Source organism: Sedimentitalea sp. XS_ASV28, from assembly GCF_041224545.1.
Classification (GTDB): domain Bacteria; phylum Pseudomonadota; class Alphaproteobacteria; order Rhodobacterales; family Rhodobacteraceae; genus Sedimentitalea.
In genome coordinates this window covers 114008-227810 of the sequence record NZ_JBGFGP010000176.1, presented here as the reverse complement: position 1 = coordinate 227810, position 113803 = coordinate 114008, and the positions used below count along the sequence as shown (strand labels likewise).

Genomic DNA, 113803 nt, shown 5'->3' with positions numbered 1-113803 from the left:
CGGTGCGGCTGGACATTCGCCGTACAGGATCGGTCAAGGATCGCGACGAGATTGTCGGCAACACCACGCGGGTCAAGATCGTCAAGAACAAGGTCGCGCCGCCGTTCAAGCAGGTTGAATTCGACATCATGTATGGCGAAGGCATTTCAAAGATGGGCGAATTGCTCGACCTTGGCGTCAAGGCCGGTGTCGTGGACAAGTCCGGTGCCTGGATGAGTTACGGCGACGAACGTATCGGGCAGGGGCGTGAGAACGCCAAGCAATACCTGCGTGACAATCCTCATATCGCCTATGAGATCGAGGACAAGATCAGAGCGGCACATGGGCTGGATTTCGATATGCCCAAACCCGGCGACGCCAGCGACGAGGATGTGCTCGAGGCGTGATCGCTTTTTGCGAACCGGGGTGTGCGGGCGCGGTAGCTCGGCTCCTGAACGTGTGAGCGTGAGAAAATTCGGGGCGTGCCGATGGGCGCGCCTTTTCTTGTTGCCGGATGGCACATGGCGGCGGTGGACAGTGGCTGGGCTTGCGGCTATTTGAGTTGCCAGACCAGAACCGCCGAAAGCTTGACCATGCCCACGTTGAATGACATTCGCTCCACCTTTCTGAGCTATTTTGCCAAGCAAGGTCATGAGGTTGTGGAAAGCAGCCCGTTGGTGCCGCGCAACGATCCGACCCTGATGTTCGCGAATTCCGGCATGGTCCAGTTCAAGAACCTGTTCACCGGGGTCGAACATCGCGATTACAAGCGGGCCACGACGGCGCAGAAATGCGTGCGTGCCGGTGGCAAGCACAACGATCTGGACAATGTGGGCTATACCGCGCGTCACCATACGTTTTTCGAGATGCTGGGCAATTTCAGCTTTGGCGACTACTTCAAATCCGATGCGATCCATTTTGCCTGGGAGTTGATCACAAGGGATCTGGCGATCGACAAATCCCGCCTGCTGGTCACGGTCTATCACACCGATGACGAAGCGGCGGAGATCTGGAAAAAGGTTGCCGGCCTGCCGGATGACCGGATCATCCGGATCCCCACCAACGACAATTTCTGGCAGATGGGGCCCACAGGACCCTGTGGCCCCTGTACCGAGATTTTCTATGACCACGGTGAGCAGTACTGGGGTGGCCCTCCGGGGAGTCCCGAAGAGGATGGCGACCGGTTTGTCGAAATCTGGAACCTCGTCTTCATGCAGTACGAGCAGTTCGAGGATGGCAGCCGCCGCGAGCTTGATGCCCAGTCGATCGATACCGGCATGGGAATCGAACGGGTGGCGGCGCTGTTGCAGGGCACGAACGACAATTACGCCACCGACCTGATGCGCAGCCTGATCGAGGCCAGCGCGGATGCCAGCCATACCGACCCCGACGGGCCGGGCAAGATGCATCATCGGGTCATCGCGGATCACCTGCGCTCGACATCGTTCCTGATGGCGGACGGGGTGATGCCGTCCAATGACGGGCGGGGCTACGTGCTGCGCCGGATCATGCGGCGCGCGATGCGGCATGCGCATCTGCTCGGTGTCAAGGACCCGCTGATGTACCGTCTGGTGCCCGCTCTGGTGCAACAGATGGGCGCCGCCTATCCCGAGCTTGGCCGGGCGCAACCCCTGATCGAAGAAACCCTGAAACTCGAGGAAACCCGGTTCAAGCAGACCCTTGATCGCGGTCTCAAGCTGCTGGATGACGAAGTTGCCAAACTGCCGGATGGCGCGATGCTTCCCGGGAAGGCAGCGTTCAAGCTCTACGATACCTACGGTTTCCCGCTCGATCTGACACAGGATGCCCTGCGCGAGATGGACAGGGGCGTGGATACCGAAGGCTTTGATGCCGAGATGGCCGAACAGAAGGCCAAGGCGCGGGCCGCCTGGTCGGGCAGCGGCGAGGCGGCGGATGCAACCGTCTGGTTCGATGTTGCGGATCAGCATGGCACCACCGACTTCCTCGGATACGATACCGAGACCGCAGAGGGGCAAATCGTGGCGCTGGTGCAGGATGGCGCAACCGTCACCCAGGCCGGGAAGGGGCAGGAGGTTCAGATCGCGCTGAACCAGTCGCCGTTTTACGCGGAAAGCGGAGGCCAGGTTGGCGATACCGGAGAAATACGCACCGAGAGCGGCGTCGCGCAGATCACGGACACCCGCAAGACCGCGGGCGTGTTCGTGCATTTTGCAACGGTGGTCGAAGGCTATGTAAAGGTTGGCGAGGCCGCCGCCCTGACGGTTGATCACGCGCGCCGGACGTCGATCCGCGCCAACCATTCGGCAACCCACCTGCTGCACGAAGCATTGCGCCGCGCGTTGGGCGATCACGTGGCGCAGCGCGGCTCTCTGAACGCAGAAGATCGTTTGCGGTTCGATTTCAGCCATACCAAGCCACTGAGCGCCGAAGAACTGCAACAGGTGCAGGACGAGGTGAACAGCTATATTCGTCAGAATGCCCCGGTCGAGACCCGTATCATGACCCCGGATGACGCCCGCGAGATCGGCGCGCAGGCCCTGTTCGGCGAGAAATACGGCGACGAGGTGCGCGTGGTTTCGATGGGGCTTGACCCGCAGTCGGGCAAGGGCGGCAATGGCGCCACCTACTCGATCGAACTCTGCGGCGGCACCCATGTGCGCCAGACCGGTGACATCGGGGTGTTCGTGACCCTCGGCGATTCTGCATCAAGCGCGGGCGTGCGCCGGATCGAGGCGCTGACCGGGGCCGAGGCGTTTCGCTATCTGCGTGAACAGGACCAGCGGCTTTCGGAGATTGCGGGTGCCCTCAAGGCGCAGGCCGCCGACGTGCCCGATCGCGTGCGTGCTCTGATGGACGAGCGCAAGGCCCTGTCCAACGAGGTGGCGCAACTGCGCCGGGAACTCGCCATGGCCGGCGGCGGTCAGGCCGCACCCGAAGCGCGGCAGGTCAACGGTGTTCCGCTGGTGGCGCAGGTTCTGAGCGGTGTGACCGGCAAGGATCTTCCGGCCCTCATTGATGAGCACAAGGCCCGCATCGGCAGCGGTGCGGTGTTGCTGATCGCGGATGCGGGGGGCAAGGCCGCGGTTGCGGCGGGCGTCACGGGCGATCTGACGGACCGGCTGTCGGCGGTCGATCTGGTCAGGGCCGCGGTACAGGAACTGGGCGGCAAGGGGGGCGGCGGACGCCCCGACATGGCGCAGGGCGGCGGCCGGGATGCGGCTAATGCGGATGCGGCGATCGCCGCGGCGGAAAAAGTTATCGGAGGATAGGATGGGCGCACTCTGGATTGCACATGTGACGGTGACGGATGCCGACGCCTATGGAAAATACGCCGAGCTTGCCGGGCCGGCCATCGCCAGCCATGGGGGCGAGTTCGTCGCGCGCGGCGGGCGTTTCGTTCAGCTTGAGGGCAAGGAGCGCCCGCGCAACGTCGTGGCGCGGTTCCCGTCGGTCGAGGCGGCGGTGGACTGCTACAATTCGCCCGAATATCAGGCGGCACTTGACCACGCACGCGGCGCTTCCGAGCGCGAGCTGATGGTTGTGGAAACCAGCGACTGATCCGCCAAACGCGTTCGTTACATCACAACAGGCCGGGCAGATATGCCCGGCCTGTTTCTTGTCAGATTGCCGGTGGCGTCAACCGGCGGCCTTGGCGGCGCGTTTGCGCTCGTGCGGGTCGAGATGCCGCTTGCGCAGGCGGATCGCGTTGGGTGTGACCTCGACCAGTTCATCGTCGTCGATATAGGCGATGGCCTCTTCCAGCGACATGGTGATCGGCGTGGTCAGGCGCACGGCCTCGTCGGTTCCGCTCGCACGCACGTTGGTCAGCTTCTTGCCCTTGAGCGGGTTGACCTCAAGGTCATTCTCGCGGCTGTGCTCGCCGATGATCATGCCCTGATACACCTCGGCCTGTGCGCCGATGAACATGCGTCCGCGCTCTTCGAGGTTCCAGAGGGCATAGGCGACGGACTGGCCTTTCTCCATCGAGATCAGAACCCCGGCGCGGCGGCCCGGAATCGCGCCCTTGTGCGGCGCCCAGCCGTGGAACACCCGGTTCAGCACACCGGTGCCCCGCGTATCTGTCAGGAATTCGCCGTGATAGCCGATCAGCCCGCGCGACGGCACATGCGCGATGATACGGGTCTTGCCCGCGCCGGCCGGCTTCATCTCGACCAGCTCGCCCCTGCGCGCGCCGGTGATCTTTTCGATCACCGCGCCGGAATATTCGTCGTCGACGTCGATGGTGGCCTCTTCGATCGGCTCCATGCGCTGTCCGTCGATGTCGCGGAACAGAACCTGCGGGCGAGAAATCGAGAGTTCGAACCCTTCCCGGCGCATGTTTTCGATCAAGACGCCCATCTGCAATTCGCCACGGCCCGCAACTTCGAATGCCTCGCCGCCGGGGGTGTCGCTGATCTTGATCGCGACGTTGCTTTCGGCCTCTTTCAGCAGCCGCTCGCGGATCACGCGGGACTGCACCTTTTTGCCGTCACGACCGGCAAGCGGGCTGTCGTTGATGCCGAAGGTCACGGTGATGGTCGGCGGATCGATCGGCTGTGCGGGCAGCGCGTCGTCCACCGAGGGGGCGACGATGCTGTCGGCCACGGTGGCCTTGGACATGCCCGCGAGCGAGACGATATCACCGGCCTCGGCGGTTTCGATGGCCTGCTGGCTCAGTCCGCGAAAGGCCAGGATCTTGGTGCAGCGGAAATTCTCGATCAACGCGCCGTCACGGCTCAGCGCCTTGACCGTCTCACCGGCCTTGAGCGTTCCGCTTTCGACGCGGCCGGTCAGGATGCGGCCGATGAAAGGATCGCTGCCCAATGTGGTGGCGAGCATGCGGAACGGTTCGTCCTTGCGCGAAATCTGCGCCGGGGCGGGGACATGATCGACGATCAGGTCGAACAGCGCGGCCAGGTCCTTGCGCGGTCCGTCCAGTTCCATATCCGCCCAGCCGGACCGGCCAGAGGCATACATCGACGGGAAATCGAGCTGATCGTCATCGGCGCCGAGATTGGCGAACAGGTCGAAACATTCGTCCAGCGCGCGGTCGGGTTCGGCGTCGGGTTTGTCGACCTTGTTCAGAACCACGATGGGGCGCAGGCCGAGCGCGAGCGCCTTGGACGTCACGAACTTGGTCTGGGGCATCGGGCCTTCGGCGGCATCGACCAGCAGCACGACACCATCCACCATCGACAGGATGCGTTCGACCTCGCCACCGAAATCGGCGTGGCCGGGGGTGTCGACGATGTTGATCCGGGTGCCTTTCCACTCGACCGAGGTGGCCTTGGCCAGGATGGTGATCCCGCGCTCGCGTTCAAGGTCGTTGCTGTCCATGGCCCGTTCGGTGGTGGCCTGGTTGTCCCGGTAGGTGCCGGATTGTTTCAGCAGTTCGTCCACCAGCGTGGTCTTGCCGTGGTCCACGTGAGCGATGATTGCGATATTGCGCAGGTCCATGAGGTCAGCCTTTGTACGGGAATTGCCGCGCGCATAGCGCGACACGCCGACAATGGCCAGAGTAAATCCGTGATTTACGTATGGTTCAGTGGCTGGCCGTATTCGAAAACAGCTGGATGATCACGATACCGGCGATGATCAGGGCAAGGCCCGCCATGGCCGCGAGGTCGAGTTTTTGTCCGAACATCACCAGCCCGATCAGCGCGATCAACACGATGCCAAGGCCGGACCAGATCGCATAGGCGACACCGACCGGCATGAATCGCAACGCCAGTGCCAGAAGATAAAAGGCCGCGCCATAGCTGATCACCACGATGATCGACGGGCCGATGCGGCTGAACTGCTGGCTGGCCTGCAACGCGGTGGTGCCGATGGTCTCGGCGACGATGGCCATGAACAGATAGAGATAGTGGATTGGCATCACGATACCCTGATTTTGCGAGGCTCTTTCCCATCGCGTCTAGACCGGCTTGCACGACGTGACAATGACCTATCGCCACGGTTGAATCCATGCGGGAATCTGTGCTCTCTGGCGGTGTTGATACATGATCAACAGATTGGTCTGTATGTGGTGAAACCAACTGACCGATGGAGCCGTCCCGGGTCCAGATGCCGGTCCTGGCCACGTGTCGGGCCGGCAAGTCGGCGTGAAGAGCTTTGAGAGGCTGCGAAAGATGGAATTGAGACAACGGGGTGCGGTGGTAACGATTGCGTCTGCCGGGTACGGAGCAGGGGGCACCGACCCCGAGATTGCCGTTCTGCCCAATGGCAACCTCGTCATGGTCTGGTCGGAAGTCCTGCGCCGATCCACGGATCGGTTCGAGGACACGGATGGCGCCGTTTTCATGCGCGTCCTGGACAGCGACGGAGTTCCGCTCGGCGAGATTGTGCAAGTCAACAGCTCGTCCATCTTCGTGCAGGACAGGCCGCAGGTGCTTGTTCTGTCCGATGGCAGCTTTGCGGTCGGGTTCACCCACACCGCGCAATATGGCGACCAGCCCACGGATCAGGACGTGTTCGTCAAGTTCTATCAGCCCGACGGATCCGCGATCACCGGTTTCGCTATTGATGTGGTGGCGGACACGCCCTCGGGGATATCCGGACAGCCGACCGAGATGCAGGTGCTGCATCGCATGGTGGAACTCAGCGGCAATCGCTTTGCGGTGATCCTGACCGAGCCCGCGTCGGCGGCTCCCGCCGGATCGAATTACGGGACATATATCTACGATACGGGCGGATTGCTGCGAGCGCGCCTGACCGTTGACGTCGACGACATGGTGCAACTCAGTAGCGGCAATATTTTGAGTGCTGCGCAGTTCGCGATGCCGGACGGCTCTGATACGCATCATATCCGGCTCGTGCTGAGCGATAGCCGCTTTGAAGGTCCGGACGGTTTTGTCGGGGTTTACGATCCGCTGACGTTTTACGTTAACGCCACGCCCGGGCGGGATATCGCGGAAAACAGCCTTGAACTCGCGGCGCTCGGCGGTGGCGGATTTGCGCTCGCCTATGTCGAAGAGCGGGGGCGCGGCACATCGGTCATCAATCTCAAGCTGTTTTCGGCGCAAGCGGTGCAGGAATTCGCCGCGGCTCCGATCCCGCGCGAGATGCGCTTTGACAGCGAGCATGGCGAATTCGACATGCTGGCCTTGTCAGGGGGCGGTCTCGCTCTGGCAATGGTCGTTCCGGATGCGTCCGGGGCGGCAAGGAACATCGAGCTCCTGCTCTTTGACGAGAATGGCCGTCCGCAAGGTGACGAGATCACGGTCGGGTTCTCCGACGCCGGGGCACAGGGCATGCCGTCGCTTGCGGAATTGCCGGACGGGACCATCGCGCTGGCCTACACCGACCAGGGTGCGATGGACGGGAACCCACTTCAACTGGCCTTCTTTCACGTCTCGCAACCGCGGGCGCATCTTGCCGGCACCGGGGGCGATGACAATCTTGGCGGGCTGGCGGGTGCTGACCGGATACTCGGGCTGGCCGGTGATGACGAGATCGACGGGCGCGCGGGCAACGACATTCTGCGGGGCGACGAAGGGGCGGACAGGCTGTATGGCCGGGCCGGTCATGACACCCTGCGCGGTGGTACCGGTGACGATCTGTTGAAAGGGGGCGCCGGCAATGACGGCATGAGCGGCGGCGCGGGCGCGGATCGGCTGTTTGGCGAGGCCGGTCGCGATATCATGGGCGGCGGTGGCGGCAATGACCGGTTGTTCGGAGGTGGCGGTGATGATGTGCTCATAGGCGGAGGCGGCAGCGATGTGATGTCCGGTGGCGCCGGGCGCGATACGTTCGTCTTTGTCAACGGCAACAGGGGGCGGGACACGATCGGCGGATTCTCTGCGAGCGAGGATGTGATCCGGATCGAACTGCGCGGTGCCAGCGCATCCGAACTGGAGGTTGCGTCTGGCAGGGGAGACACCATGATAACGCTCGGGACCGTCGATATTGTCCTGTCGGACGTCCTGCTGGATGAAGCGGATATCGTGTTCCAATTCATCTGATCCCGCCGGGGCCGATGCGTGAAACGGTGGCGATCTGCGTGCTGGTCGGGCGTGTCAGCGCCTGTGGCAAGGCCAGCCCGGACCTCGCCGAACGCGGATCGGCCCGCAACGCCGGGGCGACGGAGGTTGCGGCGCGCGAACGGCAGATCGAAGCGTCAGACGCGCGATTGAACCGAGTCCCCAACCCGGCCAGTCCGGGATGTCAGCAGGGGTTTGAGGGCGAAGTGGCCTGCATCTGAGCGGATCAGCTTTGAACCGGTCAGTCGATCGTGATGCGCGCGCCGCGACGTTCCGGGCGCGCGCAATGTCCTGTTTAGCCGATGATGCCGTTCAGGGTGGCACTTGGGCGCATGACGGCGTTCAGCTTGTCGGGAACCGCCTTGTAATAGCCGCCGATATCCGCCGCCTGTCCCTGCACCGCGGCGAATTCCGATACGATTGCCGCTTCGCCATCGGCCAGCGCCTGAGCGACCGGTGCAAACCGGGCGGCGAGGTCGGCATCCTCGGTCTGTGCCGCGAGTGCTTCTGCCCAATACCGCGCGAACCAGTAATGGCTGTCGCGGTTGTCGGGCTGGCCAACCTTGCGGCTGGGGCTGCGGTCGTTATCCAGAATACCCTGTGTCGCGGCATCGACCGCCTTGCCGAGCACCGCCGCCTTGGCATTGTTCTTGCGTTCGGCGAGGAAGGAAATGCTTTCGCCCAGGGCACAGAACTCGCCCAGGCTGTCCCAGCGAAGGTGATTTTCCTCCAGCAACTGTTGAACGTGTTTGGGCGCCGAGCCGCCGGCACCGGTTTCAAACAGCCCGCCACCCTGCATCAGTTTGACGATCGAAAGCATCTTGGCCGAGGTGCCAAGCTCCAGGATCGGGAACAGGTCGGTCAGATAGTCGCGCAGCACGTTGCCGGTGATCGCGATGCTGTCTTCGCCCTTGCGGATCGTTTCCAGCGTGAGGCGGGTGGCCTCGCGCGGGGCGAGGATCTGGAACTTGTCGGCAACGCCCTTGGCGTCGAGGATCGCCTTGACCTTGTCGATCAGCACCGCGTCATGTGCCCGGTTTGCATCCAGCCAGAAGATCGCCTGTGCGCCGGTCGCTGCCTGACGGTCGATGGCAAGCTGCACCCAATCCTCGATCGGAGCCTGTTTCGCGCTGGACGAGCGCCAGATGTCGCCCGCCTCGACCTCGTGCGTGTGCAGCACGTCGCCATTTGCCGCGATCATGCGGACGGTGCCCGCCACGGGGATTTCGAATGTCGTGGGGTGCGAGCCGTATTCCTCGGCCTTCTGCGCCATCAGGCCGACATTCTGCACCGTGCCCGACGTCGCCACGTCCAGTGCGCCGGTTTCCTTGAAATAATTGATTGTCTCGTCATAGACGGACGCATAGCAACGATCTGGGATGACACATTTGGTGTCGGCCTCCTTGCCGTCCGGTCCCCAGCACTTGCCGCCGGCGCGGATCACCGCAGGCATCGACGCGTCGATGATCACGTCCGAGGGCACGTGAAGGTTGGTGATGCCCTTGTCGGAATTGACCATGTACATCGGCGGTTGCGCCTTGAGCGCCGCCGCGAGATCGGCTTTCAGTGTTTCATCGTCGGCGATGCGGGCTTCGATATCGCCGATTCCGGAATTCGGGTTCACGCCCAACGCATCGAGCGTGTCGCCATGCCTGGCAAAGAACTCTTCGAGATAGACCGAAACCGCGTGCCCAAAGATGATCGGGTCGGAGACTTTCATCATCGTTGCCTTCATATGCAACGAGAACAGAACGCCCGGCTCCATGTCGGAGATTTCATCCTTCAGGAAACTGCGCAACGCAGAGGCCGACATGAATGTCGCGTCAACCACGGTCCCTTCGGCGAGTTGAACGCCCTCTTTCAGAACGGTCTCGCTGCCATCCGCTGCGGTCAATACGATCCTGGCGGCACCGGCCTGATCCGCGCTAATGGTCGTGGAGGTTTCGTTGGCATAAAAATCATCTGCGGGCATCGACGCGACATGCGTCTTGCTGTCCGCGCTCCACGCGCCCATGCGGTGCGGGTTGGCCTTGGCATAGTTCTTGACCGCCTTGGCCGCACGACGGTCAGAGTTGCCTTCGCGCAGGACGGGGTTCACCGCAGAGCCCTTGATCGCGTCATAGCGCGCCCGAACGTCTTTCTCCTCGTCGGTGGCGGGTTCTCCGGGATAGTCGGGCAGAGCATAGCCCTTGCCCTGCAACTCCTTGATCGCCGCGACCAGTTGCGGAACTGATGCCGAGATGTTCGGCAGCTTGATCACATTGGCGTCGGGGGTTTTCACCCATTCGCCCAGTGCGGCAAGGTCATCGTCCTGTTTCTGCGCGTCGGTCAGGTAGTCCGGAAACGCCGCGATGATCCGGCCGGCCAGCGAGATGTCGCGGGTATCGACCGTGATATCGGCGGCTTTGGCGAAAAAGCGCACGATCGGAAGCAGCGACGCGCTCGCCAGTTCGGGCGCTTCGTCAACGGTTGTATAGACAATATCGATGTCGGAGAGGTCTGCCATAGGGTCTGCCTTTCGAGCCTTTGGGTCAAATTCAGGGGCGATATAACTGATCCCGACAGCATCTTAAAGTCCTGTATGCCATGGTATACAGATTTTGTCGCGGATTCGGAGCGACACTTGATCCTTCTTCGTCTGACAGAGAAATTTTCAACAAACGGTTTTCAAGGTCGGGCATGAGTCGTCGGGGCGAGTGTGGAGTTTCGCACGGGTCTCGGCAAGGGGCTTTCAATGGATGCCTGAAGGCGCATCAATGCGTTTCATCGGCGCAGGAGAACGGTGACGGCTCAGATGTTTCGGGCAAAGAAGGCACGCAGCTGGGGCAGGAGCCAGTCCCATACCCGCGGCAGGCCACGTCTGACCGGAACACCTACCCGCTGTTCCAGTTGCTCCAGTGTCACGTTGTAATCGACCCAGCTGTCGCCACCGGAAACGAGATTTGCGATCGGCGTTTGCAGGCGGTCGATGCTCTTGGCAAAGATGGCATCCGGTGTCGTGGCGGCTTCGAATTCATTCCACAATGCGCGAAATTGCACGGCCTGATCGTCTGGCAGCAAACCGAACAGGCGGTCGGCGGCGGCCGCTTCCCTGGCAGCCATCGCTTCATGGTCGACATCCCCGTGGATGGGGGCATCACCAGCGTCGATCTCGACAATATCGTGCAGCAGCAACATCCGCAGGACCCGGTTGATGTCGACGTCCGGGCCGGCCTGATCCGAGAGCACCAGAGCATAGAGCATGATGTGCCAGCTGTGCTCAGCCGAATTTTCGCGGCGCGAACCGTCAATCAGCCGAGAGGCGCGCAGGACGGATTTCAGCTTGTCCGCCTCGCGCAGGAATGCGATCTGCGCGTCCAGCCGCTCGCTCATCCCTGAACTTTTCCGGATGCGGTTTGCCTGGCGGCGGCGACCCTGCCATTCAGCAGCCTGCGGGCCGCCTGTTCGGCGAGGCGGACCCGGATCGCCGTCAGGTATGTCTCTTCCAGTGTCTGCGACGAGGCCCCGATCAGTTCGCCGATCTCGACATAGAGTCGGTTATCGCCGGTGATCCGCATCGCCTCGAGCGTGTCGTCTGCAAGCTTGGCGGCTATGGTTTCCAGGGTACTCATCGCAATGCGCGCTCAGCGCGAGGTTTCCGTCAGCCTGCGCTTCACGTAATCGCTGACATTGCCGATCATGGTGTCCATGTGCGGCTCCTGAAAGAAATGATCCGCGCCCTCGATTTCCTGATGCGTGATCGTGATTCCCTTTTGCTCGTGCAGCTTGTTCACGAGCGATACGGTGTCCGCAGGTGGCGCGACACGATCGGAGCTGCCGTTGATGATGAGACCCGAGGACGGGCAGGGGGCCAGAAACGAGAAATCATACATGTTCGCGGGCGGCGAGACGCTGATGAAGCCGGTGATTTCCGGGCGGCGCATCAACAGCTGCATCCCGATCCATGCGCCAAAGGAGAAACCCGCGACCCAGCAATGCTTGGAGTTGTTGTTCATCGATTGCAGATAATCCAGCGCGCTTGCCGCATCCGACAATTCGCCGATTCCCTGATCGTATTCGCCCTGGCTGCGCCCGACCCCGCGGAAATTAAAGCGCAGAACCGTAAAGCCCATGTTATAGAAGGCATAGTGCAGGTTATAGACAACCTTGTTGTTCATCGTCCCGCCAAATTGCGGATGTGGATGCAGCACGATGGCGATTGGCGCGTCCTTCTCCTTTTGGGGGTGGTAACGGCCTTCAAGGCGGCCATCGGGTCCGGGAAAGATGACCTCGGGCATTGGGCGGTAAGTCCTGTCTGTTTCTGCTCAGGTGCAGCGAAATTCTTGACGAATTCGCTAGGCCACCTTAGAACGGTTCTAATTGGGCGCGCGAGCGTTGCCTCGTGTGTGTGGGCACATACGCATTGGGCGCGCAAACGTCAATGATTTCGCGCAAATGTTGGCCTCGCGGGGAGAGTGAGAATGAAACTATCGACCAAAGGCAGGTATGCAATGGCCGCGCTTGTCGATATCGCGCTGCAACCCGAGGATGCGCTTGTGACGCTGGGGGATATTTCGCAGCGCCAGAATATTTCGCTGCCATATCTTGAGCAGTTGTTCGTCAAGCTGCGCCGCGCCGAACTCGTGCAATCGGTACGCGGTCCGGGCGGCGGATATCGTCTGGCCAAACCGTCAACTGAAATCCGTGTTGTCGATGTGCTGGGGGCGGTGGATGAAACGGTCGACGCGATGCACAAGGGGGCCGGGGCGTCGGGCGCCTCTTCGGGTAGCCGCGCGCAATCGCTGACCAACCGGCTTTGGGAAAGCATGAGTGCGCATGTCTACGTGTTTTTGCACCAGACACGCCTGTCGGACGTGGTGCGCAACGATCTGGCGCCATGCCCGGCTGTGCCAAGCCTGTTTGACGTGGTTGATGAATGACCCGGATCTACCTCGATCATAATGCGACCATACCGCTGCGCGCCGAGGCACGGGCGGCAATGATTGCGGCCATGGATGTGGTCGGAAACCCGTCGAGCGTACATGCCGAAGGGCGCGCAGCCAAGGCTCTGATCGAGCGGGGACGCGCGCAGATCGCGCGCGCCTTCGGGGCGGAAGGGCACGATATCGTTTTCACGTCCGGTGCGACCGAGGCGGCAGCGCTGGCGTGCAAGGGGCGCGACCTGCACGGGGCGGCGATCGAGCATGACGCAGTGGCCGCATGGGTCGATGACACTCTGGCGGTTGCCGAATCGGGCCAGGTGGCTGTGCCCGCGCCATCGGCGTCCGTGTTGCAACTCGCGAATTCCGAGACCGGGGTGCTGCAAGCCCTGCCGGACGGGCTCGCGGTGGTGGACGCGACGCAGGCGTTCGGCAAAATCCCGGTTTCCTTCGACGAGATAGGGGCGCAGATGGCGCTGATCTCGGCCCACAAGCTGGGCGGGCCAAAGGGGGTCGGCGCGCTCGTGATCCGCCGGGGCACCGAACTGGCTGCACAGATTCGGGGTGGCGGGCAGGAGATGGGGCGGCGGTCCGGCACCGAAAATGTCATCGGAATCGCCGGGTTCGGGGCCGCGGTCGAAGCGGCGGCGCGCGATGTTGCGGATGGCGCATGGGCACGTGTCGATGAATTTAGAAATATTCTAGAAAATGCCCTTGTGGCCACGGCAAAGAATACTATTTTTGTCGGAATAGGCGCGGCAAGACTTCCGAACACTTTGTGTTTCTCCAGCCCCGGTTGGAAAGGCGAGACCCAGGTCATGCAGATGGACCTGGCCGGTTTTGCCATCAGCGCCGGTTCCGCATGTTCCAGTGGCAAGGCCAAGGCGAGCCGGGTGCTGGGCGCGATGGGATATGACGACATCACCGCAGGCAGCGCGATCCGCGTTTCGCTGGGGCTGGAAACAACGGAAACCGACGTGCTTCGCTTTGCGGATGCATGGTTGGAAAAAGAACAGAAATTTCGCGCCCGCGCGGCGTGAGTGAAGGAGAGTGCCCATGACCATGGTGGACCAGACACAAGTCAAGGAAGGTGTCGATCAGGATACGGTGGATGCCGTGCGCGAGGTTGGCGGGGCCTATAAATACGGCTGGGAAACCGAGATCGAAATGGAATATGCCCCCAAGGGGCTGACGCCGGACATCGTGCGGTTGATCTCGCAGAAAAACGAGGAACCCCAGTGGATGACCGATTGGCGACTCGCGGCCTATGAGCGCTGGTTGCAAAAGGAAGAGCCCGACTGGGCCATGGTCGATTACCCGGAGATCGATTTTCAGGATCAATATTACTATGCCCGCCCCAAGAGCATGGAGGTCAAGCCCAAGTCGCTGGACGAGGTCGATCCCAAGCTGCTGGCAACCTATGAAAAGCTGGGTATCCCGCTCAAGGAACAGATGATCCTTGCCGGGGTCGAAGGTGCCGAGGCCGCCCCTGCGGAAGGGCGCAAGGTGGCGGTGGATGCGGTGTTTGATTCGGTGTCCGTGGGCACCACGTTCCAGGCGGAGCTGAAAAAGGCCGGGGTGATCTTCTGCTCGATTTCCGAAGCGATCCGCGAACATCCCGAACTGGTCAGGAAATATCTTGGCAGCGTCGTGCCGGTCAGTGACAATTTCTATGCCACGCTGAACAGCGCGGTGTTCTCGGATGGCTCGTTCGTTTACGTGCCGCCAGGCGTGCGCTGCCCGATGGAGTTGAGCACCTATTTCCGCATCAACGCCGAAAACACCGGCCAATTCGAACGCACGCTGATCATCGCGGACAAGGGCAGCTATGTGTCCTATCTCGAAGGCTGTACCGCGCCGGCCCGCGATATCGCGCAACTGCACGCGGCGGTGGTGGAAATCATCGTCGAGGAAGACGCCGAGGTGAAATATTCTACGGTTCAGAACTGGTATCCAGGCGACGAAAACGGCAAGGGCGGCATCTATAACTTCGTGACCAAGCGCGCGGATTGCCGGGGCGACCGCTCCAAGGTGATGTGGACGCAGGTCGAAACCGGAAGTGCCGTGACGTGGAAATACCCGTCCTGCATCCTGCGCGGCGACGACAGCCAGGGCGAATTCTATTCGATCGCCATCGCCAACAACCACCAGCAGGCGGACACCGGCACCAAGATGGTGCATCTGGGCAAGAACACCAAGTCGCGCATCGTTTCCAAGGGGATCAGTGCGGGCGTTGCCCAGAACACCTATCGCGGTCTGGTATCGATGCATCCCAAGGCCAGGGATTCGCGGAATTATACCCAGTGCGACTCGTTGCTGATCGGCGACAAATGCGGGGCGCACACCGTCCCCTATATCGAGGTCAAGAACAACTCGTCCCGCGTCGAACACGAGGCGACGACCTCCAAGGTGGATGATGATCAGCTGTTCTATTGCCGCAGCCGGGGCATGGACGAGGAAGAGGCCGTCGCACTTGTGGTCAACGGGTTCTGCAAGGACGTGCTTCAGGCGCTGCCGATGGAATTCGCGATGGAAGCGCAGCAACTGGTGGCGATTTCGCTTGAAGGGTCAGTTGGTTGATGGCTCGGCCATCCAGCAAAAATATCCAGAAGGCCCACGTGTCGTCCTGGTTTGTATTGGGGCTGCCGGTTTTGGGCGGATTGCTTGGGGCGGCCTACGTTCGCATCGCCTACATGGACTTGATCGACCAAGTTCGGGCTATCGGAATCGGAGCGATCCTTGGTCTAGTTGCTGCTATCCCACTTTGGAAAGTCCTGAGATAGTTATGGAACACTCGACTTCTCAGCCTGAGGGCACGCCGGTTAAACTATTTTGGTGGAACAAAAAGACAAATTTCGGGGATGATCTTTCCCGGGACGTGGTGTCCTATGTCTCCGGCCGTGATGTCGTTTGGGCAAAACCGGTTCGTGCCGAATTGTTTGCCGTCGGCTCGATAATGAAAATGGCCAGCCGGGGTTCACTGCGCCGGAGTTCCCCAATCAAACCTGCGATTTGGGGTAGCGGCTGTATGGCACCAATGGACGCCGAGTTTGTGAAAGCGGTGCAATCACCGAAGATTGTTCGTGGTCCGATTACTGCGGCGCTTCTTGGTCTTAAAGACGTCGAGTTTGGTGATCCCGGACTATTGGCAAGACATGTGTATGGTATGTCTGCAAATCAGGATGACATTATCGGTATTGTTCCGCATCACAGCGAAGTCGATGATGTCGCCATCAAAACCCTTGTGGCGTCCGACCCGAGGTTTCTGCTGATTGACACAAGAAGACCTGCGAAAAGCGTCTGTGCCGAGATCGCCTCATGCGCACAGGTGTTTTCCTCGAGCTTGCATGGCCTGATCGTTGCAGACAGTTTTGGTATTTCCAACCAATGGTTTGTACTGAATCAAATCCATAAGAGCCCGAGTTTGAAGTTTTACGATTATGCGACTGGAATAGAACGCGCTTTGCCAAGACCCCTTGCTATCGACGACGTAGCAGAAAAAGCAAAACATGAGCCGCTGGCTTCATTGTCTTACCAAGACGGTATCACAAAAAGCCAAGAAAAACTCGTTGAGTGCTTTCCCGAGACCACTTATGAAACGGAACACAAAAATGTTGGAAATCAAGAACCTGCACGTACAGCTTGAAGAAGAAGACAAGCAGATCCTCAAGGGCGTCGACCTGACGGTCGAGGCGGGCAAGGTGCATGCGATCATGGGGCCGAACGGGTCGGGCAAATCGACCCTGTCCTATGTGCTGTCCGGTCGTGACGGCTACGAAGTCACGGACGGCAGCGCGACGCTTGGCGATCAGGACCTGCTCGATCTCGAACCCGAAGAGCGCGCCGCCGCCGGCCTGTTCCTCGCCTTCCAGTACCCGGTTGAAATTCCGGGTGTGGGCAACATGACCTTTCTGCGCACCGCGGTGAACGCCCAACGCAAGGCGCGCGGCGAGGAAGAGATGAGTGCCGCCGATTTCCTCAAACTCGTGCGCGAGCGGGCCAAGGCGCTGAAGATCGACGCCGAGATGCTCAAGCGTCCGGTGAACGTGGGCTTTTCCGGTGGGGAGAAAAAGCGCAACGAGATCCTGCAAATGGCGATGCTCGAACCCCGGATGTGCATTCTAGACGAGACCGACAGCGGTCTTGACGTTGACGCGATGAAGCTGGTGTCCGAGGGGGTGAACGCCCTGCGCAGCGAGGGCCGCGGTTTCCTGGTTATCACGCATTATCAAAGGCTTCTGGATCACATTAAACCCGACGTCGTGCATATCATGGCGGACGGGCGCATTGTGAAGTCGGGTGGTCCCGAACTGGCGCTCGAAGTCGAGCATAACGGCTATTCCGATATCCTGTCCGAGGTGGCGTAATGGCGTTGCCCGAACAGAAGCAGAGCGCGACCGACACGCGCCTCGCGGGTCTCGCGCTGCCGACCGGCGGCTGGATCGAGAGCAACCGGCGCGAGGCCCTGGGCCGCGTGACCGCGATGGGCCTGCCGCAGCGGCGGGATGAATACTGGAAATACACCCGGCCCGATATGTTGCTTGATGCGGCGGCGCCGCAGGCTGCGGTGCTCGAAAGCGGGGAAAGCCCGGTCTTTGATGAGATCGACAGCCTGAAAGTCGTGTTCGTCGACGGAATCTTCGATGCCGATGCGTCCGACGACCTGTCGCTGGACAACGTAACCATCGAACGGCTGGCGGATATCGGCGCATCGGACATTCACTGGGCCAAGTCGCTTTACGGCGAACTGGAGGCCGCGGGCCAGAAGCCGGTCGAGCGCCCCTTTGCCGCGCTGAACACGGCCTTTGCGAGCGATGGGATCGTCATTCACGTGACCGGCAGGCCGAGCAAGCCGATCAGCCTGGTTTATCGCCATGAATCAGAGAGTTCCGATGCGATCATGCACCATCTCCTGCGGGTCGAGAGCGGCGCGGAACTGACGCTGCTTGAAACCGGACCCGCGGCCGCGCGGTTCAATCATTGTACCGAGGTCGATATCGCCGACGGCGGCACGCTGCACCATGTCCGCGCGCAGGGACGCGATCATGAACGCAAGGCCGTCACCCACATGTTCGCGCGGTTGGGGCAGGAGTCGGTCTTCAAATCCTTTACCCTGACGGTCAACGGCGTGCTGACGCGCAATGAATGCGTGATCGAGTTGACCGGTGACGATGCCATTGCCCATGTGGCGGGCGCCTGTGTCGGAGACGGTGAATTCCACCATGATGACACGGTGTTTATCACCCATGACGCGGTGAATTGCGAGAGCCGTCAGGTCTTCAAGAAGGTGCTTCGGAACGGTGCGACCGGCGTGTTCCAGGGCAAGATCCTGGTCAAGGCAGGCGCGCAGAAAACCGACGGCTATCAGATCAGCCAGTCGCTCCTGCTGGATGGCGACAGCCAGTTCCTCGCCAAGCCCGAGCTGGAAATCTATGCCGATGACGTCGCCTGTTCTCATGGCTCAACAAGTGGCGCCATCGATGAAGAGGCGTTGTTCTATCTGCGTTCGCGCGGCGTGCCTGAAAGCACTGCGACCGACCTGCTGACCCTCGCGTTTCTTGCCGAGGCGGTGGACGAGATCGAGAACAAAGAGCTTGCAGAGGATATCGTGACGCGACTGGAAAACTGGCTGGCGCGCCGCCGCTGATGTCGGTGACGTCGGACATCACGGCCACCTATCGCGGTCCGCGCCGGGTCATGCGGCGGTTGCTGTCGATGGGCGAGCGCGAGGATCGTGCGCTTGTCATCCTCATGGGGGCCTGCCTGATCGTGTTCATCGCGCAGATGCCGCGCCTGTCGCGCGAGGCGCATCTGACCGGGCAGGAGCTCAACATGCTTCTGGGCGGGGCCTTGCTTGGCTGGATATTCCTTGCGCCGCTGTTGCTCTATGCCCTTGCGGCGCTGAGCCATCTGATCGCGCGACTGATTGGCGGGCGGGGGAGTTGGTATGGCGCGCGGCTTGCCCTGTTCTGGTCGTTTCTGGCCTCGACTCCCGTGTTGCTCTTGCATGGGCTGGTGGCCGGGTTTATCGGTCCGGGGCCGGGCTTGCAGGCGGTCGGATTGATCTGGCTCGTCGTTTTTGCCTGGTTTTGGATCGCCAGCCTGCTGCAAGCAGAGGAACCTGTATCATGACGCCGTCCTTCCTGCGTGACCTTGCCGTGTTGACCATCAAGTCGCCGGCCGAAGCGTCGCGCGTCCTGCTCGGCCTGAACGTCCCGCGCGAGGCGCTCTGGACCGGGCTGGCACTTGTCGCCGTTCTCAATGGTCTGCTTTTTGCCCTGACCAACCTTCTGGTTCCCGGTCCGTCACCATTGCCCGAAGTGTTCCTTGTGCCGTCGCTCTACACGGTTCTCGTGGCGGGGGGGCTGCTCCTGAGCATCTACGCGCTGTACTGGACCGGGCGTTTGATGGGGGGCACCGGAACGCTCGATGAGATCATGATGGCGATCCTCTGGCTTCAGGGGCTGCGGGTCGTGCTGATGGTGATTGTCATCGTGCTGATCATGACGGTCCCGGCGCTTTCGGCGCTGCTCGTCTTCGCTGCGTCAATTTACGGGCTCTATATCCTGGTGCATTTTGTCAACCAGGCGCATCGGCTGAATTCCCTGCCGAAGTCTGCCGGTGTACTTGTCGCCTCGACCGCGGCGATCCTGCTGGGTCTGACCCTGCTCATCTCCCTGTTCGGGGGGCCAACTTCAGGATTATCCGCCAATGTATGACGTCGAAAAGATCCGCTCCGAGTTTCCCATCCTGTCGCGAGAGGTCAATGGCAAGCCACTGACCTATCTGGACAACGGTGCATCGGCGCAAAAACCGCAGGTGGTCATCGACGCGGTGACGCGGGGCTATGCCGAGGAATATGCCAATGTTCACCGTGGGTTACATTACCTGTCCAACCTGTCGACCGAGAAATACGAGGCGGTGCGCGGCACCATCGCCCGGTTTCTCAACGCGGCTTCCGAAGATGAGATCGTCCTGAATTCCGGCACCACCGAAGGGATCAACATGATCGCCTATGGCTGGGCCATGCCGCGCCTTCAGGCGGGCGACGAGATCCTGCTGTCGGTCATGGAGCACCACGCAAATATCGTGCCCTGGCATTTTCTGCGCGAACGGCAAGGCGTCGTGCTCAAATGGGTCGATGTCGATGCCACCGGCGCATTGGACCCGCAGGCGGTGATCGATGCGATCACGCCGCGCACCAGGCTGGTCGCGATCACGCAGCTGTCGAACGTTCTGGGCACGCGGGTCGACGTCAAGACCATCACCCGAGCGGCGCAGGCGATGGGCGTGCCGGTGCTGATCGATGGCAGCCAGGCGGCGGTGCACATGCCGGTGGATGTTCAGGACATTGGCTGCGACTTCTACGCGATCACCGGGCACAAGCTCTATGGCCCGTCGGGATCGGGGGCGATCTATGTCAAATCCGATCGCCTCGCGGAAATGCGCCCCTTCATGGGCGGCGGAGACATGATCAAGGAGGTCAGCAAGGATGCTGTCGTCTACAACGATCCTCCGATGAAATTCGAAGCGGGAACGCCTGGTATCGTGCAGACCATCGGTCTGGGGGTTGCGCTGGAATACCTGATGGAACTCGGCATGGAAAATGTGGCCGCCCATGAGGATCGGCTGCGCGACTATGCGCGAACGCGGCTCGACGGGCTGAACTGGCTTCAGGTACAGGGAACCACGCCGGACAAGGCGGCGATTTTCTCTTTCACGCTGGATGGCGCCGCACATGCGCATGACATCTCGACGATCCTCGACAAGCGCGGTGTCGCGGTGCGGGCAGGGCACCATTGTGCCGGTCCCCTGATGGATCATCTCGGGCTCACGGCCACCTGCCGGGCCTCGTTCGGCCTCTACAACACCAAAGAGGAGGTGGACACGCTGGTGGAAGCGCTGGAACTTGCTCACGAACTCTTCGCGTAAATCCGCATGAAGTTTCCCGTTGCGGGTCCGGCAACGCACGGGTATAGATCCCGCAAGTGCAGCGTGATCCACATGGGGCGCCGCCAACAAGAAATACGCCGCTCGAATCTCGAGGCGAAGCATCACCGATGTTTCTCCGAAAGTCAGGGCACAGCGCGGACCCATAGCTCAGCTGGATAGAGTGTCGCCCTCCGAAGGCGAAGGTCGTAGGTTCGAATCCTACTGGGTCCGCCATCCGCTTCATTGTCTTGCAGTAGAAATGTCTGTTCCGTTGCGTTCGGACGCCCAAGCCGTGCGACTACGGGCAATCTCCGATTTCGCGAGCGGGTTCAGAGCTAATCCCGGCTGGCGAGCCAACTGTCCAGATCGCGCTGTGCCGCTTCCAGGGTTTCGGTGTTGATGATGCGGGTTACCAATGCACGATTGAGCGCGCGCACACGTTTGTTCAGCGTCAGGGCCTCGTCTGTGCCGGACGCCACGCCCAGCTTTTCGTACAGAGACAAAAGCCGGTTCTGAACGGTTCTGAGCGACATGCCGCGCCGCTCTGCGATCATCCTGTCCTGAAGTCCGAGCGCGAGGTCGAGCAAAACGTCGAATTCGCTCTCGTCGAGCCGGCCGCGCGGCGAGGCGCTGCGCCTCTGCAGACGGTGAATCTCGCGATCGACCATGATCTGCCCCTCAAGGAGCACCGCCCGCAATGCCAACTTGAGCCGCGCGCGCGAGGCGGTCTTGAGCACGTATCCATAGGCGCTGTCTTCCGGAACGATCTGGGAAATGCCACGTAGATAGGCATCGTCGGCGTAGTTCGACCAGAACAGGATCCGGCTTTGTGGCCGCTCGGCCCAGATCGTTCGGGCGGCCTCGATCCCGTTGCGATGCGTCATCTGAAGGTCCATCACGATGGCGTCGATGCCGGTCTGTCGCGCCGCAGCCTGGCCCTCGGCCCCATCGGCGGCGTGCAGAATCTCGGTGACTTCGGGCAGGGACTCGGACAGAGCGTCGTGCAGGTATGTCGCATGGAACTGATCGTCCTCGACGATCAGCACCTTCACGACCGCTCTCCAAGCATCACGCGCACAGTACATCCGCCATCATCAAGCAGGTCGAGATCGGCCGCGATCAACCGGGCGCGGGTGCGCATATGCGCGAGGCCGGAGGTGCGCCCTGGTTTCACGGGAATGCCGCGGCCGTTGTCACGGATCGACAGAACGAGCCCATGCGTGGCCGCCGGTTCGATCCGGATCTCGATATGGTCGGCGCCGGAGTGGCGTGCGGCGTTGTTGATTGCCTCTTGCGCGATTCGGAACAACGCAGTGCGTACGGTCGGATCAAGGCGATCGGGTGCGCCCCGTGTCGCGTCGGTGACGGTGATCCCGACCTGTTGCAATCCGATCGCGCGTTCCAGATGAACGCGGACGGCATGAACAAAGCCGAACAGATCGAGCAGGGTCGGCACGGCTGTGTCTATGATCCGCCGCAGGTCATCGACCACTTCCCTGATCCGCTCTTCGAGGTGGCCCCGGGGCAATGCCGTGTCGGAGGCGATCTCGCGCAGCAGCCGCGTGAGATCCGCAAGCGGTTGGTCATGCAGGTCCATCCCGATGCGCTGGCGTTCCTGTTCGAGCGTCTGTGTCAATTCCAGTGCGCCGCGCCGCAAACCTTCCTCGCGCGCCTGCGCTTCCCGGCGCACCTGAGTGGCGCGCTTGGCCTGCTCGGCGATGTGCAGCGCGTGAAAATAGGGCGACAACACATCGGCCACATGTTGCGCCCGCCGCACGGTGTCGAGATCATAGAGCCCGGCGGTCGAGTGTGAGATATTCAAAGTGCCGATCGGCTGGCCCATCACCTTCATCAGGACATGAACGCGTGAACGCATCCGATGGTTCAGGATCGGCTCGGAGCACGCGCCCCTGTAGGTCTGGCGGGGGTCCTTCATGGCGTCTTGGCACAGCATGAAATCGCATTTGCCGGTGATCAGATCGCGGATAGGCGAGGTTTCAACGCGCGTGGACGTGCGCGACCATCGGGTTTGGATGCCGACCTCATAGCTCGAGAGCCATCCGGGCCGGTCGTTGAGACAGAGATCCGCATGGGTAAAGGGGATGACCTCGGCGATCTCGTCGGCCACTGCCTCGAGTGCCGACGCAATGTCGGTACGTTCGGCCAGATGTGCCGAGATACGCAGAAATACGTTGTCCCTTGCGGGGCTCTGCACGGCAAAGGTCATGATGTCCTCCCATCGCGATGCGCGTATCTGCAATTCTGGCAAGGCAAGGGCGAAAAGGGAACACTGATGACCGTAACCGCGTTGCGGGAACCCGCAAGATCTCTGCGGGAGGTCGCCTTTACAAGCACGAGGCCGGGCAACATCATCGCCGCACCCGAGCCCATCGCGGGCCGGTATGCAGCGCAGGATGCGTTAGCAGCAGGGAGGGAAACATGACGAATTCAATGATGCTGTTCAGTGCGGCGGGGCTGGCGCTGATTGCTGGGTTGGCCGACGCGGACACTTCGAACAAACGGATTGCGCTGTCCAACAACTATGCGGGAAATTCATGGCGGCAGGCCATGCTGGAAACCTTTGAAAGCACTGGGAAGCAGGCTGTGGCCGATGGCGTGGTGGCGGCGGCGGATGCCTATACAACCTCCGAGAATCAGGCGACGGAACAGGCGGCACAGATCCAGAACATGATCCTGCAGGGGTATGACGCGATCATCCTGAACGCGGCCTCTCCGACAGCGTTGAACGGCGCGGTGAAAGAGGCCTGCGATGCCGGTGTCACCGTGGTCAGCTTTGACGGCATCGTGACCGAGCCCTGCGCCTGGCGGATCGCGGTGGACTTTGCAGCGATGGGGCGCGAAGAGGTCGACTATCTTGCCACGCGCTTGCCGGATGGCGGCAATCTTCTGGAAATTCGCGGGCTGGCAGGTGTGTTTGTCGATGACGAGATCTCCAAGGGCATTCACGAGGGTGTGGCCGAGCATTCGCAGTTCAATATCGTCGGATCGGTACATGGCGACTGGGCGCAGGATGTGGCACAGAAAGCGGTTGCGGGAATCCTGCCGTCCTTGCCCGATATCGTCGGTGTCGTGACCCAGGGTGGCGATGGCTACGGGACGGCGCAGGCCTTCCGGGCGGCGGATCGGTCGACACCTCTGATCGTGTTGGGCAACCGTCAGGATGAACTGAAATGGTGGGCCGAGCAGCGCGACGCCAACGGCTACGAAACGCTGTCGTTGTCGATTGCGCCGGGCGTCGCCTCGCTGGCCTTCTGGGTGGCGCAACAGGTGCTGGAGGGTGAGGATGTGGCCAAGGATCTGACCGTGCCGTTCCTCAAGATCACACAGGACACGCTTGATGAGGCTCTCGCGACGACGCCGGAAGGGTCGGTGGCCAACGTGACATATACGCTGGAAGATGCACAGCAGGTGATCGCCAGCGCCAGGTGACCCGTGGGCAGGGGTGGGGCGCTTGCAGATGCGGCCCGCCGGCAGATTTCAATATGAGATGGAGCGCGCATGTCGGACCAAGTGAGCCGCCCGATCGTTGCGCTCGTCGACGCGGCCAAGCATTTCGGCCCCGTCCGTGCGCTCGATGGTGTCAGCCTGGCCGTCAATCCGGGCGATTGCATCGGGCTGGTCGGCCATAACGGCGCGGGCAAGTCGACGCTGGTCAACCTGATCAACGGTGGCTTAGCCCCGACCTCGGGCACGATTGGATTTGGTGTGGGCGAGACCGCGCTTGCGGCCGGGGTGCGCTCGGTATTTCAGGAACTGTCGCTCTGTCCGAACCTGACGGTGGTGGAAAACCTGCGGATTTCGCATGCGTCGCATTCCGGTCTGAACTGGCGGTGTGCGGCGCGCGCGGAGATAGGGCAGAGCCTTGATACCATCTTTCCCGGACATGGGATCGACGCTGATGCCGAGGTTGACACCCTGTCGATCGCGCAACGCCAGATGGTCGAGATCGCCATCGGTTTTGCGCCGCGCGGCTCGACCGCACGACTGGTGATTCTGGACGAGCCGACCTCCTCGCTGGATGCGGGGATCGCGGATCAACTGCTGACCCATGTCAGGACATTCTGCGCGGAGGGCGGTGCCGTAATCTTCATTTCCCACATGCTTGGCGAAGTCTTTGACGTAGCAAGCCGGATCGTGGTGCTAAAGGACGGCAAGGTGGTAGCCGAAGGGTCGACGGACGACTTTACGCGGCAGGGGCTGGTTGACGCGATGGGCCATGTTGCGGCCGAGGCGGGTGATGTCGCCGTGACCGCGCGGGAATTCGGCCCCGAAATTCTGCGAACCGGGCAGGGGCTCGCCGCGCGCAAGGGCGAGATTGTCGGATTGTCAGGGCTTGCCGGACATGGCCAGGCCGAGGCACTGGCGCGGCTCTACCTGTCGCAATCCTCGGCCTGGCGCGCCGGTCGGACACAACGCGCCGTGTTCGTGGCGGGCGATCGCCAGCGTGACGGGGTGTTGCCGCTGTGGTCGATCCTGCGCAACATCTCGATTTCTGTTCTGCGCCAATGCGCGCGCGGCGGGCTGGTAGAGCGGCAGGCCGAGGCCGGGATCGCGGAAAACTGGAAACGGCGTATCGGCATCCGCACCGACGACGTTACCAACCCGATCCTGTCCCTGTCCGGCGGCAACCAGCAGAAGGTGCTGTTTGCCCGGGCACTGGCGTCTCCGGCCCCGGTCGTCATCATGGACGACCCCATGCGCGGCGTCGACGTGGGCACCAAGCAGGATGTTTACGCGATGATCCGCGACGAGGCGGCAAAAGGCAGGACATTCCTGTGGTATTCGACCGAAACCGAGGAGGTTTGCCAATGCGACCGGGTATTCGTCTTTCGCAATGACGAGATCAGCGCCGAACTGAGCAGCGCCGACATCACCGAAGAGAAAATTCTGCAGGCGTCCTTCGAGATGCAGGAGGCGTCATGAACATCCTGTTGCGCCACAGGATCATCCTTCCGGTGGTCTCGTTGGCCATGCTGCTGGCGGCCACGTTCTACATGCAGCCCCGCGCAATGAGCTACTTCGGCCTGAACCTGCTGTTCAACCTCGCCGTACCGATAGCGCTGGCGACGATTGCGCAGATGATGATCATCATGGTGAATGATATTGACCTGTCGCTGGGCACGTTTGTCAGTCTCGCCGCCTGCGTCACTGCGACATTTCTGAACGAAGCGCCAATACTCGGTCTGGCGATCCTGCTGGCGTTGATCCTGTCCTACGCGCTGCTCGGAGCCATGATCCATGCGTTCGAACTTCCGGCGATTGTCGTGACGCTGGGCATGTCCTTTGTCTGGGGCGGGCTGGCGCTGTTCATCCTACCCTCGCCGGGTGGGGCCAGCCCCGGCTGGTTGCGCGCCCTTATGACGGTCAAGCCTCCCATTGCCCCGATGGCGGTGGTTGCCTCGATCATCATCGCCGCGGTGACGCATCTGCTGATCATCCGCTCGGGTATCGGGACGGTGCTGCGTGGCGTCGGTGGAAATGCCCGGTCGGTCGAACGGGCGGGTTGGCCGGTGATCTGGCTCAAGGCGCTTGCCTATGGTCTGGCGGGATTCTTTGGCGTGCTTGCGGGGATGACGCTTGTCGGTCTCACCACGTCGGCGGATGCCAATATCGCGCTGCGCTATACGCTTCTGTCCATCGCCGGAGTCATCCTGGGCGGGGGGGAATTCACAGGCGGCAAGGTCAGCCCCACAGGCGCGGTGATTGGCGCGCTGACCCTGACCCTCGCGGCGAGTTTCCTGAGCTTCATGCGGCTGTCGCCGGACTGGCAGATCGGCGCGCAGGGCGCAATCCTTATCCTGGTGCTGACCGCACGCCTGATCTTCAGCAGGAAGGGGGCGGGGAAATGATCATTTTCGCGAAACCCTGGCTCTGGTCATGGCTGGCCGCTGCCGCCGCCTTTGTCCTCATTCTCGGGCTGACCGGGGGGCGGGGCGCGGGCGAACTGGCCTATGCGGCGCTGTCGTTCGGCGCCTTCGCCGCGATTGTCGGCCTTGGCCAGATGTTGGTCATCACACTCGGGCCCGGCAATGTCGATCTGTCGATCCCGGCGACGATGACACTCGCTGCGACGCTTGCGCTCAAGGCAATGGGGGGCGAACCGGGAATGGCTTTTGCCGGGCTTGCAATCGCTCTCGGAGTCGGGGCGGCGGCAGGAATCGCGAATTACGCGCTGATCTTCCTGCTGCGCCTGCCGCCGATCATCGCAACACTGGCAGCGTCGCTGGTGTATCAGTCCTTCGCAATCTGGTCGAACCGTGGCTTGCGGATCAAGCCGCCCGAAGGATTGGCGGATTTCGCCACCGGGCGATTTCTGGGCGTACCCAACGTGGCCTGGGTGGGTCTGGCCCTTGCGGTCGCGGTCTGGGTCCTGCTCGAACGCGCGGTTGCCGGGCGCTGGCTGCTGGCAACGGGGCAGAACCTGCGCGCCGCGCGGCTTGCCGGGGTGCCGGTGGAACTGGTGCGGGTGTGTACCTATGTCGCGGTCGCGATGTTCGCTGCCTTGGCCGGCTACCTGCTGGCCAGCTTTTCCGGCGGCGCGGCGCTCAACATGGGAGCGGAATACCTGCTGATGTCGATCGCTGTCGTGGTCATCGGGGGCAGTTCCATCGCCGGTGGCAACTCCAACGTGCCCGGTGTCTGGGGCGCTGCACTCTTCATGTTTCTCGTGGTCTCGATGCTCAACAGCTATGGCGCTGGTGCGGGGGCGCGCAACGTGCTGACCGGGGCCATCATCATCGCCATCGTCATCGCCGCCAGTACGAGGAGGCTCCGAACATGATCACCATGCCGCCACATCTGGAAATCCATGACGATCGCTTTGCCGCTCTGGTGCATCCGATGTCGACGCTCGACATGATTGCCGACGGTTTCACCTGGACCGAGGGCCCGGTGTGGTTCGGCGATCACAACTGTCTGCTGTTTTCGGACATTCCGAGCCAGCGGATCATGCGCTGGTCCGAAGCCGAAGGCGTTTCGGTCTTTCGCACGGCTTCGGGGTTCAACAACGGCAACACCCGTGACAGGCAGGGCCGGCTTGTCGGGTGTCGGCACGGCAAGCGCGACGTGGTGCGCACCGAACATGACGGATCACTCACCGTGCTTGCAGATCGGCATGAGGGCAAGCCGCTGAACTCTCCCAATGACGTGGTGGTGAGTTCGGACGGGGCAGTCTGGTTCACCGATCCCACCTATGGGCGCATTTCCAATTTCGAGGGGTATCGCAAAACCCCCGAGCAACAATGTCGCAATGTGTTCCGCCTGTCGCCCGACGGAGATCTGCGGGTGGTGGTCAGCGATTTCAACCAACCCAACGGGCTGTGTTTTTCGCCGGACGAAAAGACGCTCTATATTGCTGAAAGCGGTTCGAGCCATGATGACTCCGTGCCATCGGTGATCCGGCGCTTTGCCGTTGAAGATGGCGAGTTGCACGAGCAAGGCCCAATGGCCGAGATAGACAACGGCCTGCCGGACGGAATGCGGTGCGATGTGCTCGGCAACCTGTGGTCGTCGGCGGCGGACGGCGTGCATTGTTTTGCCCGGGACGGAACGCTGCTGGGCAAGATCCTGGTGCCACAGGTGGTGTCCAACCTCTGTTTTGGCGGGCCGGACGGTCAGCGTATGTACATCACGGCCACCCGTGCGGTGTACCGGGTTTTCGTGGACGTTCAGGGGGCCGAACCCTGGACACGCCCGCGTGACTGACCCGTGCACGGGACACGGCGACCGATCCAAGAGTGTTTCGCGATCAACCTGAAACATCTGATGTCACGCAATGCGGTGAGATCACTGGCGTCAGGTGAGCCAGGTTTATCGTGAAACGCTTCAGCGCATCCAGAATCCCGCCGACTTGATGCGGTTGCGGATCATTTGCTCCCGGCGTGGCAGCGCATCCCGGTTGAACAACGCGCGGACCTTTTCGCCGCGTCCCTGATAGACCATGCGCTTGATCGGGTCATGGCCCTTGAGAACCTTCTTGATCCAGTTCGGAGCGGCCACGCTGTGCAGGACGTCGATCACGTGATCGCTTTCGCGCGCATAGAGCAGCGGAAACATCCGGTAATGGCAGCTGACGGATCCATCGAGAAGCCCGGACGGCAGCGCGTCGCGCCCACCGCCGAGAGAAAGAATGACAAGCGGCAGCGCAACCTGATCCAGCCACGGATCGAGGCTCTGACAGATCAGTTCGGGCGGTGGATCATCGCGGATGGCGACGGCGTAGTCGACAAAGCGCCCGGCGAACTCCTGCGGTCGTGCCCCAAAGAAATAGCCGGCGTTGAAATAGAGGTAGCGTCGCCAGTGATCATCCGGTTGCGTGGTGTCGAGGCTGCTTTGAAAATCCAGCCCGAACTTGTCATAGAGCGATTTCCAGATCCGGTCATGGCGCGGCCCATACAGCGTGGGTTGCGGCCAGGTCCCCTCGCACCGCAGCGACGCACCCGGACGCTCGAAATCGAAGGGCACGCTGGTGATGTCGCCGGTGATCAGCGTATCGGTGTCAAAGAACACGAAGGGTGTGTCGGGGGGCAGTGCGAACAACGCCTCGATCTTGTTGCCCTGCGGATAGCTCTCTCCGAAGACATCGGATTGAAACGGCAGGATCGTGACTCCAAGACGCTCAAGCGCGTTCAGCACGGCGAGATTCCGGATTGCGGGATCGCTGCTCCAGTTGGGGCCCGCCTGAGGAACGGCAACGAAAAGCTCGCCCCGGAACTGCGGCGAGCATTGTCTCAGCGACGCGGCAAACAACAGCGCCTCGTATTGCAACCGGCCCGATTGACCCACGATCAGGATATTGAAGCTTTGGCGCTGTGCTGGTGTCTCTGTCATGCTTATCCTCGCCGGTCGCCTGCAGCATCGGCTTGCAGGCGGACTATAGGCACCCGGGCACGGGGTCAAAAGCCCGGAACTGACTGATTTGTCGGCAAGGCGACAATTGCATTCCCGAACCCCGGTTCGCGGCATGCGGCCAGAATTCTGTTGCCCTCGCGCCGGATGCGGCCATTGTGACGGTGACCGCGCGCGCTTGCACAACAGGGACGGAAACCATGCACCAGAGCTTCACATGACGGCGACCGGGGATATCGCCGATGGCTGACCGCAACTCGCGTATCAAGAACCTGCGCAGCATGACGCCGGCGGATCGGCGCGAGGCCGTTGCCCGCGCGGCGCACCTGTCGGAAGACGATAAGAGGGCGCTTGCCGGGTCGGATGTGTTGCCGCTCGCGCTGGCGGACGGGATGATCGAGAATGTCATCGGGACATACGAGCTTCCTGTCGGGATCGCGACGAATTTCACGGTGAACGGTCGGGACTACATCGTGCCGATGGTCACGGAAGAGCCATCGGTCGTGGCCGCCGCGTCCTATATGGCGCGCATCGCGCGCGGATGCGGCGGATTTCTGACATCGTCCGATGCACCGATCATGCGGGCGCAGCTTCAGGTGGTGCGGCCGGATGATCCGTATGGTGCGCGCCAGCGCCTGTTGTCGGCGCGCGACGAACTGATCGGGATGGCGAACCGGCGTGACAAGGTGCTGGTCGATCTGGGCGGGGGGTGCCGTGATATCGAGGTTCAGGTGTTCGACGACACGCCGGTCGGACCGATGGTTGTCCTGCACCTTCTGGTCGATGTGCGCGATGCGATGGGGGCCAACACGGTCAATTCGATGGCCGAAACGCTGGCCTCGCGCGTGGCCGAGATTGCCAGAGGCGAGGTGCGGCTGCGCATCCTGTCGAACCTTGCGGATCGCAGGCTGGTGCGCGCGCGGGTCGAGATCACACCAGAGGCGCTGGCAATGGACGGGTTCGCCGGTGAGGACGTGGCTCAGGGCATCGTCGAGGCCTGTGCCCTTGCGATCGTCGATCCCTATCGTGCGGTGACCCATAACAAGGGCATCATGAACGGAATCGACGCGGTGGTTGTTGCAACCGGCAACGACTGGCGTGCCATCGAAGCCGGCGCCCATGCCTATGCGGCGCGCGACGGGCGTTACACGAGCCTGTCGCGGTGGGAGCGAGGCAGCGGCGGCGCGCTGGTGGGGACGCTGGAACTGCCCATGGCGCTTGGGTTGGTGGGGGGAGCCACCAGGACCCATCCGGCGGCACAGGCAGCAATCCGGTTGCTTGGCGTGAGCCGCGCGCAGGAACTTGCCGAGGTGACCGCCGCCGTGGGGCTTGCACAGAACATGGCGGCGCTGCGCGCCCTGGCGACCGAGGGTATCCAGAAGGGGCACATGACGCTGCATGCCCGCAACATCGCCATTCTGGCCGGTGCGCAAGGCCGCGAGGTCGAACCCGTCGCGCGTGCGATTGCCGAGTCGGGAGAAGTCTCGGTACAGCGGGCAACGGAAGAGCTGGCAAAGCTGCGGAACTGATCCGCACGCGGGGGCGGAGGGACGATTCGGCGGATCGAGACGCCGGTATGGTGTTGTTGCCTGTTCAATTTACCTACCCTCGCCGGATTGACCATGATGCGGAAACGACAACGAGTGATTGCAATCGTCACGCCGAGTGACCGCCGCGTCCCGCGCGGAGTTTCAGGGCGTGTGGAAGGTGCAGAAATTCGCCAACACCGGCCGCCCTGTATGACTCTGGAAAGAAAGAGAAAGTTTGCTCTACTTGCTCGCAGGTCACGGCTCCGCGCGCATGGCGGGACGCCGCGCCACAACCCTTGATCGATTATAGGTTTCTAAATGCCTGCCCCGCGCGAGAAATCCGCGCCGCGATGCGCGATTTGGCACACTGTCAGCATTTTTCAGAATCGCGCGTTTCGCTATCAAGGTTGCGTACGAGTTCCCTTGGTTTGTCGAACCCACGGGGGCGGGTTCGGTTGGTCGTTTGTGAGTGGGAAGAGGTGCAAGTTGTCCGGGCGGCGTGTCGTTGATCATGCCCCGATATCTTGGGAACAGGATATGTCCCGCCGTCCGGACTGCCTGAATGCTCCATTCAGCAAACAGCTTGGGGCCGATCCGCCCAACCCCAATCCGCTGGTTTCCTGACTGCGCGTGGCTCTGCACGTCAACGGCTAGGTCGTGCCACGTTTCGCGCGCCAGTCGGCCCAGTCTTCGGGCGTATCGAGATCCAGCCGGGCGCGGTTTCCGGGCAGGGGGACATGGACGACACGGGTGCCCGCGGCTTTCACCACCTCACGCCCGCCGCCATCACCTGTCAGATTCTTGAAGCGCTCGAACAGCCTTGCCGAAAACACGATCGGATGCCCGGGCCGTCCGTCCTGCGTCGTTCCGCGCAAGATCAGGGTGTCGCTGTCCGGATCATGCGCCGTCGCGACCTGTGCAAGATCATCCGGTGTCAGATCGGGCAGATCGCAGAGCAGGAGCATCGCCGCATCGACCCCCGCCGGCATCGCCGCGAACCCGGCGCGCAACGATGCGTTTATACCCTCGGCGGCGTCGGCAACCGGCACGCTCTCGACCTTCGCGCCGATCAGGGCATCGTAACGCGGGTGAGGTGCCGGGGGCAGGGCGACGATAACTGGTCCGCGGGTCACGGCTCGCGCGACGTCGGCCTGCCTGCGGATCAGCGGCTTGCCATCCACAAATTGCAACAGCTTGTCGGCCCCGCGCATCCGCGAGGATTGCCCGGCAGCAAGCAGCAGGATCGGCATGTCTGTGACAGGGATGTTCATGCCGTCATTCTAACCCCGGCGACCGTCTGTGCAATCACCCGCGCAGGCGGGCCCCATCCGGATCGAACAGCGCCTCGGTTATCACGGTCGCGGGCCGCATCTGACCGAGTATCTCGATCTCGACGGTGCGTCCTTTTGCAATATGTTCGGTCGGCAGGAAACCCAGGGCAATGGATTTCTCCGCATGGTGCGAATAGCCACCCGAGGTGCAGTAGCCCTGAACGGTCTCATCCAACCAGATCGGTTCGTAGCCATGCACATCCGCATCTTCCGCTGCGACCTCGAATGCCACCAGCTTGCGGGAGGTGCCCTTTGCACGTTCGGCCTCGGCTGCGGCGCGCCCGATGAAATCGGCCGCTTTGCCAAACGAGATAAAACGGTCGAGCCCGGTCTCCGCCGCAGTGTAGTCCGGTGAAAACTCTGACAACCAGCTGCCAAAGAACCGGTCCAGCCGCAGCGACATCATGGCACGCATACCAAACGGGATCATTCCGTGTGCCTGTCCCGCCTGCCACAGGGTGGTCCAAAGCTGACGTTGGGCCATTTGGTCGCAATAGATCTCGTAACCGAGATCGCCAGTATAGCTCAGCCGTTGCACGATGCAATCGGTCATGCCGATGGTCATGCGACGCACATCCAGAAAGCGCAAAGTTTCAATATCCGCCCTGGTGCAGGCGGCCAGAACCTCGCGGGAGTTTGGCCCGGCGATCTGAAACCCAGTGCGATTGTCGCTGATATTCTCGACGGTTACGCCATCTTGCTGATGTCGCTGGAACCAGCGGAGATGAAACGCCTGGCTGCCATAGGACGCGGTAAGCTGGAAGTCCGTATCCGACAGGCAGGAGATCGTGAAATCCCCGATCAGCCGCCCCTTGGGCGACAGCATCGGCGACAGGCTGACCCGCCCCGGTTCGGGGACGCGCCCTGCCATCATGTGATCGAGCCAGTCGCGCGCCCGCGATCCGGTGATGCGGTACTTGCCGAAATTCTGCACCTCGTTGATGCCGACACCGTGACGCACTCCGCGCACCTCGCGCCCGATTGTGGCAAAAGCATCCGAGCGACGGAAAGACGGCGTTTCATAGGCGGGTTCGTCATCCTGGGCGAAATAATTGGCGACTTCGAGTCCGTATTGCTGTCCCCATACCGCGCCCATCTCGCTGAAAATGTCATACATCGGCGTGGTTCTGTTCGGGCGCGCTGCGGGCAGCTCCTCGTTCGGGTAGGAGACGCTGAAACGCTTCTGATAGTTCTCGATCACCTTGGGCAGCGTATAACCGGGGCTTGTCCAGCCGCCAAAGCGTGCAACATCCATCGCGAACACGTCGCGTTCCGGTTCGCCCTCGATCATCCATTGCGCCAGTGTCAGACCGACGCCGCCGCCCTGGCTGAACCCCGCCATGACACCGCAGGCCGACCAGTAGTTGCGCAGCCCCGGCACCGGACCGACGAGTGGGTTGCCGTCGGGCGCAAAGGTGAATGGTCCATGAATGACCGACTTGACGCCCGCCGAGGCGAGAACGGGAAAGCGCTTGTAGGCAAATTCGATGCTGTCTCCGATCTTGTCGAAATCGTCGGGCAACAATTCATGCCCGAAACTCCATGGCGTGCCATCCACGGCCCATGGACGGCAGGTCTGCTCGTAAAAGCCGATGCACAATCCGCGCCCTTCCTGCCGCAAATAGGACTCTCCCGCCGGGTCCATGACATGCGGGTGCTCGTGATCGCGCTGGTAAATCTCCGGGATGTCGTCGGTCACGATATACTGGTGCTCCATCGGGTGCAGCGGTAGGTAGATACCCGCCATGGCGCCGACCTCGCGCGCCCACAAGCCACCGGCATTGACGATATGTTCGGCGTGAACGGTGCCCGCGTCGGTCACGATATCCCAGGTTCCGTCGGGGCGCTGGTTGGTTTCCCGCACCATGCAATGGGTCTCGATCGTGGCGCCGCCCATGCGCGCCGCCTTGGCATAGGCATGGGTCGTGCCCGACGGGTCCAGATGACCGTCAAGCGGATCATAGAGCGCCCCGACGATGCCATCGAGATTGGTGATCGGCGCGATCCTGGCGATCTCTTCGGGGCCGACGATCTCGGTGTCCAGACCCATGAACCGGTGCTTGGCGCGTTCTGCCAACAGCATGTCGAACCGGTCCTGATTATCCGCAAGGGTGATCCCGCCCACATGGTGCAACCCGCAGGACATGCCTGTGATCTCTTCCAGTTCCCTGTAGAGCCGGATCGTGTACCCTTGCAGGGCCGCCATGTTGGTATCGCCATTCAACGTGTGAAACCCGCCCGCCGCGTGCCAGGTCGACCCGCTGGTCAGATCGCTGCGCTCGATCAGCATGACATCCGACCATCCCAGCCTGGTCAGGTGATACAGCACGGAACAGCCGACGACGCCGCCTCCGATGACAACAACGCGCGCAGTGGTTTTCATGACGGACCTCCGGTTCGGTATGATCCGGAAGTTTCGCGGGTTTGCCGGGTTTGGCTGGTCTGAACGCGACACGATGTGACGTTTTGGTTATTCAGACCGCGCCGCTATCCTCACCGGGTCACGCGCCCGCGCAGAAAATCCGGTCCCGCGACTGCGCAGTTACATCTTTGTGAAAATACTCGGGGGGTGAACGGCGGAAATCCCCGATTTCCGCCGGAGGGGGCAGCGCCCCCTGTCCCTTGGTGTCGTTGCGGCTAGAGCGGGCGGATTTTCAGGCCGGTGATCCGGTTGCCGTCACGCGCGATCACTTCAAAGCGGAACCCGTGGAAGGAAAACACCTGGCCGGTGACCGGGATCGTTTGCGCCTCGTGGATGACCAGCCCTGCGATGGTATTGGCCTCGTCATCGGGCAGGCCCCAGTCGGTGGTCCGGTTCAGGTCTCGGATCGTCATGGCGCCGTCGATGATATACTGACCGTCCTCGGTCCGGGTCACCGGCAGTTCCGCATCCGGATCGAATTCGTCGGTGATCTCGCCGACGATTTCTTCCAGAATATCTTCGAGCGTGATCAGACCCTGCAGGCTGCCATATTCATCCACCACCAGCGCAAAATGCGTGCGCATGCGCAGGAATTGCCGCATCTGGTCGTCCAGGGTTGTCGTTTCCGGAATGAAATAGGGCGGTGTTGCAACGTCGGTGATCCGGAAACGCTGCAAGGGCTGTGCGTCGCCGGTTGCGTTGCTGACCAGCTTGTACATCGAGCGCAAGAGGTCCTTGGCGTGAACCACGCCGATGATGTTTTCCGGCTCATCGCGAAATACCGGCAATCGCGTATGCGGGCTGTCCAGACATTGTTGCAGGATCTCTTCCGGCGCGCTGGAGGCATCGATCATCTCGATCCCAGAACGGTGCAGCATGATTTCCTCGACCGCACGATCCCCGAGATCAAGCGCGCCGAGGATGCGGTCACGGTCCTCCTTTTCAACCACGCCTTCCGAATGGCCAAGCTGCAACGCGCCGACAATCTCTTCGCGGACCGCGAGAATATGACTGTCCGGATCGACCTCCACGCCAAAGATCCGCAGAACGCCGCGCACGAGAAACCGCACCGCACTGACGAAGGGCGCGAAAATGGTCACCACGATGCTGATGAGCGGGGCGACGGCGGCGGCGGCCTTTTCCGCGTTGATGATGGCATAGGTCTTGGGCAGAACCTCGGCAAAGACCAGCACTAGTATGGTCATCACCAGCGTCGCCATCGCGACGCCGGATTCTCCGAAGGCCCGGGTGAACAACGCGGTGGCCAGCGAGGTCGCGAGGATGTTCACGAGGTTGTTGCCAAGCAGCACCGACCCGATCAGCCGTTCGCTGTCATCGGTCAGTTCCAGCGCCTTTTCCGCCCCGTGCGAGCCCTTGTCCGCCTGGCTGCGCAGCTTGCCGCGCGAGGCTGCGGTCAGCGCGGTTTCCGAGCCGGAAAAGAACGCGGAAAGAACAAGAAGGAACAGGATCGCCGCGCTGGTTATCCAGAAAGAGATATCAGTGAAAGAAGCGCTCGTTTCCATTGGGTGATCCGGTATCCGTTATGCTCGTGCGGTTATGGGGTCAGCGGCGTGACGGATCAAGGGGGACGATTCAGCCTTCCGGATCGGTCGCTTTGCCGCCGCGCGCCAGCGGGTGGTGCTCCATAACCAGTTCGGCAAGCCGTTCATCCAGGACATGGGTGTAAATCTCGGTGGTGGCGACATCCGCATGCCCCAACAGCGTCTGGATCGAACGCAGGTCCGCGCCGTTGGCAAGCAGATGCGTGGCAAAGGCATGGCGCAGCGTGTGCGGGGTCACCTTGGCGGGCGACACGCCACCGGCAACCGCCAATTCCTTGATCAGAAGATAGAAACGATGCCGGGTCAGGTGTCCGGACTTGCCGCGCGACGGGAACAGAAAGCGGGACGGCGTCGCTCCTTTTGCGACTCGGCGCTCTTCGGCTCTGTCGCGCTCCTTCAGCCACGCGGCCAGCGCGACGCGGGCGGGCGGGGACAGGGGCACCATACGTTCCTTGCCCCCCTTGCCGAGGATCAGCAGCATGCGCGGATCGCCACGCGCCGCGCTGACCGGCAGGGCGACCAGTTCGCTGACCCGCATCCCGGTGGCATAGAGCAGTTCCATCAGGCAGGTATTGCGCAACCGGTCGACCGCGCCGCGCCCGGTCTCGCGCGCCGCCGCGAGCAGGCGATCGACCTCGATGACATCCAGTGTCTTTGGCAGCCGCTTGTCGCGGCCCGGCCCCCTGATCTGGATTGCGGGGTTGTCGCTGCGCCAGCCTTCCTCAAAGGCGAAACGATAGAGTTGCCGGATCGCCGACAGACGTCGCGCGCGGGTGGATTTCGACAGGCCCTGCGCGTCGCAATCCACGAGATACGCTTCGATCTCTTCGCGGGTCAGGGTGCCAAAGTCACGTTTGCGTCGTGCAAGCCAGGCCGATACGTCCTTGAGATCGCGCCCATAGGCCAGCAGGGTGTTGGTCGCCGCGCCGAGTTCCGCCGCCTGCGCCTCCAGAAAGCTGGAAATCCACTCTGTAGCGTCATCCGGACCGGGCATGATCAGGGATCTCCGAGCAGCATCAGTTGCAGCGATGCCTGACGTGCGGTTTCCTCGAGCCCCAGCGCGCGCAGGGTTGCGAGAGACTTGGTCAGGCTGGTGAAATTGCCATCGATGCCATTGTCGAAATCCTTGATCGCCACAAGGAGCGACTCGCCGAACGACACCGGGCCCGGTGCGGTTGGTTCGGCGCCAGAGGCAAAGGCGTCGGCAATCGCGGCGGCGGTGTCATCGGGCGGCGCCACGGCGGTCACGTCACCGCTCGCCAGTGCCGCCAGAAACCGGTTCTCGGCGGTGTCGCGGGGCATTGCAGCCCCGGCGACCTTGTAGGCGGCTGACAGCAGCCGGATGCGCCATACCAGGTCGCGCGTGTCGGGATCGCCTGGTGTGACTTTTGCCAGATCGTCGCCAAAAAGCTGGGCAAAAGGCACGGCGAGATTGGCGTCGCGCATGGAGTTCCAGGCGCGGGGCAGGGTGCGGGTGATCGCGTCGGCATCACCTGCCTTTACGGCCCGGTCCAAAGCCTGCAAATCACTGACCCGGTCCCAGAGGCTTCCCGAGGCGGACGGGCGCTGCGCCGTGTAGAGCCCGAGCAGATGGTTCGGTGCCAATGCCCCGATCCGTGTGAGGCGCTCGGCGGCCTCGATCTGCGCCTTCCAGCCTGCGATGTCGCGCAGGTCGGCAGTGGCAAAGGCACGGGGAAGCGACGCTGTCGGCAGCCGCTCACCGATGGTTTCGAAAAGCCGGAACGTCAGCGGATCGGGATCGCTCGGGGGGGGCAGTGTCGGTGCGCCTTCAAAGACATCCGGGCTGAGAAAACGGTCGAGCAGATCAAGCTTGTCCTGCGGCAGGAGTTGCAGCGCATGTGCCGTTTCCAGCGTCAGCGCGGCGGTCTGCCAGTCACCCTGGCGCGCGTCACAGAAGACGCGCGTGGCATAGCCCGGCGCCAGGTGAGGGGCCTTGGCCAGTTCGGCACATCCCATGTCTTCGTCCCCGGTCAGCAGCGTCGCATCGAACCAGCGTTGAAACAGCGCGGCACTTTGTGTCGGACCCACCTGTTTCGCGAGCGCCTGCGCCGGGTCGGTCGCGCCGAGGGTCAGCAACCGGTCGATTCGCGCCAGCAGGAGCATCTGGGCATCGGCCTTGCCCTCGGGCGGCAGGGAATCCCCCAGAAGCAGGGTATAGAGCAATGTCTGCATGGCCGGGCTGCGCGATACCGGGACATCCGCGATCAGCCGGGCAAGATCGTTGACGTCGCTCCCGGCCCAGAGGTCGAGCGGCAGGCCGGTGACCCCGTGCGGCACCAGTCCGACCGGCGTGGCCGCCGCCCCGAGAACGCTGACCTCGATATCCGGCAGGTCGGCACTTTCCGCCACCGGCGGCTCCATATGGACGGGAACCGACTCGCCCGGGGGATGCGCGCCCAGCCATTCGATCACCGAAAGGGGTTCCTGCGCGCCAAGCGATGCGGGAACAAGAGCCAGCGCCAGTGCCGTTCTAGTCCACATCCAGCTCTACCGGTTTGCGTATCTCGGTTTGCGGCTGCGAGAAATCATAGCCGAACCACGGGCCGACATAGGCATAGGCAACTACGGCAATGAAAGCCAAGAAGACGAGATACAACAACAATTTAAGCAATCTACGCATTTGGCTGCACGATCCTGTTTCAGTCTTTTGCCCAAGTTATATATGGCCTTTTCCGCAAGATCACGTCATTCACTGAAGAATGAGCAAAAATGAGCAAATCATGTCGGAACCGCGGAGGGTACCGCATGCGGGACGGTTGAAAAAGACCGTGGTCATGGTGGGCATGATGGGGGCGGGCAAGACGGCCGTGGGCCGGGCACTGGCGGCGCGGCTGCGCGCGCCTTTTCTGGACAGCGATGTGGAAATCGAAAAGGCTGCGAACCGGACCGTGCCCGAGATATTCGAGCGCGATGGAGAGGCCTTCTTTCGCGACAAGGAAAGTCAGGTGATCTCGCGATTGCTGGACGGCGAACGCTGTGTCCTGTCAACCGGCGGCGGCGCGTTTCTGGCGCAGAGAAACCGCGAGATGATTTCCGCACGCGGCGTGTCGCTGTGGCTGAATGCCGATTTGCCGGTGCTGTGGAACCGGGTGAAACACAAGAACACGCGGCCACTGCTGCGCACCGCCGATCCACGCGCCACCCTGGAAGAGATTTTCAACCGGCGCGTGCCGATATATTCCGGGGCGGACCTGTCGGTAATCTCCGACGGGCATGCCTCGATCGAACAGATGGTTGATCGCGTGGTGGCCGTGCTGGCGACGCGCCCCGATGTGCTTGAAGTGGAATAGTGATGGTCCAGAGCGTCCATGTCGCCCTCGGCGAACGGTCCTATGATGTCGAGATCGGCCCCGGTCTGATCGATCAGGCGGGCGCGCGCATCGCGCGGTTCCTGCACCGCCCGAGGGTCGCGGTGGTGAGCGACGAAACCGTGGCGGGCCTGCATCTGGAAACCCTGCGCACCGGATTGGCGGCAGAAGGTATCGAGATGGTGGCGCTGGCCCTGCCGCCCGGTGAAGCGACCAAGGGATGGCCGCAATTCAGCCGAACCGTCGAATGGCTGCTTGAACAAAAGGTTGAGCGCAGGGATGTGGTCGTGGCCTTTGGCGGGGGCGTGATCGGGGACCTTGCGGGCTTCGCGGCAGCCGTGCTGCGGCGCGGCGTGCGTTTCGTGCAGATCCCCACCAGTCTGCTTGCGCAGGTGGACAGTTCTGTCGGAGGCAAGACCGGGATCAACGCGCCGCAGGGCAAGAACCTGATCGGGGCGTTCCACCAGCCGACCCATGTTCTGGCGGATACCGCGCTGCTCGGCTCCCTGACCGCGCGGGATTTTCTCGCCGGTTATGGCGAGGTGGTGAAATACGGTCTTCTGGGCGATGCGGCGTTTTTCGCATGGCTCGAAGAGCATGGACCGAAACTGGCCGCCGGTGACATGGCGGCGCGGGTCGAAGCGGTGCGGCATTCGGTGCAGATGAAGGCGGATATCGTCGCGCGGGACGAAACCGAGCAGGGGGATCGCGCGCTGTTGAACCTCGGGCATACCTTCTGCCACGCGCTCGAAGCCGCAACCGGCTATTCGCAACGCCTGCTGCATGGTGAAGGGGTCGCGATCGGCTGTGCGCTGGCCTTTGAACTTTCGGCCCGCATGGGTCTGTGCAGCCAGGAATGCCCGAGCCGCGTGCGGGCCCATCTGCGCGAGATGGGCATGAAAACCGATCTCGCGGATATCGAGGGCGAATTGCCCCCGGCAGAGCAATTGCTGGACCTCATGGGGCAGGACAAGAAGGTCGTTGATGGCACATTGCGGTTCATCCTTGCCCGCGACATCGGAGATGCCTTCGTGACGGCGGATGTCGGGAAAGACGTGGTGCTGTCGGTGCTGTCCGATGCGCTTGCCCGGCGCCACGAACGTTGCGCCGGCACGTGAACAGGCCCGAACCGGTCAGGATTCGGGCCGTCGTCTGTTTGTTGCGGATCAGACGAACAGGAAATCGTCGCTGCTGAAGTCGGCGGCCAGCAGCGTGTCGTCAGTATCATGCACGATCACGCTGTCGCTGCCGTAACGGATGCGCACATGACCCGAGGCCATGTCGACGATGTTCAGGTCATCGAAGTCGAACCCGGTCAGCTGGATGAGATCGGAGCCCATGGCGAAATCCCGGACGCGATCGACGAAGGCATCCACAATCAGGCTGAAGGTATCGGCACCGCCCTGACCGATCAGGTTGTCGCGGCCATCGCCGTCCAGAAGCGTGTCCGCGCCGCCACCGCCACGCAGTGTGTCGTTGCCGTCGCCGCCGTCCAGCGTGTCGGCACCACCGTTGCCGCGCATGTTGTCATTGCCGGCGCCACCCGCCATCAGGTCGTTGCCCTGAAGGCCGCGCATGTCGTCATTGCCGCCCATGCCGCGCAGGATGTTGCCCTCGGCCGAGCCTCGAATGGCGTCACCGTATTCGGTGCCATAGAGGTTTTCGAAATTGACCATCGTTTCAGTTGGCATTCTCGGAGCGGCCGCCGGTCCTGAACCAAGATTGAAGATAGTGGGCAGGCGTGCTGTTCCGGCGCCGAGATCAAAAGCAATGCCACGCTGGTCGACATCGCTCCAGTCGATGAGATCCACCCCGGTGCCACCGTCAAAGGAATCGAGTCCGACGCCCGTGCCGACCCTGACCGTATCGTTTCCGGCACCCGCGTCGATGACGTTTGTGCCTGACCCTTCGATGATGATGTCGCGCTGGTTGGTGCCGATGAAATTCTCGAACCCGAACATCACTTCGGATTGCGCGCCCGCCGTGGCGGTGCCGCCGGTGATGTCGTAGACACCGTTCACCTGCGCAGACGCCGACCAGTCGATGGTGTCGTTTCCGAAGCCGCCGTTAAAGCTGTCGACGCCGATCACGGTGGTGACCTCGACCGTGTCATCGCCGCTGCCAGTGTGGATCACATTCGCGCCGTTGCCTTCGATGACGGTATCCGCCTGATCGGTGCCGATGAAGTTCTCGAACCCCTCCATGATTTCCTGGCTCGCCCCGGCGATGGCCCGGCCGATCACGAAATTGTAGATACCGTTCGCCTGCGCCGACCCGGACCAGTCGATGGTGTCGGTGCCAAAGCCGCCACGGAAGATGTCGCTGCCGATGCGCGTGGTGACAACGACCCGGTCGTTACCGCCGCGCGCGTCGATGTCGTTGACCGCGCCGTTCTCGATGATGATGTCCGCATTCTCGGTGCCGATGATGTTCTCGAATCCGTCCATCTCTTCGGTATTGCCCGCCGAATCGGTCGCCAGCCCGGCCGCAAGGTCAAAGGTCGCACCGGTTTCATTGACCGCGGACCAGTCGATGGTGTCCCGACCCAATCCCCCGTGAAAGGCATCGGCGAAGATCGAGGTTGTGACGATGACCGTATCGTTGCCGCGATAGCCGTCGATGTCATTGGTCGCGCTGCTTTCTATGATCGTATCGCCACGGGCGGTTCCGATGATATTGGCGAAACTGTGCATGATTTCGGTGTTGCCGTTGGCGTCACGCGCTTCGTTCGCGGCCAGATCGAACGTGGCCGAGGTTTCTCCGCTTTGTGTCCAATTGATGGTGTCGCGACCCGTGCCGCCGTAGAAGGCGTCGCCGCCGATCGCGGAATAGACCTGAACCGTGTCGTCACCCCGGCCACCGTAATAGCGGTCATTGCCGCCAGCAGTGGTGTCGCGCAGGATGTCATTGCCGCGCCCGCCATGAATGTTATTGGCACCGGCACCGTCAAATATGATGTCCTGATAATCGCCGCCATAGACATCCTGTATGCTCGACATGGTGACGGCGACACCGTCGATCACGCCTTGGCCGATTTGCAGGTTGATGATCGAGGCGGCGTCGACAGCCGAGACATTGATCGTATCCGACCCCGCACCACCGGCAAAATCGGTGCTGTGGCCTGCAACGTCGGCGTAGTCGGAGAACTCGTTGGTAAAGATGAACAGATCGTCATCGGTGATGGCCGAGCCGAAAGTGCGCAGGTCCAGATCGTTGATGACGATGGGCGACGTGATCGCATTGTCGTCATCGCGCACCTCTACGCGCCAGACGCCTGCGCTGGTTTCGCCGCGAAAACCGGTCGCGCCGAAACTCCACCTGCCACTGTAGTTCTGCGTGTCTCCGGTATCGGCGATCAACTGAATACGCGTGCCTTGCGGAGAAACCAGGTAGATTTCGAGATCGGCAAGGTCTGCGGCGGAAACGATCCCGACCTCAAGCGACACATGTTCGATGCGGATATCGGTGGCTTCGTTGATAAAGAAGAAGTTCGATCCTCCGGAGTTCGATCCATTCGCGATCGTGACATTGCCATTCAGCCCGTCCTCGAAGGTCGACACATCGTTGGCGTTGGTCGATGTTCTGGTCCAGGTTTCGGCAAGCCGCACGGCGGCTTTGGCATCGACAAGGCCAAAGCCGTAATCGTTGGAAAAGTGCAGTCCGCCGCCGTTCCAGTTGTCGGCATCGTTCCAGCGCCAGCTTGCGCCGTTGATCTGTGTGCTCTGTTCGTTGCCGGTTGCCGCAGCGCCCACGTCGCTGCCGACGTGACGCGCGGAGTAGGACAGAATTTCCTGCACGTCGCGCCAGCCAAGGTTCGGGTTGGCATCAAGCATCAGGGCAACCACCCCGGCAATCTCGGGCGCGGCGGCCGACGTGCCGTTGAAGTTTACATAGTCACCGTTGCTGTATCCCGCGTTTCCTGTCCGGTCCGTGGTCTGAACGCCACCGTAAAAGGCCGAGACAAGGACATTCGCGCCCGGGCTGGAACTGGCATGGACCCCACCGTCATCGCGGACACCGCTGACCACGATCGTCTCGCGCATGTTGTTGACCGACTCGATCGTCGATTCCGCCCGGTCGGTCGCGTTTGCCGTTCCACGACCGTTGCCGGCGGATTTGACCATTATCAGGCCACGGCCTTCGCGCCCGTCCTGCGCGGCGTCTGCGATGGCATCGACCAGCCCCAATGCCTGCTCGGTCGTCCGGAACATGCCGGAGCCGTTCCAATAGCTCATGTTGACGATGTCATGGTTCATGTCGGTGGCGCGTTCGATACCCGCAGCGATCTCGTCGCGGCTCCAGTCGGTCTTGTAACCGATGATGTCCGCGCCGAAGGCGATCCCTACCGATCCTTCGCCGTCCTGCGCAGCGCCAATCAGACCGAGCACGGGCGTTCCGTGGTTGTCTCCGTTGTTGTCCGGTGCGGCGTTGCCGTCGTCGACGCCCTCAAAGTCCCAGTCGAGATCAGTGCGGTAGTTGTCGAAATCCAGATGGTTGAAGTCGAATCCCGTGTCGATGGCGACAACTTCTATCCCCGAACCGTCGTAATCGTCCCAGACGTCGACGACGTTAAGGTCATATTCGTTCGGGTCGGAGTTCAGCAGATGCCACTGGTTCGCAAAGCGGGGATCGTTGGGAATAAAGGCCATGACGTTTTCCAATCTTTAAATGTTGTGCTCTCGCCGCGGCATATCTCTGCAAATCGGCAGGGTCGCGGCTGACACACGCTTAGCGCGCGTCCGTAGGTTGGACCGTCAATGTTGCGTCAATCCACGCAACCTGCGGCTGCGGCATGTCTATCCAAGGCGAAGGTTTGGCGTATAGTCGGGTTATCCTGCATTGAAGGACATTCCCGGTTTAGGAGATTTTGATATGGCACCGCGTTACACCATATTCGGCGACAACCCGATCGAGCTGAAAACCCGCAAGGCACTTCGGGTAATGGGCAGGCTGATCGAAGAGTGGAGCGTCAACCCCGACAGCCATCCCGCCGGTGCGCGCACGGAACTGGACGGGCGGCTGATCGTCTTTTCCCGTGGCGTGTTTCAGAAAACGCTGGAGGCGCTGCCGGAGGCGGACCGGCTGACCGATGAAGATTATATCCTGCGCGAGAATATCGCCGAGATCGAGCTGTTGCTGCGCCGTCCCGACAGGTTCTCGATCCTATTGCCCGAACCCGAGGCCATCGCGTTCCAGCAGAATGCCGTGCAACAGGGATTGTGGCCGACCGTCAGCCTGCCGATGGTTTATGCGGATGTTCCGTGGGACGCGGGCGACCCGGATTGGGCAGCCCATGTGCAGATCACCGAGACACGAGACGGCGATCCCGCAGGGTACATGGTCCAGCTGTCGGGCGAAAACCCGCTGGACGAGTTTTTGCGGCCCTACCTTGCGGGGTATTGCTGTACGCAATGCAGCTGAAGCCCGGCTGCGCCTGCGGCCCCTTCCGCCATCTTGCGGCGCTGCGTCGCGCTGCGCACAGGGAAGCAGGACAGGTACCAGGCGCAGATCGCCACCCTGTCGAGCCTTGCCGCGCCGCCCGAATTCGCCTGTGATAGGGTTTCAAAGGCCCGCCACGCGGCGCGGGCGTCGTCGTGCCTGCCAAGATGCCAGAGCGCGGCGGCCTTCCAGGCCGGGACGTTGAGAATGGCGTTGCCGGCATTCTCGGCGGCGGTGACGCACCCCTCGTAGTCGCCGTCAAGAAAGCGGATCGGCATGTGGAACCCCCATTGAAAAGGAGCGGTGGTCCAGCCTTCGCGCAGCACTCTTCGGCTGAGTTCGGCGGCCAGGGGCAACTCGTCGGAAAATGCCGCGCCCAGCCCCGAGGACAGCATTGTCCAGGGATCATTCGGATTGCATTGCCGTGCCATCGCATATCCCGCCGACGCCTGGTCGTATTCCCCGAGCATGCAGCACGCCCAGGCCCGGTGCAGGTGCGCGCGGGCATCCAGCGGGTCGAGCGCGACCGCCTTGCTGGCCAGTTGTTTGCTCTCGCGGTGGGTCTCGGGACGTCGAAACATGCAGGGCTGCATCAGGTGCATCGAATTCAGCAGGCGCGCGAGGCTGCTGTAGCCCATCGAGGCATCGGGTGCCTTTTCGATCACGCGCTCGAAACAGCGCGCCGCCGCCGCCGGGCTGTCGAAACGAAATTCGTCCAGACGCTGATTGCCGATCAGCCAGTCATCGAACGCGCTGGCCCCGAACCGGGTGTTTTGCAAGTCCTGTATGCGGCTCAGCGACACGTAGATCGACAGGGACGAGGCCAGCCGGCTGACGATCGCCGCCTGGGTCTGCAACCAGTGGTCCGCGAGTTCGCTCCAACGGTCGCTCCACAGCACCGTCCCGTCCCGCCGTTTGAGCATCGCCAGCAGGAGCAATGCCCGCTCATCGCCGCCGATGGACACGTCCAGCGTATAATCCACCGGAGTATTCGCGATGCCGAGGTCGACGATTTCGAAAGCCCGGAACCGCAGCAACGTCGCCAGAAGTTCGGCGCGAAAGAGGCTGCCGACGCCGGTTGCATAGGCCGATCCGCTTGCCGAGACAGGGGTTAGCCCGATGCGCAGATGGTGCTGCGGCGCTGCGGGCACCCCGGAAGCGGTGACCGCATGCGCCCCCTGCGCCTTGATCCGGGTGATCAGGTCGATCGTCTCGCCGCAGGGTTCGGCATCGAATTGCTCTTCCAGATAGGTCCAGAGGGCTTCGTAGCTGCGCAGCGCCTGTGCCGTCTGACCATTCGCATGATAGTGGCGGATCAGAAAGCGAACCGCATTTTCGTCTGCCGGATCAAGCACCAGCAGGGCGTCGGCGGCGTGGCGGGATGTCGTCCGATCCGGTTGATCGAGCAGGGCAGACAGTTTTTCGCGCAGGCGGTTTGCCACGTCCTGGCGCAGCAGCCGCAACCAGCTCTCGAAAATTTCCCCACGCGCCGGTTCGGCGGCCAACAAGTGGTCTGGCCTGAGCGTGCCCTGAAGCAGGTCTTCGCGAACGCGCCCGGCTTCGATGTCCCGCAACACGAGGCAGATATCGGTTTCGATTGCATCCGGACGTATGGCAACGGTGTTGCGGTCGGCACGGATGAGACCTGCAAACGCGGCATTCTGTCGGGGGAGAGCGTGCAGCGCCTGCCGCAGGTTCTGTCGCGCCCGCGCATCTTCGGAGGCTTCCCATATGGTTGCGGCCAGACGGCCACGCTCTGCTGCATGATCCGGACTGGTCGCCAGATAGGCCAGGATCGCGCGTGCCGAGGCGGATCTTATCGGGATCTCGCGGGCGTCGCGCGTGACCCGAAACCGGCCGAAAAGATGAATGTGCAGTTTGGCGGCGGACATGGCCTCAGGCTCCGTAGAGATTCCAGCGCATCGCAGTCTCGCACCCTTTCCCGACGGACGAAACAGCTGTGGGTTGATACGCGGTGACGATCACGACGCGATGCCCGTCCATGGTCTGGTCCAACTGCTCTGACGCAACCGGGATGCCGGCATCGGCAAGGGCGGAGCGCAGGTTGCCGGCGAAACGGTTCGCGGCCTGTCCGGCTGGGCGCAGATGGGCGAGAAGCGACGATACCGACAGGCTTTGTGCGCGATCGAGGATGGCCCGCTCCGGCGCAGTGAGGACAAGGCCGTTTGCCTGCCGGTGGCGGATGACGGACAGGCCGAATTCCATCTGGTAGAGTTCCCGCAGCGCAGCGACGGCCGCCGTCGGACCGTCCATGCGACAGGCGGTTCCAAAGCAGAGCGACAGCCCCGGGGACTCACAGGACCACGCGATGCAGGTCGGCGGCAGACCGGGCAGGTCAGGTTGCAGCAACCCGGTCCGGCGCGGCACGTTTCGTGGCCATCGCTGTCGGGCGGCGTCAAAGGCGTCGAGGGTCTCGCGCGCGGGAGCGTTCGCGGCGAGCGTCCCGTTCCACCACGACAGACAGGCGTATCTTTCGATCAGTTCCAGAAGCGCACGCTGTTGAATTGCCTGAACCGGGTCGCGACCGGCGGCGATCCCCTGCAGCCGCGGACCCGACCGGGGGTCGGCGGGAGGTGTCCCGTGCCGCGCACCTGCGATTGCCATTCGTTCCGCGCGCTCCGCGTCGTGGCGCAGTCTGGCCTGCGCGGCGCTGTCTCCGATGCCCGTTGCGCTGATCCGTGTGCCGTTTCGGGCGGAAACGGAGCCATGCACGAACAGCGCAGGAACATCGGGCAGGGGGCCAGTGAACATGCCTGATCGGAGCATTGCCGCATCGGATAGTCAATTCACTGCGCTGACACTGCACCGGTGGCCAGAACGGACGAGCGTGGGAAACATGGCGGAAATCGAAAAATCTGCGAAAACGCCGCTTGACGGGGCAGGGTCGGCACCATATTACCGCCAAACGCAGCGGGCGGTTGTAGCTCAGTTGGTTAGAGTGCCGGCCTGTCACGCCGGAGGTCGCGGGTTCGAGCCCCGTCAACCGCGCCACTGCTGCGTTTCGACCGAATGTACGGAAACGGGCTCGCATCTGCGGGCCTTTTCCTTTTTGGGCCGGTGTTTGGGCGGAGTGTCCCGAGTGGCGAAAGCTGCGACTTAAGCGCTTGACCTCGTCAGGCGCTTGGCCTATCTCGCCGCTACTGCGCGGTTGTAGCTCAGCTGGTTAGAGTGCCGGCCTGTCACGCCGGAGGTCGCGGGTTCGAGCCCCGTCAACCGCGCCATTCCCATCATGATCTGCACGCGCTTTGCCGACAGCCGGGTTGATTTACGCAACGTAAACCCGGAATATCTTGATTATTGCAATTTGGAAGAATCGAAATGTCCCGTTCAGCCTCTGCATGGGTCAAGATCACCGGCGCACGGGTCGTTTCGCTGTTGACCGGCAAGATCCCGGATCAGGGGACGTGGCCGATGGTCTGGGGCAACAGTCGGCTCTACGCGGCGGATCGCTGGAAAAAGCGGCGCAGTGCCTTTGAACACCGTTCCTATGACTATGATGACGCGATGCGATTCGCCTTTGCGACGCGGCGGGGCAGCGCGCGGGACATTCGCGAAGGCAGCATGCCGCGCGAGGCATTGGAATTCATCGCCTCGCGCCTTCCCAAACCGCGCCTTAATCACGGGCTGCGGGGGCTGCATATCGGGAATTTTGTCGGAATATCGCTCGCGCATCTGTGCGATGCAGCGTGCCGTCTGGATTCCGGCGCGGTCGTGCTGAGCATTGATCCGAACGTGCCACATCGGGGTGTCGATTCACCGCAGGATCTGGTTGTGGGGCTGATGAATCGCTACGGGTTCGAGGGCAACTGGATCCCGGTGACAGCCTTCAGTCTCGAACCGAGCCCGATATACGACGTCAAGAACGCCAGCGGCAGCGCGACGGCCTTTGCCAGTTATCACGGGCAAAGCGCGTCCGAGGGGCTGGGCAATCTCGAGCGTCTGGGATGCAAGTTCGATTTCGTGCTGATCGACGGAAATCACACGGCGTCCTACCTGCGGCGCGAACTTGCGGTGATTGCGAAAATCGTTCGTCCCGGCGCGATGATTTTTCTTGATGACGTCGACAAGGCAAATTGGCAGGAGGTGCACGCAGTGTTCAACAAGGCGCGCCGCTTCGGCTTTGCGCAGGTTGCGCATCAGGGGCGTGTCGGGGTGCTGCGCCGGTTACGCCCGGCAGAGATGCGACAGCAACCCTGTCAGGACCCGTCATAGCGATAGCCCAGTTCCGCCTCGATCCCGGTGTCGATATGCGCGCGCAGATGCTCCAGATCGGTCGGAGCAAGGCGGGCCGGCGTGCTCGGGCGCCTTGGAACGGCGGGTTTGAACCTTGATCCAAGTCGTTTCGTGACGGGGCGAAATGCCTCTTTTCGGGGGGGCAGGCCAAGCGCCAACAGCGTTTCTGCGATGCGGCTTTCGGGGTCCTTCTGAACCTCTTCCAGGCGCAGGATCACGCAGGTACAGTCGCGGTTGAGATAGCCGAGCAACGACGCAACCTTGGCACGCCGCAGTTCGAAGAGATTGTCAAAGACCGCGCCGCTGATCGGGTGTCGGTCCTGCATGAGAGGTTGACCGACAAGTTCAGTCGCGCCGGCAAAATACCGGGGGCGGTCGATGATGGTCTGCCACGGCGCGCGGATGAACTCGGGAAAGGGCAGCTGTTGCACTGCGGGCACCGTGTGCCACGGCTTGGCGTGCATCGACAACGCCCAGTCGGCGGCATTGCGCACCACGCAGATCACCGCGAGATCGGCAGGGATGGCCATGACCTGCGCGAACCCGTGCTCCCAGCCAAGCGTCTCGGTCGGCATCATCGGGGAGTTCCGGCCAAACAGACGTTTGACGAGATTGGTCCCCGAGGAGCGTTCGCCGAGCACCTGGAAACGGGTTGGCGCGGCGCTGCCGCGTCGCACCATGACGCCGGTTCTGACAAAATTGGAAGGGAGCTGGGCGCGGTCCTCTGGTCACGTATGCGGATGAATGCAAATTAGAAATTCTCTTATACCCGTATTGCCGCTAAGACTAAGCGAAAATGGGATAACGGGCAGGAATGCAAGGATGCAGACAGCGGCGGCGCTGACGATGGTGCGCGATGACGCCTTTTTCCTCAGGGCGTGGTTGCGCCATTACGGGGGGCTGCTGGGGCGTGAAAACTGCTATGTCGTCAACCACGGACGCGGCGCGATGGTTGCCGAACTGGCCGCTGGCTGCAACGTGATCGGCATACCGGGCGATCCGCACAAGAACTTTGACATGAAGCGTTGGCGGATGTTGAACAATTTCGTGATGGGGCTGCGCTGCTATTATGATCACGTGATCGTTGGGGATGTGGACGAGCTGGTGGTGCTGGATCCGGAGGCGGGAACCGACCTGCCGGGGTTCCTGGCCGGGGTCCCGCCCAACCGCGTGCTGACGCCGCTCGGGCTTGAGGTAATCCACCGGATTGACCAGGAGCATGACGGGATCGGTGAGCGCATCCTTGGCCCCCGCCGCCATGTGCGGCCCGCGCCGCACTATTCGAAACCCTGCGTGGTGTCGGTGGGAACCAAGATCGCGCGCGGCGGGCATTTTACCCAGTATGACCAGCTGCATACGCCGGATCACCTGTATCTGCTGCATCTGAAATACTGCGATTTCAACGCGTATTCCGAAGCGATGGATCGGCGCAATGCCGTCAGCGCAGAGACCGGCGCCGCGATCAGGGATGCCGCCATCGGTCGCCACTGGTTCGCCGAGGCGCGGGGCGATGATCGGGCGGTATTCGAGGCCTTTTCCACGCTCAGGATGCAGGACGAGTTCAGGATGGGGCCGCTGCGCAAGCGAATGCACCGGACCTGGAAGAAGCGCGGCGAAACCGGCTATTGGCAATTTGACCGCCCGGATTTCGATACACAGTACCTGTTGCCCGAGCGGTTCAGCGGTCTGGTTTGACCGATTTACTTGAGGCGCGCCTTGAGAGTCTTGCCGTCCTCGCTCGTCAGGATCAGCGCACCGGTTTCGTCGAATTCGACATCCAGCGGCGTCGCTATGGCGTCAAGGAACGCCTGTTCCTGACTGGTGACGGCCGGAGGACAGGCCTTGCGCGTAACCGCGAGCGGCCCAAGTTTCAGCGTGTTCCCGCGCAGTTCGTATCTGCCACTGTATCGGTTGCATCCCGCGTTGCCCGAGATCTGGCCCGCATCGTCAAAAGTCAGCGTGGTTTGCAGGAAATCTATGACGCCCCGCCCGTTGATATCCTCGACCAGCCATTCACCTCCGGCGAGCACCGGCTGCGCCGCGGCAACCTTGGTCAGCGTCACGAGGCCAAGGTCGGTGTGCGTCCGGGCCGGATCGACCATGTGCGCGGTGTCCGTGGTCCAGCGCAGGCTGCCGTTCTTGTCCCGGATGGTCGCGCGCAGGGCATAACGGTGCCCCGGCTGCAGGCTGTCTTGTGTCGCCGTGAGTTCGAACGTTGTGGGCACGCCGCGAATCGCGAATTCGGTCTCTGCAATCACCGGCGCGGCGATATCCTGGCGGGACACATCGCTGAGAGTGACGGTTGCCACGCTCCCCGGCAGCAACGCGATGCGCTCACGATATCCGATCTGGCCTGTCACGCTGAACATCTCTGCATCCCCCGCCCGTGCGGGCACCGAGAGCGCCACGAGAATCGCAAGCGCTGTGGACAAGACCGTTGAAATGGGTCGCATGATATTGGTCCTTTCGTTCAACCGTGCATGGGCTGCGCATCCAAGATGGGGTGGCGCGATACGGCTGCAAGGGGCCGGCAAAGTGACGCCGGGTCAGTGTTCGCTCAGGAAATCCACAAGGATTTCGGTGGTCTCGTCCCCGTGGAGTTCGGGAAAGAAATGTCCGCCGGGCATCGCACGCGCGCGCATGTCCGCCAGTCTTACGGCCCAACTGGCAGGGACATCGTATTCCCGCGCCATGACCCCGTCAGCGCCATAGAGCACAAGTGCCGGGCATGGCACACGCCGCCCGAGATCGGCCGCGTCATGGGCAAAATCAAGCTGGATCGCCGCGCGATAATCATTGCACATGGCGGCGATGGTGTCAGGCCAGCGCCAGCTTTGCCGGTAGGCATAAAGCGCCTCTGGGTCGAAGTCGTCCAGCTCGGCGGCTCCCCAGGACGTGAGACAGCTTTCGAAATACCAGTCGGTGTCCTGCGCGATCATGGTTTCGGGAAAGGGGGATGGCTGGGCAAGAAAGAACCAGTGATAATAGGCCGATGCCACTTCCCTGCCCAGGTTTTCGAGCAGGAAATGCGTCGGAACGATATCCATCAGGGTCAGGCTGCGCACGGCCTTTTCCCAGTCCAGCGCCAGGCGATGTGCGGTACGGGCACCCCGGTCATGGCCAATGAGGTGAAAGCGCTCGAAACCCAGCGACACCATCAGGGCCCTCTGATCGGCGGCCATGTTGCGAAAGCTGTAATCCTGAACCGAGCCGGGCTTGCTGCTCTCGCCATAGCCGCGCAGGTCTGCGGCGATCACGGTAAACCGCTCGGCAAGAGCCGGCGCAATGGCATGCCACATGGCCCGCGTCTGCGGAAACCCATGCAGTAGCAGCACCGGCGGACCGTCGCCCGCACGGGAATAGGCGATGGTTTGCCCGTTCACCTCGGCACGGGCATCGGTAAATCCGGGGAGCACGCTCACCGGCGCGTCAGGGCATCAAGAATGCGCGCCCAGCTCCGGATGCCCTTGTGAAAGCTCTTGAGGTCGTATTTCTCGTTCGGCGAATGGATGGCGTCATCTTCGTTGGCATAGCCGACCAGCATCGAATCGAGGCCCAGAATTTCCTTGAAGAACCCGGCAATCGGGATCGAGCCGCCCATGCCGACGATGACCGCCTCGCGCTCCCACTCGTCCGAAAGCGCCTGCCGGGCGGCTTCGAATTCCGGGCGGTCGGTATTCATCACCGAGGCGGGCGAGCCGTCAAGGTTGCCGTCCCACGTGACCCGTGCATCGGGGGACAGTCGCGCCTCGACATGGGCGCGGATCCGCTCGCGCAGGCGATCCGGATCCATGTCGCCGACAAGTCGGCACGTCAGCTTGCAATGCGCCTCGGCCGGGATCACCGTCTTGGTGCCCGCGCCCTGGTATCCGCCCCACAGGCCGTTGATCTCCAGCGTCGGACGCGACCATTGCTGCTCCAGTGTCGAATAGGCCTTTTCCCCATGAGCCTGGTTGTAACCGACCGCGCCCAGATAGGCCGCTTCGTCAAAGCCGCAGTTTTGCCACTGACGCAGCATGTCATCCGAAACCTCGGGCACGCCGTCGTAAAACCCCTCGACCGCCACCGCTCCGGTTTCCGGATCGTGAAACGATGCGATGATGCGCGAGATTTCCCGCAGCGGATTGAGGCCGGGCCCGCCATAGTGACCAGAATGCAGGTCCCGGCTGGGGCCGTGGATGGTGAATTCATCCTTGAGCATGCCGCGCAGTTGCCCGGCGATCGACGGCACACCGGGCGAGACCATCGAGGTATCGCAGATCAGCGCGATATCGGCCTTCAGTTCTTCGGCATGCGCCCGCATGAAAGGCACAAGGCTGGGCGAACCGCTTTCCTCTTCGCCTTCGAGAAAGAACGTCAACTTGCAGGGCAGGGTGCCGTGCACCGCTTTCCACGCGCGACAGGCTTCGACAAAGGTCATCAACTGTCCCTTGTCATCGGAACTGCCCCGCCCGCGGATCACCTTGCCCGCCGGCGTGTCATGAATATCGGGGTCAAAAGGATCATGCGACCACAGGTCGAGCGGATCGACCGGCTGGACATCGTAATGGCCATAAAACAGCAGATGCGGCCCCTCGCCATCCAGATGGCCGACAACCATCGGATGGCCGGGTGTTTTCCGTTTCTCGGTTGCGATCCCGAGACTGTTGAGGTCGGCGACCAGCCAATCCGCGGCGCGGTCGCAATCGGCGTCATAGGCCGGATCGGTCGAGATCGACGGAATGCGCAGCAGCTCCATCAGGCGGTCGGTGGCCGCCGATAGATCGGTGTCGATACGGGTCAGAACGTCGGTGAGGGACATGTGCGGCTCCGGTTGATACGAGTCGCGACGACCGTATCAGCGCGGTATCGGGTGTCCAGCCGTCAGTGCGGCAGCGTCCGCTGTCGTCATGGGGTTGAGCCCACGGGCCTGCCTGTCTGTCGGCAACCCGAAACGCTCTGAACAATCGGCGGCAACCGGCACCGCCAGAATAACGGATGCCGATTGCCGCCTTTTCCTCGTCTCCTACCCACCAAAGGAGGGATTGCGTTACCGCTTAACACTACCAACACATCACAAGAACACGACGCCGACGGGGAAGGCAAAACGCTGAACTGTTTACTGAACTTCGCAATATCAAACCGTGGAACAAGTTACCGAACTGCAAATCAAGAGTTTGAAATTGTTACTTTAACCTACGAGCCGAGCATCACCGTTTCGCGCGTTTCGAACAAGTCGGGTATTCCGGACCATGACATTAAAAATCGGGCCGGTTGATCCAGATCAGGGCTGCGACATGACGCCCGCCGTTAAGAGTTGATCATGAACCGGACAAACTATAATCATTCCAGAACGAAAATGCGGTGCTGCCGTATGCCGAAACTGTCGCCGTTAACGGCAGGACAAGATATGGAGGAGCGGGTGGACTATACCGCAAAACTCGACACCGCGATCGCGCGACTGCACGAAGAAGGCCGCTATCGCACGTTCATCGACATCGAACGCCGCAAGGGGCATTTTCCGCAGGCCGTGTGGACCCGTCCGGATGGAACAGAGGCGGATATCAGTGTCTGGTGCGGCAACGACTATCTCGGCATGGGGCAGAATCCGGTGGTTCTGGACGCGATGAAATCCGCGATCGACGTGGCCGGAGCAGGGTCCGGAGGAACGCGCAACATCTCGGGCACGACCGTCTATCACAAGCGTCTGGAGGCCGAGCTGGCGGATTTGCACGGCAAGGAAAGCGCGCTTCTGTTCACCAGCGCCTATATTGCCAATGACGCCACGCTGAGCACGCTGCCCAAGCTGTTTCCCGGCCTGATCATCTATTCCGACGAATTAAATCATGCGTCGATGATCGAAGGGGTGCGCCGCAACGGCGGTGCCAAGCGCATTTTCCGCCACAATGACGTCGCGCATCTGCGCGAACTGCTGGAAGCCGACGATCCGGCCGCGCCCAAGCTGATCGCTTTTGAATCCATCTACTCGATGGATGGCGATTTTGGCCCGATCGAGGCGATTTGCGACCTTGCCGACGAGTTCAACGCCCTGACCTATATCGACGAAGTGCATGCTGTGGGCATGTATGGTCCGCGCGGGGCCGGGGTGGCCGAACGCGACCGGCTGATGCACCGTCTGGACATTATCAACGGCACGCTGGCCAAGGCCTATGGCGTCATGGGTGGTTACATCGCGGCCAGCTACAAAATGTGTGACGCCATCCGCTCTTATGCGCCGGGCTTCATCTTCACGACTTCCTTGCCGCCAGCTGTGGCGGCCGGTGCAGCGGCGTCGGTGGCCCATCTGAAAAAGGCGCGGGATTTGCGCGAAGCGCATCAGACCCAGGCACGCATACTGAAGACCCGGCTCAAGGCGATGGGCCTGCCCATCATCGATCACGGCAGCCATATCGTGCCGGTCATTGTCGGCAACCCGGTCCATACGAAAAAGCTGAGCGACATGTTGCTTCAGGATTATGGCATCTACGTGCAGCCGATCAACTTTCCGACGGTTCCGCGCGGAACCGAACGGCTTCGCTTTACGCCGTCGCCGGTGCACGGGCCAAGGGAAATGGACCGCCTTGTCGCGGCAATGGACGCTCTCTGGTCGCATTGTGCGCTGAATCGCGCCGAACTGTCCGCCTGAAACCAAGCCTGTGTGCAAATTGCTTGCGCTGTGTTAGCATAATCTAAAGAAGAGCGTGAACGAGTCGAAAGGGACGACTCAAATCGCTGTGACGGGACGCAGCAGTCGATATGGGGCAGGCATGATCGGGCGCAAGCATTCGCGCACATCAGAGGTCGTAGAAGAAGACGTCGTGAGACCCAAGGGGTTTGACGATTTCGAGTTGCGTCTTGGCGACACGATGCGCGGTGAACGTGCGACCATGGGCAAGTCTCTTCTGGATGTGCAGCGGGAATTGCGCATCAAGGCGTCATATGTCGCCGCGATCGAGAATTCCGACCCCTCCGCCTTTGATACGCCCGGATTCATCGCCGGCTATGTCCGCTCTTATGCGCGGTATCTCAACATGGATCCCGACGAGTCCTTTGCGGCGTTTTGTCGGGAAAGCGGTTTTACCGTCGCGCATGGAATGTCGGCGGCGGCCTCTACCGTCAAGAAACAGCAGAATGGCGGCGGAAATGTCGGGCGCGACAGGCTCAGCGATCCGTTCACCTCGCCCAACACGCCGTTCATTCCACTGCGCGAAAGCGTCTTCAGCCATGTCGAGCCGCGGGCCGTCGGGGCGATGCTGGTGTTGCTGGCGCTGATCGGCGGTATCGGCTTTGGTGGCTGGAGCGTGCTCAAACAGGTTCAGCAGGTCCAACTCGCCCCGGTCGAGCAGGCCCCCGTGGTTCTGTCCGATCTCGATCCGCTCAAGGGGGCGGTGCAGGACGATGACGAAGAGACGGGTGAAATGCGACGCGCCGAGGCGCTGGACAGGCTTTATCGCCCGCAGGCTCTGGATGTGCCGGTTCTGGTCGCGCGGGATGCGCCGATTTCAACGCTCGATCCGCGCAGTGGCGGAACCTTCAGCCAGCCCGACCTGCCCGATCTGCAGGTCGCCGGGAACCTCAATTCCTACGACCCGCGTCTTGACGGGCCGCGCCCGGACGGGGCGGCGGTGCCGCAGGTCGTGGAAGATGTTGCGCCCCAGTTGCAGATGGTTGCCGTGCGCCCGTCATGGGTCCGGGTGACTGCCGCAGACGGAACGGTGATTTTCGAGGGCATCATGGAAGGTGGCCAGCGCTATGATGTGCCGCTGACCGAAGAGCCGCCAACCCTGCGGGCGGGCGAGTCGGGGGCGATCTATTTTGCCTACCGGAATCAGCATTTCGGCCCCGTTGGCGAACGCGGGCGTGTTACGTCGAACCTGCCCCTGTCGGTCGAGGAAGTGCAGGACCGCTTCCAGATTGCCGATCTGGAACAGGATCGCGACCTTGCGCGCATGGTCGCAGAAGCCCAGACCGAACCGGCGCAACCCTGATCGGGCCATTGCCGTTGGGGCGTTGGCGATCTATCTAGGGCCGGTAATCCCAACGGAACATGGACCGCTGTCATGTCGCTCAACCCCGTTCGCCCCTGGCGCAATATCTATCGCCGAGAGTCTCGCCGGATCATGGTGGGGAACGTGCCGGTGGGCGGGGATGCGCCAATTTCGGTGCAGACCATGACCAACACGCTGACCACGGACGTTGCGGCAACCGTGGCTCAGGTGCAGGCCGCCGCCGAAGCGGGGGCAGACATCGTGCGGGTGTCTGTTCCGGACGAGGCATCGGCGCGGGCGCTGAAGGAAATCGTTGCCGAGAGCCCGGTTCCGATTGTTGCGGATATCCATTTTCATTATCGCCGTGGCATCGAGGCGGCCGAGGCCGGTGCGGCCTGTCTGCGGATCAATCCGGGAAATATCGGATCGCCCGAACGGGTGCGCGAGGTGATTTCGGCGGCCCGCGATCACGGGTGCTCGATCCGGATCGGTGTCAATGCCGGCAGCCTTGAAAAGCACCTTCTTGAGAAATACGGCGAACCCTGTCCGGATGCGATGCTCGAAAGCGGGCTGGAGCATATCAGGATCCTGCAGGATAACGATTTTCACGAGTTCAAGATCAGCGTCAAGGCGTCTGATGTATTCATGGCGGCGGCGGCCTATCAACAGCTTGCCGAAGCGACCGACGCGCCCATTCATCTTGGCATAACCGAGGCTGGCGGCTTTGTCAGTGGCACAATCAAATCGGCGATTGGTCTGGGTAATCTGCTCTGGATGGGGATCGGCGATACCATCCGTGTCAGCCTGAGCGCCGACCCGGTCGAAGAGGTCAAGGTGGGCTACGAGATCCTCAAGTCGCTCGGGCTGCGCCATCGCGGGGTGAACATCATCAGTTGCCCAAGCTGCGCGCGGCAGGGGTTCGACGTGATCAAGACCGTCGAAATGCTTGAAAAGCGGTTGGAACACATCAAGACCCCGATGAGCCTTTCGATCATCGGTTGCGTGGTGAATGGCCCCGGCGAGGCGCTGATGACGGATGTCGGTTTCACCGGCGGCGGTGCGGGCAGCGGCATGGTCTATCTTGCAGGCAAGCAGAGTCACAAGATGGGCAATGACGCGATGATCGACCATATCGTCGAGCAGGTCGAGAAAAAGGCCGCCGAAATCGAAGCGGCGAACGCGGCGGCGCAGGCGGCAGAATAGCACCCTTTAGCGATCCCGATCCGCGACCTCCGTCGGGGCGTCGCCGGGCGTGTTCGAACCTGTCGCGCCGTACAGCCTGAAACCTGTCTTATGCCATCGCATGTCCTTGCACGTCTTGGCGGTCTGGTCGGAGAACCGCCACAGGTGCAACCGGCATCGTGCGGATATTGGTTTGCCTTGCGCCCCCGTAATGTGACAGGATTTGCATAATATACGTAAATCGGGATATTTTCGGACGTCATGCAGGATTTTTCACAAGAATTCATGTCGGCCATGCGTCTGATTCTCTCTGGAGATTCGGAACTCTGGGCAATTGTCCTGTTGTCTCTCAAGGTATCTTTGCTGGCGGTTGTGGTCGCTGCGGCGATCGGGATGCCGCTGGGGGCGGCGCTTGCGGTTGGACGTTTTCCCGGCAGGCGGCTGGTTGTCGTGTTGTTGAACGCATTGATGGGGCTTCCGCCGGTTGTCGTGGGACTGCTGGTTTACCTGATGTTGTCGCGTTCCGGGCCGCTCGGGGTGCTGCAATTGCTTTATACGCCGACCGCGATGATCATTGCGCAGGTTGTCCTGGTGACACCGATCATCGCGGCACTGACCCGGCAGACCGTCGAAACGCTGGACGCGGAATATGCCGAGCAGTTGAGAAGCCTCGGGGTCTCGCGACTGGCCTCTGTTCCGACGCTTGTCTGGGATGGCCGGGTCGCGCTGCTGACCGCCTTGCTGGCGGGGTTCGGACGGGCGATTGCCGAGGTCGGAGCGGTGATCATGGTCGGCGGCAACATCAATCACGTGACGCGAGTGATGACCACCACCATCGCGCTTGAGACCTCCAAGGGAAATCTCGCGCTGGCGCTGGCGCTTGGCGCGATCCTGATCGGCATCGCGGTCGGCGTCACCGGATTGGTCAGCCTGCTGGCGGTGCGCGAAGGGCAGGGCGAGATGCGTCATGCGTGACCTGTTGGCCGACGAAGCCTTTGGGCAGCCCCTGATCGAGGCATCCGGTCTGCGGATCGGGCGCAATGGCGGCACGCTGCTCGACATTGCGCATCTGGCGCTCGACGGGCCGGGGCCCACGGTGATCCTGGGACCCAACGGTGCCGGCAAGAGCTTGCTTCTGCGCTGCCTTCACGGCTTGATCACGCCCGATTGCGGGGTGGTGCGGCAGGGCGGGGTGCCGCTGAATGCCGCGGCGCGGTCACGACAGGCGATGGTGTTCCAGAAGCCGGTCCTGCTGCGCCGGTCGGTTGCCGCAAATCTCGACTTTGTGTTGAAACGACAAAAGTTGACGCGCCGCGATCGCAAGGCGAGAATTGCAACTCTGCTGGACGAAGGCGGGCTTGCGGGAAAAGCGCGGCAACCTGCGCGCAGCCTTTCCGGAGGCGAAGCGCAGCGTCTTGCGATCTTGCGGGCGCTGGCGCGCGTACCCGATATTCTCTTTCTCGATGAACCGACAAGTGCGCTGGATCCATCGGCGACGCAGCGTATCGAGGCGATGGTTCTGATGGCGGCACGACGCGGCACCCGCATTGTCATGGTGACCCACGATATCGGTCAGGCCCGGCGCATGGGTCATGACATCGTGCTCATGCAGACCGGGCAGGTCGCCGAGCATGCCCTCGCGCGCGATTTCTTTGATGCCCCGCAAAGCCAGGCGGCGCGCCGCTTTCTGGCGGGGGCGCTGGTCTTGTAATCCAAAACACTGATGGAGAGTTTGAATATGTTCGGAAAATTTGTCCGGGGCGTGGCCTTGGGGCTGGCGCTGACCACCGGATCGGCAGCGTTTGCCGATGACAATTTCATCGTGGTGCAATCCACCACTTCGACCCAGAACTCGGGCTTGCTGGACGCGATCCTGCCGACGTTCAAGGACAAGACCGGCATCGAAGTGCGGGTGGTCGCGGTCGGGACCGGGCAGGCGATCAAGAACGCGATGAACGGGGATGGGGACGTCCTGCTGGTGCACGCCAAGCCGGCGGAAGAGAAATTCGTGGCCGATGGCTGGGGCGTCGAACGCCGGGATGTGATGTATAATGATTTCGTTCTGATCGGTCCCGAAGAGGACCCCGCCGGGGTCGCAGGTGGCAAGGATATCGTTGCCGCATTCAGACAGATTGCCGAGGCCAACGCCCCATTTGCCTCGCGCGGCGACGACAGCGGCACGCACAAGGCCGAGCTGCGCCACTGGGAAGAGGCGAATGTCGATGTCGCCGCGCATTCGGGGGAGTGGTATCGCGAGACCGGCTCGGGCATGGGAGCGACACTGAACGCGGCCGCCGGGATGGACGCCTATGTGCTCAGCGATCGGGCGACATGGATTGCGTTCGGCAACAAGAGCGGCATGAAAATTCTTGTCGAAGGTGACCCGAAACTGTTCAACCAATACGGGGTCATCCTCGTGAATCCGGAAAAGCATGCGCATGTCAAGGCAGCCGAGGGGCAGAGCTTTATCGACTGGCTGACCGGCGAAGAAGGCCAGGCCGCCATCGCCGGCTACAAACTTGACGGGGAGCAGCTCTTCTTCCCGAACGCTCAATAAAACACCGGGGCGCGGGCCAAGCGGTTCGCGTTCTTGCCCGCGTCACATGACACTGCCTGAAATCGAAGGTTTCAACGCGTCAGGTGATGCGGGCGGTTTCGGGTCGGTCGCGAAATGCTCTATTCCGCGCGGCCCCGCTTTTCAAAACGCGGCAGCATCGCGCTGAAATCACGGCCCTTGCCATCTTCATTCTCGACAAATTGCGCATAGAGCGTCTGGGCGAGCTGTCCCATCGGGGTGTCCGCGTCCGCACTCTCGGCGGCCTGCTGGCTCAGGCGCAAATCCTTGAGCATGAGATCGGCGGCAAATCCGGGTTTATAGTCGTTGTCGGCGGGGCTTTGCGGGCCGACGCCAGGTGCCGGGCAATAGGCGTTCATGGACCAGCTATAGCCGGACGAGGTGCTGACCACGTCGAACATTTTTTGCCGGTCCAACCCGAGCTTGTCGGCCAATGCAAAGGCCTCGCAGGTCGCGATCATCGTGACCCCGAGGATCATGTTGTTGCAGATTTTCGCCGCCTGTCCGGCGCCAGCATCACCGCAATGCACGGCTTTCTGCCCCATGATGTCAAACAGCGGTGCGGCCTTGGCAAAGGCGGGTGTGCTTCCGCCGGCCATGAAGGTCAGCGTGCCGGCAGATGCGCCGCCGACACCACCGGAAACCGGGGCATCCACCGCCAAAAGTCCGGCGGCTTCGGCATCTGCCGCAACCGCGCGGGCGCTGTCCACGTCCACGGTCGAACAATCGACAAGCGCCGCGCCCTTGGTCATCGCGGGGATGATGTCCGCGGCGACCGAGCGAAGAATGTCGCCGTTGGGCAGCATGGTGATGACCACCTCGGCACCCGACGCACATTCGGCGGCGGATGCTGCCATACTCACCCCGTTGACGGTGACATCGGCCATGTCAAAGCCGACCACCTCGTGACCGGCCGCGGCCAGGTTGGCGGCCATTGGCGCGCCCATGTTGCCCAGCCCGATAAACCCGATTTTCATGGCGTTCTCCTCATCTGTCAAACTTCAACCCCTCTGCGCCGAGCGGAGCGAGCATCGCTTCGATGGCGTCGCGTGGCACCGGTGCGCCGGCGAATTTCCACTTCGGATTGCGATCCTTGTCAATGATCGCCGCGCGGATCCCTTCAAGGAAATCGCCCTGCTGCATCGCGCGGTGGGTATAGCGATATTCCATCCTCAAAGCGTGGTACATGTCAGCGGATTCCGCCTGCAAAAAGCGAATGATTTCAAGCGCGCAAGCCATGGCCAGCGGGGAATTCCGCAACATCGCCGCGCCGGTCGCCCTGGCGAATTCGGTGTCCTCACGCGCGAGGTTTTCCTGAATGCCGGATAAGGTGGGGGCGGCGAACAGGCGGTCGATCTCGGGTTGTCGCGTGCTCAGCGCAGCGTCCGGCGGTGTCTTTGCATGTGTGCTCAGAACGGAGACATCGCCGCTCGCTTCGATCAGCTCGATCAGGTCGCCCCATTCGGCACGCGGGATGAAGTGGTCGGCGAACCCCGCGAAAATCGCGTCGGCGGCATCCATCCGCGCGGCGGTCGTGCCCAGATAGACGCCCAGATGTCCGGGCGCACGCGCCAGAAGATAGCTGCCGCCCACGTCGGGCACCAGACCGATGCCGCATTCGGGCATCGCGATCCGGCTGCTTTCCTCGACGACGCGATGTTTGCCGTGACAGCCGATGCCGACTCCGCCACCCATGGTGAAACCCTGCATGAAACTGACGACCGGTTTCGTATAGGTGGCGAGCAGCGCATTCAGCCGGTATTCGTCACGCCAGAACGACTGGCCATAGTCGTATTCCCCGCGCATTCCGGTTTCGTAGAGTTCGGCAATGTCGCCCCCGGCGCAAAAGGCCTTGTCGCCCTCGGCATCTATGATGACCAGCGCCACCTGTTCTTCTTCGCGCCACAGGTGCAGGGCGGTGTCGATCGCGCGGCACATGTCATGGCTGAGCGCGTTCAGCGCCTTTGGCCGGGTCAGTGTGATCCGACCGGCGCGCCCCTCAACGCGAATGTTGATGTCGCTCACGACCGTCTTACCGCGATGCGAGCATGTGCCGCGCCACGATCACCCGCATGATCTCGTTGGTGCCTTCGAGAATCTGGTGGACCCGCAGATCACGCACCAGTTTTTCGATGCCGTAATCCGCGAGGTAGCCGTAACCGCCATGCAATTGCAGGCACTGATCGACGATCCTGCTGCCCGCCTCGGTCACGAATTTCTTGGCCATCGCACAATGCTTGGATGCGTCGGGAGCGCCCTGATCGAGCTTCCACGCGGCCTGGCGCAGGAAGACGCGCGCGGCCTGCAATTCGATCTCCATGTCGGCGAGGCGGAATTGCAGCCCCTGGAACTGGTCGATCGAGGTGCCAAACGCCTTGCGTTCGGACATGTAGGTCAGCGTCAGGTCCAACGCCGCCTGCGCCGCCCCCAGCGAGCAGGACGAGATATTGAGCCGCCCGCCATCCAGGCCCATCATCGCGTATTTGAAACCTTGTCCCTCTTCGCCGACCAGGTTGTTTTCGGGGATCTTGCAATCGTCGAACTGGACCTGGGCAGTAGGCTGGCTGCGCCAGCCCATCTTGTCCTCAAGGCCACCAAAGGACAGGCCGGGCGTTCCGTCCTCGACATAGACGGTCGAGATGCCCCTGGGGCCAGCCTCGCCCGTGCGGACCATGCAGACATAGGCGTCGGAATAGCTGCCGCCCGAGATGAATGCCTTGGTCCCGTTCAGCACATAACCGCTGTCGGTCTTTTCCGCGCGGGTCTTGAGCGCGGCGGCGTCGCTGCCCGAACCCGGCTCGGTCAGGCAATAGGACAGCACCGTCTCCAGCGAAACGACGCCCGGCATAACCCGCTCCTTCATCTCGTCACTGGCGAAGGTGTCGATCATCTTGGCGCACATATTGTGGATGGACAGGAACGAGGCGACCGACGGGCAAGCCATGCTCAGGGCCTCAAAGACCAGCGTGGCGTCAAGCCTGCTCAGGCCCGAGCCACCGGACTCTTCGCTGACATAGAGCCCGCCAAAGCCCAGTTCGCCAATTTGCGGCCACAGGGATTTGGGTATCGTGCCATCGGCTTCCCACTGGCGTGCGAAGGGGGCGATGTTTTCCTGCCCGAACGCCCGCGCCATGTCGAAAATGGCGGTTTGTTCCTCGGTCATTGCGAAATCCATGCGGGTCTCCTCCAGCGCGTCGAATTGAACGATTGTTTAATTCCGGATTCTTACAGGAATATTGCCGGCATATGCAATCCGCACTTGCAAAAGCCTGCGGTCAGGACTGCCCATATGGTCAGAGATCGGCATGAAACTCTTCGATCAGGTGCTTCACGACGGCGACGCCGGGCGGATGCGTGCCGGCCTCGGCCGCTTCGGCATGGACCCGCCTTTGTCGCGCGGCGCTGGTTCCGTCCCGTACGATGCCGCGCAGGGTCGCCAGTTCCTGCTGTGTTTGCAGGGCTTCGGCATCCTCCGAGAGCAGGCCGATCAACTCATCGAGGAGCACATCGAACGGCTTGACCGAACGGTCACCGAAATCGATCAGCCCCTCGCTCGTGCCGTATCGCTGCGCGCGCCAGCGGTTTTCGGCAATCAGGAAGCGATCGTAGGTGCGCCAGCGCTGGTTGCGCTCGCGCAGGCGGCACAGCATCCGGGTCAGGGCCTGGATCATTGCCGCCAGCGCGAGCGTGTGTTCAAGACGCGGTTGCACGTCCATGATCCGCGTTTCAAGGGTCGGGAAATTATGCGACGGGCGCAGGTCCCACCAGATCTTGCTGGTGTCTTCTATGATGTCCAGATCAATCAGCGTGCCGGTGGTGCGCTCGTACTCGGCCCAGCTTTCGAAATGCGGCGGCAGGCCGGTGCGTGGCAGGTTGTCAAAGATCGTCAGGCGGTATGACGCCAGCCGCGTATCATCGCCCTGCCAGAAGGGTGACGAGGAGGAGAGCGCCAGCAGGTGCGGCAAAAAATAGCTCAGCTGCGGCATCAGGTCGGTGCGCAGCGCGGGTTCTTCGATACCGACATGCACATGCATGCCACAGATCAGCATGCGCCGCGCGACGCCGCCAAGTGCGCGCTCGAGCGCGTTATAGCGATCCTTTTCGGTGTGTTGCTGATCCTTCCAGTCGGCAAAGGGATGGCAGGACACCGCAATCGGCGCGAGATTGTATTCGGCGGCGTGACGCGACACGCAGGCGCGCAGGTGTTTCAGATCCTCGCGCGCCTCGGCAATCGAACCGCAGACACGGGTGCCGACCTCGATCTGACATTGCAGGAACTCGGGACTGACCTGATCTTCGAGATCGGATTGGCAGGCCGACATGAGCTCGGGTGGCGCTTCGGCAAGGTCGAAGCTGTCGCGGTCGACCAGCAGGTATTCTTCCTCGATCCCGATGGTGAAATCCTGCTGCATGTTGTCCTCCCACTGATAGATTTGCCCCAGTGAAAGCCCTGACCGCGCCGTTGCCAAGCGAAAAATCGGCCGGTGGCGGGTTGCGATGCTCCGCCGAACAGGGCAAGTCAGCGGGCAAATGCCGCATGGGCGGATGGGTTGACGGGACGGGCGGGATGGGAAACGGAAGCAGGATTCGCAAGATCAACAGCTTGCTGGCTGATCTTGATGTGCGATTGGCGGACGGTGATGCCTATCGCGCCGAGCAGGAGAGATTGCGTGCCTTCGAAGCGCGCGGCGGTCTGGATGCGCCAGCCTATGCCTTGTCTCCGGGGATGGACGGTTTCGATATCTCTTTGCTTGTCTCGGACTACGGGGACCATGAAGACGCGCTGGCGTGCCTGATGGGCGGTGGTGGAGCAGCGGGATATGCTCCGGAGAATGGCTATTTCGACAGCCCGGATGCAGAGGCGCTCTACCTCATGGTGCGGCGCGCGCGACCGCAACGGGTGATCGAGGTCGGGTGTGGCAACTCCACCCGGATCACGCGCCAGGCCATTATCGACGGCGGTCTGAACACGACGCTTACTGCCGTCGATCCATGGCCCCGCGCGGATGTTGCCGATGTCGTGGACCGGTTCGAACAGGCGACGGTCGAAAGTCTGGAGCCGTCAATGTTTGCGGAACTGGCCGAGGGCGACATACTGTTCATCGACAGCAGCCATCAGGTTCGCATGAGCAACGATGTCGCGCATCTGTTTTGCCGCATCATCCCGGCGCTGGCCCCGGGCGTCATCATCCATGTGCATGATGTTTTCCTGCCTTACGAATATCCCAAGCGCTTCTTTTACGACTGCCCATCCTGGGCCGAGCAATACATGCTTCACGCGTTGCTGCAGGGGGGAGGGTATGAGATATTGTGGCCCGGCTATTTCCTGCAACAGGAGCGACCCGACGCCGTGGCCGCGTTGCCGTTTCTCGCCACGGGACGGGCGCAGAGTTTCTGGATCAGGAAACGGTAGGGCGGGCAGGGGGCGCTGCCCCCTCCGGGAGAAATCCGGGATTTCTCCCGTTCACCCCCGGAGTATTTTCACAAAGATGAAATCCGGGATCGGCCTGTTCTGCGGGTTCAGAGCAGGCGGACCTGCGTGCCGATCTGAACCAGCGGGTAAAGTTGTTCGACATGCTCGTTATAGAGACCGATGCAGCCGGACGAGCTTTGCCGGCCGATCTTGCGGGTGTCTTGGGTGCCGTGAACGAGATAGGCGGGCCAGTCGAGATACATGGCGCGCGTGCCCAGCGGATTGCCCGGTCCGCCTTCCATGAAGACGGGCAGGCTGGGGTCGCGCTTGCGCATGTTGGGGGTCGGGGTCCAGCGGGGGTTTTCGGCCTTGCGCACGATCCTGGAATAGCCGCGGCGCGTCAGTTCCTCGGACATCGGCACGGAAGAGGGGAACAACAGGTAGGTGTTGTCATCCGGTCCCCAATAATGCAACGCCCGGCTGGTTATGTCGGCGAGAAGGCATCCCTTGCCCAGCGAATCAAAGTGATCCTGCCAGCGCTGCATCCGGAACGAGGAACTGTTTCGGCGCACCGGCACGCGATCGCGGATCGCGGCTTCGGAGTCCGGGAAGGCATCGGTTGATTGTGCGCGGAGCACTGCCGGCGTTGCCAGGGCGGTTGCGACGCCCAGGACAAGGGAGCGCCTGCTGAGGTTGGTCTTGGTCATTTCGTCGCCTCGCGATCACGTCTTTGCTGATATTTATGATCGGCAACGCCATGATGCAAACGGAGAAGCCGCGACATCATCGACCATCACGAGAATGTTAGGGGCCGTTGCGGTACGGACGATCGCAGGCCCCGATCGCGCGGCGGTTGAGGTGAGGAAACCCACTCGCCATGCAATGTCTTGAACTTGATCGAAAAGCCGCGGCCTGATAATGTCATTTTTGTGAAGCCGGGTGTTCGTCGCCCGGTTGGTAACGAGATTTGGGAACAGGGACTTGAACATATGAATAGGAAACTACTGGCGATCTGCGCAGCAGGTGCCTTGATGCTGGCGGGGGTCGCCCAGGCATCGACTTTCACGATCGGGGCCGGCTCTTCTGTCGACCTGACGCCGGTTGACGGCTTTTTCTCGGGCTGCACCGGTTCTGGCGACTGTATCAGCGAGAGCCTGGCGGATGGTCTGATCGGTACGACATTCGAATTGAACAATGTCGGCGATTCCGAGACTTTCGATTTTCTGACCTTTACCGGCAACGGGACCGGGTTCTACGAGAACTACACGGCGTCGGCGACACTCGCCTTCGACGCGCCGACCATTGCAGCGTCCAGTGGCGGTTCGGGTGGTGTCGTCGGTGTCATCGGCGGTTTCATCGGGGCCGGAGAGCTTCAGTGGGACGACGTGCCGGTCGATGTTGCGTTCGGCAACACCGGGATCGTGTCGATCAACTTCCAGGGTGGGCGCACAATCCTGCCCGGCTCGTCGATCACCACGACCGCGACCGTCACGCTGGTGCAAGCTGACATTTCGCCGGTGCCGCTGCCGGCGTCGGGTCTGTTGCTGCTGGGCGGCATGGGTGGCCTCGTCGCCATGCGCCGCAGAAAGAAAGCGGCCTGATACCAGCGATTTCGCAGGGGTTTCGAAGGGGGCGGTCATGGGACCGCCCTTTTTTGTCGTGCCAAGGCCGGTGTAACGCCCGGAACGCAGGCGTAAAAAAGGCGCCGGATGGCGCCTTTTCGTTTCTTTCCGTGCGGTTATTCCATCACCGGAATGGAGAATTCGCCGCCGTCCTTGATGCCGCTGGGCCAGCGGGATGTCACGGTTTTGGTGCGGGTGTAGAATTTGAACGCATCCGGGCCGTGCTGGTTCAGGTCGCCGAATACCGATTTCTTCCAGCCGCCGAATGTATGATAGGCCAACGGCACGGGAATCGGGACGTTGATACCGACCATGCCGACATTCACGCGATTGGCGAAGTCACGGGCCGTGTCACCGTCGCGGGTAAAGATCGCCGTGCCGTTGCCGTATTCGTGATCCATTGCCAGTTTGAGCGCCTCTTCATAAGTTTGCGCGCGCACCGTGGTCAGAACCGGGCCGAAAATCTCGGTCTTGTAGATGTCCATGTCCGGGGTTGCGTGGTCAAAGAGATGCGCACCGACAAAGTACCCGTTTTCATAGCCCTGCAGTTTGAAGTCACGGCCATCCACCACAAGCTTTGCGCCCTGGTCGATCCCGGTCTGTACCAGGCGTTCGATATTCGCCTTGGCCGCCGCGGTGACGACGGGGCCGTAATCGACATCATCGCCAGCCGTATAGGGGCCGACCTTGAGCTTTTCGATGCGCGGCACCAGTTTTTCGATCAGGCGATCGGCGGTCTTGTCGCCCACCGGGACGGCAACCGAAATCGCCATGCAGCGTTCGCCCGCCGCGCCGTAACCTGCGCCAACCAGTGCGTCGGCCGCCTGGTCCATATCGGCGTCGGGCATTACGATCATATGGTTCTTGGCACCGCCAAAACACTGCACGCGCTTGCCTTGAGAGCACCCGGTTCCATAGATGTACTCAGCGATCGGGGTCGAACCGACAAAGCCGATCGACTGGATTTCCGGATGATACAGGATCGCGTCCACGGCCTCCTTGTCGCCATTGACCACCTGCAAGACACCCTTGGGCAAACCGGCTTCTTCCATCAACTCGGCCAGCATGAGCGGCACAGAGGGGTCACGTTCGGACGGCTTGAGGATAAAGGCGTTCCCGCAGGCAATGGCCGGGGCGAACATCCACATCGGGATCATCGCGGGGAAATTGAACGGGGTGATCCCGGCCGTCACGCCAAGCGGTTGGCGCATGGAGTACATGTCGATCCCGGGGCCGGCGGCATCGGTGAATTCGCCTTTGAGCATCTGCGGAGCGCCGATGCAGTATTCGACCACCTCAAGACCGCGCTGAACGTCGCCGGCGGCATCGGGCAGCGTCTTGCCATGCTCGCGCGACAATGCCTCGGCGAGCTTTTTCATGTCACGGTTCAGCAGGTCGACGAATTTCATCAGGACACGCGCCCGACGCTGCGGGTTGGTCGCTGCCCAGCCGACCTGTGCGGCCTTGGCGGCTTCGACCGCTTCTGCCAGTTCCTCTCCGTTGGCAAGCGGCACTCTGGCCTGCACCTCGCCGGTGGCAGGGTTCATGACATCGGCAAAGCGGCCGGATTGCCCCTTAACATGAGCGCCGTTGATGTAATGTGTCAGCTCTTGCATATGCTGTTCCTCCTGAAGACGATTTGGCGCGACCATAGTATTGCAAAATCACATTGAACAGACGCAAGATTTCAAAAAGGCTTTGCAGAATTGTAGGGGTGAGCGATGGAACCGCATTGGGATGATGTCCGGATATTTCTGGCCGTGGCCCGGCACGAGAGCCTTTCCGCAGCGGGGAGGGTGCTCAAGATCGATCCGGCGACCGTCGGGCGGCGGGTGTCGCGGCTCGAATCGGCGTTCGGGGTGCCGTTATTCGTCAAATCACCGCAGGGCTACGCACTGAGCGAAGCGGGCGAACGGTTTCTTGAACACGGTGAGGCAGCAGAGCAGGCGATGCGCGCGGCCACCGAAACGCTGGACCGCCAGAGCGAGGGCATGACCGGGCAGATGCGGATCGGTGCGCCGGATGGCTGTGCGAATTATCTGCTGCCGCAGGTATGCGCCAGGCTTGGCCGGGAAAATCCCGATCTGGACATTCAGATCGTGGCCTTGCCCCGTGTCGTCAACCTGTCGCGCCGCGAGGCGGACATGGCCATTGCCGTCAGCGCGCCATCGGCCGGTCAGTTGCTGGTCAAGAAGATCACGGATTACAAGCTGCATCTGGTCGCGAGCCAACGCTATCTGCGCAACAGTCCGGCGCTTGAGACGGTCGAAGACCTGCGAGGGCGCCGTATGGTGGGATATATCCCGGACATGATATTTGACGCGGAACTGGACTATCTCGACAGGCTTGGCGTGGAGCGCGTGCCTCTGGCGTCAAACTCGGTGCCGGTGCAGCTCAGGCTGCTGTGCCAGGATGCGGGTTTCGGTATTGCGCATGACTTCTCGCTGCCGGCGCATCGCACCTTGTGCAAGGTGCTCAGTGACAAGATCAGCCTGACCCGCAGCTTTTATCTCGTCAGGCATCAGGGGGATCAGCGCAGCCAGCGTCTGAACCGTTTTTCCGAGTCCCTGGCGAGCGGTGTGCGCGATGAAGTGATGCGACTTGAGGCGATGAGCTGACGCGCGCCGGGGCGCATGACATTGCGACCAATTGTCATCGTGGCCGAGCGCATCGGCGAGGGGAGCCTTGACACGATCTCGTATTGCGGCAAGGCTTTTTGCATTGAAATTTTGTTGCGGAGGTCACGTCAATGCTGGTGCAGCAGATCCTCAAGTCCAAGGCCACCTCGGGTGTGCTCACCATCGTGTCCACGGCGAAGGTATCGGAAGCGGCCAAGGTATTGGCTGACAACAGGATTGGTTCGCTCGTGGTGTCTGATGATGGCGGGACCACTGCGATCGGTATCCTGTCGGAACGGGACATCGTGCGCGAGCTTGCGCGGGTGGGAAGTGTCTGCCTTGAACAACCGGTCAGCGCCTACATGACGACCGAGGTCGTGACCTGCACCGCCGAGGCAACGGCGCAAAAGATACTCGAACAGATGACCGAAGGCCGCTTTCGCCACATGCCGGTGGTTGCGCCGGAAGGCAACCTGATTGGTCTGGTGACGCTTGGCGACGTGGTCAAGGCGCAACTGTCACAGCTGTCGATGGAAAAGCAGGCGCTGGAAGGCATGATCATGGGCCACTGACGCCCATGACGGAGCCGGTTGTGAAACCTCGTTTTTGAAATGAAATATTGTTTGCCAGCAAGAGCTTGCTTGCAAATTCCGGCGTTCTGGTATTGGTTCGGCATCAGCTCGCATAAGGCAGGAGAGACCCCCACATGCGCATAGCACTCTATCCCGGCACGTTTGATCCGATCACGCTGGGCCATGCCGATATCATACGGCGCGCTTGTCCGATGGTTGACCGCCTCGTGATCGGCGTTGCGATCAATCGCGACAAGGGGCCGTTGTTCTCTCTGGAAGAGCGCGTGGCCATGATCGAAGAGGATTGCGCGAAACTGGCCGAACAGACCGGCACCGAGATTGTCGTGCATCCGTTCGAAAACCTGTTGATCGATTGCGCGCGGGATGTCGGGGCCCAGACCATCGTCCGGGGGCTGCGGGCCGTGGCGGATTTCGAATACGAGTATCAGATGGTGGGCATGAACCGCATGCTGACCGACGATGTCGAAACGGTATTCCTGATGGCCGATGCCAAGTACCAGCCGATCGCAAGCAAGCTGGTCAAGGAAATCGCACGGCTGGGCGGAGATGTGTCGAGATTCGTAACTCCGAATGTGCGCAAGGCGTTGCTGGACCGGCTGAAGCAATCGACCTGAGCACCAGCCGTCTAGCGCCAGAACGCAATCCACTCGGTGAAGGCGAGGAATTTCTTTCCGAGAAACACGAGATGCTCTGCATCGAACAGCACGACATCTGTCAGGATGAATCCGAGGATGATCAGGCCCAGAACCAGGGCGAGGCTGTTGGACATTTAGACCTCGATTGAAACGAAAACGCCCGGCCAGCTATGCCTGACCGGGCGATCATCTTCAATGGCGATCCGTGCGCGTGGTTATCAGCCGTTCAGGCGACCCATCGCGGCGGCGACATCGGCCATGCGGACCGAAAAGCCCCATTCATTGTCATACCAGGCGAGCACGCGCACCATGCGACCGTCAACGACACGGGTCTGGTCCGGCGCGAAGATGCTGCTTTCTTCGGTATGGTTGAAATCGATGGAAACCTTGGGCTCGGGATCATAGGCCATCACCTTGCCGATCGGGCCTTTGACGGCCTGCGCGACGGCGGCATTGACCTCTTCTGCCGTCACGTCACGCGCGGCGCGGAAGGTCAGATCGACAGCCGAGACATTGGGGGTCGGGACGCGGATCGCCGAACCGTCCAGGCGACCCTTGAGGTTCGGCAGAACCTCGCCCAGGGCCTTGGCCGCGCCGGTCGATGTCGGGATCATCGCCATTGCGGCGGCCCGTGCGCGATAGAGATCGTTGTGACGACGATCAAGTGTCGGCTGGTCGCCGGTATAGGAGTGGATCGTGGTCATGATGCCGTGTTCGATGCCAATGGCTTCGTCCAGCACCTTGGCCAGCGGCGCAAGGCAGTTGGTGGTGCAGGAACCATTGCTGATCATCGTGTCGCCCTTGGCGAGCATCTCGTCATTGACGCCGAAGACCACGGTTTTCTGTACGTTCTTGGCCGGGGCGGAAATCAGAACCGACTTGGCGCCGCGCTCCAGGTGGACATTGGCCTTGTTGCCGTCGTTGAACTTGCCGGTGCATTCCAGAACCACGTCGCAACCGGACCAGTCGAGTTCCTGCGGATCGTAGGTCGAGAACATCTCGATTTCGCCCTGGCCCAGATCCAGCGTGCGTTCACCGACGCGGATATCCTGCGCATAGCGCCCGTGAATGCTGTCATAGCGCAGCAGGTGCGCGGCGGTTTCGATCGGGCCTGTTGCATTGGCCTTGACGACCCGGATGTCATTGCGGCCGCTTGCCGCAATATGGCTCAGGGTACAGCGGCCAATCCGGCCAAATCCGTTAATACCGACGTTAATGGTCATACTTTGTGGCTCCACAATTTTGTGCCTTGGGGGGCATATAGCCTCGTAATCGATTCAGAAAAAGGGAGAAAAAGCCGCATTCGCAATGTGTTAGCGCAAACTGTGCCCGGTTGCGCTAACGCTTGCCCTGCAGGATCAATACGTTAGGTTGATGCAGAGCCACAGGGTAAAAAGGGACAGGGCATGAGCGGGCTTCTGGCATTACTGGACGATGTTGCGGCAATTGCCAAGGTGGCGGCGGCCTCGGTGGATGATGTTGTCGCGGCTGCGGGCAAGGCCGGCGCCAAGACGGCGGGGGTCATCATCGATGACGCGGCGGTGACCCCGAAATACGTCCAGGGATTTGCCCCTGCGCGCGAATTGCCGATCATATGGCGCATTGCGCGCGGTTCGTTCTTCAACAAGCTGGTATTGCTGCTGCCTGTTGCGATGCTGTTGGCCAATTTTGCACCCTGGCTGATTACGCCGCTGCTGATGATAGGGGGATCCTACCTGTGTTTTGAGGGGGCGGAAAAGGTGTTTCATGTGCTCTTTCCGCACGGGGACGAGCATGTGGCCGCAGACATGACGGTCAAGGATCCGGGCCATCTGGAGGAAGAGAAGGTCAAGGGGGCCATCAAGACCGATTTCATCCTGTCTGCCGAGATCATGACCATCGCGCTGGCAGCGATCGAGGCACCGAATGTCTGGATGCAGGCCGCGACACTGGCCGTGGTCGGGGCAGGGGTGACGATCGCGGTCTACGGAGCGGTGGCCGTGATTGTCAAAATGGATGATGTCGGACTGTACCTTGCGAAAAACGGCAAAACGGGCCTGGGGCAATCGCTTGGTCGCTGGCTGGTCAAGGCGATGCCGATCCTGATGAAAATCCTGTCGATCGTCGGTACGGCCGCGATGCTGTGGGTGGGTGGCTCGATCATCCTGCACGGCCTTGAGGTGCTGGGCTTCCCCTGGCTCTATCACCAGATAAGCGAGCTTGCCTCTGCCGCCGGGAGCATGGTGCCCGAGAACTGGACAGCAACGGTCAAGTGGATTGCAACAGCCACGATGGACGGAATTTTCGGCCTCTTATGGGGGATCGTGTTGATCCCGGTGGCAACACGTGTTGTCGGGCCGCTTATCGCCATGGTCTCGGGGAAGAACGACGCGGCATGACCCGCGCCGCTGAGTTGAATGCGGCGGCTCCTGATTGCAAGGATGTGCTTTTCGGGGTTTGCTGGCCAGGCAGGATCAGCGGCTGGTCAGCTTGACCTCGTACTCCTTGCCGACATGGTTTTGCACGGCGCTGATCGCATCGTCATTCATCGCCTTGCTTTGCGCATTCTCGTTCTTTTTCTTCATCTTGTTGAGATCCATTTCCAGTTCAAGCGCACCTTTGGCGCTTGTGTTGGATTCCAACCAGTATTCATATGTCCAGATCACGTCCTTGTTCGCGGCGATCGCATTGTGGGCGAATTTCGGCGATGTCTGGTTGACGAGCTTGACGAAATAGACCGGTTTCTTCACCGCGAGCTTTTTCATCTTTTTGATTTTGCTGACCATGTTGTCGCGACCTATCTTTTGCGTTCAATCTATTGGAGAATGCTAGCACACAGCCTCTCGCCAGAACAGAAAAAAGCCGCGCCCGATCAAGGCGCGGCGTTTCGGTTGCATCGGATTGCCGGTGTCAGCCCAGCAATTCCCTGACCTTGGCAACGGTGGCCTCGGCGGTGATGCCGAATTTCTCGAACAGCTCCTCGGCCGGTGCCGAGGCACCAAAGCTGTCCATGCCGATGAAACCGGCCTTGGGCGCGCGTCCCCGTTCGCCGAGCAACCAGCGATCCCAGCCTTGTCGCACGGCGGCTTCGATCCCGACCCGCACCGGGCCAGCGGGGAGTACACGCTTGCGATAGGCTTCTTCCTGTTCGGCGAAGAGTTCCATGCAGGGCATCGAGACCACCCGCGTGCCGATGCCATCCGCTTGCAGCATCTCGCGCGCCTTCATCGCGACGGACACCTCGGACCCGGTGGCGATCAGGATCGCTTGCCGTTTGCCCTCAGCCTCGGCCAGAACATAGGCGCCCTGCGCGGTCAGGTTCCTTTGCTTGTGCTCGGTGCGCACGGTCGGAAGGCCCTGTCGCGTCAGCGAGAGCACGGAGGGCGTGTTCTTGCTGGTGAGGGCCAGTTCCCAAGCCTCGGCGGTCTCCACGGTATCGGCGGGGCGGAACACATAGGTGTTCGGGGTGGCGCGGCTGATCGCCAGATGCTCGACCGGCTGGTGTGTCGGGCCATCTTCGCCGAGACCGATACTGTCATGGGTCATGACGAACACGCTGGGAATCTTCATCAGCGCGGCCAGGCGCATGGATGGGCGGGCGTAGTCGGTAAAGCACATGAATGTGCCGCCATAGGGACGGATGCCGCCATGCAGGGCCATGCCGTTCATCGCGGCCGCCATGCCGTGTTCGCGGATGCCATAATAGATATAGCGGCCCTTGCGGTCTTCGGGCGAGAAGACGCCCAGATCGCCGGTCTTGGTGTTGTTGGACCCCGTAAGGTCGGCGCTGCCGCCGATGGTTTCCTTCATCACCGGGTTCACCACCTCGAGCACCATCTCGCTCGACTTGCGCGTTGCGACCTTTTGGGCGGCTTCGCTGGCCTGTTTCTTGAGCGCACGGATCGTCGCGGGCAGGCGTTTGGGCACGTCGAACGCGTAGGCGCGGTTGAATTCGTCGCGCCGGCGCTCGGGGAGTTCTGCCAGACGTGCTTCCCATGCCGCACGTTCGGTGGCACCGCGGTTGCCGATGGCTTCCCAGGCCGATTTGATGTCGTCGGGAATGACGAACGGGCCGGTGGTCCATCCATAGGCCTGTTTGGCCGCGTTGAGCTGATCTTCATCGGTCAGCGCGCCGTGTCCCTTGGAGGTGTCCTGTGCGGCGTGGCCCAGGGCAATATGGGTCTTGCAGGCGATCATCGACGGCTTGCGCGACTTCCTGGCGGCGGTCAGCGCCGCGTCGATTGCAACCGGGTCGTGACCATCGATCTCGATCACGTGCCAGCCGGCGGCCTTGAAACGCTGCACCTGATTTGTGTTGTCTGAGAGCGCGACGGTGCCGTCGATGGTGATGTTGTTGTTGTCCCAGAGAACGATCAGCTTACCCAGTTGCAAACGTCCGGCCAGGCCGATTGCCTCGTGGCTGATACCTTCCATCAGGCAGCCGTCACCGGCGATGACATAGGTGTGGTGATCGACGATTTTCTTGCCGAAGCGCGCGCGTTGCGCTTCCTCGGCAATGGCAAAGCCGACCGAGTTGGCGATTCCCTGGCCCAGCGGACCCGTCGTCGTTTCGATGCCCTTGGCGAGGAAATTCTCGGGATGGCCTGCGGTTTTGGCTCCCCACTGGCGGAAATTCCTGATCTCGTCCAGCGTGATTTCGCGCGATCCGGTGAGATAAAGCAGCGAATATAGCAACATGGACCCATGTCCGGCCGAAAGGATGAAGCGGTCGCGATCCGCCCAGTCCGGCGCCGCCGCGTCGAATTTCAGGTGCTTCTCGAACAGGACGGTCGCGACATCCGCCATACCCATCGGCATACCGGAGTGGCCGGAATTGGCCGCGTGGACGGCATCGAGCGTCAGGGCACGGATGGCGGTCGCTTTTGACCAGTGGTCCGGGTTGGCGTTGCGCAATTCGGTAAGATCCACGTGGTCGCTCCTTTCGCGGTCAGTATGGTGTTCGCGGTAACTTGGACTGCTCAATAGCAGCCGCATCCCAAAGATCAAGCGCCTGACCGGCGCAGTTTGGCCGGTGCTTCAACGCGCAGCGGCAAGCCTTTGAAAGCAAAGGTCAGGAAAATTGCCTTGCCCTTGCGTAGACTGCTAAGAATTGGGGAACAAGATCGATTCGTCCGTAGGTGCTTCGCGCTGCGGGACAGGATCAACAGGCAAAACGTACGATATAATTCGATGCGTGCGAAAGGTGAGGGGCATGAGTCAGATCGAAGAATTGCAAAGCCGCATCACGTTGGCGATGGCACGGATCGACGCCGGCGTCAGCCAGTTGGCGGAACAGACAAGCGATACGGCTCCGGGTCCGGATCTTGCCGCAGCGCTGGAAGAGGAAAGGCGCGCCAGCGCGCATCTGGAAGACAGGTTGCGCGCGCTGCGTGCCGAACATGACGACGAGATTGCAGCGCTGCGGGCGGATCTCGACCGGGCGACCGAGATCGAGGCGCTGAAGGACCAGATTGCCGAGTATGACCAGGCCGTGGAGCAACTGGACATGGATTTGCAACGGCTGCGCGAAGCCAACGAGCAATTGCGCAACAGCAACGCGGCGCTGCGCACGGCAAATGAGAATGGCGTCGGCAAACCGCGGCTTATCAACAAGGCAATGCTCGCCGAACTCGAGGCGCTGCGGGCCACGCGCGCGACCGAAGTGGCGGAGGTCGGCGTGATCCTGGCCAGGCTGAAGCCGCTCCTGGGCGATGCAGATGGCGCGGCCGAAACGGAGGACATGTAATGCCGGAAGTCACAATTCGCATCGGGGGCCGCTCGTTTAACGTGGCATGTCAGGATGGCGAAGAGAGCTTTCTGCATTCTGCGGCCGGGATGCTGGACGAGGAAGCGCAGGTGCTTACCGACCAGGTTGGCCGGATGCCCGAGGCGCGGATGCTGTTGATGGCCGGGCTCATGCTCGCAGACAAGACGGCGGCATCCGAAGAGCGCGTCAGAGAGCTTGAGACGGCCCTCGCCGAGCGCCAGGCCGAACTCGAACATCTGCGCGACGCCCCGAAACCCGCGCCCGAACGGATCGAGGTTCCGGTGGTCCCGCAGGCGGTGACGGACACCTTGGCAGAGCTGGCCGCACGGGCAGAGGCATTGGCGGGCGAGATCGAGGACAAGGCGCGGAAATGAGGGCGCTGATGGCCGTCATGGCCATGACGTGCGCGCCCCTGGAAACAGTCGCGCAAGATGGCCCTGACATCTCGAGTCGCGTCTTTCAATGCGAACGCGGGGTGCTGTTGCCTGTCACCTTTATCACTCCGCTGGAAGGTGCCGGATCGGCGGTGATGCAGATCGAAGGCAAGCAGGTTGCGATGCGCGCGCTGCCGACCGCATCTGGCGTGTGTTATGTCTCACTCGATGAGCAGGACAGCTATCGGCTCCATATCAAGGGTGACGAGGGTTTCGTGACGCATATGGCCGCGGACCACACGGCCGAGGAAGAGCCGGTGCTGCGCGATTGTGCCATCATCAGGCCGTAGCAACCGCAACGTCTGTACCGTGCAGACCGCTGGCAAAACAAAACCGCCCCGGAACGGGGCGGCGATGTCGATCTGCTGTTTTCGTGAGGGTCAGCCGTTGGCTTCGCGGATCTTGTCCGCCGCCTCCTTGTCAAAACTCACGCCCTTGTTTTCGAACAGGGTGTCGAGTTCGCCGGACAGGGTCATCTCGGTGACGATGTCACAGCCGCCAACGAATTCTCCCTTGACGTAAAGCTGCGGCACGGTCGGCCAGTCGGAAAAATCCTTGATTCCCTGACGCATGGTTTCGTCTGCCAGCACGTTCACATCGGCGAATTGCACGCCCATGTAGTTCAGCACCCCCGCGACGCGCGAAGAGAAACCGCATTGCGGCATTTCCTTGGTGCCCTTCATGAACAGCACCACATCGTTGCTGGTGACGGTATCCTTGATCTGGGTTGCGATATCGCTCATCTCGCTATCCTTGTCTCGCGCCATGTGCCAAAAGGCGTGCGCGGTTTCGGTTGTCGTTTTCCGGCAGACCGGTGATCTGTCGCAATCGGTTCGGTTGGTTATGCCGGTGCCTTGGTCGTCAGCGCCAGCGCATGCAATTCCCCGCTGGAGCCGTCCATCTTGCCCTTGAGGGCCGCATAGACCGCGCGTTGCTGTTGCACCCTGTTCTGCCCGCGAAAGCTCTCGTCGATGACTTCGGCAGCATAGTGATTGCCGTCGCCCGCCAGATCGGTGATCGAGATCTTTGCATTCGGAAAACTCGCGCGGATCAGTTCTTCGATTTCATGGGCCTGCATTGCCATCTGGTGCGTTGCTCCTGCTGGTTCTGATTAGATTTAGGGTGATGCTGCTCAGGGCGCAAGGGATTGCGTCGTGGCAATTCGGCCCGGCACGTAGCGACCCGACAGGGCGCAGACCGTCTCAGGGGCGCAGGCGCTTGCCGAATGCGGCCGGATCGTCCTGCATCTGCCGCAGGATCAGATCGGCCCAGCAGGTCATGAGCCGCAGCGTCTCACCATCGAAATGGTCCTCTGCTTGCAGGCTCTGCGCCTGCGGCACGGTGTCATCGGCGGCCGCCAGAAGCGCCGGCACGAAACAGGGTGCGCCGATCCATTGGCTGTCCATCTGTTCGGCGTCGTCGCGATAACGGGTGATGAACCAGTCGCAGAGCGATCGGGACAGGCGTAGCCGTTCGAACGGGCGCAGCGACGGCGTGGCATGAAGCAGGCGTCCGAACTGTTTGCCGAACGGAATGGCCGAGGGGTGTTCAGCGCCAAGTCGCTCGGCAAAACGGCGTTGCAGCAGGCGCATGAGGGCAAGGTCGGCGAGGGAGAGCGAGGCATTTGCATCGGTGATGTCGCCAAGCTCGTAAGCGCGGCCTTCAAGGATCAGCCCCAGGAAGTCATGACGCACATCGCCACGGGCCAGACGATCCCGCGTGAACGGGCGCACGATCAGCCGGTCGCCGAACACATCGCGCCACTTTTGCAACCGCGCGACATAGTCGAGCCGTCCGAGACGATCCATGCGCGTGGCGAACTCCTGCATGTCGCCGGTGGTGTGACCGTTTTTGAGGTTCTCGGCAAATTGCGACAAAAAACGACTGGTATGCGGTCGTACATAGGCAATGACCCGCAAACTTTCGGCATGGTCGGGAATGTGCTGACGCAAGGCTGCGGCGACCCGGTTGGGCGACGAGAATTCGAACAATTCGGTCGAAATCACCCCCACATCCCACTCCGCAGAGGCAAAGCTGCGCCCGATGGCGCCCCAGCGCTTGTCCAGCAGATGCTTGTGCGTGGTCAGGGTACGGGCCAGCATCCCATGCTGCATCGGGCGCGGATAGAGCAGGGCGGTTCCCGGTGTTGCAAGGCCCGACCCCGCCAGCGTGGTCTGGATGGTGGTCGATCCGGTCTTGCAGTCGCCGATATGCAGGTAAAGCTGTTGTGTCATTCCTCAGGTGAGCGCGTCGTGAAACGCGCTGCGATAGGTTTGGGACAACTCGGACAGGGGCGCGGATACCGAGCCGATCTGAATCGCATCACCGGTAAACCGACCGACCGACGCCACCGTGACGCCGGCCTGACCGGCGGCAATCATCAGCGCCTCGGCCTCGTCGAAGTTGCAGGCCACGAGATAGCGCGCCTGATCCTCGCCGAACAGGAATTCGGTCGACGCGTCGTCAAGATGCACGCCGACGCCGGCGCGCTCGGCGAGCTCGAATGCGGCAAGCGCCAGTCCGCCATCCGACAGATCCGTGCAGGCGGTGACGAGGTTGCGATTGGCGCGGATGAATTCGCCATTGCGTTTTTCGGCGTCCAGATCGACCGCCGGCGCGTCGCCATCTTCGCGGTTGAAAACTTCGGCGAGAAGCGCCGATTGACCGAGATGACCGAGGGTTTCGCCCACCAGGATCGCCACATGCCCGTCGCGCACGTCGCACCCGATGATGTCGTCGGTGTGATCCAGCAACCCGACCGCCCCGATGGTGGGGGTGGGCAGGATCGCCGCGCCGTCGGTTTCATTGTAGAGCGACACGTTGCCCGACACGATCGGCATATCAAGCGCCGAACAGGCCGCGCCGATGCCCTTGAGCGCGCCGACGAACTGGCCCATGATCTCGGGTTTTTCCGGGTTGCCGAAATTCAGGTTATCGGTGGTTGCAAGGGGCCTCGCACCCACGGCACACAGGTTGCGCCATGCCTCGGCAACCGCCTGTTTTCCACCTTCTTCGGGGTTGGCGCGGACATATCGCGGCGTGACATCGCTGGTAAATGCCAGTGCCTTGTCGCTGCCGTGCACCCGCACGATGCCCGCGCCAAGGCCCGGCGTCCGTGCGGTGTCGGCCATGACCATCGTGTCGTATTGTTCGTAGACCCATTGCTTGGCGGCGTAGTTGGGCGAGGAAATCAGCGCCCGCAATCCGTCGATCGGATCGATGCCGGGCACGTCGGCGAGCGGTTCCGCCGGCGGGGTGGGAACCCAGGGGCGATCGTATTCCGGTGCGGACCCCGAGAGGGTGGCAAGCGGCAGATCGGCCATGACCTTGCCCTGATGTTCAATGATGAAACGATCTTCGGCGATGGTTTCACCAACGATGGCGAAATCCAGATCCCATTTCTCGAACACGGCGCGTGCCTCGGCCTCGAGTTCGGGATTCAGCACCATCAGCATCCGTTCCTGCGATTCCGACAGCATCATTTCGTAGGCGGTCATGTTCGGTTCGCGCTGCGGCACCGCGTCAAGATTGAGCCGCACGCCAAGCCCGCCCTTGTCGCCCATTTCGACCGCCGAACAGGTCAACCCGGCCGCGCCCATATCCTGGATCGACACGACCGCGCCGGTCTGCATCAGTTCGAGCGTGGCCTCCATCAGACGCTTTTCGGTGAACGGGTCGCCGACCTGAACGGTGGGGCGCTTTTCCTCGATGGTGTCGTCGAACTCGGCGCTGGCCATCGTTGCCCCGCCGACACCGTCGCGCCCGGTCTTGGCCCCGAGATAGACGACCGGGCGGCCAACGCCGCTGGCGGCGGAATAGAAAATCTTGTCGCTGTCCGCGAGTCCGGCAGCAAAGGCATTCACGAGACAGTTGCCGTTATAGGCGGGGTGAAAGCGCACTTCGCCACCCACGGTCGGAACGCCGAAACAATTGCCGTATCCGCCGATGCCTTCGACCACGCCATTGACCAGCTGCCGGGTCTTGTGGTGCCCGATCTCGCCAAAGCTGAGCGAGTTCATGGCCGCGATCGGGCGCGCACCCATGGTGAACACGTCGCGCAGGATGCCGCCCACACCGGTCGCGGCACCCTGATAGGGTTCGATATACGAGGGGTGGTTGTGGCTCTCCATCTTGAACACCACGGCCTGACCGTCGCCGATATCGACGACACCGGCATTCTCGCCAGGGCCGCAGATCACCTGCGGTCCCGAGGTCGGCAGCGTGCGCAGCCATTTCTTGGACGACTTGTAGGAACAATGTTCGTTCCACATGGCCGAGAAGATGCCAAGCTCGGTGAAGGTGGGCTCGCGGTCGAGGATACGCAGGATTTCCGCGTATTCATCGGGTTTCAGCCCGTGGTTTTCGATCAGCTCAGGCGTGATGGCAGGCTCTTGCATCCGGACGTTCCCCAGGGTGGCGTAATGGCGCCGTTGTTAGTGCAAGCCGCGTCCGGGGAAAAGCCCTGTTCCCAACTTGCCGCAATTGCGCCGTTGAAACGGGCGCGGGCGGATGTCAGATCGGGCATTGGCCTCGATGCGCCGCGTCATCCGTTGGAGGCAGAGGCTCTATTTCTTGGCGTCCTGATCTTCGATCTGGGCCTGCACGACGCCGCTGGCCGCGGCCGCGACGGCCTGTTTCTCGGCATCGCTCATCGTGTCGTCGTGATCGAGCCCGGGTATGGCCACGCGCACCTCGCGGCGGGCGAATTCGATCCCGTTCTCGGCGAATTCCTTGCGGACGCGATTGTAGATCTCCTTGCGGATGGTGAATTGCGTGCCGGGCTTTGCCATGAACTTGCCGCGCATGACGATGCCGACATCGTCGAATTGCAGCACGCCCTGGCTCTTGAACGGTTCGAGGAAATCGTCCTTGTAAAGATCGTCCTGCATCATCTCGGCACCGATCTTCTTGAAGATCTTCTTGACCTTGTTGGGATCGGTGTCGAACGGGACGGTGAACATCAGCTTCATGATGACCCAGTCGCGGCTGAAATTGGTGACCTTTTCGATGCTGCCATAGGGGATGGTGTGCACGTTGCCGCGATGGTGGCGAAGCTGCATCGAGCGGATCGAGATTTTCTCGACCGTGCCCATGGTGCCGCCGACATCGACATATTCGCCGACGCGAAAGGCATCGTCGATCAGAAAGAAGATGCCCGAGACAATATCCGTGACCAGCTTTTGCGCGCCGAACCCGATGGCGAGACCGAGGATGCCGGCCCCGGCGAGAAGCGGGGTGATGTCCACGCCCAATGCCCCGACCGCCAGCAGCGCAAAGATGACGACAATCGCCACCTGCGCGCAAAGTCGCAGCAGAGGAAGCACAGTGGCCAGCCTGGAACCGCCGGCGCCGCCGCCTTCGCCGCCTGCCGCGTCTTCGCTGACCGGTCCTGAACTGGTTTGTTCCCTGGCCAGCTTGCGATTGATCCAGAGAGAGACGACCTCGAACACAATGTAACCGATGGCGAGTGTGATCAGGAATTCGACCAGCCGCGCGCCGAGGCCCTGTCTTTGCGAGGTAAAGTCGGCGATGTGCATGTCCCAGGCATTCGCGATCAGCAAGAGTACGATACCCGCGATCAGAACGCGACCGATCCGGATGTAACTGCGTTTGGTGGCGCGATAGGCCTTTTCCGCAATCGCGCCTTCTCCGATCATCGGCGGTACGAGGTGGCGAACCAGTCCGCGCACGAGCATGTCGAGCGGAGGAGCGAGAATGAGCCAGAACATCGTCGTATAATGCGCGCCCTTCTGCAGGGACGCGGTTTGGCCGAGCCCCGTCAGCGTCGTGACAAGCACCCACATGCCCGCAGCGACAGCCACCACGTAATAGGGGTAATTGCGGGCAACCAGTTCATCGTATTCCGACCGATCCGGGTCCGAACCGCGCATCAGTTCGACCAGCCCCTCGCGCGCGGTCCAGGCGATGATGACGATATAGATGTAGACGGCGCTATCGAGCCAGAAGCCAAGACGTGTTTCGGCCAGCGGATAACCGAAGTTCAAATTGAAACTGACCACGAAAATTGTGAAACCGCACAGCAGGATGAGACCGACAAGGTTCCTGTGCAGGTATCGGGCCCATTTGTCACTTAGTCTAACCAGTCGCAGGGCGGGTTTCTCGGGGGCGAGCACCAGACGCGACACCGCCGCGCCAAGGCGCGGCCACCACACGAGGTATGTGGCAAAGGGGGCAACAAAGCTCGCCTGTTGCGCATCCAGCAACGCCTTGCCGACAGTGCGGACCGTGATGTAGAAGACGATCAGGCCGAAAATCTCGCGCATGAAGCGCCGGAAGAGAAAGTTCAGCGATTCCGACAGGGTTGCCGTGTCCGAGTGTGGAATGCTGCGTTGCCAGCGTTTCGTCAGCCGTACCGCCAGATATTCGACGCCAAAACCGATTGCCAGCGCGATCGCCATCAGACCGAACATCTTGAACACACCGCCAGCGCCGCCGAAATCATTGAAAAAGATCGCGATGGTTTGCCCCTGTCTCTGGACGAGCGTGGGCAGCTTGGAGATCGCATCCAGTGGATTGGAGTAGAAGGCGACCCAAAGGGTGTTGAGGCGGCTGAAGAGGCCGGGCTTTGCGGCCGCGTCGTGCTTTTCGGTGGCCGCCACGGCGTCAAGCCGATCCAGCAACATGGCGCGCACCTGATCGTCCGACATTCGTGCTACCATCTCGCGTACGGCGTCCTGGGTGAGCGGTTCGGGAAGTTCGGCCAATGCGGATGGTGCGCTGCTGCCTGACTCGCTGTCCACCTGTGTCTGGCACTGCGCCCCGGTCGCCGCGACTGTCTGAAGAGCAATGATGGTCAAGACAATTGCGCAAAGGCGCGAAACAGGACCCATATTTCAACTCCCCGGTGCCGTATTTCTGCTGTTGTGGTCCTCATTGGCGTGATTTCGCTGAAAATTCAACAGATTTGGACATTTCCGCTTGCTCTGGCGCATCGGCGAGAACGCGGCGCGGATGCGCGGGCAAAAAAAAGGCCGAGCACTAAGCTCGGCCAAAGTCCAACAGGGAGGTATGAAGTGATGAGCTTTTGGGCATCAATCGCTTCACAAGTTCAATTAAGTGTCGGTTTCTGTTCGATCAAGGTCCATAATGACGCATCAAGGGCAAAGCTGCTATGCAGCTACTGCATGTCTTGGTTATTTTCTAGTGATCTCAAATGCTTACGGTAGGTAATGATCTCTTCCTGCACAAAGTCCCGAAAGGCGGCAATCCGCTGAGATTGTCGCAACTCCTCGGGATAGGCGAGGAACACCGGAACATCGGCCGATTCAATCTCGGGCAGGACCCGCACCAATTGCGGGAAATCGTGGGTCACGTAATCCGGCAGGACGCCAATCCCGACATTGTGCAAGACGCCTTGCAGGACGCCAAAATAGTTGTTGATCGTGAGGGTCGAACGCGGATTGTACGCCATCAGCGATTGCACCAGCGTCGCGCCCGCCACGGCCTGAGCGGCATCGGTTTTCTGACAGATCAGCCGGTGGTCCGCGATATCTTCGATGGTCTGCGGAATACCGTTCTGATCCAGGTATTCGCGGGATGCATACATCAGCATCTGTACCGACATCAGACGCTTGCGGATCAGATCGGCCTGGCTTGGTTCCTTCATCCGGATGGCGACGTCAGCCTCGCGCATGGGCAGGTCCAGAACGCGTTCATCGAGGATCAGGTCGACCTTGAGTTCCGGATACTTTTCATAGAGCTTGGGCAGGCGCGGCGCCAGCCAGAGCAGCCCGAAGCCAAAGGTCGTGGTGACGCGCAATTCGCCAAAAACCTCTTCTTCGCTGTCCTTGATGCGCGCTGCGGCAGTTTCCAGCCGTTTGGACATGGAATTTGTCGCATCGAACAACAATTCGCCTTGCTCGGTCAGAATCAGACCGCGCGCGTGGCGATGAAAAAGCGTGGCACCCAGCGTGTCTTCGAGCGCGCGGATTTGCCGGCTCACGGCCGATTGGGACAGATTGAGCCGGTCCCCCGCGTGTGTCAGGCTGCCGGCATCCGCAACGGCGTGAAAAATTCTGAGCTTGTCCCAATCCATCGGTGAAGCCTTTGCTCCTGTATGTTGACCCATAAGAAGGGCCGCCATGCACTCCTTGCAACAGTCGTATCGTCGCGGCAATCGTGTTTTTGGACTATACGGGTCAGGATTTATGACCTATTATTCATATTCAGCAAGCATAATCATGTATAGCGGGAGGCCAACATGAGCACGCAAAAGATCTCGTTGAATGATCGTTTCGACCTGAGCAAAAGCCCCATCATGCTCAACGGGACGCAGGCGCTGGTCCGATTGATGCTCATGCAAAGCGCACGCGACAAGGCGGCAGGGCTGAATACGGCGGGATTGGTGACTGGGTATCGTGGATCGCCACTCGGGGCTGTCGATCTGCAGATGCAACGCGCCGCGAAACCTCTGGCGGAGCACGATGTGACGTTTCAGTTGGGATTGAACGAAGATCTCGCGGCGACGGCGCTTTGGGGGAGTCAGCAGGCGGAATTGCGAGGCGACGGCAGGTTCGACGGTGTGTTCGGTCTCTGGTACGGCAAGGGGCCCGGCATCGACCGTTCCGGCGATCCGATGAAGCACGCCAACATGGCCGGCACCAGCCGGCATGGCGGTGTCCTGATGGCGATGGGCGACGATCACACGGGAGAATCGAGCACGGTGCTGCATCAGAGCGAATGGGCGCTGGTGGACGCATATATGCCCGTGATCAGCCCGGCGGGTGTGCAGGAAATCCTCGACTACGGTATCTATGGCTATGCCCTGTCGCGATTTTCCGGCCTCTGGGTTGGGTTGAAGACGATGAAGGACACCATCGAGGTGACCTCGGTCGTGGATGGTGATCCGATGCGCATGCAACTTGTCACGCCCGAATTCGATATGCCCGAGGGCGGGCTGAACATCCTTCTGGTCGATACGCCGGCCGCGCAGGAAGCGCGTGTGATCGACTACAAGCGCTTTGCCGCCGAAGCCTTTGCGCGCGCCAACCGGATTGACAAACGGGTCTGGGGCAAACCCGGCGCCAGGATCGGTTTTGTCGCGGCGGGCAAGAACTGGCTCGATCTGGTGCACGCGATGTCGTTGCTCAATATCGATGAGACAGAAGCCGAGCGCCTGGGCATTACGACCTACAAGGTCGGCCAGACCTTTCCGCTTGACATGGACAGCTTTCATGAGTGGGCGGAGGGTCTGGACCTAATCGTCGTTGTCGAGGAAAAGCGCAAACTGATCGAGGTACAGGTCAAGGAAGCGATCTTTGACGACCGTGGCGGTCGCCGGGTGTACGGCTGGCACAAGGGCGACACTTGGGAGCACGGTCGCCGGATGGAGTTGTTCCCGACGCGCGGCGCGCTCGACCCGATCATGATCGCCGAAAAACTGGGGGCGATCCTGCTTGAAGAGGGGCGGGAAACCGATGGCATCCGGGCCGGCATGGCTGCGCTGGATGATGCGCGTCGCAACGACAATGCCGAAGAAATCGCCGCGCGCCTGCCGTATTTCTGTTCCGGTTGTCCGCATAACAGTTCGACCAGACTGCCCGATGGCAGCCGCGCCTATGCGGGGATCGGTTGCCATTACATGGCGCAATGGATGGATCGCTCCACGATTGGCTATACCCATATGGGAGGCGAGGGGGCGAACTGGATCGGTGAAGCGCCGTTCTCCAAAACCAGGCATGTTTTCCAGAACCTCGGCGACGGAACGTATAATCATTCCGGTATCCAGGCCATCCGCGCGGCGCAGGCCGCGGGGACCAACATCACCTACAAGATCCTTTACAACGACGCCGTGGCGATGACAGGCGGGCAGCATAACGAAGGCGATCTTGATGCGCCGCGCATCGCGCGAGAGCTGAAGGCCATCGGGATCGAACGGGTTGCCGTCGTTTATGATGAAAAGGAAGAGCCCGCGCGCGATGTCTTTCCCAAGGGGCTGGAATGGCACGAGAGGGCCGAGATGGATGCCGTGCAGCGCGAATATCGCGAGATCGAGGGCGTCAGCGCGATCATCTATATCCAGACCTGTGCCGCGGAGAAACGACGCCGGCGCAAGCGCGGGCAATTCCCCGATCCGGACAAGCGCGTATTCATCAATACCGATATCTGTGAGGGTTGTGGCGATTGCGGGGTGCAGTCGAACTGTGTGTCGATCGTCCCGGTCGAGACCGAACTGGGCCGCAAGCGGGCCATCGACCAGTCCAGCTGCAACAAGGATTTCTCTTGTCTGAGGGGCTTCTGCCCGTCTTTCGTAACTCTGGAGGGCGCGAGGATCAGGAAGGAAGCCACCACCGAACTGACCCTGCCGGATCTGCCGGAACCGGAACTGCCCGAGATCAACGGGACACATAACGTGGTGATAACCGGCGTTGGCGGCACCGGTGTCGTGACCATAGGCGCCTTGATGGCGCAGGCGGCGCAGATCGACGGCAAGGGTGCCGGCATGATGGAGATGGCCGGGCTCGCTCAGAAGGGCGGTGCGGTCCATATCCACTGCCGTCTGGCCAACAGGCCCGAAGACATCAGCGCGATCCGGGTCGCGACCGGCGAGGCGCATGCCCTGATCGGCGGCGACATGGTCGTCAGCGCCGGCTCCAAGACATTGGGTCTGACCAAGACGGGGCAGACCGGCGCGGTGGTGAACAGCCACGAGATCATCACCGGGGATTTCACCCGCAACACCGAGTTCGCGCTTCCGTTTGATCGCCTGGAGCTTGCGTTGCAGGCGCGGATCAAGGATCGGCTCGACCTGTTCGATGCGTCGGATCTGGCGCGCGCGACGCTGGGCGACTCGATCTTTTCCAACATGATGGTGTTCGGCGGCGCGTGGCAGCGCGGATTGATCCCGCTGAGCTATGAGGCGATCACCGGCGCGATCCAGTTGAATGGCGCGGCGGTGGAACGGAACCTGCGGGCGTTCGAAATCGGTCGCTGGGCGGTTCTCTATACCGAAGAGGCGGAGCGATTGTCACGACCCAAGGTGGTCGAACTGCCCAAGACGCTGGACGAGACCATTGCCTATCGCGCCGATCACCTGACGCAGTACCAGAACAAGCGGCTTGCAAGGAAATATCGCAGGTTCCTGGAACCGATCGAGCATGCGGACCTGAAAGAGGCGGTTGCCAGGGGGTATCACAAGCTGCTGTCCTACAAGGACGAGTACGAAGTTGCGCGTCTGTTGCTGAGCAGCCAGGAGAAGGCCGCCGCCGAGTTCGATGGCGATTTCAGGATGACATTCCACCTGGCACCACCCATTCTGGGGGGCAAGGGATCGGATGGGCGTCCGAAAAAACGCGAATTCGGATCATGGATGCGCATGCCCCTCAAGCTGTTGCGCGGTCTCAAGGGGCTGCGCGGCACGCCGCTGGACGTGTTCGGCTATAGTGAAGAACGCAAGATGGAGCGCGCCCTGATCCGACAATACGAGACGGATATGGCCGAAATCCTGCCCAATGTGACCGCGCAGACGATGGATGTCGCGATTGCGCTGGCGCGCCTGCCGCTCGACATTCGCGGCTTTGGTCCGGTCAAGGCGGCAAGCGAGGCCAAGGCGGCGAAACGGCGCGAGGAATTGCTGGCGACATTCCGCAGCGGCGGTTCGAAATTCTCGGAAGCTGCGGAATAAAGCGTTTCGCGATTTACTTGAAACATCCCGTATCAGCTAACGCGTTGAAATCTTTGATTTCAGGCAGCGTCAGGTGAGTCAGGTCTATCGCGAAATGCCATAGGAAAACTGATACAAAGCTGATGTATGCCGCCTGAACAAGACAGGTAGCGGCCCGGGCCGCTACGCAAAGATGGTGGCCTGCATGAACTCACGCCGGCATGTGGTGCGCGATATTTCCTATTCTCACTCCGCCGCGTCCCGTGGCGGTCGCGCCATGATCCGTCTGATTGAAAACAGCACCGGGCGAATCGGATTGATCCGGCGCGCGAGGGGCTACAAGGAGGAAATGGAGCAGGGGCGGGATTTCTGGTCGGTGATGGTCGAGCGATATGGCATCACGCTGAATGTGGTCGGGGGATCGCTGGCCAATATTCCCGCGGAAGGCCCGCTGATCCTGATTGCGAATCATCCTTATGGCATCCTCGACGGTTTGATGATGGGCTACATCCTGTCGCGGACCCGCGCGGATTTCCGCATCCTTGCGCATCGCATCTTTCGCAGGGCTGACGACCTGGAAAGGGTCGTGCTGCCGATTTCGTTTGACGAGGCCAAAGAGGCGGTGTGCCAGAACATCGAGACCCGCAAGGCCGCGCTTGGCTATCTGGACCGGGGCGGTGCCATCGGACTCTTCCCCGGCGGCACGGTCAGCACCGGGGTCAGGCCGTTTTCCTATCCCATGGATCCGGGCTGGCGCAGCTTTACCGCACGGATGGTCGCCAAGTCCGAAGCCACGGTGGTTCCTCTGTTTTTCGACGGTCACACCAGCCGATTGTTCCAGATTGCCAGCCATCTGCATACGAACCTGCGCATGGGTTTGCTGCTGAAAGAGTTTCACAAGCGCGTGGATCGTCCGGTCGAGGTTGTGATCGGAAAACCGCTGGGGCGCGACATTCTTGCGCCGATGACCAAAGACTCGAAAGCGATGATGGATTTTCTGCGAAAAGCGACTTATGAGCTGTCTCCAACGCCATTGAAGTCTTATGACTATGGCTGTGAGTTTGAGGACAAGCATCGCGCTTGAGCAAAATGGCAGTAGGTATTTTCGATTCCGGGCTGGGCGGGCTGACCGTTCTTGCGGCGGCGCAGAAGCGCTTGCCCGATGTGGATTTTCTGTATCTCGGAGACAGCGCGAACGCGCCATACGGGGTGCGCGATGCGGATGACGTGTACAATCTGACGACCAGGGCCGTCGAACGCCTGTGGGACGCGGGCTGCGATCTGGTGATTCTGGCCTGCAATACCGCGAGCGCTGCGGCGCTGCGCCGGATGCAGGAAGGCGGATTGCCCAAGGGAAAACGCGTGTTGGGTGTGTTTGTGCCGCTGATCGAGGCGCTGACCGAGCGGCAATGGGGGGACAACTCGCCGCCGCGCGAGGTCGCGGTCAAGCATGTAGCACTGTTTGCCACCCCCGCAACCGTTGCCAGCCGCGCCTTTCAGCGGGAACTGGCGTTTCGGGCGATCGGCGTGGATGTCGAGGCACAGGCCTGTGGCGGTGTCGTCGACGCGATCGAAGAGGGCGACATGATCCTGGCCGAGGCGCTGGTGCGGAGCCATGTGGACGCGCTCAAACGCAAGATGCCGCATCCACAGGCGGCGATTCTGGGATGCACACATTATCCGCTGATGCAGGATGCGTTTCAGGATGCGCTTGGCCAGGATGTGCAGGTGTTCAGCCAGGGCACGCTGGTGGCCGACAGTCTCGCGGATTATCTCGAACGGCACCCCGATATGCTGGGCAGGGGCGAGGCCGGCTATCTGACCACGGGCGATGCCAGCCGTGTGAGCGACCGTGCGACACAATTCCTGCGACGACAGATCAAGTTTGCTGCGGCCTGATCCGGATCAAGGCGCGACGCAGATCTCTCCGCTAGTCCTGTCCTCGCTGACACGGGCTGCTTCTCTCTACTTACGATCAAAGAACGATTCATGACATGACCCACAAAATCGCAATCCTTGGTGCCAGCGGCTATACTGGTGCAGAACTGATCCGGCTGATCGCCGGGCATCCCCACATGGAGATCGTCGCGCTGTCTGGCGAGCGTAAAGCCGGCATGAAGATGGCGGATGTGTTTCCCCATCTGCGCCACATGGCGCTTCCGACGCTGTGCAAGATCGAGGAGATCGATTTCTCCGGTGTGGACCTGTGTTTTTGCGCCTTGCCGCACAAGACCAGTCAGCAGGTGATCCGCGATCTTCCGGCGGATCTCAAGGTGGTCGATTTGTCGGCGGATTTCCGGCTGCGCGATCCCGAAGCCTATCAGAAATGGTATGGCAACGCCCATGCGGCGCTGGAGCAGCAAAGTGAAGCGGTTTACGGGCTGAGCGAATTCTATCGCGAGCAGATCCGGGGGGCGAGACTGGTTGCCGGAACCGGGTGCAATGCCGCGACCGGACAGTTCGCGTTGCGCCCCCTGATCTCGGCGGGTGTGATCGATCTGGATGACATCATCCTCGATCTGAAATGTGCGGTTTCCGGCGCGGGGCGCAGCCTCAAGGAAAACCTGCTGCACGCGGAATTGAGCGAGGGCTATAACGCCTATGCGATCGGCGGCACGCATCGGCACCTTGGCGAGTTCGATCAGGAATTCAGCGCGTTGGCGGGTCGGCCGGTCAGAGTGCAGTTCACTCCCCACCTGATCCCGGCAAACCGGGGCATTCTGGCGACGGTCTACGTCAAGGGGGATGCGAAAGAGATCTATCGGACCTTCGAGAGTGCGTATGCCGATGAGCCCTTTGTCGAACTTCTGCCGTTCGGCGAAGCTCCGAGCACCCATCATGTGCGCGGATCGAACTTTGTTCATATCGGTGTTGCCGCCGACCGGATCGAAGGCCGGACCATCGTGATCGCGGCGCTGGATAACCTGACAAAGGGAAGCAGCGGGCAGGCGTTGCAAAACGCCAACCTGATGTTGGGTGAGGACGAAACGACCGGTCTGATGATGGCGCCGCTGTTCCCCTAACGCGAAAAGACGGTTCAGTGCGGGATGCGCAATGAGGAGGGTACGTGATGCGAAACCTGAAAAAGCAACGCCGGATGCAGGTGATTGCAGTGGCGGCGGTGTCATTGCTGCTGGCGACGGCGCTGATCGGATACGGGATGCGCGACGGTATCAACTTCTTCCGAGCGCCGAGCCAGGTTCTTGAGGAACCACCTGCGCCGAGCGAAGTATTTCGAATCGGAGGGCTTGTCGAGGAAGGCACGCTTGAGCGCGGACAAGGCGAGGTGATCCGCTTTTCGGTGACGGATGGCGGGGCGTCCGTGCCGGTGACTTTCTCGGGGGTTCTGCCGGACCTGTTCGCCGAGAACCAGGGGATGATCGGCACCGGAAGCTATGTTAACGGTGTCTTTGAAGCTACTGAAATACTTGCGAAACACGATGAAACCTACATGCCAAAGGAAGTCGTGGACGCGCTCAAGGAACAGGGCGTTTACCAGGAACCGAGCGATAGTTGAGGATCGTTTTCGTGGCACGTCCGCGCGTTGTGATCGGCGGTCGTTAACCAATCTTGTGGAGATTTTCCGGCGTTGGTTCGGGAGACTTCCATGCAGAGTGTTCGTCAGATTGCCGAAGAGATCGTCGCTCGCGAAGGCGGCTATGTGGATGATCCGGATGATCCGGGCGGTGCGACCAAATACGGCGTGACGATCCACACCATGCGACGGCTTGGCCTTGACCTGACCGGGGATGGGATTGTCGGAGCGGCGGATGTGCGCGCGCTGAGCCGGGCGCAGGCGGTCGATATCTTTGTCACGCATTATTTCGAGCGCCCGCGGATTGCGGAAATGCCGTCAGCACTGCAACCGAGCCTCTTTGACATGTACGTGAATGCAGGCGGCAATGCGGTCAAGATTCTGCAGAGGATGCTGCGGGACATGGGCTATTCGGTCGCGGTTGACGGTGCCATCGGGCCACAAACGCTTGCGGCCGCACGGGATGCGGCGGTGCCGGACGGGCTGGCGTTGCGCGACGCCTATGGCGTGGCCCGGCGCAATTACTATTTCCGTATCGCCGACAAGCGGTCGGCAAGCCGGAAATACGCTCGCTCGAAAGCCGGCGGCAAGGGTGGCTGGATCAAGCGCGCCGAAGAGTTCCTGTCGCCCAGGTTCCATATGACACCGGCGCAATTCCAGAGGAGGGTGGCGGCATGGGGTTGATCCAGGGATTTCTGAGCCTGATGTTTGGAACGGGGCGAAATGTGATCCGCGAAACCGCCGAGGTCTTTACCGAAAATGCCGAGGCGAGCGCCAAGCGCGCCGTTTCGGTGCAGGGGCAGGCCATGCAGCAATTCGGAGCCGAGTTCACTCTGCCACGCAGCGGTTGGTTCGACCGGTTCATGGACGGGCTCAACCGGTTGCCCCGCCCGGCGCTGGCGCTTGGAACGCTGGGGCTTTTTGTGGCTGCGATGGTCGATCCCCTCTGGTTCGCCGCGCGGATGCAGGGAATTGCGCTGGTGCCCGAGCCTCTGTGGTGGCTTCTGGGGGTTATCGTTTCCTTCTATTTCGGCGCGCGCCACCAGGTGAAGGCGCAGCAGTTTCAGCGCGAAGTGGCGACCACGATGGCGCGGGTGCCGCAGGTCATGGAGAATATCGACCGGCTTGAACGCATGCGGGCGGATAGCCCCGGGGCCGCCGATCCGGGGCCCGATGTAAAACTCAGCATGGCGGTGCTCGACCCCGGCGACAATCCGGCGCTGGAAGAATGGAAGCAGAAGCGTCGGGCATAGGGGTTGCGACAATGTGATCCTGCCGGGGCGGTGAAAAGCATTGGCCCTCCGCCAGCAGCGGCCTATACCAGTGGGCATGATTACAGAACTTGGTCACTTCGCCCTGATCCTCTCGTTTATGGTTGCCATCGTGCAGATGGTCGTGCCGCTTGTCGGGGCGCATAAGCGCTGGCCGGGCTGGATGGCGATGGCCGACCCCGCCGCCACGGTGCAGTTCATCCTGACAGCGTTTTCCTTTGGCGCGTTGACCTGGGCTTTCGTAACCTCCGATTTCAGCCTGAAGCTGGTCGTCGAGAACAGCCACTCGGCCAAGCCGATGCTCTACAAGATCACCGGAACCTGGGGAAACCACGAAGGTTCGATGTTGCTCTGGGTGCTGATTGTCACGCTGTTCGGTGCGATGGCGTCGTGGTTTGGCGGTGGTTTGCCACCAACACTCAAGGCGCGCGTGCTTGGCGTGCAGGCGGCGATTGCGGTGGCATTCTTCGCCTTCATCCTGTTTACCTCAAATCCGTTCCTGCGCCTCGCCGTGCCACCTTTTGACGGGCAGGACCTGAACCCGCTTTTGCAGGATCCCGGGTTGGCCTTTCATCCGCCGTTCCTCTACCTGGGTTATGTCGGACTGAGCATGGCGTTTTCCTTTGCAGTGGCGGCGCTGATCGAGGGGCGGGTCGATGCCGCCTGGGGGCGTTGGGTGCGCCCCTGGACACTGGCTGCGTGGATATTCCTGACCATTGGAATCTCGCTCGGGTCCTGGTGGGCCTATTACGAACTGGGCTGGGGCGGGTTCTGGTTCTGGGATCCGGTCGAGAACGCATCCTTCATGCCGTGGTTGCTGGCCACCGCTCTGTTGCATTCGGCGATCGTGGTGGAAAAACGCGAGAGCCTCAAAAGCTGGACGATCCTGCTGGCGATCCTCGCCTTCGGCTTTTCGCTCATCGGGACGTTCATCGTGCGCTCGGGTCTGTTGACCAGCGTGCATGCCTTTGCCAACGATCCGGAGCGGGGCGCCTTCATCCTCATGATCCTGGTGATTTTCACGGGTGGCGCGCTGACGCTCTTTGCGATGCGTGCGGGTGCGCTCGAGGCCAAGGGTGTGTTCGGGATCGTCAGCCGGGAAAGCGCGCTGGTGGCGAATAACGTGGTTCTCGCGGTGGCCTGTTTCGTGGTCTTCATCGGGACCATGTGGCCGATGGTTGCCGAGATGTTCTTTGATCGTAAACTCAGCGTTGGTCCGCCGTTCTTCAATCTCGCATTCACCCCGTTCATGGTTCTACTCGGGATCATCCTGCCGGTGGGCGCCATGCTGCCGTGGAAGCGGGGCCGACTGGCACGCGCCATGCGACCCTTGCGCGGCGCTTTCATCCTGGCGCTCGCGCTTGCCACCCTGGTCTGGGCCATGCAGACGGGACGCAGCGCCCTGGGTCCTGTGGGCGTGTTCCTTGGGTCCTGGATGGTATTCGGTGCCCTTGTCGATCTGTGGTCGCGCACCGGGCGCAAGGGCGACCGGCTGGGCCGGTTGCGCCGATTGCCGCGGGCTGACTGGGGCAAGGCCTTTGCCCATGCCGGGTTGGGCATTACCATGTTCGCGATTGCCGGACTGACCGCCTGGGAAGAAGAGGACATTCGGGTGGCGACGATCGGTCAGCCCTTCGATGTTGGTGCCTTTACCTTGACGTTGCAGGACGTGGTCGAGGATACCGGCCCGAACTACCTGAGCACGACCGGCATTGTTTCGCTGGAGCGGGATGATCGTGTTATCGCAGAGTTGCGCCCGGAAAAACGTCAGTATCCTGTTGCCCGGATGCCCACGACCGAGGCGGCCATCGATTATCGCTTGCTACGCGATGTCTATGTCGTCCTGGGAGATCCGCAGGAGGGGGAGGGCTGGATCATGCGGACCTATATCAAGCCTTTCGCCAACTGGATTTGGGGCGGGTGCCTGTTGATGGCATTGGGAGGCGCGCTGAGCCTGTCTGATCGGCGCTTTCGCGTGGCGGCAGGAGCGCGCCGGATCGCGGCGAACGAGGTGCCCGCAGAATGATGCTGCGCCTCGTTGTCGTGCTGCTGTTCTGTGCCTCGGCTGTCTTTGCGGTACGACCGGACGAAGTGCTTGACGACCCGGTGCTCGAAGCGCGTGCACGTGAGCTGAGCAAGGAGTTGCGCTGTCTTGTCTGCCGCAACGAGAGCATTGACGAAAGCAATGCCGATCTCGCACGGGATCTGCGGATTTTGCTGCGAGAGCGGCTGGTTGCAGGCGACAGCGATGAGGCGGCAATCGCCTTTATCGTCGATCGCTACGGAGAATACGTGCTGCTGCGTCCGACAACCGGTGGCTCGAACTGGCTGCTCTGGGCTGCGGGGCCGGTGATGTTGTTGCTGGCGGGGGGCATCGGTCTGCGATACCTGCGCAAACGGGCCGATGCGACCAATCCGCAAGAGGATACGCTGACAGAAGAAGAGCAGGAGAGATTGCGCCGAATTCTGGATGAATAACGCGCCGTTCCTCTTTTCTTGTGCGGTCCGTTGGTTCACTCTGCCGCCGAACAGGCACATGAGGGCACGATGGACTATCAGACAATCAGGGTCGAAATTGCGGACGGGTTGGGCGTACTGACGCTGAATCGTCCCGACAAGATGAATTCGCTGACCGGGCAGATGCGGGCCGAGATCGACTATGCGATGCGGGATATGGCCAAATCGGCGCGGGTGATCGTGCTGACCGGGGCCGGGCGCGCCTTTTGTACCGGGCAGGATCTGGGCGATTCCGGGGATGCCACACAAGTCGATCTTGAACGGGTCCTGCGCGACGAATACGCGCCGATGCTCGAAGCGATTTACGATTGCCCGGTGCCGACCATCGCGGCCGTGAACGGGCCGGCAGCGGGTGCCGGGGCCAATCTCGCCCTTGCGACCGATATCGTGATCGCCAGCGAAAGCGCGTATTTCCTTCAGGCATTTGCGCGGATCGGGCTGTTGCCCGATGCGGGCGGAACGTGGTTCATGCCCCGGCAGATGGGGTTTGCCAAGGCGATGGGTGCGGCGCTTTTTGCCGACAAGATCACGGCGCGGCAGGCCGATGAGTGGGGGCTGATCTGGGAAGCGGTGGCGGACGAGGAATTCGAGGCGCATTGGAAGGCGCGCGCCGGGCAACTGGCGGCGGGTCCGACCATGGCCTATGGCGCCATCAAGCAGGCGATCCGAGGCAGCTTTGGCAACAGCCTGCCCGAACAGCTCGAGACCGAGGCCCATTTGCAGGGACAATGCGGCAAGTCGAGGGATTTCCGCGAAGGCGTGCTGGCCTTCATGGAAAAGCGCGCGCCGTCGTTCGAAGGACGCTGAGCCTGTATCCGGACGGTCATCCGCCTGGAAACTGAAAAACCCGCGGTTCATTCCGCGGGTTTTTCTCTGTTGTTTCTGCGCCGGATGAGTCCGGCATCACGGATCAGCGGTTTTCGATATCGATATAGTCGCGCTGTGTTTCGCCAAGATAGAGCTGGCGCGGGCGACCGATCTTGTTCTGTGGGTCCGCGATCATCTCTTTCCACTGGCTGACCCAGCCGACGGTCCGCGACACGGCAAAGATCGGCGTGAACATGGATGTGGGGAACCCGATCGCCTCGAGAATGATGCCCGAATAGAAATCGACATTCGGGAACAGTTTCTTTTCGGCGAAATACGGATCCTCAAGCGCCTGTTTTTCAAGCTCCTTGGCGACCTGCAGGACGGGGTTGTCCTCGATGCCGAGCAGGTCGAGAACCTCATCGGCGGATTGCTTCATGACGGTCGCGCGCGGATCGAAATTCTTGTAGACGCGGTGGCCGAACCCCATCAGGCGGAACGGATCGTTCTTGTCCTTGGCGCGGGCAATGTATTCCGGGATTCGGTCGGGCGTGCCGATCTGCTTGAGCATTTCGAGACACGCCTGGTTGGCGCCACCATGGGCCGGCCCCCAGAGACAGGCAATGCCCGCCGCGATACAGGCAAACGGGTTCGCTCCCGAGGAGGATGCAAGCCGCACGGTCGAGGTCGACGCGTTCTGTTCGTGATCGGCGTGCAGGGTAAAGATGCGATCCATCGCGCGGGCAACGATCGGATCCACGTGATATTCTTCGGCGGGAACCGCAAAACACATGTTCAGGAAGTTCGCCGCATAGCTCAGATCGTTGCGCGGATAGATGAATGGCTGACCCACGGAATATTTGTACGCCATCGCCGCGATGGTCGGCATCTTGGCAATCAGCCGATGGGTCGCGATCTCGCGCTGGCGTTCGTCGGCAATGTCGGTGCTGTCGTGATAGAACGCGGACATCGCGCCAACCACGCCCACCATGGTCGCCATCGGATGCGCATCGCGCCGGAAGCCACGGAAGAAGTAATGCATCTGCTCGTGGATCATCGTGTGACGGGTGATCGTGGTTTCGAACTCTTCCAGCTCGGATGCGGTCGGCAGATAGCCATAGAGCAACAGGAAGCACACTTCGAGGTAATGCGACTTGCTGGCCAGCTGATCGATGGGATAGCCGCGATGCAGCAGTTCGCCCTTTTCGCCATCAATGAATGTTATGGTACTGTCGCAGCTGGCCGTCGACGTGAATCCGGGATCATAGGTAAAGACATCTGCCTGCCCATAGAGTTTGCGGATGTCGAGAACGTCGGGACCCGCCGTAGGCGAGTAGATCGGCAGGTCGTAGGACGTGCCGTCGATTGTCAATGTCGCGGATTTCGTCGATTCAGTCATATAAGTCCCTTCCTCTTATGTCCACGGGGCGGGGCTTTGCCAGACCCGTGCGGGGGCTTGCCATGTGATGCATGGCACTGCTTTTATCGGCGTCGTGTGACCGGGACATGAACCCCGACTTAACCGGACGCGTCGTTCAGCCTGTTCAGGGTCTCCTCTCGTCCCAGAACAAGCATCATGTCGAACACCGAAGGCGTGACGGCCCTTCCAGCCAGCGCAGCCCGAAGCGGACCGGCGAGCTTGCCGAACTTGGTACCCTGTGCTTCTGCAAAGCTGTTGAGGGTCGCTTCGAGATCGTCTCGCGTCCAGCTAGCATTTTGCAACTGCGGCGTCAATTCTGCCAGTATACCATTGGATACTGAATCAAGCGCCTTCGTCGCCTTCTCATCAGGAACGATGGGGCGGCTCGTCAGTACAAAATGCGCCTTTTCAAGGAGTTCAGGAAAGGTGCGCGCCCGATCCTTAAGGCAAAACATTGCAGATTCAAGATGTTTTCCCTGATCCGGTGTCAGGGGCGTGCGTTGGGCGGCGGCGAGGTAGGCCTCGGTCTCCTGCCGCAGTGCAGCATCATCTGTCACGGCAATGTGTTGCCCCGAGAGGTTCTCGAGCTTCTTGAGATCGAAGCGGGCGGGGCTTTTGCCGATTCCGCTCAGATCGAACCATTCGAGCGCCTGAGCGTCGGTAAAGAACTCGTCATCGCCGTGGCTCCAGCCCAGGCGCGCGAGATAATTGCGCATACCGGCGGCAGGGTAGCCCATCGCCTGATATTCCTGTGCGCCCAATGCGCCGTGCCGCTTGGACAGTTTCTTGCCGTCGGGACCGTGAATCAGCGGAATATGCGCCCAGACCGGGACCGGCCAGTCCATCGCATCGTAGATCATCATCTGCCGCGCGGCGTTGTTCAGGTGGTCATCGCCGCGGATCACATGAGTGACGCCCATGTCGTGATCGTCCACAACCACGGCGAGCATGTAGACCGGTGTGCCATCGGCGCGCAGCAGCACCATATCGTCCAGCTGATCGTTGCGGATGGTGACATTTCCCTGAACCTCGTCCCGGATCACGGTCGTTCCATCCTGCGGCGCCCTGATACGGATCACGTGGGGCGCATCGGGATGGGTCGCGGGATCGGCATCGCGCCAGGGGCTGCGGAACAGGGTGGATTTGCCCTGCGCGCGGGCCTCTTCGCGAAAGGCGGCGATTTCCTCCTGCGTGGAAAAGCATTTGTAGGCCTTGCCCTCGGCCAGCAATTGCCGCGCCACCTCGGCATGACGCGCCGCGCCCTCGAACTGGCTGATCACATCTCCGTCGTGATCGAGCCCGAGCCAGGATAGCCCCTGGAGAATCGCCGCCGTGGCCTCCGGGGTCGAACGCGCCCGGTCCGTGTCTTCGATCCGCAGCAGGAACTTGCCCCCACGGCCCCGCGCATAAAGCCAGTTGAACAGAGCCGTGCGCGCGCCGCCGATATGGAGAAATCCGGTGGGAGAGGGCGCAAAGCGGGTAACTACGGGGTCGGACATGTGCGGGGTTTACCTCTTGGCAGGGGTGTTTGCATATCGTGATGCGACGGTCAGGATGCCCAAAAGGCCGACCCGGCACCATCGCTGTGGTTTGATGAGGCGGATACCGGTTTTTGCGGGCAAACGGAAGAGCGGCATAAGGCGGGACCGTCAGCGGCCCGAGACGCATTTCCGTCGTCAGGCGTGCCGCGAATATCCGATTTCGGTTGCTAACAATTTGATAACCATGCGCCGGCTACCATCGCGCATGTGTGACAAGCCAGACGGCGGAGGTCGGAAATGCGGGGCCTGAGACGGGCGCTGATCTGGGGCGACATGGTGCTGCTCGGTCAAAGGGGCCATCTGTTTCCATGGGCGCCGGTTTGTCTCGCGATCGGAATCGGCAGCTACTTTTCGCTTCCGGTCGAACCCGATGCGTTGGTCTATGCGGCGCTTGGCGCATCGGGTTGCATCTGTGCGGCGGCGGCCATCTGTCGGCCAGGGGGCTGGTCGGCGCTGGCATGGGCGGTGGTTCTTGTCGCGACGGGCTTCGGCCTGTCAGGACTGCGCGCCCATCAGGCCGCCGCTCCGGTGCTGAACTGGCGCTATTACGGCCCCATCGAAGGACGTGTTGTCGCGATAGATCGCAGTGTGTCGGACGCGATCCGGGTGACATTGGATCAGGTCGCGCTGGCGGACGTCGCGCCTGCCCGGCGGCCGGATCGGGTGCGCATATCGCTGCATGGCCCGCCCGTGAAACTCGAACCGGGCCAAAGGATCATGACCACCGGGCATCTTTCGCCGCCACAGGGACCGGTCGAACCTGGCGGTTTCGACTTTCGGCGGCATGCGTGGTTTCAGGGGCTGGGCGCGGTTGGTTATACGCGCAATCCGGTACTGACGGCCCGGCCCGCCCGGATGGGGCAGGACGGTCTGCGCGTGTTCACCCTGCGCATGGCGGCGTCCGAACGGGTGCGCAGCATCCTGCCCGGCGATGTCGGAGGCTTTGCCGCCGCCGTGACCACCGGCGACCGCAGCGGCGTCGGGCAGGGGGCGCTGGATGCGCTTCGTGCCAGCAACCTTGCACATCTGCTGGCCATTTCCGGGCTGCATATGGGGTTGCTGGCGGGCTTCGTATTCGCCCTGTTGCGAATGGGCCTGTCGTTGCTGCCGGCACTGGCCCTGCGCATTCCGGTCAAGAAGGTTGCGGCGGTCGGCGCGCTGGCCGCCGCGGCGGTCTATCTCGCCCTGTCCGGTGGCAATGTCGCGACCGAACGCGCGTTTATCATGGTGGCGGTGGTCCTCGTGGCGGTGTTGGTCGACCGGCGCGCCTTCAGCCTGCGGGCGGTGGCAATGGCCGCGCTGGTGGTGCTGATCCTGCGTCCCGAAGCGTTGCTGGGTCCGGGGTTTCAGATGTCGTTTGCGGCGACGACCGCCCTGATCGCGTTTTTCGGCTGGCTGCGCGATGCCGAATTGCCCAGGGCGCCGGGCTGGGCCAAACCGGTGCTGGGTGTTTTGATGTCGTCGGCTGTCGCGGGGCTTGCCACTGCTCCGGTCGGGGCGGCCCATTTCAACACCCTGTCGCATTACGGGCTGATCGCCAATCTGGTCTCGGTGCCGTTGATGGGCGTGCTGGTGATTCCGGCGGCGGTGGTGGCCCTGTGCCTTGCCCCGTTTGGTCTTGAATGGCTCGGGCTGGTGCCGATGGGCTGGGGTCTGTCGTGGATTCTGGGTGTCGCGCGAACGGTGGCCGGGCTGTCCGGAGCACAGGGCCATGTGCCCGGTCCGGGTCCGCTGGTGCTGCCGATGATCGCACTGGGCATGTTGTGGCTGATGCTGTGGCAGGGGCGGACCCGTTATGCGGGTATCCTGCCGGTTGTCGTGGCCTTTGCCCTGTGGTCACAGGCTCAGCGTCCGGCAATACTGGTGGCGGATAGCGGCGGGCTTGTCGGGGTGATGACCGCCGACGGGCGCGCATTGAGCAAGCCGCGCGGGGCAGGATTCGTGGCGCGCAACTGGCTGGAAAACGACGGGGATGGCGTTGGTCAGGAAAAGGCCGCACTACGGTGGCCGGGTGATGACGGCAAGGTTCGTATCATGACTGCGGGAGAGGCCGAAATCGTCCACGTGATCGGCAAGACCGGTGCGGCGCAGATGGCGGCCTGCACCGGCAATCAGGTGGTGATTGCGTCGGTGCCGCTGAGTCTCGACGGGCCATGCGATGTGTACGATCCCGCACGATTGCTGCGCACCGGCAGTCTGGCGATCACAAAAAACGGCATCATCACCGCGCATCAGGTTGCCGGACAACGGCTGTGGAACACGCGCGCGCCGCCGAAAACCCGTATCGTCAAGGCTCAGTAGGTGCGTATCAACCCAACGAGCTTGCCCTGGACCTTGACCTTGTGCTCGGGCAGCACGCGGGTCTCGTAGGCCGGATTCGCGGCCTCGAGCGCAATCGATCCGTTGCGCCGGTAAAAGCGTTTCAGGGTCGCTTCCTGATCCTCGATCAGCGCGACGACAATATCGCCGTCATTGGCGGCGGCGGTTTCGCGGATGACCACCACGTCACCATCATTGATCCCCGCGTCGATCATCGAGTCCCCACGAACCTCGAGCGCATAATGTTCTCCGGACGCGGACAGCATCTGCGACGGCACGGCGACGTGATTTTCGACATGGCTGATCGCGTCGATGGGAACACCGGCGGCGATCCGTCCCATCAGCGGGACATCCCCGGCCCTGCCTTCCGCCCGTCCCGCAGGCATCGCGCGCCCCGCCGGCGATTTGCCACCTTCGACGACACGCGGCGTGAACCCGGCCGTCGGCTCTCCGCCAAGACTTTCGGGCAGGCGGACAATCTCGATCGCGCGGGCGCGATGTGCGAGGCGGCGGATAAAGCCACGTTCCTCAAGTGCGGTAATCAGGCGGTGGATGCCCGACTTGCTGCGCAAATCCAGCGCGGCCTTCATTTCATCGAAACTGGGAGGCACACCGTCGCGCTGGACGCGCTTGTGAATAAACTCCAGCAAATCCAACTGCTTCTTGGTCAACATTGCCTGAACCTCTTGCCTGTGGGTTTGCGTTTGTTCTAGTCATGTTCCCGGTTTGTGTCAACTCTTTGGCCGGTTGGGTCAGAGCGGCAGGTAATTGACCGCTGTTCCGGCCTGCAACGGCGGATCATCGGGCGCGCGCACCAGGAGCGCGTTGGCTTGCGACAGGATGGTCAGCAGCGAACTGTCCTGATTGTCAAAGGCGGTGACCTGACCGTCCGCGACCACCGCACGCATGTAATGTTCGCGCGGGCCGTTGGCTGGGAGGGGCGCGTCTAGTTGTGCCTGGCGCAGGGGCGGCAACGCGGTCCCGAGGCCCAGCATGGCGCGGATCATCGGCGCGAGGAAGATATGCCCGCACACCATCGCCGAGACCGGGTTACCCGGCAGGCCGACCATCGCGGCGCGACCCAGCCGGCCGGCCATGAGAGGTTTGCCCGGGCGCATCGCGACCTTGTAGAACGACCGCTCCATCCCGAGATCCGCCGCCGCCTGCGCCACCAGATCGTGATCGCCGACCGACGCCCCACCGATGGTCACGATCAGGTCCGCGCCGGTGGCAAGATCAAAGGCGGTGCGCAGCGACGACAGGGTATCGCGGGCGATCGGCAACAGGCGCGCGCTGGCCCCAAGCTGTTCGACCATGGCCTTGAGACCAAAGCTGTTTGACGCGATGATCTGGTCGGGGCCGGGCGTCTCGCCGGGCATGACCAGTTCATCCCCGGTTGCGAGAATCGCGATCACCGGTTTGCGCGTGACCGGGACACGGGCGATGTTCATCGACGCCAGCAGGGCAATATCCTGCGGCGCAAGGATCCTCGGGGCCGAAATCGGTGTACCGCTGGTGAAATCGCCGCCGGCAGGGCGGATATTGGTCTTGGTGCCCGGTTCGTCGGTGATCGTGATAAGGTCGCCGTTGCGGCTGACATCTTCCTGGATGATCACGAAGTCCGTGCCATCCGGAACCGGCGCGCCGGTAAAGATGCGCACCGCCTGACCGGCACCGACCGGACCCTCAAATCGATGCCCGGCGGCGGCTTCGCCGACCACCTTGAACATCGCGTGAAGCTCGACTTCTGTGGATTTGACCGCGTAACCGTCCATCGACGACGCGGCAAAGGGCGGTTGATCGCGCAGGGCGCGGACCTCGCGCGCGAGCACACGCCCCGCCGCGTCGATCAGGTCGACCTCTTCTGCGGGCAGCGGTGCGATCAGGTCGAACAGGGCCGCCCGGGCTTGGGAAACAGGAATCATTCTGCGGTATATCGCCCTGATTTTCCGCCATCTTTCAGGACAACCCGGATGCCGCCGATCCGCATTTCCTTGTCGACGGCCTTGGCCATGTCATAGACTGTCAGCGCGGCCGTGGACACGGCCGTCAGCGCCTCCATTTCAACGCCGGTCTGACCCGTGGTCTTGACGGTCGCCTCGATCGCGACACCGGGCAGGTCCGGCTCAAGCGTCAACTCGACCGAGACCTTGCTGATCGCAAGCGGGTGGCACAGCGGGATCAATTCGGGTGTTTTCTTGGCGCCCATGATCCCCGCCAGCCGTGCAACCCCCAGGACATCGCCCTTTTTCGCCTTGCCTTCGGAAATGATGTCGTAGGTCTCGCGCCGCATGCTGATATGGCCGCGTGCGACGGCCACACGCGCGGTGACCGCCTTGGCGGAAACATCGACCATATGCGCATCACCCTGCGCATCGAAATGGGTCAGCGGCATCTCACATGCCTCCGGGCGTCAGCGGATGGTCAAGCAGCGCACGGGTGGCCGCGGTCACGTCCTGCTGGCGCATCAGGCTTTCGCCGATCAGAAAATCACGCACGCCATAGCGGGCCATCTCGGCCAGTTCCGCCGGGCTGTTCAGCCCGCTCTCGCAGACGATGGTGCGGTCTGCGGGGACCAGCTTGCTGAGGGTGCGGGTCACGTTGAGCGAGGTTTCGAAGGTTCGCAGATCGCGGTTGTTGATCCCGATCAGCCCGCTCTTGAGCTGCGTCGCACGTTCCAGCTCTTGCGCATCGTGCACTTCGATCAGGACGTCCATCTCCCACTCAAGGGCGGTGGCTTCGAGTTCGGCGGCCTGCGCGTCGCTGACGCTTGCCATGATGATCAGGATGCAATCCGCGCCAAGGCTGCGGGCCTCGACCACCTGATAGGGGTCGTACATGAAGTCCTTGCGCAGGGCGGGCAGGGTGCAGGCCTCTCTCGCCTCGGTCAGAAACGTCTTGGCCCCCTGGAAGCTGGGGCTGTCGGTCAACACCGACAGGCAGGCCGCGCCACCGGCCTCATAAGCCTGCGCCAGCGCGGCAGGGTCGAAATCGGCGCGGATCAATCCCTTGGACGGGCTGGCTTTCTTGATTTCCGCGATCAGCCCGTACCCATCCCGGCTCGCCTGTTGCAGGGCGTCGGCAAAGGGGCGCACCGGGCTGGCCATCCGCGCGGCGTTTTCGACCTCATCGATCGGTTGCGCCGCCTTGTCGGCTGCAATCTCTTCAAGCTTGTAGGCCTTGATCTGGTCGAGAATCGTGGCGGTCATGCGGCCTCCTGTGTGATACGCGCGAGCGCGGTGATCTTGTCGCGCGCGGCGCCGCTGTCGATGCTTTCGACAGCCATCGACACGCCATCGCGCAGGGTTTCGGCGGCCTCCGCCACGACCAGCGCAGCGGCAGCATTGAGCAGCACCGCATCGCGATAGGCCGAGGGCGCGCCATTCAGCAGCGCCGCAAAGGCGCGCGCGTTCGCCTCGGGGCTGCCGCCCAGAATGTCCTCGAAGGGATGAACCGGCAAGCCTGCGTCCTCGGGATGCAGTTCGATGTCCTTGACCGCCCCGCCTTCGAGCGCGGCGACCCAGCTCACGCCGGTGATGGTGAGCTCGTCGGTGCCGTCGCTGCCATGCACCAGCCACGCCCGTTCGGAACCGAGCGTGCCAAGCGTTTCGGCCATCGGGCGGATCATCTCGCGCGAGAATGCACCGGTCAGCTGGCGTTTGACCCCGGCCGGATTTGTGAGCGGACCGAGAATGTTGAAGATCGTCCGCGTCCCAAGCTCGGCACGGCTGGGGCCGACATGGGCCATGGCCGGATGATGCATCGGCGCCATCATGAAGGCGATTCCCACTTCATTCAGTGCCTTTTCAACCACTTGCGGGCCGACCATCACGTTGATTCCCATCTGGGTCAGCGCATCCGCCGCACCGGATTTCGAACTCAGGTTGCGATTGCCGTGCTTGGCAACGGTCACACCGGCCCCGGCGACGACAAAGGCGGTGGCGGTGGAAATGTTGAGCGTTCCCTTGCCGTCGCCTCCGGTTCCCACAATATCCATTGCACCGTCCGGGGCTTTGACCGGGTTGCATTTCGCGCGCATCACAGCGGCGGCAGCGGCAAATTCATCAACCGTCTCGCCGCGCGTGCGCAACGCCATGAGCAAGCCGCCGATCTGGCTGGGCGTGGCTTCGCCCTCGAACAGGATGCCAAAGGCGGCCTCGGCCTCGTCACGGGTCAGCGGGCGTTCGGCAGCGGCTCCGATCAGCGGTTTCAACTCATCGCTCATGCCGGGACCTTCAAGTCGTTCAGAAAGTTCTGAAGCAGCGCGTGACCATGTTCCGAGGCGATCGACTCGGGGTGAAACTGTACGCCGTGGATCGGCAGATCACGATGTTGCAGGCCCATGATCGTGCCGTCCTCAAGCTCTGCCGTGATGTGCAGGCAGTCGGGCAGGGTGTCCCGGTCAACGACGAGCGAATGATAGCGGGTGGCCTCGAACGGGCTGGGCAGCCCGGCAAAGACGCCGGCGCCGGTATGGTGCATCTGACCCATCTTGCCGTGGACGATTTCATGACAGCGCACCACCTTGCCGCCAAAGGCCTGACCGATGGTCTGATGCCCGAGGCACACGCCGAGCAACGGCGTGCGGGTTTCGGCGGCGGCCTCGGTCAGGGCCAGGCAGATGCCGGCCTGATCCGGATCGCAGGGGCCGGGCGACAACAGGATGCCTGCCGGCTTCAGGGCCATCGCCTGTTGCACATCCAGCGCGTCATTGCGGTGAATCACGACATCCGCGCCCAGTTCGCCCAGATAATGCACGAGGTTATAGGTGAAGGAATCGTAGTTATCGATCAGCAGCAGCATGGAGCAATCATTCGCCTATGGCGTCCGTAGGAAGCGGTTTTCTCGGTGTACATACATGTTCAGGGTTGCCGGGCAGCGTCAAGTGCGCATAACCACGGGCGGCGCTGCGCGGGCCGGGCGCGGTGGGCGGCGGATCAATCAGACGGAGCAGGACGACATGCGCGGGTTTCTGGGTGGAATTGTCTTGGGGCTTGTCCTGTGCGGGGTGGGTCTTGCGGCGCTCTCGGTCTGGTCGCCTTTGGCGCCCGCGCCCGAACTGATGCCCGTGGCGGTGCAGCCCATGACACCCGCCGGCGCAGAACCGGGGCGCGTTGCTTTGCCAGCGGATCCGGTTGGCCGGCACGAGCCTCCGGTTTCGCCGGCCGCGCACCAGCCGCAAACCGGCGATGTGACCGGCATTGCCGCCATCGAATCCCGGGTTGGAAACCATCCGGCCGCCGGCACGAACGCCGATGCGCCCGCCGCTCCGCAGGCGGATGCGGCGCGGGTCGCGGTGCCGGAACTTTCCGATCCCGTGGTGTCGGGCAACGCCCCGGTCGTGGCCCCGCATCTGCCCGAAAGCGAGCGCGACGGCGAAGCGGATACGGCGGCACCGGCTGGCGTTGGGGCTGCCGACAGGATGGACAGCGCGGAGCGCCTGTTTGCCGGGGGTGGCGATACAGGCCTGCCGTCCGCCATCAGCGTGACCCACGACAGCGTCGTTACCGGCGCGGCTCCGGCGGCGGTCGCGCCGGACACCGTTTCCGATCTGGCACCGGAAGCGCCGGTCCTGTCTGCACCTGTCCCGGATATTGCCGACGAACCCGACCTTGTCGCGGATACGGACGTGGCCGCGCCGACCGTGCCGCAGGTTCTGGCGCGCACCGCGGTGGCACCGGCACCACCGATCACTGCCGCGCCCGCGCCGGAGGCCGCGACGCAGGTTGCGGATCAGCCGGAACCGACCCTGCCGCGCATCGCCCCGTTGCCGCAGGCGGGCGTCGAGAGCGACGTGGCCCGCCCGCTCATCGGTACGCCGGTCATCCCGTTGACAGAACGCGCCAAGCCCATATCCTCGCCACAAGGCGAAACCGGGCAGGCCGCCGACATGCCGCCGCTTCGAAAATATGCCGAACCGTTCGCGAATGCCGGGGGCGCGCCGGTCATGTCGATCATACTGACGGATCAGCGCGACGTGCGGCAGGCGCTCGACATCCTGCGAGATCTGCCCTTTCCGGTGAGCATCGCGGTCGATCCTTCGATGCCCGATGCCGCCGCGCGCATGGCGCAGTATCGCGCGGCGGGCCACGAGGTCCTGGCCCGGATCGAGCTGCCGGACTTTGCCACGGCGCGCGATGTCGAGGTGTCACTGGCGGCGAGTTTCGACATCTTGCCGGAAACGGTCGCCGTGCTGGAAAGCGAAAATGCCCGGTCCGGAAGCGATGTCGCGGTGCAGCTTGTCGCCGCCGTCAACGGCAGCGGCAGGGGTCTGGTGATGCGCAATATCGGGCTGAATGCGTCGCTGCGTCTGGCGCAGGGCGACGGAGCGCCGGTGGCCGCCCTGTTCCGTGAGATCGACAGCCCGGGGCAGGAGTCGGCGGCGATCGAACGCAATCTCGATCAGGCGGTCTTTCGCGCCAGCCAGGACGGTCGCGTCGCGGTCACCGGACGCCTCACGCCGGAAACGGTCGCGATCCTGCGCGACTGGGTTGCCGGTCACCGGGCAAGCCGGGTCGCGCTCGCCCCGGTCTCCGCGCTGTTCGGGGCGGCTGCAAACCCGTCCTAGCCGGTGAACAGAAAGGTCGGAAACCGGGTCAGGGCCGTATCACTTGTCAGGGTGATCGCGCCGTCGGTGCCGCTGCTTTCGGAATGGTCGTAGAACCCGAGCATCTCGGCCAGCGCCGCCATCCGCGCCGCGCGCATATCGGGTGCCAGGAACGGCGCGTGCGTTGAGAGGTACAGCGCCGGGCGCTGTGCCCTGAGCCACGGCAACAAGGCGGGCAGAACATCGAATTCCGCGCCCTCGATATCCATCTTGACGAGCGACACGCCCGAGAGATCCACCGATCCGGCGAAATCTTGCCAGCCGATGGTCAGCACGTCCGTACCCCGCGCCCCATCGGCGTTCAGCAGGCTGGTCATGCTGTCCCCCGGCTCGCCGCCAAAGCTGGCCATGCGGGCGACGCCGACCTGCTGGCTCACTGCGGCGGCAAAGGCGCTGACATTGGTGATGTCGTTCAGCGCGATGTTCCAGGCCAGCGCGCGGAACGCCTCGGGGTCGGGTTCGAAACACCACACATGGCGGGCCTTGCGTGCGCCATAGAGGACCGTCGGGCCGATCCATGCGCCGATATCGAGATAATCGTGCTGCGCGTCGAGGATCCTGTCGAGCACCGCAAAGGTCTCCGGTTCCCAGGAACCCGCCGAGGCCTTGCGCCAGAACTTGCTGTGATAGGGATCAAGCCGGAAAGGTTCGCCCGCCAGCGTCCCGTCGTAAAATCCGCGTGCACGGTACATCATCTTGCGCGCCCTGGTTAGCACCGCGCACCTCCTGTCGTGTTTCGCCTGCGAGCCCTTGACCTGCCCCGAACATCACCGCATGTAACGATGAGTACCGATTTCTATCAAAGTGGGGGGCCGACAATGGCTTTTGAACTACCTGACCTTCCTTATGCACATGACGCGCTCGCATCCAAGGGCATGTCCAAGGAAACACTGGAATATCACCACGACCTGCACCACAAGGCCTATGTGGATAACGGCAACAAGCTGATTGCAGGGACCGAGTGGGATGGCAAATCTCTGGAAGAGATCATCACCGGCACCTACGATGCGAATGCGGTTGCCCAGAGCGGCATCTTCAACAACATCAGCCAGCTCTGGAATCACAACCAGTTCTGGGAAATGATGGGTCCGGGCGATGCCGGCATGCCGGGGGAACTCGAGTCGGCGTTGACCGAGAGCTTTGGAAGCGTCGACAAGTTCAAGGACGAGTTTTCGGCCGCCGGCGCGGGCCAGTTCGGGTCCGGCTGGGCCTGGCTGGTGAAAAAAGCCGACGGTTCGCTGGCGGTGACCAAGACCGAAAACGGTGTGAACCCGCTCTGCTTCGGCCAGACCGCGCTCCTTGGATGTGACGTTTGGGAGCATTCCTACTACATCGATTTCCGCAACAAGCGTCCGGCCTACCTGACCAACTTCCTCGACAATCTCGTCAACTGGGAAAACGTCGCCAGCCGCATGTAAGCAGGCCGGATACCGCACGGACGAGACAGCCCCGCGCCCCGGCGCGGGGCTGTTTTCATCTGCGCCGATGATCTTCCCGGCCAGAGATTTTTGTCGCGACATTGCCTTGCAGGATGTCACCCGGTCGTGGCATCCGGCAACGGTCAGCGGCTTGACCCTCGACATCCGGCATGTCACCGCTGGCCCGGAAGCGCGGGGGGGAACGCATGAGCGATACCGGAAAAGGCATCCTTGCGATGATCGGTGCGGCCGGTATCTGGGGGATTTCGCCGGTCTATTACAAGTTGCTGGCACATATCCCCGCCGCCGAGGTCATGACGCATCGCACCGTCTGGTCACTGGTGTTCTTTGCCGGGCTTCTGGCGCTCCAGGGCCGGTTGGGCGAGATGGCGAGGGTATTGCGCTCACCGCGCCGTTTCGGCCTGATCGTTCTGGCCTCGCTCATGGTTTCGACGAACTGGTTCCTGTTCATCTACGCGACACAGATCGACCGTAATACCGAGACCAGCCTTGGCTATTACATCTATCCGCTGGTTGCAGTTCTGGTTGGTCGTTTTGCCTTTGCAGAACGGCTGGGTGCGGCGCAATGGGTGTCGGTGGTGCTGGCGGCGGCGGGCGTTGCGGTGCTGGCATTGGGGCTGGGTTCCTTACCCTGGATCTCGCTGACGCTTGCGGCCACCTTTGCCCTTTACGGCGTCATCAAGAAGTTGCTGCCGGTCGGGCCTATCGTGTCGGTGACCTGCGAAGTCCTGATCGCGGTGCCGGTGACGCTTGCGGTGGCCGTCTGGCTCTACAGGCAGGGTGACATCGATCCGAGCTATTCGGCGCGTGATCTGGTTTTGTTGCTCGGATCGGGTCCGATTACCGCCTTTCCGCTGATCCTCTTCACGATTGCGGCGCGGCGGGTGCCGATGGCGACGGTCGGTCTGCTGCAATATCTCAACCCGACATTGCAGTTTCTCTGCGCCGTGCTTCTGTTCGGCGAGATCTTTACTCCGTATCATCAGGTGGCGTTCCCGATGATCTGGATCGCGCTCGCGATCTATTCGGTTGCCACCCTGCGTCAGGACAGGGCCGCGCGCAGGGCCTCCATCGCGCCGGTCGGGGTGTCGACCCAGGTGATGAACCCGGCCAGCGATGCATCGGCAAAGCCCTGATCGATGACATGGGCGATCAGGGCCTGCAACGGCTGCCAGTAATCCTCGGTGCCAAGCACGACAATCGGTTTGTCATGCAGCCCGAGCTGCCGCCATGTCAGCGCCTCGAACAGCTCGTCCAGCGATCCGGCGCCGCCGGGCAGAACCACCACAGCGTCGGCATTCATGATCATCACCTTCTTGCGTTCGTGCATGGTTTCGGTGACGACATAACGGGTCAGATCGGTCTTTCCGACCTCGCGTTCCACCAGATGTCTCGGGATCACGCCAAAGGTATCGCCGCCGGCCTTTTGCGCGGCGCGGGCGACTTCACCCATCAACCCGACGTCGCCCGCCCCATAGACCAGCCGCCAATCCTCCCCGGCAATCGCCGCGCCCAATGCGCGCGCCGCCTCTGCATAGGCTGGGTGGGTGCCGTTTCGCGATCCGCAATAGACACAGATGGACTTGACGGGCATGATCGGGCCTTTCACGCTGGTTGCCGGGGAAATGACAGGTTTTGACCGGTGATAGCCGGATTGATAGGCTGGCTCAACCGTGCGCGCGGGCGAGGCTGCGCGTGGCCGGGATGAAGGGAAGATCATGGCTGAACAGTCAGCACCGTCCACACAGGGCGCGCGCCGCTGGATACTCGGACTCCTTGCCGGGGCACTGCTCGCCGGCGGGGCATATTTTCTGGCTGAACGCCTCTTTCAGCGAGCGGTTCCGGGCCCCGAAGAGAGCGTCGCGCCCGTGGCCGAGAACCCGACGGATGGGGACGTACCGACGCAGGTCGCACAGGGCATCGCGCCCGAGGCGGACGCGATCTCGGAAAACCCGACGCTGGAGCCGCCGGTTTTCGATGTCGTCCGTGTCGATCCGGACGGCAATACCGTCATCGCCGGGAGCGCCGCACCGGGGAGCCGGGTTGCCATCCTGATGGGCGATGACACGATAGAGACCCCGATGGCGGGGCCGGATGGTAATTTCGTCAGTCTGCTGTCGCTGCCGGTTTCCGACGCGGCGCGGGTTCTGACGCTGCGATCGGAACGGGATGGCCAGACGGCGGTGTCGCAAGAGCAGATCATCATCGCGCCGTCGCCTGCAAACACGGGGGCGGGGTTGGGCGTGCCCGTCGACGAGACGACGCCGGTGGCGGATGCGAGTGCGGCCCGGCTTGGGGTCACCGATAGCGACATCGGGGCGACACCGGCCGCGACCACGGCGCCCCCGGATGCGCCGCAGCCCGCGCTCGCGCCGGTCACCGCGCCGCCGCAGGCATCGGTCACCGTCCTG

At 62.0% G+C, this 113803-nt stretch carries 103 protein-coding genes and 3 tRNA genes (2 of these 106 cut by a window edge); 58 read left to right on the top strand and 48 right to left on the bottom strand.

Annotated elements, in window-relative coordinates; all coding sequences use genetic code 11:
• The 3 genes from recA to AB9K34_RS22900 form a co-directional block, all read left to right on the top strand.
• A protein-coding gene (gene recA, locus AB9K34_RS22910; RefSeq protein ID WP_369956983.1) for a recombinase RecA crosses the window boundary here: on the top strand, positions 1 to 386 show its end. It extends 688 nt beyond the left edge of the window; the window shows 386 of its 1074 coding nt (coding positions 689-1074); the start codon falls outside the window, past its left edge; its stop codon occupies positions 384 to 386.
• Between the two features lie 186 nt (positions 387 to 572).
• Positions 573 to 3230, top strand: a complete 2658-nt coding sequence (gene alaS, locus AB9K34_RS22905; RefSeq protein WP_369957119.1) for an alanine--tRNA ligase — start codon at positions 573 to 575, stop codon at positions 3228 to 3230.
• Between the two features lies 1 nt (position 3231).
• Positions 3232 to 3519 carry a DUF1330 domain-containing protein gene (locus AB9K34_RS22900; RefSeq protein WP_369956982.1) on the top strand — a complete coding sequence of 96 codons (288 nt, stop codon included), beginning with the start codon at positions 3232 to 3234 and terminating at the stop codon, positions 3517 to 3519.
• Positions 3520 to 3597: 78 nt separating this feature from the next.
• On the opposite strand, the gene typA is transcribed toward AB9K34_RS22900, so the two are convergent.
• Both typA and AB9K34_RS22890 read right to left on the bottom strand, forming a co-directional pair.
• Positions 3598 to 5418 carry a translational GTPase TypA gene (gene typA, locus AB9K34_RS22895; RefSeq protein ID WP_369956981.1) on the bottom strand — a complete coding sequence of 607 codons (1821 nt, stop codon included), beginning with the start codon at positions 5416 to 5418 and terminating at the stop codon, positions 3598 to 3600.
• Between the two features lie 85 nt (positions 5419 to 5503).
• A complete protein-coding gene (locus AB9K34_RS22890) occupies positions 5504 to 5839 on the bottom strand; it encodes a multidrug efflux SMR transporter (protein WP_369956980.1) in 336 nt (111 codons plus the stop codon).
• A gap of 253 nt (positions 5840 to 6092) precedes the next feature.
• Here AB9K34_RS22890 and AB9K34_RS22885 point away from each other — a divergent pair, with 253 nt between their 5' ends.
• Complete coding sequence (locus AB9K34_RS22885; RefSeq protein WP_369956979.1) at positions 6093 to 7925, top strand: calcium-binding protein; 1833 nt, start codon at positions 6093 to 6095, stop codon at positions 7923 to 7925.
• Positions 7926 to 7939: 14 nt separating this feature from the next.
• Entirely contained in the window at positions 7940 to 8164 is a 225-nt protein-coding gene (locus tag AB9K34_RS22880) for a hypothetical protein (protein ID WP_369956977.1), read from the top strand.
• A gap of 74 nt (positions 8165 to 8238) precedes the next feature.
• Here AB9K34_RS22880 and AB9K34_RS22875 read toward each other — a convergent pair whose 3' ends face one another.
• The 4 genes from AB9K34_RS22875 to AB9K34_RS22860 form a co-directional block, all read right to left on the bottom strand.
• A complete protein-coding gene (locus AB9K34_RS22875; RefSeq protein WP_369956976.1) occupies positions 8239 to 10449 on the bottom strand; it encodes an NADP-dependent isocitrate dehydrogenase in 2211 nt (736 codons plus the stop codon).
• A 284-nt stretch (positions 10450 to 10733) separates the two neighbouring features.
• Positions 10734 to 11315, bottom strand: coding sequence for an HD family hydrolase (locus AB9K34_RS22870; RefSeq protein WP_369956975.1), 582 nt, complete (start codon positions 11313 to 11315; stop codon positions 10734 to 10736).
• Entirely contained in the window at positions 11312 to 11554 is a 243-nt protein-coding gene (locus AB9K34_RS22865) for a hypothetical protein (protein WP_369956974.1), read from the bottom strand. The genes AB9K34_RS22870 and AB9K34_RS22865 overlap by 4 nt, the downstream gene beginning before the upstream one ends.
• Before the next feature lie 12 nt (positions 11555 to 11566).
• Positions 11567 to 12220 carry an alpha/beta hydrolase gene (locus AB9K34_RS22860; protein ID WP_369956973.1) on the bottom strand — a complete coding sequence of 218 codons (654 nt, stop codon included), beginning with the start codon at positions 12218 to 12220 and terminating at the stop codon, positions 11567 to 11569.
• Positions 12221 to 12403: 183 nt separating this feature from the next.
• On the opposite strand from AB9K34_RS22860, the gene AB9K34_RS22855 reads away from it, so the two are divergent.
• The 10 genes from AB9K34_RS22855 to AB9K34_RS22810 all read left to right on the top strand — a co-directional run bounded on the left by AB9K34_RS22855 (position 12404) and on the right by AB9K34_RS22810 (position 21028).
• Positions 12404 to 12862: an Rrf2 family transcriptional regulator gene (locus AB9K34_RS22855; protein ID WP_369956971.1), complete on the top strand. Its 459-nt coding sequence runs from the start codon at positions 12404 to 12406 to the stop codon at positions 12860 to 12862.
• On the top strand, positions 12859 to 13902 hold the full coding sequence (locus AB9K34_RS22850; protein WP_369956970.1) for a cysteine desulfurase family protein: 1044 nt from the start codon (positions 12859 to 12861) through the stop codon (positions 13900 to 13902). Before AB9K34_RS22855 ends, AB9K34_RS22850 begins: the two co-directional genes overlap by 4 nt.
• A gap of 16 nt (positions 13903 to 13918) precedes the next feature.
• Positions 13919 to 15442 (top strand): Fe-S cluster assembly protein SufB, encoded by a 1524-nt coding sequence (gene sufB / locus AB9K34_RS22845; RefSeq protein ID WP_369956969.1) that lies wholly within the window; start codon positions 13919 to 13921, stop codon positions 15440 to 15442.
• A 205-nt stretch (positions 15443 to 15647) separates the two neighbouring features.
• A complete protein-coding gene (locus AB9K34_RS22840; protein WP_369956968.1) occupies positions 15648 to 16508 on the top strand; it encodes a polysaccharide pyruvyl transferase family protein in 861 nt (286 codons plus the stop codon).
• Entirely contained in the window at positions 16474 to 17229 is a 756-nt protein-coding gene (gene sufC, locus AB9K34_RS22835) for a Fe-S cluster assembly ATPase SufC (RefSeq protein WP_369956967.1), read from the top strand. The genes AB9K34_RS22840 and sufC overlap by 35 nt, the downstream gene beginning before the upstream one ends.
• Positions 17229 to 18509 carry a SufD family Fe-S cluster assembly protein gene (locus tag AB9K34_RS22830; protein WP_369956966.1) on the top strand — a complete coding sequence of 427 codons (1281 nt, stop codon included), beginning with the start codon at positions 17229 to 17231 and terminating at the stop codon, positions 18507 to 18509. The genes sufC and AB9K34_RS22830 overlap by 1 nt, the downstream gene beginning before the upstream one ends.
• The gene (locus tag AB9K34_RS22825; RefSeq protein WP_369956965.1) at positions 18509 to 18994 is read left to right on the top strand and encodes a YIP1 family protein; all 486 of its coding nucleotides are present in this window, start codon (positions 18509 to 18511) and stop codon (positions 18992 to 18994) included. The genes AB9K34_RS22830 and AB9K34_RS22825 overlap by 1 nt, the downstream gene beginning before the upstream one ends.
• Positions 18991 to 19581 (top strand): YIP1 family protein, encoded by a 591-nt coding sequence (locus AB9K34_RS22820; protein WP_369956964.1) that lies wholly within the window; start codon positions 18991 to 18993, stop codon positions 19579 to 19581. The genes AB9K34_RS22825 and AB9K34_RS22820 overlap by 4 nt, the downstream gene beginning before the upstream one ends.
• Positions 19574 to 20794 carry a cysteine desulfurase gene (locus AB9K34_RS22815; RefSeq protein ID WP_369956962.1) on the top strand — a complete coding sequence of 407 codons (1221 nt, stop codon included), beginning with the start codon at positions 19574 to 19576 and terminating at the stop codon, positions 20792 to 20794. Before AB9K34_RS22820 ends, AB9K34_RS22815 begins: the two co-directional genes overlap by 8 nt.
• A gap of 157 nt (positions 20795 to 20951) precedes the next feature.
• Positions 20952 to 21028 (top strand) — tRNA-Arg (locus AB9K34_RS22810).
• Positions 21029 to 21129: 101 nt separating this feature from the next.
• On the opposite strand, the gene AB9K34_RS22805 is transcribed toward AB9K34_RS22810, so the two are convergent.
• Positions 21130 to 21846 (bottom strand): response regulator, encoded by a 717-nt coding sequence (locus AB9K34_RS22805; RefSeq protein ID WP_369956961.1) that lies wholly within the window; start codon positions 21844 to 21846, stop codon positions 21130 to 21132.
• The gene (locus tag AB9K34_RS22800) at positions 21843 to 23021 is read right to left on the bottom strand and encodes a sensor histidine kinase (protein WP_369956960.1); all 1179 of its coding nucleotides are present in this window, start codon (positions 23019 to 23021) and stop codon (positions 21843 to 21845) included. Before AB9K34_RS22800 ends, AB9K34_RS22805 begins: the two co-directional genes overlap by 4 nt.
• A 212-nt stretch (positions 23022 to 23233) precedes the next feature.
• Here AB9K34_RS22800 and AB9K34_RS22795 point away from each other — a divergent pair, with 212 nt between their 5' ends.
• From AB9K34_RS22795 to AB9K34_RS22775, 5 genes are all read left to right on the top strand, one after another.
• A complete protein-coding gene (locus tag AB9K34_RS22795; protein WP_369956959.1) occupies positions 23234 to 24244 on the top strand; it encodes an ABC transporter substrate-binding protein in 1011 nt (336 codons plus the stop codon).
• Between the two features lie 69 nt (positions 24245 to 24313).
• Positions 24314 to 25738, top strand: a complete 1425-nt coding sequence (locus AB9K34_RS22790; RefSeq protein ID WP_369956958.1) for a sugar ABC transporter ATP-binding protein — start codon at positions 24314 to 24316, stop codon at positions 25736 to 25738.
• Positions 25735 to 26664, top strand: coding sequence for an ABC transporter permease (locus AB9K34_RS22785; protein WP_369956956.1), 930 nt, complete (start codon positions 25735 to 25737; stop codon positions 26662 to 26664). Before AB9K34_RS22790 ends, AB9K34_RS22785 begins: the two co-directional genes overlap by 4 nt.
• Positions 26661 to 27596, top strand: coding sequence for an ABC transporter permease (locus tag AB9K34_RS22780; RefSeq protein WP_369956955.1), 936 nt, complete (start codon positions 26661 to 26663; stop codon positions 27594 to 27596). The genes AB9K34_RS22785 and AB9K34_RS22780 overlap by 4 nt, the downstream gene beginning before the upstream one ends.
• Entirely contained in the window at positions 27593 to 28519 is a 927-nt protein-coding gene (locus AB9K34_RS22775; protein ID WP_369956954.1) for an SMP-30/gluconolactonase/LRE family protein, read from the top strand. The genes AB9K34_RS22780 and AB9K34_RS22775 overlap by 4 nt, the downstream gene beginning before the upstream one ends.
• 120 nt (positions 28520 to 28639) lie before the next feature.
• Here AB9K34_RS22775 and AB9K34_RS22770 read toward each other — a convergent pair whose 3' ends face one another.
• Complete coding sequence (locus tag AB9K34_RS22770) at positions 28640 to 29644, bottom strand: hypothetical protein (RefSeq protein WP_369956952.1); 1005 nt, start codon at positions 29642 to 29644, stop codon at positions 28640 to 28642.
• 260 nt (positions 29645 to 29904) lie between these two features.
• Between AB9K34_RS22770 and AB9K34_RS22765 the strand changes: the two genes are divergently transcribed.
• Positions 29905 to 31191, top strand: a complete 1287-nt coding sequence (locus tag AB9K34_RS22765) for a hydroxymethylglutaryl-CoA reductase, degradative (RefSeq protein WP_369956951.1) — start codon at positions 29905 to 29907, stop codon at positions 31189 to 31191.
• 650 nt (positions 31192 to 31841) lie between these two features.
• Here AB9K34_RS22765 and AB9K34_RS22760 read toward each other — a convergent pair.
• The 6 genes from AB9K34_RS22760 to AB9K34_RS22735 form a co-directional block, all read right to left on the bottom strand.
• Positions 31842 to 32462 carry an NTP transferase domain-containing protein gene (locus AB9K34_RS22760; RefSeq protein WP_369956950.1) on the bottom strand — a complete coding sequence of 207 codons (621 nt, stop codon included), beginning with the start codon at positions 32460 to 32462 and terminating at the stop codon, positions 31842 to 31844.
• Between the two features lie 34 nt (positions 32463 to 32496).
• Positions 32497 to 34905 (bottom strand): FAD-dependent oxidoreductase, encoded by a 2409-nt coding sequence (locus AB9K34_RS22755; protein WP_369956949.1) that lies wholly within the window; start codon positions 34903 to 34905, stop codon positions 32497 to 32499.
• 254 nt (positions 34906 to 35159) lie between these two features.
• The gene (locus tag AB9K34_RS22750; protein WP_369956947.1) at positions 35160 to 36467 is read right to left on the bottom strand and encodes an HlyC/CorC family transporter; all 1308 of its coding nucleotides are present in this window, start codon (positions 36465 to 36467) and stop codon (positions 35160 to 35162) included.
• A 70-nt stretch (positions 36468 to 36537) separates the two neighbouring features.
• Positions 36538 to 37500, bottom strand: a complete 963-nt coding sequence (locus AB9K34_RS22745; protein ID WP_369956946.1) for a site-specific tyrosine recombinase XerD — start codon at positions 37498 to 37500, stop codon at positions 36538 to 36540.
• 2 nt (positions 37501 to 37502) lie between these two features.
• Positions 37503 to 39008, bottom strand: a complete 1506-nt coding sequence (locus tag AB9K34_RS22740; RefSeq protein WP_369956944.1) for a hypothetical protein — start codon at positions 39006 to 39008, stop codon at positions 37503 to 37505.
• Positions 38998 to 39147 (bottom strand): hypothetical protein, encoded by a 150-nt coding sequence (locus AB9K34_RS22735; RefSeq protein ID WP_369956943.1) that lies wholly within the window; start codon positions 39145 to 39147, stop codon positions 38998 to 39000. Before AB9K34_RS22735 ends, AB9K34_RS22740 begins: the two co-directional genes overlap by 11 nt.
• A 79-nt stretch (positions 39148 to 39226) precedes the next feature.
• Here AB9K34_RS22735 and AB9K34_RS22730 point away from each other — a divergent pair, with 79 nt between their 5' ends.
• Positions 39227 to 39817 carry a shikimate kinase gene (locus AB9K34_RS22730; protein WP_369956942.1) on the top strand — a complete coding sequence of 197 codons (591 nt, stop codon included), beginning with the start codon at positions 39227 to 39229 and terminating at the stop codon, positions 39815 to 39817.
• Between the two features lie 2 nt (positions 39818 to 39819).
• Entirely contained in the window at positions 39820 to 40953 is a 1134-nt protein-coding gene (aroB, locus tag AB9K34_RS22725; RefSeq protein WP_369956940.1) for a 3-dehydroquinate synthase, read from the top strand.
• Positions 40954 to 41001: 48 nt separating this feature from the next.
• Here the strand turns inward: aroB and AB9K34_RS22720 are convergent, their stop codons facing one another.
• Complete coding sequence (locus AB9K34_RS22720) at positions 41002 to 44484, bottom strand: S8 family serine peptidase (RefSeq protein WP_369956939.1); 3483 nt, start codon at positions 44482 to 44484, stop codon at positions 41002 to 41004.
• A gap of 223 nt (positions 44485 to 44707) precedes the next feature.
• Here AB9K34_RS22720 and AB9K34_RS22715 point away from each other — a divergent pair, with 223 nt between their 5' ends.
• Positions 44708 to 45256 carry a hypothetical protein gene (locus AB9K34_RS22715; protein ID WP_369956938.1) on the top strand — a complete coding sequence of 183 codons (549 nt, stop codon included), beginning with the start codon at positions 44708 to 44710 and terminating at the stop codon, positions 45254 to 45256.
• On the opposite strand, the gene AB9K34_RS22710 is transcribed toward AB9K34_RS22715, so the two are convergent.
• Entirely contained in the window at positions 45220 to 47166 is a 1947-nt protein-coding gene (locus tag AB9K34_RS22710) for a BTAD domain-containing putative transcriptional regulator (protein ID WP_369956937.1), read from the bottom strand. The two genes, AB9K34_RS22715 and AB9K34_RS22710, sit on opposite strands and share 37 nt — an antisense overlap.
• Positions 47167 to 47170: 4 nt before the next feature.
• Complete coding sequence (locus tag AB9K34_RS22705; protein ID WP_369956936.1) at positions 47171 to 48046, bottom strand: YcaO-like family protein; 876 nt, start codon at positions 48044 to 48046, stop codon at positions 47171 to 47173.
• 163 nt (positions 48047 to 48209) lie between these two features.
• Here AB9K34_RS22705 and AB9K34_RS22700 point away from each other — a divergent pair.
• From AB9K34_RS22700 to AB9K34_RS22690, 3 genes are all read left to right on the top strand, one after another.
• A tRNA-Asp gene (locus tag AB9K34_RS22700) sits at positions 48210 to 48286 on the top strand.
• A 153-nt stretch (positions 48287 to 48439) separates the two neighbouring features.
• Positions 48440 to 48516 (top strand) — tRNA-Asp (locus AB9K34_RS22695).
• A 97-nt stretch (positions 48517 to 48613) separates the two neighbouring features.
• Positions 48614 to 49507: a class I SAM-dependent methyltransferase gene (locus tag AB9K34_RS22690; RefSeq protein WP_369956935.1), complete on the top strand. Its 894-nt coding sequence runs from the start codon at positions 48614 to 48616 to the stop codon at positions 49505 to 49507.
• Here the strand turns inward: AB9K34_RS22690 and AB9K34_RS22685 are convergent.
• Positions 49492 to 50208: a hypothetical protein gene (locus AB9K34_RS22685; RefSeq protein ID WP_369956934.1), complete on the bottom strand. Its 717-nt coding sequence runs from the start codon at positions 50206 to 50208 to the stop codon at positions 49492 to 49494. The two genes, AB9K34_RS22690 and AB9K34_RS22685, sit on opposite strands and share 16 nt — an antisense overlap.
• Before the next feature lie 142 nt (positions 50209 to 50350).
• Here AB9K34_RS22685 and AB9K34_RS22680 point away from each other — a divergent pair, with 142 nt between their 5' ends.
• The gene (locus AB9K34_RS22680) at positions 50351 to 51223 is read left to right on the top strand and encodes a glycosyltransferase family 2 protein (RefSeq protein ID WP_369956933.1); all 873 of its coding nucleotides are present in this window, start codon (positions 50351 to 50353) and stop codon (positions 51221 to 51223) included.
• 5 nt (positions 51224 to 51228) lie between these two features.
• Here the strand turns inward: AB9K34_RS22680 and AB9K34_RS22675 are convergent, their stop codons facing one another.
• From AB9K34_RS22675 to AB9K34_RS22665, 3 genes are all read right to left on the bottom strand, one after another.
• Positions 51229 to 51981 (bottom strand): META domain-containing protein, encoded by a 753-nt coding sequence (locus tag AB9K34_RS22675; RefSeq protein ID WP_369956932.1) that lies wholly within the window; start codon positions 51979 to 51981, stop codon positions 51229 to 51231.
• A 93-nt stretch (positions 51982 to 52074) separates the two neighbouring features.
• Positions 52075 to 52944 (bottom strand): alpha/beta fold hydrolase, encoded by an 870-nt coding sequence (locus AB9K34_RS22670; RefSeq protein ID WP_369957117.1) that lies wholly within the window; start codon positions 52942 to 52944, stop codon positions 52075 to 52077.
• Positions 52945 to 52946: 2 nt separating this feature from the next.
• The gene (locus AB9K34_RS22665) at positions 52947 to 54329 is read right to left on the bottom strand and encodes a M20/M25/M40 family metallo-hydrolase (RefSeq protein WP_369956931.1); all 1383 of its coding nucleotides are present in this window, start codon (positions 54327 to 54329) and stop codon (positions 52947 to 52949) included.
• Between the two features lie 600 nt (positions 54330 to 54929).
• Between AB9K34_RS22665 and hemA the strand changes: the two genes are divergently transcribed.
• The 6 genes from hemA to AB9K34_RS22635 all read left to right on the top strand — a co-directional run bounded on the left by hemA (position 54930) and on the right by AB9K34_RS22635 (position 61234).
• A complete protein-coding gene (gene hemA, locus AB9K34_RS22660) occupies positions 54930 to 56153 on the top strand; it encodes a 5-aminolevulinate synthase (protein ID WP_369957116.1) in 1224 nt (407 codons plus the stop codon).
• A 121-nt stretch (positions 56154 to 56274) separates the two neighbouring features.
• A complete protein-coding gene (locus AB9K34_RS22655) occupies positions 56275 to 57495 on the top strand; it encodes a helix-turn-helix domain-containing protein (RefSeq protein ID WP_369956930.1) in 1221 nt (406 codons plus the stop codon).
• Between the two features lie 72 nt (positions 57496 to 57567).
• Positions 57568 to 58698 carry a flavodoxin-dependent (E)-4-hydroxy-3-methylbut-2-enyl-diphosphate synthase gene (ispG, locus tag AB9K34_RS22650; RefSeq protein ID WP_369956929.1) on the top strand — a complete coding sequence of 377 codons (1131 nt, stop codon included), beginning with the start codon at positions 57568 to 57570 and terminating at the stop codon, positions 58696 to 58698.
• 240 nt (positions 58699 to 58938) lie between these two features.
• Positions 58939 to 59652 carry an ABC transporter permease gene (locus AB9K34_RS22645; RefSeq protein WP_369956928.1) on the top strand — a complete coding sequence of 238 codons (714 nt, stop codon included), beginning with the start codon at positions 58939 to 58941 and terminating at the stop codon, positions 59650 to 59652.
• Positions 59645 to 60388: an ATP-binding cassette domain-containing protein gene (locus AB9K34_RS22640; RefSeq protein WP_369956927.1), complete on the top strand. Its 744-nt coding sequence runs from the start codon at positions 59645 to 59647 to the stop codon at positions 60386 to 60388. Before AB9K34_RS22645 ends, AB9K34_RS22640 begins: the two co-directional genes overlap by 8 nt.
• A gap of 27 nt (positions 60389 to 60415) precedes the next feature.
• Positions 60416 to 61234: a substrate-binding domain-containing protein gene (locus AB9K34_RS22635; protein WP_369956926.1), complete on the top strand. Its 819-nt coding sequence runs from the start codon at positions 60416 to 60418 to the stop codon at positions 61232 to 61234.
• 119 nt (positions 61235 to 61353) lie between these two features.
• Here the strand turns inward: AB9K34_RS22635 and mmsB are convergent, their stop codons facing one another.
• The 4 genes from mmsB to AB9K34_RS22615 all read right to left on the bottom strand — a co-directional run bounded on the left by mmsB (position 61354) and on the right by AB9K34_RS22615 (position 65664).
• Positions 61354 to 62229: a 3-hydroxyisobutyrate dehydrogenase gene (mmsB, locus tag AB9K34_RS22630; protein ID WP_369956924.1), complete on the bottom strand. Its 876-nt coding sequence runs from the start codon at positions 62227 to 62229 to the stop codon at positions 61354 to 61356.
• A 10-nt stretch (positions 62230 to 62239) separates the two neighbouring features.
• Positions 62240 to 63277: an enoyl-CoA hydratase/isomerase family protein gene (locus tag AB9K34_RS22625; protein ID WP_369956923.1), complete on the bottom strand. Its 1038-nt coding sequence runs from the start codon at positions 63275 to 63277 to the stop codon at positions 62240 to 62242.
• A gap of 7 nt (positions 63278 to 63284) precedes the next feature.
• On the bottom strand, positions 63285 to 64427 hold the full coding sequence (locus AB9K34_RS22620) for an acyl-CoA dehydrogenase family protein (RefSeq protein WP_369956921.1): 1143 nt from the start codon (positions 64425 to 64427) through the stop codon (positions 63285 to 63287).
• A 118-nt stretch (positions 64428 to 64545) separates the two neighbouring features.
• Positions 64546 to 65664, bottom strand: coding sequence for a carboxylate-amine ligase (locus tag AB9K34_RS22615; RefSeq protein ID WP_369956919.1), 1119 nt, complete (start codon positions 65662 to 65664; stop codon positions 64546 to 64548).
• Between the two features lie 29 nt (positions 65665 to 65693).
• Between AB9K34_RS22615 and AB9K34_RS22610 the strand changes: the two genes are divergently transcribed.
• Positions 65694 to 66665 carry a class I SAM-dependent methyltransferase gene (locus tag AB9K34_RS22610; protein ID WP_369956917.1) on the top strand — a complete coding sequence of 324 codons (972 nt, stop codon included), beginning with the start codon at positions 65694 to 65696 and terminating at the stop codon, positions 66663 to 66665.
• A gap of 107 nt (positions 66666 to 66772) precedes the next feature.
• Here the strand turns inward: AB9K34_RS22610 and AB9K34_RS22605 are convergent, their stop codons facing one another.
• Positions 66773 to 67372 (bottom strand): L,D-transpeptidase, encoded by a 600-nt coding sequence (locus AB9K34_RS22605; protein WP_369956916.1) that lies wholly within the window; start codon positions 67370 to 67372, stop codon positions 66773 to 66775.
• Positions 67373 to 67654: 282 nt separating this feature from the next.
• Here AB9K34_RS22605 and AB9K34_RS22600 point away from each other — a divergent pair, with 282 nt between their 5' ends.
• Positions 67655 to 68266 carry a VPLPA-CTERM sorting domain-containing protein gene (locus tag AB9K34_RS22600; RefSeq protein WP_369956914.1) on the top strand — a complete coding sequence of 204 codons (612 nt, stop codon included), beginning with the start codon at positions 67655 to 67657 and terminating at the stop codon, positions 68264 to 68266.
• 137 nt (positions 68267 to 68403) lie between these two features.
• Here the strand turns inward: AB9K34_RS22600 and AB9K34_RS22595 are convergent, their stop codons facing one another.
• The gene (locus AB9K34_RS22595; protein ID WP_369956913.1) at positions 68404 to 69903 is read right to left on the bottom strand and encodes a CoA-acylating methylmalonate-semialdehyde dehydrogenase; all 1500 of its coding nucleotides are present in this window, start codon (positions 69901 to 69903) and stop codon (positions 68404 to 68406) included.
• Between the two features lie 105 nt (positions 69904 to 70008).
• Between AB9K34_RS22595 and AB9K34_RS22590 the strand changes: the two genes are divergently transcribed.
• The 3 genes from AB9K34_RS22590 to coaD all read left to right on the top strand — a co-directional run bounded on the left by AB9K34_RS22590 (position 70009) and on the right by coaD (position 72112).
• Complete coding sequence (locus tag AB9K34_RS22590; RefSeq protein ID WP_369956911.1) at positions 70009 to 70905, top strand: LysR family transcriptional regulator; 897 nt, start codon at positions 70009 to 70011, stop codon at positions 70903 to 70905.
• A gap of 131 nt (positions 70906 to 71036) precedes the next feature.
• Positions 71037 to 71477: a CBS domain-containing protein gene (locus tag AB9K34_RS22585; RefSeq protein WP_369956910.1), complete on the top strand. Its 441-nt coding sequence runs from the start codon at positions 71037 to 71039 to the stop codon at positions 71475 to 71477.
• Between the two features lie 134 nt (positions 71478 to 71611).
• Positions 71612 to 72112: a pantetheine-phosphate adenylyltransferase gene (coaD, locus tag AB9K34_RS22580; protein ID WP_369956908.1), complete on the top strand. Its 501-nt coding sequence runs from the start codon at positions 71612 to 71614 to the stop codon at positions 72110 to 72112.
• 11 nt (positions 72113 to 72123) lie between these two features.
• Here coaD and AB9K34_RS22575 read toward each other — a convergent pair whose 3' ends face one another.
• Both AB9K34_RS22575 and gap read right to left on the bottom strand, forming a co-directional pair.
• Entirely contained in the window at positions 72124 to 72267 is a 144-nt protein-coding gene (locus AB9K34_RS22575) for a hypothetical protein (protein WP_369956907.1), read from the bottom strand.
• Positions 72268 to 72351: 84 nt separating this feature from the next.
• Positions 72352 to 73356, bottom strand: a complete 1005-nt coding sequence (gene gap, locus AB9K34_RS22570) for a type I glyceraldehyde-3-phosphate dehydrogenase (protein WP_369956905.1) — start codon at positions 73354 to 73356, stop codon at positions 72352 to 72354.
• A 183-nt stretch (positions 73357 to 73539) separates the two neighbouring features.
• Between gap and AB9K34_RS22565 the strand changes: the two genes are divergently transcribed.
• Entirely contained in the window at positions 73540 to 74511 is a 972-nt protein-coding gene (locus AB9K34_RS22565) for a DUF808 domain-containing protein (protein ID WP_369956903.1), read from the top strand.
• Between the two features lie 75 nt (positions 74512 to 74586).
• On the opposite strand, the gene AB9K34_RS22560 is transcribed toward AB9K34_RS22565, so the two are convergent.
• Entirely contained in the window at positions 74587 to 74898 is a 312-nt protein-coding gene (locus AB9K34_RS22560; protein WP_369956902.1) for a hypothetical protein, read from the bottom strand.
• A gap of 124 nt (positions 74899 to 75022) precedes the next feature.
• Positions 75023 to 77041 carry a transketolase gene (gene tkt, locus AB9K34_RS22555; protein WP_369956901.1) on the bottom strand — a complete coding sequence of 673 codons (2019 nt, stop codon included), beginning with the start codon at positions 77039 to 77041 and terminating at the stop codon, positions 75023 to 75025.
• A 283-nt stretch (positions 77042 to 77324) separates the two neighbouring features.
• Here tkt and AB9K34_RS22550 point away from each other — a divergent pair, with 283 nt between their 5' ends.
• From AB9K34_RS22550 to AB9K34_RS22540, 3 genes are read left to right on the top strand one after another with little or no spacing between them, the layout of a single operon-like run.
• The gene (locus tag AB9K34_RS22550; RefSeq protein WP_369956899.1) at positions 77325 to 77858 is read left to right on the top strand and encodes a hypothetical protein; all 534 of its coding nucleotides are present in this window, start codon (positions 77325 to 77327) and stop codon (positions 77856 to 77858) included.
• Positions 77858 to 78253, top strand: coding sequence for a cell division protein ZapA (locus AB9K34_RS22545; RefSeq protein WP_369956898.1), 396 nt, complete (start codon positions 77858 to 77860; stop codon positions 78251 to 78253). The genes AB9K34_RS22550 and AB9K34_RS22545 overlap by 1 nt, the downstream gene beginning before the upstream one ends.
• A gap of 8 nt (positions 78254 to 78261) precedes the next feature.
• Positions 78262 to 78603, top strand: a complete 342-nt coding sequence (locus AB9K34_RS22540; RefSeq protein ID WP_369956896.1) for an MliC family protein — start codon at positions 78262 to 78264, stop codon at positions 78601 to 78603.
• A gap of 90 nt (positions 78604 to 78693) precedes the next feature.
• Here the strand turns inward: AB9K34_RS22540 and grxD are convergent, their stop codons facing one another.
• The 6 genes from grxD to AB9K34_RS22510 all read right to left on the bottom strand — a co-directional run bounded on the left by grxD (position 78694) and on the right by AB9K34_RS22510 (position 86369).
• Positions 78694 to 79056 (bottom strand): Grx4 family monothiol glutaredoxin, encoded by a 363-nt coding sequence (gene grxD, locus AB9K34_RS22535; RefSeq protein ID WP_369956895.1) that lies wholly within the window; start codon positions 79054 to 79056, stop codon positions 78694 to 78696.
• Between the two features lie 98 nt (positions 79057 to 79154).
• Positions 79155 to 79397, bottom strand: a complete 243-nt coding sequence (locus tag AB9K34_RS22530; protein ID WP_369956894.1) for a BolA/IbaG family iron-sulfur metabolism protein — start codon at positions 79395 to 79397, stop codon at positions 79155 to 79157.
• A gap of 118 nt (positions 79398 to 79515) precedes the next feature.
• Positions 79516 to 80547, bottom strand: a complete 1032-nt coding sequence (locus tag AB9K34_RS22525; protein ID WP_369956892.1) for a hypothetical protein — start codon at positions 80545 to 80547, stop codon at positions 79516 to 79518.
• A 3-nt stretch (positions 80548 to 80550) separates the two neighbouring features.
• Positions 80551 to 82710 (bottom strand): phosphoribosylformylglycinamidine synthase subunit PurL, encoded by a 2160-nt coding sequence (gene purL / locus AB9K34_RS22520; protein WP_369956891.1) that lies wholly within the window; start codon positions 82708 to 82710, stop codon positions 80551 to 80553.
• Positions 82711 to 82878: 168 nt separating this feature from the next.
• Entirely contained in the window at positions 82879 to 85131 is a 2253-nt protein-coding gene (locus AB9K34_RS22515) for a mechanosensitive ion channel family protein (protein ID WP_369956889.1), read from the bottom strand.
• Positions 85132 to 85451: 320 nt separating this feature from the next.
• A complete protein-coding gene (locus AB9K34_RS22510) occupies positions 85452 to 86369 on the bottom strand; it encodes a LysR family transcriptional regulator (protein ID WP_369956888.1) in 918 nt (305 codons plus the stop codon).
• Between the two features lie 165 nt (positions 86370 to 86534).
• Between AB9K34_RS22510 and AB9K34_RS22505 the strand changes: the two genes are divergently transcribed.
• The 10 genes from AB9K34_RS22505 to AB9K34_RS22460 all read left to right on the top strand — a co-directional run bounded on the left by AB9K34_RS22505 (position 86535) and on the right by AB9K34_RS22460 (position 98066).
• Positions 86535 to 89957, top strand: a complete 3423-nt coding sequence (locus AB9K34_RS22505; protein ID WP_369956887.1) for an indolepyruvate ferredoxin oxidoreductase family protein — start codon at positions 86535 to 86537, stop codon at positions 89955 to 89957.
• Between the two features lie 184 nt (positions 89958 to 90141).
• Positions 90142 to 91020, top strand: coding sequence for a lysophospholipid acyltransferase family protein (locus AB9K34_RS22500; protein ID WP_369956885.1), 879 nt, complete (start codon positions 90142 to 90144; stop codon positions 91018 to 91020).
• Between the two features lie 5 nt (positions 91021 to 91025).
• Positions 91026 to 91835: a glutamate racemase gene (locus AB9K34_RS22495; protein WP_369957115.1), complete on the top strand. Its 810-nt coding sequence runs from the start codon at positions 91026 to 91028 to the stop codon at positions 91833 to 91835.
• 95 nt (positions 91836 to 91930) lie between these two features.
• Positions 91931 to 92959 (top strand): N-acetyl-gamma-glutamyl-phosphate reductase, encoded by a 1029-nt coding sequence (gene argC / locus AB9K34_RS22490; protein WP_369956884.1) that lies wholly within the window; start codon positions 91931 to 91933, stop codon positions 92957 to 92959.
• Between the two features lie 47 nt (positions 92960 to 93006).
• Complete coding sequence (gene ccmE / locus AB9K34_RS22485; protein ID WP_369956882.1) at positions 93007 to 93453, top strand: cytochrome c maturation protein CcmE; 447 nt, start codon at positions 93007 to 93009, stop codon at positions 93451 to 93453.
• 90 nt (positions 93454 to 93543) lie between these two features.
• On the top strand, positions 93544 to 94155 hold the full coding sequence (locus AB9K34_RS22480; RefSeq protein WP_369956881.1) for a holin-associated N-acetylmuramidase: 612 nt from the start codon (positions 93544 to 93546) through the stop codon (positions 94153 to 94155).
• Positions 94146 to 94724 (top strand): holin family protein, encoded by a 579-nt coding sequence (locus AB9K34_RS22475; RefSeq protein WP_369956879.1) that lies wholly within the window; start codon positions 94146 to 94148, stop codon positions 94722 to 94724. The genes AB9K34_RS22480 and AB9K34_RS22475 overlap by 10 nt, the downstream gene beginning before the upstream one ends.
• 76 nt (positions 94725 to 94800) lie before the next feature.
• Positions 94801 to 96768: a heme lyase CcmF/NrfE family subunit gene (locus tag AB9K34_RS22470; RefSeq protein ID WP_369956877.1), complete on the top strand. Its 1968-nt coding sequence runs from the start codon at positions 94801 to 94803 to the stop codon at positions 96766 to 96768.
• Positions 96768 to 97220 (top strand): cytochrome c-type biogenesis protein CcmH, encoded by a 453-nt coding sequence (locus AB9K34_RS22465; protein WP_369957114.1) that lies wholly within the window; start codon positions 96768 to 96770, stop codon positions 97218 to 97220. Before AB9K34_RS22470 ends, AB9K34_RS22465 begins: the two co-directional genes overlap by 1 nt.
• A gap of 69 nt (positions 97221 to 97289) precedes the next feature.
• Positions 97290 to 98066: an enoyl-CoA hydratase-related protein gene (locus tag AB9K34_RS22460; protein ID WP_369956876.1), complete on the top strand. Its 777-nt coding sequence runs from the start codon at positions 97290 to 97292 to the stop codon at positions 98064 to 98066.
• A gap of 103 nt (positions 98067 to 98169) precedes the next feature.
• On the opposite strand, the gene gltA is transcribed toward AB9K34_RS22460, so the two are convergent.
• Entirely contained in the window at positions 98170 to 99465 is a 1296-nt protein-coding gene (gene gltA, locus AB9K34_RS22455; protein WP_369956874.1) for a citrate synthase, read from the bottom strand.
• A 119-nt stretch (positions 99466 to 99584) separates the two neighbouring features.
• Positions 99585 to 100985, bottom strand: a complete 1401-nt coding sequence (gene gltX, locus AB9K34_RS22450; RefSeq protein WP_369956873.1) for a glutamate--tRNA ligase — start codon at positions 100983 to 100985, stop codon at positions 99585 to 99587.
• 279 nt (positions 100986 to 101264) lie between these two features.
• Here gltX and AB9K34_RS22445 point away from each other — a divergent pair, with 279 nt between their 5' ends.
• Positions 101265 to 103328, top strand: a complete 2064-nt coding sequence (locus AB9K34_RS22445; protein WP_369956872.1) for a ComEC/Rec2 family competence protein — start codon at positions 101265 to 101267, stop codon at positions 103326 to 103328.
• On the opposite strand, the gene lexA is transcribed toward AB9K34_RS22445, so the two are convergent.
• From lexA to AB9K34_RS22415, 6 genes are all read right to left on the bottom strand, one after another.
• On the bottom strand, positions 103322 to 104020 hold the full coding sequence (gene lexA / locus AB9K34_RS22440; protein WP_369956870.1) for a transcriptional repressor LexA: 699 nt from the start codon (positions 104018 to 104020) through the stop codon (positions 103322 to 103324). The two genes, AB9K34_RS22445 and lexA, sit on opposite strands and share 7 nt — an antisense overlap.
• 78 nt (positions 104021 to 104098) lie before the next feature.
• Positions 104099 to 105271 (bottom strand): gephyrin-like molybdotransferase Glp, encoded by a 1173-nt coding sequence (gene glp / locus AB9K34_RS22435; protein ID WP_369956868.1) that lies wholly within the window; start codon positions 105269 to 105271, stop codon positions 104099 to 104101.
• On the bottom strand, positions 105268 to 105741 hold the full coding sequence (gene moaC / locus AB9K34_RS22430; RefSeq protein ID WP_369956866.1) for a cyclic pyranopterin monophosphate synthase MoaC: 474 nt from the start codon (positions 105739 to 105741) through the stop codon (positions 105268 to 105270). The genes glp and moaC overlap by 4 nt, the downstream gene beginning before the upstream one ends.
• 1 nt (position 105742) lies before the next feature.
• The gene (gene trpC / locus AB9K34_RS22425; protein WP_369956865.1) at positions 105743 to 106555 is read right to left on the bottom strand and encodes an indole-3-glycerol phosphate synthase TrpC; all 813 of its coding nucleotides are present in this window, start codon (positions 106553 to 106555) and stop codon (positions 105743 to 105745) included.
• The gene (gene trpD, locus AB9K34_RS22420) at positions 106552 to 107571 is read right to left on the bottom strand and encodes an anthranilate phosphoribosyltransferase (RefSeq protein ID WP_369956863.1); all 1020 of its coding nucleotides are present in this window, start codon (positions 107569 to 107571) and stop codon (positions 106552 to 106554) included. The genes trpC and trpD overlap by 4 nt, the downstream gene beginning before the upstream one ends.
• Complete coding sequence (locus tag AB9K34_RS22415; RefSeq protein WP_369956862.1) at positions 107568 to 108149, bottom strand: aminodeoxychorismate/anthranilate synthase component II; 582 nt, start codon at positions 108147 to 108149, stop codon at positions 107568 to 107570. The genes trpD and AB9K34_RS22415 overlap by 4 nt, the downstream gene beginning before the upstream one ends.
• An 82-nt stretch (positions 108150 to 108231) precedes the next feature.
• On the opposite strand from AB9K34_RS22415, the gene AB9K34_RS22410 reads away from it, so the two are divergent.
• Positions 108232 to 109914, top strand: a complete 1683-nt coding sequence (locus AB9K34_RS22410) for a divergent polysaccharide deacetylase family protein (protein WP_369956860.1) — start codon at positions 108232 to 108234, stop codon at positions 109912 to 109914.
• On the opposite strand, the gene AB9K34_RS22405 is transcribed toward AB9K34_RS22410, so the two are convergent.
• Entirely contained in the window at positions 109911 to 110669 is a 759-nt protein-coding gene (locus tag AB9K34_RS22405) for an FkbM family methyltransferase (RefSeq protein WP_369956859.1), read from the bottom strand. The two genes, AB9K34_RS22410 and AB9K34_RS22405, sit on opposite strands and share 4 nt — an antisense overlap.
• Before the next feature lie 102 nt (positions 110670 to 110771).
• Between AB9K34_RS22405 and AB9K34_RS22400 the strand changes: the two genes are divergently transcribed.
• Together AB9K34_RS22400 and rarD are read left to right on the top strand one after the other, a co-directional pair.
• Entirely contained in the window at positions 110772 to 111371 is a 600-nt protein-coding gene (locus tag AB9K34_RS22400) for a superoxide dismutase (RefSeq protein WP_369956857.1), read from the top strand.
• Positions 111372 to 111577: 206 nt separating this feature from the next.
• Entirely contained in the window at positions 111578 to 112528 is a 951-nt protein-coding gene (gene rarD, locus AB9K34_RS22395; protein WP_369956855.1) for an EamA family transporter RarD, read from the top strand.
• Here rarD and AB9K34_RS22390 read toward each other — a convergent pair.
• A complete protein-coding gene (locus AB9K34_RS22390) occupies positions 112435 to 112986 on the bottom strand; it encodes a TIGR00730 family Rossman fold protein (RefSeq protein ID WP_369956853.1) in 552 nt (183 codons plus the stop codon). The genes rarD and AB9K34_RS22390 overlap by 94 nt on opposite strands.
• A 124-nt stretch (positions 112987 to 113110) precedes the next feature.
• Here AB9K34_RS22390 and AB9K34_RS22385 point away from each other — a divergent pair, with 124 nt between their 5' ends.
• A protein-coding gene (locus AB9K34_RS22385; protein ID WP_369956852.1) for a LysM peptidoglycan-binding domain-containing protein crosses the window boundary here: on the top strand, positions 113111 to 113803 show its 5' portion. Its footprint extends 528 nt past the window's final position; 693 of the gene's 1221 nt are visible here — the first part of the coding sequence; the start codon lies at positions 113111 to 113113; its stop codon lies off the right edge, out of view.

Coding starts and splice junctions, on each gene's coding strand:
- alaS (WP_369957119.1), top strand. CDS start 573: ATGCCCACGTTGAATGACATTCGCTCCACCTTTCTGAGCTATTTTGCC.
- AB9K34_RS22900 (WP_369956982.1), top strand. CDS start 3,232: ATGGGCGCACTCTGGATTGCACATGTGACGGTGACGGATGCCGACGCC.
- typA (WP_369956981.1), bottom strand. CDS start 5,418: ATGGACCTGCGCAATATCGCAATCATCGCTCACGTGGACCACGGCAAG.
- AB9K34_RS22890 (WP_369956980.1), bottom strand. CDS start 5,839: ATGCCAATCCACTATCTCTATCTGTTCATGGCCATCGTCGCCGAGACC.
- AB9K34_RS22885 (WP_369956979.1), top strand. CDS start 6,093: ATGGAATTGAGACAACGGGGTGCGGTGGTAACGATTGCGTCTGCCGGG.
- AB9K34_RS22880 (WP_369956977.1), top strand. CDS start 7,940: ATGCGTGAAACGGTGGCGATCTGCGTGCTGGTCGGGCGTGTCAGCGCC.
- AB9K34_RS22875 (WP_369956976.1), bottom strand. CDS start 10,449: ATGGCAGACCTCTCCGACATCGATATTGTCTATACAACCGTTGACGAA.
- AB9K34_RS22870 (WP_369956975.1), bottom strand. CDS start 11,315: ATGAGCGAGCGGCTGGACGCGCAGATCGCATTCCTGCGCGAGGCGGAC.
- AB9K34_RS22865 (WP_369956974.1), bottom strand. CDS start 11,554: ATGAGTACCCTGGAAACCATAGCCGCCAAGCTTGCAGACGACACGCTC.
- AB9K34_RS22860 (WP_369956973.1), bottom strand. CDS start 12,220: ATGCCCGAGGTCATCTTTCCCGGACCCGATGGCCGCCTTGAAGGCCGT.
- AB9K34_RS22855 (WP_369956971.1), top strand. CDS start 12,404: ATGAAACTATCGACCAAAGGCAGGTATGCAATGGCCGCGCTTGTCGAT.
- AB9K34_RS22850 (WP_369956970.1), top strand. CDS start 12,859: ATGACCCGGATCTACCTCGATCATAATGCGACCATACCGCTGCGCGCC.
- sufB (WP_369956969.1), top strand. CDS start 13,919: ATGACCATGGTGGACCAGACACAAGTCAAGGAAGGTGTCGATCAGGAT.
- AB9K34_RS22840 (WP_369956968.1), top strand. CDS start 15,648: ATGGAACACTCGACTTCTCAGCCTGAGGGCACGCCGGTTAAACTATTT.
- sufC (WP_369956967.1), top strand. CDS start 16,474: ATGTTGGAAATCAAGAACCTGCACGTACAGCTTGAAGAAGAAGACAAG.
- AB9K34_RS22830 (WP_369956966.1), top strand. CDS start 17,229: ATGGCGTTGCCCGAACAGAAGCAGAGCGCGACCGACACGCGCCTCGCG.
- AB9K34_RS22825 (WP_369956965.1), top strand. CDS start 18,509: ATGTCGGTGACGTCGGACATCACGGCCACCTATCGCGGTCCGCGCCGG.
- AB9K34_RS22820 (WP_369956964.1), top strand. CDS start 18,991: ATGACGCCGTCCTTCCTGCGTGACCTTGCCGTGTTGACCATCAAGTCG.
- AB9K34_RS22815 (WP_369956962.1), top strand. CDS start 19,574: ATGTATGACGTCGAAAAGATCCGCTCCGAGTTTCCCATCCTGTCGCGA.
- AB9K34_RS22800 (WP_369956960.1), bottom strand. CDS start 23,021: ATGACCTTTGCCGTGCAGAGCCCCGCAAGGGACAACGTATTTCTGCGT.
- AB9K34_RS22795 (WP_369956959.1), top strand. CDS start 23,234: ATGACGAATTCAATGATGCTGTTCAGTGCGGCGGGGCTGGCGCTGATT.
- AB9K34_RS22790 (WP_369956958.1), top strand. CDS start 24,314: ATGTCGGACCAAGTGAGCCGCCCGATCGTTGCGCTCGTCGACGCGGCC.
- AB9K34_RS22785 (WP_369956956.1), top strand. CDS start 25,735: ATGAACATCCTGTTGCGCCACAGGATCATCCTTCCGGTGGTCTCGTTG.
- AB9K34_RS22780 (WP_369956955.1), top strand. CDS start 26,661: ATGATCATTTTCGCGAAACCCTGGCTCTGGTCATGGCTGGCCGCTGCC.
- AB9K34_RS22775 (WP_369956954.1), top strand. CDS start 27,593: ATGATCACCATGCCGCCACATCTGGAAATCCATGACGATCGCTTTGCC.
- AB9K34_RS22770 (WP_369956952.1), bottom strand. CDS start 29,644: ATGACAGAGACACCAGCACAGCGCCAAAGCTTCAATATCCTGATCGTG.
- AB9K34_RS22765 (WP_369956951.1), top strand. CDS start 29,905: ATGGCTGACCGCAACTCGCGTATCAAGAACCTGCGCAGCATGACGCCG.
- AB9K34_RS22760 (WP_369956950.1), bottom strand. CDS start 32,462: ATGAACATCCCTGTCACAGACATGCCGATCCTGCTGCTTGCTGCCGGG.
- AB9K34_RS22755 (WP_369956949.1), bottom strand. CDS start 34,905: ATGAAAACCACTGCGCGCGTTGTTGTCATCGGAGGCGGCGTCGTCGGC.
- AB9K34_RS22750 (WP_369956947.1), bottom strand. CDS start 36,467: ATGGAAACGAGCGCTTCTTTCACTGATATCTCTTTCTGGATAACCAGC.
- AB9K34_RS22745 (WP_369956946.1), bottom strand. CDS start 37,500: ATGCCCGGTCCGGATGACGCTACAGAGTGGATTTCCAGCTTTCTGGAG.
- AB9K34_RS22740 (WP_369956944.1), bottom strand. CDS start 39,008: ATGTGGACTAGAACGGCACTGGCGCTGGCTCTTGTTCCCGCATCGCTT.
- AB9K34_RS22735 (WP_369956943.1), bottom strand. CDS start 39,147: ATGCGTAGATTGCTTAAATTGTTGTTGTATCTCGTCTTCTTGGCTTTC.
- AB9K34_RS22730 (WP_369956942.1), top strand. CDS start 39,227: ATGAGCAAAAATGAGCAAATCATGTCGGAACCGCGGAGGGTACCGCAT.
- aroB (WP_369956940.1), top strand. CDS start 39,820: ATGGTCCAGAGCGTCCATGTCGCCCTCGGCGAACGGTCCTATGATGTC.
- AB9K34_RS22720 (WP_369956939.1), bottom strand. CDS start 44,484: ATGGCCTTTATTCCCAACGATCCCCGCTTTGCGAACCAGTGGCATCTG.
- AB9K34_RS22715 (WP_369956938.1), top strand. CDS start 44,708: ATGGCACCGCGTTACACCATATTCGGCGACAACCCGATCGAGCTGAAA.
- AB9K34_RS22710 (WP_369956937.1), bottom strand. CDS start 47,166: ATGTCCGCCGCCAAACTGCACATTCATCTTTTCGGCCGGTTTCGGGTC.
- AB9K34_RS22705 (WP_369956936.1), bottom strand. CDS start 48,046: ATGTTCACTGGCCCCCTGCCCGATGTTCCTGCGCTGTTCGTGCATGGC.
- AB9K34_RS22690 (WP_369956935.1), top strand. CDS start 48,614: ATGTCCCGTTCAGCCTCTGCATGGGTCAAGATCACCGGCGCACGGGTC.
- AB9K34_RS22685 (WP_369956934.1), bottom strand. CDS start 50,208: ATGGTGCGACGCGGCAGCGCCGCGCCAACCCGTTTCCAGGTGCTCGGC.
- AB9K34_RS22680 (WP_369956933.1), top strand. CDS start 50,351: ATGCAGACAGCGGCGGCGCTGACGATGGTGCGCGATGACGCCTTTTTC.
- AB9K34_RS22675 (WP_369956932.1), bottom strand. CDS start 51,981: ATGCGACCCATTTCAACGGTCTTGTCCACAGCGCTTGCGATTCTCGTG.
- AB9K34_RS22665 (WP_369956931.1), bottom strand. CDS start 54,329: ATGTCCCTCACCGACGTTCTGACCCGTATCGACACCGATCTATCGGCG.
- AB9K34_RS22655 (WP_369956930.1), top strand. CDS start 56,275: ATGATCGGGCGCAAGCATTCGCGCACATCAGAGGTCGTAGAAGAAGAC.
- ispG (WP_369956929.1), top strand. CDS start 57,568: ATGTCGCTCAACCCCGTTCGCCCCTGGCGCAATATCTATCGCCGAGAG.
- AB9K34_RS22645 (WP_369956928.1), top strand. CDS start 58,939: ATGCAGGATTTTTCACAAGAATTCATGTCGGCCATGCGTCTGATTCTC.
- AB9K34_RS22640 (WP_369956927.1), top strand. CDS start 59,645: ATGCGTGACCTGTTGGCCGACGAAGCCTTTGGGCAGCCCCTGATCGAG.
- AB9K34_RS22635 (WP_369956926.1), top strand. CDS start 60,416: ATGTTCGGAAAATTTGTCCGGGGCGTGGCCTTGGGGCTGGCGCTGACC.
- mmsB (WP_369956924.1), bottom strand. CDS start 62,229: ATGAAAATCGGGTTTATCGGGCTGGGCAACATGGGCGCGCCAATGGCC.
- AB9K34_RS22620 (WP_369956921.1), bottom strand. CDS start 64,427: ATGGATTTCGCAATGACCGAGGAACAAACCGCCATTTTCGACATGGCG.
- AB9K34_RS22615 (WP_369956919.1), bottom strand. CDS start 65,664: ATGCAGCAGGATTTCACCATCGGGATCGAGGAAGAATACCTGCTGGTC.
- AB9K34_RS22605 (WP_369956916.1), bottom strand. CDS start 67,372: ATGACCAAGACCAACCTCAGCAGGCGCTCCCTTGTCCTGGGCGTCGCA.
- AB9K34_RS22600 (WP_369956914.1), top strand. CDS start 67,655: ATGAATAGGAAACTACTGGCGATCTGCGCAGCAGGTGCCTTGATGCTG.
- AB9K34_RS22595 (WP_369956913.1), bottom strand. CDS start 69,903: ATGCAAGAGCTGACACATTACATCAACGGCGCTCATGTTAAGGGGCAA.
- AB9K34_RS22590 (WP_369956911.1), top strand. CDS start 70,009: ATGGAACCGCATTGGGATGATGTCCGGATATTTCTGGCCGTGGCCCGG.
- AB9K34_RS22585 (WP_369956910.1), top strand. CDS start 71,037: ATGCTGGTGCAGCAGATCCTCAAGTCCAAGGCCACCTCGGGTGTGCTC.
- coaD (WP_369956908.1), top strand. CDS start 71,612: ATGCGCATAGCACTCTATCCCGGCACGTTTGATCCGATCACGCTGGGC.
- AB9K34_RS22575 (WP_369956907.1), bottom strand. CDS start 72,267: ATGTCCAACAGCCTCGCCCTGGTTCTGGGCCTGATCATCCTCGGATTC.
- gap (WP_369956905.1), bottom strand. CDS start 73,356: ATGACCATTAACGTCGGTATTAACGGATTTGGCCGGATTGGCCGCTGT.
- AB9K34_RS22565 (WP_369956903.1), top strand. CDS start 73,540: ATGAGCGGGCTTCTGGCATTACTGGACGATGTTGCGGCAATTGCCAAG.
- AB9K34_RS22560 (WP_369956902.1), bottom strand. CDS start 74,898: ATGGTCAGCAAAATCAAAAAGATGAAAAAGCTCGCGGTGAAGAAACCG.
- AB9K34_RS22550 (WP_369956899.1), top strand. CDS start 77,325: ATGAGTCAGATCGAAGAATTGCAAAGCCGCATCACGTTGGCGATGGCA.
- AB9K34_RS22545 (WP_369956898.1), top strand. CDS start 77,858: ATGCCGGAAGTCACAATTCGCATCGGGGGCCGCTCGTTTAACGTGGCA.
- AB9K34_RS22540 (WP_369956896.1), top strand. CDS start 78,262: ATGGCCGTCATGGCCATGACGTGCGCGCCCCTGGAAACAGTCGCGCAA.
- grxD (WP_369956895.1), bottom strand. CDS start 79,056: ATGAGCGATATCGCAACCCAGATCAAGGATACCGTCACCAGCAACGAT.
- AB9K34_RS22530 (WP_369956894.1), bottom strand. CDS start 79,397: ATGGCAATGCAGGCCCATGAAATCGAAGAACTGATCCGCGCGAGTTTT.
- AB9K34_RS22525 (WP_369956892.1), bottom strand. CDS start 80,547: ATGACACAACAGCTTTACCTGCATATCGGCGACTGCAAGACCGGATCG.
- purL (WP_369956891.1), bottom strand. CDS start 82,710: ATGCAAGAGCCTGCCATCACGCCTGAGCTGATCGAAAACCACGGGCTG.
- AB9K34_RS22510 (WP_369956888.1), bottom strand. CDS start 86,369: ATGGATTGGGACAAGCTCAGAATTTTTCACGCCGTTGCGGATGCCGGC.
- AB9K34_RS22505 (WP_369956887.1), top strand. CDS start 86,535: ATGAGCACGCAAAAGATCTCGTTGAATGATCGTTTCGACCTGAGCAAA.
- AB9K34_RS22500 (WP_369956885.1), top strand. CDS start 90,142: ATGAACTCACGCCGGCATGTGGTGCGCGATATTTCCTATTCTCACTCC.
- AB9K34_RS22495 (WP_369957115.1), top strand. CDS start 91,026: ATGGCAGTAGGTATTTTCGATTCCGGGCTGGGCGGGCTGACCGTTCTT.
- argC (WP_369956884.1), top strand. CDS start 91,931: ATGACCCACAAAATCGCAATCCTTGGTGCCAGCGGCTATACTGGTGCA.
- ccmE (WP_369956882.1), top strand. CDS start 93,007: ATGCGAAACCTGAAAAAGCAACGCCGGATGCAGGTGATTGCAGTGGCG.
- AB9K34_RS22480 (WP_369956881.1), top strand. CDS start 93,544: ATGCAGAGTGTTCGTCAGATTGCCGAAGAGATCGTCGCTCGCGAAGGC.
- AB9K34_RS22475 (WP_369956879.1), top strand. CDS start 94,146: ATGGGGTTGATCCAGGGATTTCTGAGCCTGATGTTTGGAACGGGGCGA.
- AB9K34_RS22470 (WP_369956877.1), top strand. CDS start 94,801: ATGATTACAGAACTTGGTCACTTCGCCCTGATCCTCTCGTTTATGGTT.
- AB9K34_RS22465 (WP_369957114.1), top strand. CDS start 96,768: ATGCTGCGCCTCGTTGTCGTGCTGCTGTTCTGTGCCTCGGCTGTCTTT.
- AB9K34_RS22460 (WP_369956876.1), top strand. CDS start 97,290: ATGGACTATCAGACAATCAGGGTCGAAATTGCGGACGGGTTGGGCGTA.
- gltA (WP_369956874.1), bottom strand. CDS start 99,465: ATGACTGAATCGACGAAATCCGCGACATTGACAATCGACGGCACGTCC.
- gltX (WP_369956873.1), bottom strand. CDS start 100,985: ATGTCCGACCCCGTAGTTACCCGCTTTGCGCCCTCTCCCACCGGATTT.
- AB9K34_RS22445 (WP_369956872.1), top strand. CDS start 101,265: ATGCGGGGCCTGAGACGGGCGCTGATCTGGGGCGACATGGTGCTGCTC.
- lexA (WP_369956870.1), bottom strand. CDS start 104,020: ATGTTGACCAAGAAGCAGTTGGATTTGCTGGAGTTTATTCACAAGCGC.
- glp (WP_369956868.1), bottom strand. CDS start 105,271: ATGATTCCTGTTTCCCAAGCCCGGGCGGCCCTGTTCGACCTGATCGCA.
- moaC (WP_369956866.1), bottom strand. CDS start 105,741: ATGCCGCTGACCCATTTCGATGCGCAGGGTGATGCGCATATGGTCGAT.
- trpC (WP_369956865.1), bottom strand. CDS start 106,555: ATGACCGCCACGATTCTCGACCAGATCAAGGCCTACAAGCTTGAAGAG.
- trpD (WP_369956863.1), bottom strand. CDS start 107,571: ATGAGCGATGAGTTGAAACCGCTGATCGGAGCCGCTGCCGAACGCCCG.
- AB9K34_RS22415 (WP_369956862.1), bottom strand. CDS start 108,149: ATGCTGCTGCTGATCGATAACTACGATTCCTTCACCTATAACCTCGTG.
- AB9K34_RS22400 (WP_369956857.1), top strand. CDS start 110,772: ATGGCTTTTGAACTACCTGACCTTCCTTATGCACATGACGCGCTCGCA.
- rarD (WP_369956855.1), top strand. CDS start 111,578: ATGAGCGATACCGGAAAAGGCATCCTTGCGATGATCGGTGCGGCCGGT.
- AB9K34_RS22390 (WP_369956853.1), bottom strand. CDS start 112,986: ATGCCCGTCAAGTCCATCTGTGTCTATTGCGGATCGCGAAACGGCACC.